At 57.4% G+C, this 114,338-nt stretch carries 108 protein-coding genes, 2 tRNA genes, 1 pseudogene and 1 riboswitch (1 of these 112 running past the window's edge); of the genes and pseudogenes, 64 read left to right on the forward strand and 47 right to left on the reverse strand.

Annotated elements, in window-relative coordinates; all coding sequences use genetic code 11:
• Positions 1–183: 183 nt before the first annotated feature.
• The 4 genes from ACR0EN_RS09870 to ACR0EN_RS09885 are packed head-to-tail and all read right to left on the reverse strand — an operon-like array spanning position 184 to position 3,958.
• On the reverse strand, positions 184–1,218 hold the full coding sequence (locus ACR0EN_RS09870) for a TRAP transporter substrate-binding protein (protein ID WP_170391784.1): 1,035 nt from the start codon (positions 1,216–1,218) through the stop codon (positions 184–186).
• Positions 1,219–1,269: 51 nt separating this feature from the next.
• Positions 1,270–2,589 (reverse strand): TRAP transporter large permease, encoded by a 1,320-nt coding sequence (locus ACR0EN_RS09875; RefSeq protein WP_170391787.1) that lies wholly within the window; start codon positions 2,587–2,589, stop codon positions 1,270–1,272.
• Positions 2,586–3,170, reverse strand: coding sequence for a TRAP transporter small permease subunit (locus ACR0EN_RS09880; protein ID WP_170625351.1), 585 nt, complete (start codon positions 3,168–3,170; stop codon positions 2,586–2,588). The genes ACR0EN_RS09875 and ACR0EN_RS09880 overlap by 4 nt, the downstream gene beginning before the upstream one ends.
• Positions 3,167–3,958 carry an N-formylglutamate amidohydrolase gene (locus tag ACR0EN_RS09885; RefSeq protein ID WP_170420971.1) on the reverse strand — a complete coding sequence of 264 codons (792 nt, stop codon included), beginning with the start codon at positions 3,956–3,958 and terminating at the stop codon, positions 3,167–3,169. The genes ACR0EN_RS09880 and ACR0EN_RS09885 overlap by 4 nt, the downstream gene beginning before the upstream one ends.
• 128 nt (positions 3,959–4,086) lie before the next feature.
• Here ACR0EN_RS09885 and ACR0EN_RS09890 point away from each other — a divergent pair, with 128 nt between their 5' ends.
• Entirely contained in the window at positions 4,087–4,950 is an 864-nt protein-coding gene (locus tag ACR0EN_RS09890; protein WP_255611699.1) for a MurR/RpiR family transcriptional regulator, read from the forward strand.
• Between the two features lie 844 nt (positions 4,951–5,794).
• Here the strand turns inward: ACR0EN_RS09890 and ACR0EN_RS09895 are convergent.
• Positions 5,795–6,469, reverse strand: coding sequence for a TIGR04283 family arsenosugar biosynthesis glycosyltransferase (locus ACR0EN_RS09895; protein WP_170609324.1), 675 nt, complete (start codon positions 6,467–6,469; stop codon positions 5,795–5,797).
• 73 nt (positions 6,470–6,542) lie between these two features.
• On the opposite strand from ACR0EN_RS09895, the gene ygfZ reads away from it, so the two are divergent.
• Both ygfZ and ACR0EN_RS09905 read left to right on the forward strand, forming a co-directional pair.
• Positions 6,543–7,280: a CAF17-like 4Fe-4S cluster assembly/insertion protein YgfZ gene (gene ygfZ, locus ACR0EN_RS09900; RefSeq protein WP_480586495.1), complete on the forward strand. Its 738-nt coding sequence runs from the start codon at positions 6,543–6,545 to the stop codon at positions 7,278–7,280.
• Positions 7,281–7,386: 106 nt separating this feature from the next.
• Complete coding sequence (locus ACR0EN_RS09905; protein WP_170391799.1) at positions 7,387–8,322, forward strand: ABC transporter transmembrane domain-containing protein; 936 nt, start codon at positions 7,387–7,389, stop codon at positions 8,320–8,322.
• Positions 8,323–8,368: 46 nt separating this feature from the next.
• On the opposite strand, the gene efp is transcribed toward ACR0EN_RS09905, so the two are convergent.
• Positions 8,369–8,932 (reverse strand): elongation factor P, encoded by a 564-nt coding sequence (efp, locus tag ACR0EN_RS09910; RefSeq protein ID WP_170391801.1) that lies wholly within the window; start codon positions 8,930–8,932, stop codon positions 8,369–8,371.
• A gap of 219 nt (positions 8,933–9,151) precedes the next feature.
• Between efp and ACR0EN_RS09915 the strand changes: the two genes are divergently transcribed.
• On the forward strand, positions 9,152–9,472 hold the full coding sequence (locus ACR0EN_RS09915) for a DUF6280 family protein (RefSeq protein WP_008757056.1): 321 nt from the start codon (positions 9,152–9,154) through the stop codon (positions 9,470–9,472).
• Between the two features lie 73 nt (positions 9,473–9,545).
• Here ACR0EN_RS09915 and ACR0EN_RS09920 read toward each other — a convergent pair whose 3' ends face one another.
• The gene (locus ACR0EN_RS09920; RefSeq protein WP_480586498.1) at positions 9,546–10,115 is read right to left on the reverse strand and encodes a cobalamin biosynthesis protein CobQ; all 570 of its coding nucleotides are present in this window, start codon (positions 10,113–10,115) and stop codon (positions 9,546–9,548) included.
• A 60-nt stretch (positions 10,116–10,175) separates the two neighbouring features.
• Between ACR0EN_RS09920 and ACR0EN_RS09925 the strand changes: the two genes are divergently transcribed.
• On the forward strand, positions 10,176–11,633 hold the full coding sequence (locus tag ACR0EN_RS09925) for a cobyric acid synthase (protein WP_170391804.1): 1,458 nt from the start codon (positions 10,176–10,178) through the stop codon (positions 11,631–11,633).
• A 3-nt stretch (positions 11,634–11,636) separates the two neighbouring features.
• Here ACR0EN_RS09925 and ACR0EN_RS09930 read toward each other — a convergent pair whose 3' ends face one another.
• From ACR0EN_RS09930 to ACR0EN_RS09940, 3 genes are all read right to left on the reverse strand, one after another.
• The gene (locus ACR0EN_RS09930; RefSeq protein ID WP_170818681.1) at positions 11,637–12,374 is read right to left on the reverse strand and encodes a hypothetical protein; all 738 of its coding nucleotides are present in this window, start codon (positions 12,372–12,374) and stop codon (positions 11,637–11,639) included.
• A gap of 73 nt (positions 12,375–12,447) precedes the next feature.
• Positions 12,448–13,866: a TolC family outer membrane protein gene (locus ACR0EN_RS09935; protein ID WP_170391809.1), complete on the reverse strand. Its 1,419-nt coding sequence runs from the start codon at positions 13,864–13,866 to the stop codon at positions 12,448–12,450.
• Between the two features lie 95 nt (positions 13,867–13,961).
• Entirely contained in the window at positions 13,962–14,615 is a 654-nt protein-coding gene (locus tag ACR0EN_RS09940) for a protein-L-isoaspartate O-methyltransferase family protein (RefSeq protein WP_170401191.1), read from the reverse strand.
• A gap of 225 nt (positions 14,616–14,840) precedes the next feature.
• Here ACR0EN_RS09940 and ACR0EN_RS09945 point away from each other — a divergent pair.
• Positions 14,841–14,914 (forward strand) — tRNA-Cys (locus ACR0EN_RS09945).
• Between the two features lie 257 nt (positions 14,915–15,171).
• On the opposite strand, the gene ACR0EN_RS09950 is transcribed toward ACR0EN_RS09945, so the two are convergent.
• From ACR0EN_RS09950 to ACR0EN_RS09970, 5 genes are all read right to left on the reverse strand, one after another.
• On the reverse strand, positions 15,172–15,945 hold the full coding sequence (locus ACR0EN_RS09950; RefSeq protein WP_170401213.1) for a citryl-CoA lyase: 774 nt from the start codon (positions 15,943–15,945) through the stop codon (positions 15,172–15,174).
• On the reverse strand, positions 15,942–17,129 hold the full coding sequence (locus ACR0EN_RS09955) for a CoA transferase (RefSeq protein ID WP_170818703.1): 1,188 nt from the start codon (positions 17,127–17,129) through the stop codon (positions 15,942–15,944). The genes ACR0EN_RS09950 and ACR0EN_RS09955 overlap by 4 nt, the downstream gene beginning before the upstream one ends.
• Positions 17,119–18,630 carry a tripartite tricarboxylate transporter permease gene (locus tag ACR0EN_RS09960; RefSeq protein WP_170391820.1) on the reverse strand — a complete coding sequence of 504 codons (1,512 nt, stop codon included), beginning with the start codon at positions 18,628–18,630 and terminating at the stop codon, positions 17,119–17,121. The genes ACR0EN_RS09955 and ACR0EN_RS09960 overlap by 11 nt, the downstream gene beginning before the upstream one ends.
• 1 nt (position 18,631) lies before the next feature.
• On the reverse strand, positions 18,632–19,114 hold the full coding sequence (locus tag ACR0EN_RS09965) for a tripartite tricarboxylate transporter TctB family protein (protein WP_170401217.1): 483 nt from the start codon (positions 19,112–19,114) through the stop codon (positions 18,632–18,634).
• Positions 19,115–19,180: 66 nt separating this feature from the next.
• Positions 19,181–20,158 (reverse strand): tripartite tricarboxylate transporter substrate-binding protein, encoded by a 978-nt coding sequence (locus tag ACR0EN_RS09970; protein WP_170391824.1) that lies wholly within the window; start codon positions 20,156–20,158, stop codon positions 19,181–19,183.
• Positions 20,159–20,266: 108 nt separating this feature from the next.
• On the opposite strand from ACR0EN_RS09970, the gene ACR0EN_RS09975 reads away from it, so the two are divergent.
• From ACR0EN_RS09975 to ACR0EN_RS09985, 3 genes are read left to right on the forward strand one after another with little or no spacing between them, the layout of a single operon-like run.
• Positions 20,267–20,935 carry a response regulator transcription factor gene (locus tag ACR0EN_RS09975; RefSeq protein WP_170391826.1) on the forward strand — a complete coding sequence of 223 codons (669 nt, stop codon included), beginning with the start codon at positions 20,267–20,269 and terminating at the stop codon, positions 20,933–20,935.
• The gene (locus ACR0EN_RS09980) at positions 20,925–22,292 is read left to right on the forward strand and encodes a sensor histidine kinase (protein ID WP_170420953.1); all 1,368 of its coding nucleotides are present in this window, start codon (positions 20,925–20,927) and stop codon (positions 22,290–22,292) included. Before ACR0EN_RS09975 ends, ACR0EN_RS09980 begins: the two co-directional genes overlap by 11 nt.
• Positions 22,271–23,269: an ABC transporter substrate-binding protein gene (locus tag ACR0EN_RS09985; protein WP_170512179.1), complete on the forward strand. Its 999-nt coding sequence runs from the start codon at positions 22,271–22,273 to the stop codon at positions 23,267–23,269. Before ACR0EN_RS09980 ends, ACR0EN_RS09985 begins: the two co-directional genes overlap by 22 nt.
• Before the next feature lie 124 nt (positions 23,270–23,393).
• On the opposite strand, the gene ACR0EN_RS09990 is transcribed toward ACR0EN_RS09985, so the two are convergent.
• The 3 genes from ACR0EN_RS09990 to ACR0EN_RS10000 all read right to left on the reverse strand — a co-directional run bounded on the left by ACR0EN_RS09990 (position 23,394) and on the right by ACR0EN_RS10000 (position 26,106).
• Positions 23,394–24,005: a class I SAM-dependent methyltransferase gene (locus tag ACR0EN_RS09990; protein WP_170818704.1), complete on the reverse strand. Its 612-nt coding sequence runs from the start codon at positions 24,003–24,005 to the stop codon at positions 23,394–23,396.
• Entirely contained in the window at positions 23,998–25,005 is a 1,008-nt protein-coding gene (locus tag ACR0EN_RS09995; RefSeq protein ID WP_480586504.1) for a glycosyltransferase family 2 protein, read from the reverse strand. The genes ACR0EN_RS09990 and ACR0EN_RS09995 overlap by 8 nt, the downstream gene beginning before the upstream one ends.
• A gap of 114 nt (positions 25,006–25,119) precedes the next feature.
• Positions 25,120–26,106, reverse strand: a complete 987-nt coding sequence (locus ACR0EN_RS10000; protein ID WP_480439222.1) for an NAD(P)-dependent oxidoreductase — start codon at positions 26,104–26,106, stop codon at positions 25,120–25,122.
• A gap of 105 nt (positions 26,107–26,211) precedes the next feature.
• Positions 26,212–26,418, forward strand: a riboswitch (cobalamin riboswitch).
• Between the two features lie 85 nt (positions 26,419–26,503).
• Here ACR0EN_RS10000 and ACR0EN_RS10005 point away from each other — a divergent pair.
• Genes ACR0EN_RS10005 through cobJ form a run of 7 tightly spaced genes read left to right on the forward strand, consistent with a single transcriptional unit; the run spans position 26,504 to position 34,468 of the window.
• Positions 26,504–26,884, forward strand: coding sequence for a DUF1636 family protein (locus ACR0EN_RS10005; RefSeq protein ID WP_170391837.1), 381 nt, complete (start codon positions 26,504–26,506; stop codon positions 26,882–26,884).
• Positions 26,881–27,936 carry a cobalamin biosynthesis protein CobW gene (cobW, locus tag ACR0EN_RS10010; protein WP_480586507.1) on the forward strand — a complete coding sequence of 352 codons (1,056 nt, stop codon included), beginning with the start codon at positions 26,881–26,883 and terminating at the stop codon, positions 27,934–27,936. The genes ACR0EN_RS10005 and cobW overlap by 4 nt, the downstream gene beginning before the upstream one ends.
• A 5-nt stretch (positions 27,937–27,941) precedes the next feature.
• Complete coding sequence (gene cobN, locus ACR0EN_RS10015) at positions 27,942–31,235, forward strand: cobaltochelatase subunit CobN (protein ID WP_480586510.1); 3,294 nt, start codon at positions 27,942–27,944, stop codon at positions 31,233–31,235.
• Entirely contained in the window at positions 31,232–32,359 is a 1,128-nt protein-coding gene (gene cobG, locus ACR0EN_RS10020) for a precorrin-3B synthase (protein ID WP_480586513.1), read from the forward strand. The genes cobN and cobG overlap by 4 nt, the downstream gene beginning before the upstream one ends.
• Positions 32,359–32,988 carry a precorrin-8X methylmutase gene (locus ACR0EN_RS10025; protein WP_170420943.1) on the forward strand — a complete coding sequence of 210 codons (630 nt, stop codon included), beginning with the start codon at positions 32,359–32,361 and terminating at the stop codon, positions 32,986–32,988. The genes cobG and ACR0EN_RS10025 overlap by 1 nt, the downstream gene beginning before the upstream one ends.
• Entirely contained in the window at positions 32,985–33,713 is a 729-nt protein-coding gene (locus ACR0EN_RS10030) for a precorrin-2 C(20)-methyltransferase (protein ID WP_170818708.1), read from the forward strand. Before ACR0EN_RS10025 ends, ACR0EN_RS10030 begins: the two co-directional genes overlap by 4 nt.
• A complete protein-coding gene (gene cobJ / locus ACR0EN_RS10035; RefSeq protein WP_170818709.1) occupies positions 33,710–34,468 on the forward strand; it encodes a precorrin-3B C(17)-methyltransferase in 759 nt (252 codons plus the stop codon). The genes ACR0EN_RS10030 and cobJ overlap by 4 nt, the downstream gene beginning before the upstream one ends.
• On the opposite strand, the gene ACR0EN_RS10040 is transcribed toward cobJ, so the two are convergent.
• Positions 34,465–35,196, reverse strand: a complete 732-nt coding sequence (locus tag ACR0EN_RS10040; protein WP_170609344.1) for a cobalt-precorrin-6A reductase — start codon at positions 35,194–35,196, stop codon at positions 34,465–34,467. The genes cobJ and ACR0EN_RS10040 overlap by 4 nt on opposite strands.
• Between ACR0EN_RS10040 and cbiE the strand changes: the two genes are divergently transcribed.
• The 13 genes from cbiE to mdoH all read left to right on the forward strand — a co-directional run bounded on the left by cbiE (position 35,195) and on the right by mdoH (position 49,897).
• The gene (gene cbiE / locus ACR0EN_RS10045; protein WP_480586518.1) at positions 35,195–36,394 is read left to right on the forward strand and encodes a precorrin-6y C5,15-methyltransferase (decarboxylating) subunit CbiE; all 1,200 of its coding nucleotides are present in this window, start codon (positions 35,195–35,197) and stop codon (positions 36,392–36,394) included. The genes ACR0EN_RS10040 and cbiE overlap by 2 nt on opposite strands.
• A complete protein-coding gene (locus ACR0EN_RS10050; protein ID WP_170401248.1) occupies positions 36,391–36,759 on the forward strand; it encodes a cobalamin biosynthesis protein in 369 nt (122 codons plus the stop codon). The genes cbiE and ACR0EN_RS10050 overlap by 4 nt, the downstream gene beginning before the upstream one ends.
• Positions 36,756–37,550, forward strand: a complete 795-nt coding sequence (gene cobM / locus ACR0EN_RS10055) for a precorrin-4 C(11)-methyltransferase (protein ID WP_480586520.1) — start codon at positions 36,756–36,758, stop codon at positions 37,548–37,550. Before ACR0EN_RS10050 ends, cobM begins: the two co-directional genes overlap by 4 nt.
• Positions 37,537–38,859, forward strand: a complete 1,323-nt coding sequence (locus ACR0EN_RS10060; RefSeq protein ID WP_480586523.1) for a cobyrinic acid a,c-diamide synthase CobB — start codon at positions 37,537–37,539, stop codon at positions 38,857–38,859. The genes cobM and ACR0EN_RS10060 overlap by 14 nt, the downstream gene beginning before the upstream one ends.
• Positions 38,856–39,584 carry a uroporphyrinogen-III C-methyltransferase gene (gene cobA / locus ACR0EN_RS10065; RefSeq protein WP_480586525.1) on the forward strand — a complete coding sequence of 243 codons (729 nt, stop codon included), beginning with the start codon at positions 38,856–38,858 and terminating at the stop codon, positions 39,582–39,584. Before ACR0EN_RS10060 ends, cobA begins: the two co-directional genes overlap by 4 nt.
• On the forward strand, positions 39,577–40,320 hold the full coding sequence (cobF, locus tag ACR0EN_RS10070) for a precorrin-6A synthase (deacetylating) (protein ID WP_480586528.1): 744 nt from the start codon (positions 39,577–39,579) through the stop codon (positions 40,318–40,320). The genes cobA and cobF overlap by 8 nt, the downstream gene beginning before the upstream one ends.
• Before the next feature lie 76 nt (positions 40,321–40,396).
• Positions 40,397–40,861, forward strand: a complete 465-nt coding sequence (locus ACR0EN_RS10075) for a DUF302 domain-containing protein (protein WP_480586532.1) — start codon at positions 40,397–40,399, stop codon at positions 40,859–40,861.
• A 79-nt stretch (positions 40,862–40,940) separates the two neighbouring features.
• Complete coding sequence (locus ACR0EN_RS10080; RefSeq protein ID WP_170818716.1) at positions 40,941–42,560, forward strand: thiamine pyrophosphate-binding protein; 1,620 nt, start codon at positions 40,941–40,943, stop codon at positions 42,558–42,560.
• Positions 42,547–43,731, forward strand: coding sequence for a CaiB/BaiF CoA transferase family protein (locus tag ACR0EN_RS10085; protein WP_480586536.1), 1,185 nt, complete (start codon positions 42,547–42,549; stop codon positions 43,729–43,731). Before ACR0EN_RS10080 ends, ACR0EN_RS10085 begins: the two co-directional genes overlap by 14 nt.
• Before the next feature lie 180 nt (positions 43,732–43,911).
• Complete coding sequence (locus tag ACR0EN_RS10090) at positions 43,912–45,282, forward strand: tetratricopeptide repeat protein (protein ID WP_170512182.1); 1,371 nt, start codon at positions 43,912–43,914, stop codon at positions 45,280–45,282.
• A 33-nt stretch (positions 45,283–45,315) separates the two neighbouring features.
• A complete protein-coding gene (locus ACR0EN_RS10095; protein ID WP_170512184.1) occupies positions 45,316–46,533 on the forward strand; it encodes an OpgC domain-containing protein in 1,218 nt (405 codons plus the stop codon).
• Entirely contained in the window at positions 46,530–48,029 is a 1,500-nt protein-coding gene (locus ACR0EN_RS10100) for a glucan biosynthesis protein G (protein ID WP_170401267.1), read from the forward strand. The genes ACR0EN_RS10095 and ACR0EN_RS10100 overlap by 4 nt, the downstream gene beginning before the upstream one ends.
• Entirely contained in the window at positions 48,026–49,897 is a 1,872-nt protein-coding gene (gene mdoH / locus ACR0EN_RS10105; RefSeq protein ID WP_480586539.1) for a glucans biosynthesis glucosyltransferase MdoH, read from the forward strand. Before ACR0EN_RS10100 ends, mdoH begins: the two co-directional genes overlap by 4 nt.
• Here mdoH and ACR0EN_RS10110 read toward each other — a convergent pair whose 3' ends face one another.
• Both ACR0EN_RS10110 and ACR0EN_RS10115 read right to left on the reverse strand, forming a co-directional pair.
• Positions 49,898–50,713, reverse strand: a complete 816-nt coding sequence (locus tag ACR0EN_RS10110) for a PHB depolymerase family esterase (RefSeq protein WP_170391879.1) — start codon at positions 50,711–50,713, stop codon at positions 49,898–49,900.
• Entirely contained in the window at positions 50,710–51,183 is a 474-nt protein-coding gene (locus tag ACR0EN_RS10115) for a rhodanese-like domain-containing protein (protein WP_480586542.1), read from the reverse strand. Before ACR0EN_RS10115 ends, ACR0EN_RS10110 begins: the two co-directional genes overlap by 4 nt.
• 220 nt (positions 51,184–51,403) lie before the next feature.
• Between ACR0EN_RS10115 and ACR0EN_RS10120 the strand changes: the two genes are divergently transcribed.
• From ACR0EN_RS10120 to selD, 7 genes are read left to right on the forward strand one after another with little or no spacing between them, the layout of a single operon-like run.
• A complete protein-coding gene (locus ACR0EN_RS10120) occupies positions 51,404–54,274 on the forward strand; it encodes a monovalent cation/H+ antiporter subunit A (RefSeq protein ID WP_170401275.1) in 2,871 nt (956 codons plus the stop codon).
• Positions 54,274–54,633, forward strand: a complete 360-nt coding sequence (locus tag ACR0EN_RS10125) for a Na+/H+ antiporter subunit C (RefSeq protein ID WP_170391885.1) — start codon at positions 54,274–54,276, stop codon at positions 54,631–54,633. Before ACR0EN_RS10120 ends, ACR0EN_RS10125 begins: the two co-directional genes overlap by 1 nt.
• Entirely contained in the window at positions 54,630–56,168 is a 1,539-nt protein-coding gene (locus ACR0EN_RS10130) for a monovalent cation/H+ antiporter subunit D (protein ID WP_170609354.1), read from the forward strand. Before ACR0EN_RS10125 ends, ACR0EN_RS10130 begins: the two co-directional genes overlap by 4 nt.
• Complete coding sequence (locus tag ACR0EN_RS10135) at positions 56,168–56,665, forward strand: Na+/H+ antiporter subunit E (RefSeq protein WP_170392908.1); 498 nt, start codon at positions 56,168–56,170, stop codon at positions 56,663–56,665. Before ACR0EN_RS10130 ends, ACR0EN_RS10135 begins: the two co-directional genes overlap by 1 nt.
• Positions 56,662–56,931, forward strand: a complete 270-nt coding sequence (locus ACR0EN_RS10140; RefSeq protein ID WP_170391889.1) for a K+/H+ antiporter subunit F — start codon at positions 56,662–56,664, stop codon at positions 56,929–56,931. The genes ACR0EN_RS10135 and ACR0EN_RS10140 overlap by 4 nt, the downstream gene beginning before the upstream one ends.
• 7 nt (positions 56,932–56,938) lie before the next feature.
• Positions 56,939–57,325, forward strand: coding sequence for a Na+/H+ antiporter subunit G (locus tag ACR0EN_RS10145; protein WP_170609355.1), 387 nt, complete (start codon positions 56,939–56,941; stop codon positions 57,323–57,325).
• A gap of 5 nt (positions 57,326–57,330) precedes the next feature.
• Entirely contained in the window at positions 57,331–59,490 is a 2,160-nt protein-coding gene (gene selD / locus ACR0EN_RS10150) for a selenide, water dikinase SelD (RefSeq protein ID WP_480586545.1), read from the forward strand.
• On the opposite strand, the gene mnmH is transcribed toward selD, so the two are convergent.
• Positions 59,481–60,533 carry a tRNA 2-selenouridine(34) synthase MnmH gene (gene mnmH, locus ACR0EN_RS10155; RefSeq protein WP_480586548.1) on the reverse strand — a complete coding sequence of 351 codons (1,053 nt, stop codon included), beginning with the start codon at positions 60,531–60,533 and terminating at the stop codon, positions 59,481–59,483. The genes selD and mnmH overlap by 10 nt on opposite strands.
• A 151-nt stretch (positions 60,534–60,684) precedes the next feature.
• Here mnmH and ACR0EN_RS10160 point away from each other — a divergent pair, with 151 nt between their 5' ends.
• Positions 60,685–62,337: a tetratricopeptide repeat-containing sulfotransferase family protein gene (locus ACR0EN_RS10160; protein ID WP_480586551.1), complete on the forward strand. Its 1,653-nt coding sequence runs from the start codon at positions 60,685–60,687 to the stop codon at positions 62,335–62,337.
• 51 nt (positions 62,338–62,388) lie between these two features.
• Here the strand turns inward: ACR0EN_RS10160 and ACR0EN_RS10165 are convergent, their stop codons facing one another.
• Positions 62,389–63,966, reverse strand: coding sequence for a bifunctional metallophosphatase/5'-nucleotidase (locus ACR0EN_RS10165; protein ID WP_480586554.1), 1,578 nt, complete (start codon positions 63,964–63,966; stop codon positions 62,389–62,391).
• A gap of 108 nt (positions 63,967–64,074) precedes the next feature.
• Here ACR0EN_RS10165 and ACR0EN_RS10170 point away from each other — a divergent pair, with 108 nt between their 5' ends.
• From ACR0EN_RS10170 to arsC, 4 genes are read left to right on the forward strand one after another with little or no spacing between them, the layout of a single operon-like run.
• A complete protein-coding gene (locus ACR0EN_RS10170) occupies positions 64,075–64,413 on the forward strand; it encodes a DUF952 domain-containing protein (protein WP_480586557.1) in 339 nt (112 codons plus the stop codon).
• Complete coding sequence (locus tag ACR0EN_RS10175; RefSeq protein WP_170420906.1) at positions 64,410–64,841, forward strand: DUF1330 domain-containing protein; 432 nt, start codon at positions 64,410–64,412, stop codon at positions 64,839–64,841. The genes ACR0EN_RS10170 and ACR0EN_RS10175 overlap by 4 nt, the downstream gene beginning before the upstream one ends.
• Entirely contained in the window at positions 64,838–65,896 is a 1,059-nt protein-coding gene (locus ACR0EN_RS10180) for a quinone-dependent dihydroorotate dehydrogenase (protein WP_170563665.1), read from the forward strand. Before ACR0EN_RS10175 ends, ACR0EN_RS10180 begins: the two co-directional genes overlap by 4 nt.
• The gene (gene arsC / locus ACR0EN_RS10185; protein WP_170420902.1) at positions 65,893–66,234 is read left to right on the forward strand and encodes an arsenate reductase (glutaredoxin); all 342 of its coding nucleotides are present in this window, start codon (positions 65,893–65,895) and stop codon (positions 66,232–66,234) included. The genes ACR0EN_RS10180 and arsC overlap by 4 nt, the downstream gene beginning before the upstream one ends.
• Here arsC and ACR0EN_RS10190 read toward each other — a convergent pair.
• Genes ACR0EN_RS10190 through ACR0EN_RS10200 form a run of 3 tightly spaced genes read right to left on the reverse strand, consistent with a single transcriptional unit; the run spans position 66,231 to position 68,489 of the window.
• Complete coding sequence (locus ACR0EN_RS10190; protein ID WP_170818726.1) at positions 66,231–67,547, reverse strand: MATE family efflux transporter; 1,317 nt, start codon at positions 67,545–67,547, stop codon at positions 66,231–66,233. The two genes, arsC and ACR0EN_RS10190, sit on opposite strands and share 4 nt — an antisense overlap.
• A 2-nt stretch (positions 67,548–67,549) precedes the next feature.
• A complete protein-coding gene (locus ACR0EN_RS10195) occupies positions 67,550–68,068 on the reverse strand; it encodes a PaaI family thioesterase (protein WP_170401296.1) in 519 nt (172 codons plus the stop codon).
• 1 nt (position 68,069) lies between these two features.
• Positions 68,070–68,489, reverse strand: coding sequence for a PaaI family thioesterase (locus ACR0EN_RS10200; protein WP_170818727.1), 420 nt, complete (start codon positions 68,487–68,489; stop codon positions 68,070–68,072).
• A gap of 117 nt (positions 68,490–68,606) precedes the next feature.
• On the opposite strand from ACR0EN_RS10200, the gene ACR0EN_RS10205 reads away from it, so the two are divergent.
• The 8 genes from ACR0EN_RS10205 (at position 68,607) to ACR0EN_RS10240 (ending at position 76,211) form a co-directional block, all read left to right on the forward strand.
• On the forward strand, positions 68,607–68,975 hold the full coding sequence (locus ACR0EN_RS10205; RefSeq protein ID WP_170391912.1) for a MerR family transcriptional regulator: 369 nt from the start codon (positions 68,607–68,609) through the stop codon (positions 68,973–68,975).
• Between the two features lie 172 nt (positions 68,976–69,147).
• Positions 69,148–69,549 (forward strand): MerR family transcriptional regulator, encoded by a 402-nt coding sequence (locus ACR0EN_RS10210; protein WP_039536426.1) that lies wholly within the window; start codon positions 69,148–69,150, stop codon positions 69,547–69,549.
• Positions 69,550–69,587: 38 nt separating this feature from the next.
• Positions 69,588–71,369: an acyl-CoA dehydrogenase C-terminal domain-containing protein gene (locus tag ACR0EN_RS10215; protein ID WP_170391914.1), complete on the forward strand. Its 1,782-nt coding sequence runs from the start codon at positions 69,588–69,590 to the stop codon at positions 71,367–71,369.
• Positions 71,370–71,422: 53 nt separating this feature from the next.
• Positions 71,423–71,635, forward strand: coding sequence for a hypothetical protein (locus ACR0EN_RS10220; RefSeq protein WP_170391916.1), 213 nt, complete (start codon positions 71,423–71,425; stop codon positions 71,633–71,635).
• A gap of 31 nt (positions 71,636–71,666) precedes the next feature.
• Positions 71,667–72,305 carry a glutathione S-transferase gene (locus ACR0EN_RS10225; RefSeq protein ID WP_170420898.1) on the forward strand — a complete coding sequence of 213 codons (639 nt, stop codon included), beginning with the start codon at positions 71,667–71,669 and terminating at the stop codon, positions 72,303–72,305.
• Positions 72,306–72,317: 12 nt separating this feature from the next.
• Positions 72,318–73,529, forward strand: a complete 1,212-nt coding sequence (locus tag ACR0EN_RS10230) for an acetyl-CoA C-acetyltransferase (protein WP_480586564.1) — start codon at positions 72,318–72,320, stop codon at positions 73,527–73,529.
• Positions 73,529–74,017, forward strand: a complete 489-nt coding sequence (locus ACR0EN_RS10235; protein WP_170420894.1) for a cupin domain-containing protein — start codon at positions 73,529–73,531, stop codon at positions 74,015–74,017. Before ACR0EN_RS10230 ends, ACR0EN_RS10235 begins: the two co-directional genes overlap by 1 nt.
• Positions 74,010–76,211: a 3-hydroxyacyl-CoA dehydrogenase NAD-binding domain-containing protein gene (locus ACR0EN_RS10240; RefSeq protein WP_480586568.1), complete on the forward strand. Its 2,202-nt coding sequence runs from the start codon at positions 74,010–74,012 to the stop codon at positions 76,209–76,211. The genes ACR0EN_RS10235 and ACR0EN_RS10240 overlap by 8 nt, the downstream gene beginning before the upstream one ends.
• A gap of 53 nt (positions 76,212–76,264) precedes the next feature.
• Here ACR0EN_RS10240 and ACR0EN_RS10245 read toward each other — a convergent pair whose 3' ends face one another.
• Entirely contained in the window at positions 76,265–77,041 is a 777-nt protein-coding gene (locus tag ACR0EN_RS10245) for a Hint domain-containing protein (RefSeq protein ID WP_480586571.1), read from the reverse strand.
• Between the two features lie 209 nt (positions 77,042–77,250).
• Positions 77,251–78,189 (reverse strand): DMT family transporter, encoded by a 939-nt coding sequence (locus ACR0EN_RS10250; protein WP_480586574.1) that lies wholly within the window; start codon positions 78,187–78,189, stop codon positions 77,251–77,253.
• A 147-nt stretch (positions 78,190–78,336) separates the two neighbouring features.
• Here ACR0EN_RS10250 and ACR0EN_RS10255 point away from each other — a divergent pair, with 147 nt between their 5' ends.
• Positions 78,337–79,350 (forward strand): hypothetical protein, encoded by a 1,014-nt coding sequence (locus ACR0EN_RS10255; RefSeq protein ID WP_170420887.1) that lies wholly within the window; start codon positions 78,337–78,339, stop codon positions 79,348–79,350.
• Positions 79,351–79,353: 3 nt separating this feature from the next.
• Here the strand turns inward: ACR0EN_RS10255 and upp are convergent, their stop codons facing one another.
• The 7 genes from upp to ACR0EN_RS10290 form a co-directional block, all read right to left on the reverse strand.
• The gene (upp, locus tag ACR0EN_RS10260) at positions 79,354–79,986 is read right to left on the reverse strand and encodes a uracil phosphoribosyltransferase (RefSeq protein ID WP_170391930.1); all 633 of its coding nucleotides are present in this window, start codon (positions 79,984–79,986) and stop codon (positions 79,354–79,356) included.
• On the reverse strand, positions 79,983–80,969 hold the full coding sequence (locus ACR0EN_RS10265) for an adenosine deaminase (protein ID WP_170420885.1): 987 nt from the start codon (positions 80,967–80,969) through the stop codon (positions 79,983–79,985). Before ACR0EN_RS10265 ends, upp begins: the two co-directional genes overlap by 4 nt.
• Positions 80,966–82,177: a phosphopentomutase gene (locus ACR0EN_RS10270; RefSeq protein ID WP_170594808.1), complete on the reverse strand. Its 1,212-nt coding sequence runs from the start codon at positions 82,175–82,177 to the stop codon at positions 80,966–80,968. The genes ACR0EN_RS10265 and ACR0EN_RS10270 overlap by 4 nt, the downstream gene beginning before the upstream one ends.
• On the reverse strand, positions 82,174–83,481 hold the full coding sequence (locus tag ACR0EN_RS10275) for a thymidine phosphorylase (protein ID WP_170802088.1): 1,308 nt from the start codon (positions 83,479–83,481) through the stop codon (positions 82,174–82,176). The genes ACR0EN_RS10270 and ACR0EN_RS10275 overlap by 4 nt, the downstream gene beginning before the upstream one ends.
• Positions 83,482–83,485: 4 nt before the next feature.
• Positions 83,486–83,878 (reverse strand): cytidine deaminase, encoded by a 393-nt coding sequence (locus ACR0EN_RS10280; RefSeq protein ID WP_480586580.1) that lies wholly within the window; start codon positions 83,876–83,878, stop codon positions 83,486–83,488.
• Positions 83,879–83,982: 104 nt separating this feature from the next.
• Entirely contained in the window at positions 83,983–85,086 is a 1,104-nt protein-coding gene (locus ACR0EN_RS10285; RefSeq protein ID WP_480586584.1) for a cupin domain-containing protein, read from the reverse strand.
• Positions 85,049–85,834: a hypothetical protein gene (locus tag ACR0EN_RS10290; protein ID WP_480586587.1), complete on the reverse strand. Its 786-nt coding sequence runs from the start codon at positions 85,832–85,834 to the stop codon at positions 85,049–85,051. The genes ACR0EN_RS10285 and ACR0EN_RS10290 overlap by 38 nt, the downstream gene beginning before the upstream one ends.
• A gap of 115 nt (positions 85,835–85,949) precedes the next feature.
• Here ACR0EN_RS10290 and ACR0EN_RS10295 point away from each other — a divergent pair, with 115 nt between their 5' ends.
• From ACR0EN_RS10295 to ACR0EN_RS10305, 3 genes are all read left to right on the forward strand, one after another.
• Positions 85,950–88,223, forward strand: coding sequence for an NADP-dependent malic enzyme (locus ACR0EN_RS10295; RefSeq protein ID WP_170401318.1), 2,274 nt, complete (start codon positions 85,950–85,952; stop codon positions 88,221–88,223).
• Positions 88,224–88,510: 287 nt separating this feature from the next.
• Positions 88,511–90,400, forward strand: a complete 1,890-nt coding sequence (gene prpE / locus ACR0EN_RS10300) for a propionate-CoA ligase PrpE (protein ID WP_170594802.1) — start codon at positions 88,511–88,513, stop codon at positions 90,398–90,400.
• Positions 90,401–90,580: 180 nt separating this feature from the next.
• On the forward strand, positions 90,581–92,020 hold the full coding sequence (locus ACR0EN_RS10305) for an amidase family protein (RefSeq protein WP_480586592.1): 1,440 nt from the start codon (positions 90,581–90,583) through the stop codon (positions 92,018–92,020).
• 271 nt (positions 92,021–92,291) lie between these two features.
• On the opposite strand, the gene ACR0EN_RS10310 is transcribed toward ACR0EN_RS10305, so the two are convergent.
• Positions 92,292–93,053, reverse strand: coding sequence for an NAD kinase (locus tag ACR0EN_RS10310; RefSeq protein WP_170391948.1), 762 nt, complete (start codon positions 93,051–93,053; stop codon positions 92,292–92,294).
• Positions 93,054–93,221: 168 nt separating this feature from the next.
• Here ACR0EN_RS10310 and glyA point away from each other — a divergent pair, with 168 nt between their 5' ends.
• On the forward strand, positions 93,222–94,517 hold the full coding sequence (gene glyA, locus ACR0EN_RS10315; protein ID WP_170648058.1) for a serine hydroxymethyltransferase: 1,296 nt from the start codon (positions 93,222–93,224) through the stop codon (positions 94,515–94,517).
• 69 nt (positions 94,518–94,586) lie between these two features.
• On the opposite strand, the gene ACR0EN_RS10320 is transcribed toward glyA, so the two are convergent.
• The gene (locus ACR0EN_RS10320; protein ID WP_170391953.1) at positions 94,587–94,961 is read right to left on the reverse strand and encodes a hypothetical protein; all 375 of its coding nucleotides are present in this window, start codon (positions 94,959–94,961) and stop codon (positions 94,587–94,589) included.
• Between the two features lie 89 nt (positions 94,962–95,050).
• On the opposite strand from ACR0EN_RS10320, the gene ACR0EN_RS10325 reads away from it, so the two are divergent.
• Positions 95,051–95,809 carry an alpha/beta fold hydrolase gene (locus tag ACR0EN_RS10325; RefSeq protein WP_170609375.1) on the forward strand — a complete coding sequence of 253 codons (759 nt, stop codon included), beginning with the start codon at positions 95,051–95,053 and terminating at the stop codon, positions 95,807–95,809.
• Here the strand turns inward: ACR0EN_RS10325 and ACR0EN_RS10330 are convergent, their stop codons facing one another.
• The 6 genes from ACR0EN_RS10330 to ACR0EN_RS10355 form a co-directional block, all read right to left on the reverse strand.
• Positions 95,810–95,995, reverse strand: a complete 186-nt coding sequence (locus ACR0EN_RS10330; RefSeq protein ID WP_170391965.1) for a hypothetical protein — start codon at positions 95,993–95,995, stop codon at positions 95,810–95,812.
• An 83-nt stretch (positions 95,996–96,078) separates the two neighbouring features.
• Positions 96,079–96,471, reverse strand: coding sequence for a rhodanese-like domain-containing protein (locus ACR0EN_RS10335; RefSeq protein ID WP_170391967.1), 393 nt, complete (start codon positions 96,469–96,471; stop codon positions 96,079–96,081).
• Between the two features lie 72 nt (positions 96,472–96,543).
• Complete coding sequence (locus ACR0EN_RS10340; protein WP_170391969.1) at positions 96,544–97,884, reverse strand: HlyD family type I secretion periplasmic adaptor subunit; 1,341 nt, start codon at positions 97,882–97,884, stop codon at positions 96,544–96,546.
• Positions 97,885–97,887: 3 nt separating this feature from the next.
• Positions 97,888–100,194, reverse strand: a complete 2,307-nt coding sequence (locus ACR0EN_RS10345) for a type I secretion system permease/ATPase (RefSeq protein ID WP_480586595.1) — start codon at positions 100,192–100,194, stop codon at positions 97,888–97,890.
• A 36-nt stretch (positions 100,195–100,230) separates the two neighbouring features.
• Positions 100,231–102,177, reverse strand: coding sequence for a type I secretion protein (locus ACR0EN_RS10350; protein WP_170818736.1), 1,947 nt, complete (start codon positions 102,175–102,177; stop codon positions 100,231–100,233).
• 128 nt (positions 102,178–102,305) lie between these two features.
• Entirely contained in the window at positions 102,306–104,753 is a 2,448-nt protein-coding gene (locus ACR0EN_RS10355; protein ID WP_170818737.1) for a beta strand repeat-containing protein, read from the reverse strand.
• 613 nt (positions 104,754–105,366) lie between these two features.
• Between ACR0EN_RS10355 and ACR0EN_RS10360 the strand changes: the two genes are divergently transcribed.
• The 6 genes and pseudogenes from ACR0EN_RS10360 (at position 105,367) to wecB (ending at position 110,672) form a co-directional block, all read left to right on the forward strand.
• Entirely contained in the window at positions 105,367–106,128 is a 762-nt protein-coding gene (locus tag ACR0EN_RS10360) for a response regulator transcription factor (RefSeq protein ID WP_170818738.1), read from the forward strand.
• Positions 106,121–106,618: a hypothetical protein gene (locus tag ACR0EN_RS10365; protein WP_170391988.1), complete on the forward strand. Its 498-nt coding sequence runs from the start codon at positions 106,121–106,123 to the stop codon at positions 106,616–106,618. Before ACR0EN_RS10360 ends, ACR0EN_RS10365 begins: the two co-directional genes overlap by 8 nt.
• Positions 106,619–106,927: 309 nt before the next feature.
• Positions 106,928–106,981 (forward strand): annotated as a pseudogene (locus tag ACR0EN_RS10370) (hypothetical protein); the annotation flags it as partial.
• A gap of 18 nt (positions 106,982–106,999) precedes the next feature.
• Complete coding sequence (locus ACR0EN_RS10375) at positions 107,000–107,980, forward strand: tyrosine-type recombinase/integrase (protein ID WP_480586880.1); 981 nt, start codon at positions 107,000–107,002, stop codon at positions 107,978–107,980.
• Between the two features lie 526 nt (positions 107,981–108,506).
• Complete coding sequence (locus ACR0EN_RS10380; protein WP_170818739.1) at positions 108,507–109,538, forward strand: glycosyltransferase family protein; 1,032 nt, start codon at positions 108,507–108,509, stop codon at positions 109,536–109,538.
• A gap of 63 nt (positions 109,539–109,601) precedes the next feature.
• The gene (gene wecB, locus ACR0EN_RS10385; protein ID WP_170818740.1) at positions 109,602–110,672 is read left to right on the forward strand and encodes a non-hydrolyzing UDP-N-acetylglucosamine 2-epimerase; all 1,071 of its coding nucleotides are present in this window, start codon (positions 109,602–109,604) and stop codon (positions 110,670–110,672) included.
• Positions 110,673–110,837: 165 nt separating this feature from the next.
• Here wecB and ACR0EN_RS10390 read toward each other — a convergent pair whose 3' ends face one another.
• The 3 genes from ACR0EN_RS10390 to ACR0EN_RS10400 are packed head-to-tail and all read right to left on the reverse strand — an operon-like array spanning position 110,838 to position 112,958.
• The gene (locus ACR0EN_RS10390; protein ID WP_170625302.1) at positions 110,838–111,113 is read right to left on the reverse strand and encodes a phage fiber-tail adaptor protein; all 276 of its coding nucleotides are present in this window, start codon (positions 111,111–111,113) and stop codon (positions 110,838–110,840) included.
• Positions 111,114–111,127: 14 nt separating this feature from the next.
• Positions 111,128–112,447 (reverse strand): DUF4082 domain-containing protein, encoded by a 1,320-nt coding sequence (locus tag ACR0EN_RS10395; RefSeq protein WP_480586601.1) that lies wholly within the window; start codon positions 112,445–112,447, stop codon positions 111,128–111,130.
• A 1-nt stretch (position 112,448) separates the two neighbouring features.
• A complete protein-coding gene (locus ACR0EN_RS10400; RefSeq protein ID WP_170818742.1) occupies positions 112,449–112,958 on the reverse strand; it encodes a hypothetical protein in 510 nt (169 codons plus the stop codon).
• Between ACR0EN_RS10400 and ACR0EN_RS10405 the strand changes: the two genes are divergently transcribed.
• Positions 112,957–113,199, forward strand: a complete 243-nt coding sequence (locus ACR0EN_RS10405; protein ID WP_170625299.1) for a hypothetical protein — start codon at positions 112,957–112,959, stop codon at positions 113,197–113,199. The two genes, ACR0EN_RS10400 and ACR0EN_RS10405, sit on opposite strands and share 2 nt — an antisense overlap.
• On the forward strand, positions 113,189–113,755 hold the full coding sequence (locus ACR0EN_RS10410) for a hypothetical protein (RefSeq protein WP_480586606.1): 567 nt from the start codon (positions 113,189–113,191) through the stop codon (positions 113,753–113,755). The genes ACR0EN_RS10405 and ACR0EN_RS10410 overlap by 11 nt, the downstream gene beginning before the upstream one ends.
• A gap of 22 nt (positions 113,756–113,777) precedes the next feature.
• Here ACR0EN_RS10410 and ACR0EN_RS10415 read toward each other — a convergent pair.
• Positions 113,778–113,863 (reverse strand) — tRNA-Leu (locus ACR0EN_RS10415).
• A 455-nt stretch (positions 113,864–114,318) separates the two neighbouring features.
• Here ACR0EN_RS10415 and ACR0EN_RS10420 point away from each other — a divergent pair.
• On the forward strand, positions 114,319–114,338 hold the beginning of the coding sequence (locus ACR0EN_RS10420) for a pyridoxal-phosphate dependent enzyme (RefSeq protein WP_170818744.1). 1,024 nt of this gene lie beyond the right edge of the window; the window shows 20 of its 1,044 coding nt (coding positions 1–20); the start codon lies at positions 114,319–114,321; its stop codon lies off the right edge, out of view.

Raw genomic sequence — 114,338 nt, forward strand, 5'->3', positions numbered from 1 at the left:
CATCAAACGGCCCTGCATGTCAACCAGACAAACCAATACCGTATCAATCTCGCCAGACGAAACCTCAGCCTTCAAATGCTCAAATGTCAGCATACAATACCTCTGTGATATGCGAGAATTTTCGACGAAAATTCTTTGTCCCTGTAACGACCGGCCCGCGAAAGAGCGGGCCGGTCAAGTATTTTATCCGTAACGATAGGGCCGCCCGGCCTTGAGCATTTCAGCGTTGTAGCGCTTGAAGATATCCACGACCTTTGCCTTGGTCTCGGATTCCGCAGCAATTTCGTCCCAGAACTTAACAGCAGCTTCTTCAACCGTCGCCCACTCTTCATCCGGGATGGTCGTCAATTGCATCTTGGTACCGTTAACCCGCAGGTTGGCCTCGCCGCCCCAATACCACCACTGGCGGTAGTAGTGCGACTGGTCACAGCAGACCTTGAACAGAGTTTGCAGATCTTCCGGCAGCTCATTCCAGCGATCCATATTGGCAAAGAAGTGGCCGGCCCAGGCCCCCGAAATATTGTTGGTTAGGAAGTAGTTAGTCACATCCGCCCAACCCACGGTGTAGTCTTCGGTGATGCCCGACCAGGCAATACCGTCCAACTCGCCGGTTTGAACTGCAACTTCGATGTCTTCCCACGGCAGTGTGACGGGTACCACGCCAAACTGGCTGAGGAACCGGCCTGCTGTCGGGAAGGTGAAGATGCGTTTGCCCTTCATATCCTCCAGCGAATTGATCGGATCCTTGGTCGCAAAGTGACACGGGTCCCACGCGCCGGCGCTGATGTGTTTAACGCCAACCTTCGAATACTCTTCGTCCCAGATTTCGTTCAAGCCCCACTGGTTGAACAGTACCGGTACGTCCAGCGAATAGCGCGAAGCGAACGGGAAGTAGCCGCCGAACACAGTGACTTCGGTGGGCGAGGCCATCGAGTCATCATCCGATTGAACCGCGTCGATGGTTCCCTTCTGCATAGCGCGGAACAGCTCTCCGGTCGGGACCAGTTGATCGGCGTAGAACAGCTCGATCTGCATACGGTCACCGGCGATCTGGTTGAACATCTTGATAGCCGGGTCGATCACATGCTCGGCCAGTGCAGGACCGGCATATGTCTGCATCCGCCATGTGATCGTGCTTTGCGCCAGTGCAGGCGTTGCCAAAGGTGCCGCCGCAACCCCTACCCCCGCAGTTTTCAGAAACTTACGTCTTGTCGTCATGTCAATTTCCTCTCCGTTTAAGTTTGGGTGCCCGTGTGTCGGGCCTTCTGGTTAATTTCCGTAAACATACCCGGGCAGCCACAAGGCGATCTCGGGGAATATCATGATTATTGCGAGCGCCAGGATCATCACCCCGACAAAGGGCACGATTGAGCGGTAAATGTCCCGCAGGCTGATTTCTGGCGGAGCCATTGCGCGCATCAGGAACAGGTTGTAGCCGAAAGGCGGCGTCATATACGCGATCTGGGTGGTGATGGTGTAAAGTACACCGTACCAGATCAGATCGAAGCCAAGCGCCCCCACGAGCGGCACATAGAGTGGCGCCACGATGACGAGCATTGCGGTATCGTCCAGGAACGTGCCCATGATGATAAAGCTGAGCTGCATCAGGATCAGGATCAGCCACGGTGACAGCCCCAACTGCTCGGTGAACAGGTTCTCGATGGCCTTGACCGCGCCCAGCCCGTCAAACACCGCGCCGAAGCCCAGCGCCGCAAGGATGATCCACATGAACATGCACGAGATGGCCAAGGTTTGCTTGGTACAGTCCTCGAAAATCTTCCACGTCATCCGACGTTTGAGGACTGACGCCACAAGCGCCGCCAACGCTCCGATGGCCGAACTTTCTACCAATGAGGTCCAACCGTTCACGAACGGCAGCATCATCGCAGCGAAAATCATCAATGGCAGTGCCCCGGCCCAGAGCAGACGGAGTTTCTCGGACCTCGGGACCTCGTGCGCGTCTTCCATCGCTGGTCCCAGATGCGGTTGAAGGCGGCAACGAATCCAGATGTAGAGGATGAACAAAGACGCCATCAGCAGCCCCGGCACAATGCCTGCCAGCCAAAGTTGACCGACGGGTTGCCGCGCGATCATGGCATAAAGCACCAGAACTACCGAGGGCGGCACAAGGATGCCCAAGCTCGACCCGGCCTGAATGACTCCCGTCACCATGGTCTTGTCGTATCCGCGCCGCAGCAGTTCAGGCAGTGCAATCGTCGCCCCGATGGCCATACCTGCCACGCTGAGCCCGTTCATTGCCGAGACCAGCACCATCAGGCCGATGGTGCCGATGGCAAGCCCACCGTTCACCGGCCCCATCCAGACGTGGAACATGCGATAGAGGTCATCGGCCAGACGACTTTCGCTCAGGACATAGCCCATGAAGATGAACATCGGCAGGGTCAGCAGCGGGTACCATTTCATCAGCTTCATCGCCGCCGAAAACGGAATGTCCTGTCCGCCTGTCCCCCAGAGCGCCAGTGCCGCAATGGCTGCGACGGCACCAATTGCACCAAAGACGCGCTGCCCGGTGAACAGCATCAGCATCATCGAAGCGAACATGAAGATTGCAATAAATTCCTGGCTCATGCCCGCGCTGCCCCGATCTCTTGCCCGTTGATCCGCGCAATGTCTTTGAAAAATTCTGATATCGCCTGCAGCAGCATCAGGAAGAAGCCGAAGACCATGATCGCCTTGACCGGCCAGATGTATGGCCGCCACGCGGTGGAGGATCGTTCTAGCCGTCCGACCTCTTCGCTGCCGGTCAGAAGGCCTGTGAAATAGGTGACAGGCTCATCACCCCAATAGCCCAGGCTGTACGCCGTGGATCCAAGCCCACCGTAGAACAGTACACCCAGATAAAGGATCAGCAGCAGCACCGTGAAGGCATCGAACCAGGCTTTCCGGCGATGGCTCCAATTATGGTAAAACAGATCCATCCGAACGTTCGAACCCAGTTGGATCGAATACGGCCCCCCCATGATGTAATAAGTCACCATCGCAAACTGCGCCATTTCTAGCGTCCAGAGCGAAGGCAGAAAGAAGGTCTTCGAGATCGAGGACCACAGCAGGATGCCCATCATCACGAACAGGCCCCACATCATGACCCGCCCGATCCGGTAGTTCACCGCATCGACTACACGCACATATGCTGACATTGCCTTGATCATTCGCCCACCCCGCTACAGAACGGAGCAATGGTACGATTGATCCACGGGGCCAGACAATCGGCCATGACCCGCTGCTGCTCGGCTGTCTGAATCAGATCATTCCGGATCTCGATCATGACGTTCAACAATCCGTTGGGCGCTGCGTGAAGATCCAAAGTGTGCGCCACCCCGTCTGCCGCCGAATAGGGTTCGTTCAATCGAGTAACCAGGGGCAGCTCGTGCGCGGCGCTGGCCAACATCGCCTTGGCAAAGCGGGCGTCCTGGCCATGCAGCAAACCAAGCTCAACATCGCGCGGTGTTCCGCGGTATATCGGCGTGAAACTATGAACCGTCACCATGAGTTTTAGCGTGCGGTGATGACGGATCAGAACATCCTCTAGCCCTTGGCAAAACGGCACATATACGCCTTCGATCCGCTGCTGACGCGCATTGGCGCTCAGTTCAAGGTTCGCCGGGATCGGTGTGTCTTCACTGCATTCCGGCATAGCATCGGGGGCTTCGGGAGGGCGGTTGCAGTCATAAACCAGCCGCGACACCCCACCATGCACCAGCACGCCGTTCAACTGCTGGGCCAGTGCCTGTGCAACCGGCAGCGCGCCCGGGTCCCACGCGATATGGCTGCGCAGTGCCTCGGCACTTAGCCCCATGTCCCCCAGTCCGTCCGGGATACGATGCGAGGCGTGTTCGCACACCACCACAACCGAAGGCTCTTCCGGCGCGTCGTCGATGTGAACGACGGGACCGAAATCAGGCTGAGCAGAGGTGAGAGTGGCGCTACGTGATTCCATTTGGAAAAAATTCCACAGAGGTTCTTAACCTGTCAATAAATTTCCTGTATAAAATTCCCCAAGTCAGATTGCATTGTCAAATTTTCCACATAAACATGGGTAGAAAGGGAAAGGAGTATTCCGTGCGAGTGACAGAAAGGCTCCTTGCGCATCGCGAAATGATGACACCGACCGAGCGGCAGTTGGTCAACGTGCTGCTGGATGATTACCCCATGGCAGGGCTTGGCAGCATTACCGAGCTGGCCAGTATCGCCTCGGTTTCCACCGCCACGGTTGCGCGGATGCTTCAGAAAACCGGCTTTGATGGCTATCCGCAGTTTCAGTCCGCGATACGTAGCGAAGTGAAAGAGATGATCTCGGGGCCCGTCGCCAAACGGGATGTCTGGCAGAATGACTTACCTGAAGAACACATTCTCAACCGCTACTCCCGCCAAGCGCTTGAGAACCAGCGGCGTTCGATTGATGAGGTCGACCCGGATGAGTTTGACAGTTTCTGCCGTATGCTTTGCGATCCCAAACGGCGTGTTTTCATCACCGGCGGACGCATAACCGGGACCCTGGCGCAATATCTCTACCTCCACCTGCAGATGATCCGTCCTGATGTGAAGCTGCTGTCAGATGCAGCGTCGTGGACTCACGATCTGCTCGAAGTGCGCGAAGGAGACGTGCTGGTGGCCTTGGATGTGCGGCGTTATGAGAACACTACTTTGTTGATCGGGCAGCTTTGCCATGAACGCGGGGCCGAGGTTGTCCTGCTGACGGATCAATGGCGATCCCCCATCCACCGGCTGGCGAAACACACCTTTGCGGTAAGGATCGCAGTGCCTTCGGCCTGGGATTCCATGACTTCGCTAATGGTGCTATTGGAATGCGCCATTGCCGAAATGCAGGAACGTCTCTGGGACAGTGTCAAGCAGCGCACGGACGAGTTAGAGCAGGCCTTTGACCGGACGAAGCTGTTTCGCAAGTTCGGCCAAAGCTCGGGGTCCTGACGTCAGGTAGCGACGTTTCATAAGGTACAACTGCGCGTGAGCCCTGTTGTCAGACGCTGCGCAGACCGTACACTCCGGCGTATGACATTCATCGCTGAAAACCAATTACCTCTGCTGATACTGGCCTTTATGATCGGCCTGTTTGGCACAGGATTTCTGTTCCGCAAACCTGCAGGGCATCGGGCGTGGAAACTGGCGGATCTGGTCTGGGTCGTATTGGGTGGGATCGGTGCGCTGGTCGCCGTGTTGGCCGGGCTTTACACCTCGGACAGTTCGCGGCTGGACCGGCAGATCGACGTTGCTTATGCCGCCACGCTTGCATTCGACCGTGATGCCGCGCGGTTTCGGCTGAGGTTCTGTGACCCCGCTTACGACCCGGATACAGCTGTTTTGTGCGAAAAGGTAGAGTTTCTGTCCGCCTCAACCGCAAGCAATGCCGATTTACCGTTGTTCATCGCGGTCACGAACGAAGTAGCCCCGCTTCAAGGCCTGCATTTTCTATTCGGCCGCACGTCGAGTGATGACATGGATGAGGCCCGCGAGATGGCCGCGAAAGCGGATGCCTTCAGCATCGATCAATTTCTCGTCTTCACATCTCTGGACGATGATACACAAACCGCAATTGACAACATGCGGCGCAAGGTGCCTGCGATTGCCGGTGATTATCTGATCCTGGCCCAAAGCTATGACGATCTGATCGAACAGGTCGGCAAGCTCAAGGATGAATGGGAATATCTGCAGGCGAATGCGCATATTTTGGTACTGCAGATCATCGCCCTATGTCTGGTAAGTTTTGCTGCACCGTTCCGTCTGGGCAAATCCATCGTTGAACTGCGCACCGCCTTCAACGCCGATACGACTGCGCCAGCAGATGCGGGTCAGCCCCCAGAAAGTACCGCGCCAGAGTCCAAAGGTTCCGCGCGCCCCGCCGAAACCAACCCTGACGGATATAGCGTTCCGCACTCGTAACCGCGTCTGCTTTCAACAGCACCGGGCGCGGCAAAGCGCGGATCAAGGCGACATCCTCCATCAGTGGCTGATCTGGGAATCCTCCGACAGAGTCATAAGCCCTGCGACGCACCAACAGCCCCTGATCGCCGTAGGGCAACCCAAACACTCTGCTACGCAGGTTGGCCCAACCAGCAACCCAGCGGGCACCAATCCCACTGACGCGAAACCGCAATCGGAAGGCTGCTGGCCTGTGCGAACGCAGATGCTCTGCCACGATGGCGCTCCAGCCTGACTGCAACTCGGTGTCGGCATGCAGGATTAGCAGCCAATCGCCAGATGCTTTGGCACACCCCCTTTGCAACTGCCCTCCCCTTGACGCCGGGCCTGTTACGATCATGGCTCCGGCTTCATCCGCCATCTCAAGTGTTGGATCCTCTGAGCCGCCATCGGTCACGATTAATTCTCGGATCAGGCCTGAATGAAGCCCTTCCATCAAAGCCTGCAGCGTTCCCGGCAGGGAATGCCCCGCGTTAAGGGTTGGAATCACAATGCTGATCGGGGCGGACACGTCTGAAACCCTCTGGTCATGGCGGCGCGATTTCCTATATCACGAAGCCAGACGAATTGACGAGGATCAACCCATGTCCAATCGCCGCATTCTGCGCCTGACCGGCAACGATACTGATAGCTTTCTGCAGGGGCTGATCACAAATGACGTGCAGCGGCTGGACGACGGGCTGGTCTACGCCGCCCTTCTGACTCCGCAGGGCAAGTACCTGGCTGACTTCTTTCTCAAACGAGACGGTGAGTCGGTGCTGCTGGATGTGGCCGAAGTGCTGGCCGACGGGCTTGCCAAACGACTGACGATGTACAAGCTGCGTGCAGATGTGACCATCGACCAGACCGACCTGAACGTACAACGCGGCACCGACCCCGCGCCCGAAGGCGCCCTACCCGACCCGCGGCATCCTGATCTGGGATGGCGCGCTTATTCTACCGCTCCGGAAGGTGATGATGGTACGGACTGGGATGCTATCCGCGTCCGTCACTGTATCCCCGAAACCAGCATCGAACTGACGCCAGACAGCTATATTCTTGAGTCCGGGTTCGAGGCGCTGAATGGCTTGGACTTCAAGAAGGGCTGCTATGTCGGACAAGAGGTCACCGCGCGCATGAAGCACAAGACCGAGTTGCGCAAAGGTCTGCGCGTTGTCGAGATCGCGGGCACCGCTCCGGTCGGGACCGAGATTCACTCCAGTGGTAAACCCGCCGGGGTGTTGTTTACACAGTCTGGCGGAAAGGCGATCGCATACCTTCGGCTGGATCGCGCGGGGGACGACATGCAGGCGGGTGGCGCGACGCTAAAACTGCCAGGTTGATTTTGTTGCTGAACCGGCACGCCCATTCTTTTGAAACTGTTTGCGTATTTGACGCTGCCGGGCCGCGCGCTATCACTGACTGCAATTGGCCTAACGGGATACGTGCATGTTTCGCCTCTATACCGCGATATGGCGTGTCAGCGCCGGACGGCAAATCATCCTTATTCTGCTGTCATTGGCGGTGGCTGCGCTGGCGGCTGCTCCGCTTGAGTTCCAGCGCGACATCGTCAATCACCTGACATCTGATAGCATCGAAGTGGATCGCCTGCTGTTGCTGGGCGCCGGGATGATGGGCGTCATCCTGTTGAGCCTTACGTTGAAATGGGTGCTCGGGTATCGCTCTGGAACGCTGGGCGAGGACATCATCCGACTGATCCGGGGACGGTTGCTTGCCCGATCAATCGATCTCAGCGAAGAGGGGCAAGACCTTCGTTCGGGCACGATGACAACGGCCGTATCCGCTGAGGCGGAAGAGCTGGGTAAGTTCGCAGGCGGTGCATTTTCTGACCCCGTGGTGCAAATCGGCACATTGATCAGCGTAATCGGCTACATCTCTTCCACCCAACCGGGGCTGGGCTTGATCGCACTTTCCATGATCGTTCCGCAGATCATTATCGTTCTGGCCTCTCAGCGAAAAGTGAACATCTTCGTGGCCGAGCGTGTTCGAATTCTGCGCAGCGCGACCGACCGCTTGACGCACGAGGATATCGAGGCGGCATCGCGAGCGATTGAGAAACAGTTCGACGAGATATTCGAGACCCGCCGCAAGATGTTCATCTGGAAACTCTCGGCCAAGTTCCTGCTGAGTGTCATCAATGGCGCAGGGACTGTTGGGATTCTGATGCTGGGCGGCTGGCTGGTGTTGCAGGGTAAAACCGATGTCGGCACCGTCGTGGCCGCGATAAGCGGTCTCGGACGCATTCAAGGCCCGACCGCTTTCTTGATCGCGTTCTACCGACAGGTCAGCGCCAATCGCATCAAGTACGAACTGATGCTGGAGCTGTTTGGAGATCATCCCGAGCGCTATCGCATTCGGACCTAAAAAAAAGGGCCGCAGAGCGACCCTTTTGCACCGAACCATCGTCCGCTTACGCGCGTTCGGAGTATTCCATCGTCTCGGTATTCACTACGATCATCTCATCCTGCCCGATAAAAGGTGGCACCATGACCTTGACGCCATTGTCCAGAACCGCTGGCTTAAACGAGTTCGCCGCAGTCTGACCCTTCACAACCGGCTCGGTCTCGACGATCTTGCAGGTCACTTTTTGGGGCAGCGTGGCGTTCAGCGCCTCGCTTTCGTAAAACTCCACTACGATGGTCATGCCGTCCTGCAGAAACGGGCGGCGCTCACCCAGCAGTTCCGAAGGCAGTTCGATCTGCTCGTAGGTCTCGGAGTCCATGAACACCAGCATGCCATCGGATTCGTACAGGAACTGCTGATCCTTCTGCTCAAGGCGCACGCGTTCGACTTTGTCGGCCGAACGGAAGCGTTCGTTCAGCTTTGAGCCATTGCGCAGGTTGCGCAGCTCGACCTGGGCAAAAGCTCCGCCTTTGCCGGGCTTTACGTGATCCACTTTGACCGCCGCCCACAGTCCGTCATTATGCTCAAGCACATTGCCGGGGCGAATTTCGTTCCCATTTATCTTGGGCATGACTTAAATCCTTCACAAACGGTTGATGCGTCAGTTCTCGTCCCTATATCTGGCGTGACCACACCTGACAAGACAACGAAACCTAGTGCTGCACCTGCAGCGAGCCATGCAAATGACGCAACGCAACTATGCATTTTAGGTGTATCCGAATCGCATGTAATAGGTCATAAGGACCGTCACGCCGAAAATTGCAAGAGCAAGAAAAACAGGAAAGACGAGATGAGAGATTTCGTTGACGGCACTGCCTTTAACAACGAACAAGGCAATCGTGCACGCAAACTTTTCGCAGCCGTTGTACTGGCTGCTCTGGATGATGCCATCGCCGACGACAAGAAGTATGGCAACGGACCGGAACAAATTGCCCGTTGGGCACGTTCGCGCGATGGGCGCGAAGTACTATCGTGCGCCGGCATCGACCCCAATGAGCGGGTTGTAGGCGGGCTGATGGAATTTGTTGGTCGCGGCGTACGGACGTCTGTCGCCCTGTCCCGCGAAGAAAGCGAACGCCGGAATGCGGCTCAGCAGGCCGAAGCTGCCTGATTGTTCCCCGCATCCGATCGAAAAAACGCGCCCTGACATCGGGGCGCGTTTTTCTTTGGGCTGATTGGTCAGATCAAAAATACATGATCCATTGCCACGCCACCCAAAGCTCGGCCGCCAGTAACAGCGCAAAGAACAGTTTTGCCGAAACCGACAGGCCGCGCTGCCAAAGCACCACATAGGCGGCAATGCAAATCGTCACTGAGATCGGCGCCATCCAAGCCGCATGATGTGTGCTGTCCCAATAGCTGATCGGACTGTGAAAGACCCATGAACTGATCGGCCAGAACTGTGGTCGGCCATCGCCTGCGTGCAATAAGAAATCCATCACCAAATGAAGTATCCCTGCGGATGCGCCAATAGTCAGCAGGTGCCAGCCGCGCCACAGCCAGAGTGCAAGTGCCACTCCCCACAAAATGAACGAGTTATCGATGGCGAATACGGTTTGCCACGCGGGTGAAAAGTAAAGCTGATCAAACACCACCTGTGCCGGGATGTTCAGGATGTGCAGCGAAACGCCGGCCATCAGGTATAGCGACAAATCCGGCAACAAGGACCCAAACAGAGCTGCCCATAGCGTCGCGCCCCGGGCCGGGCGCGCAAAAACAGCAGCACCGATCAAAAGATGCGCAGGCGTATTCATATGGGGCTTTTCCTTTGGCCTTAAATCAGGTCATCTGCGCCCGAGCATAGGAGACAGGCCATGGCGCGGTCCATCATGATTCAAGGCACCGGCAGCAATGTCGGCAAATCGGTTTTGGTGGCCGGGTTGGCCCGCGCCTATACGCGACGCGGGTTGCGCGTGGCTCCGTTCAAGCCGCAGAACATGTCGAACAACGCCGCTGTTACGGAAAACGGCGGCGAAATCGGGCGCGCGCAAGCCCTGCAGGCGCGGGCGGCCAAACGACCGACGCATACGGATATGAACCCAATCCTGCTCAAACCCGAAACTGATACCGGCGCGCAGATCATTCTTCAGGGCCAGCGCGCAGGTACAATGAAGGCGGGCGATTATCGCAAGGACAAGTCTAAGCTGCTGGGGGCGGCTCTGGAAAGCTTTGAAAGGCTTTGCAGCGACGCTGATCTGGTGTTGATCGAAGGCGCGGGTAGTCCGGCAGAAACTAACCTGCGCAAGGGTGACATCGCCAATATGGGATTTGCTTGTGCCGCACAGGTTCCGGTGGTTCTGGTGGGCGACATTCATCGGGGTGGCGTGATCGCTCAGATCGTGGGGACGCAAGCCGTCTTGGAGGCCGGGGACCTTGCGATGATCCGGGGCTTTGCGATTAACCGCTTCAAGGGCGATGTCTCCCTGTTCGATGAAGGGCGCGACGATATCGCATCCCGGACCGGCTGGCCCTGTATGGGCGTGGTGCCCTGGTTCCATGACGCATGGAAGCTGCCGGCAGAAGATATGATGGACATCCGCTCTCATGCCGGAGGGGCATGCAAGATCGCTGTGCCTCAGCTTGAGCGGATGGCCAATTTCGACGATCTCGACCCGCTTTCCGCCGAACCGGGCGTTACGGTCGAGATCATCCCAGCAGGCCGCCCCCTGCCCGGAGATGCCGATCTGGTGCTGTTGCCGGGCAGCAAGTCTACAATCGGCGATCTGGCCTATTTCCGGGCGCAGGGTTGGGATATCGACCTTTATGCCCATGTCCGCCGCGGGGGTCATGTTCTGGGCCTGTGCGGGGGTTATCAGATGCTGGGCAAAACCATCTCGGACCCCGATGGCGTCGATGGACGCCCCGGTCAGGTCGAAGGGTTGGGATTGCTGGATGTCAGCACCACAATGGCCGGAGAAAAGCAGGTTATCCTGCGCTCAGCAACCGCCCTGCCCGGTCATGAACCCGTCAGCGGATATGAGATCCACATGGGCCGTACTGATGGCCCGGATTGCGCTCGGGCCTGGCTGCAGATCGAAGGTCGCCCGGAAGGTGCCGCCAGCGCCAATGGGCGCATACGCGGCAGCTATCTGCATGGGATTTTCACCTCGGACACGTTTCGCGCCAGCTATCTGGCAGAGCTGGGCGTGACATCGGAAACAGCTTACGAAGACGGCGTCGAACAAGTGCTGGACGACCTTGCTGACCATCTGGAACAGCATATGGATCTGGATCTGCTTCTCGCGATGGCGCAGACGCCACGCACCATTTAGACCTCAGTCAACATCCGCTGCGGCGATCGCCCGCGTGATCTCACGCCGAACCATCTTGCGCAGGTTTTTCGTGATCCGTTCGCCCAGCGCGCCCTGCAGCTCTTCCCGGACGATCTGGGCGACGAGTTCGCGCAATTCCTCTTCTCCGATTGTCGCATCGGTCGGCTTCTGTGCCATATCTTCCACCACCTCCGGGTCGCGAATAAATGTGGCTTCGGATTTTGGTTCAGCCGCCTGAGACTGCGCAAAAGCTCTGTCTGCCGGCCATTCAACAGCCTGCGTCTTGGTGCCAGAGTAGTCGTCATCGCTCTCGCCATCGGGCTCCCACTGATCCTCGGTGCGCGCGATAGCAGCTTCCAAAGCTTCAATCTTGGCGCTGAGGCTTCCCGCTAGGTCGCGCTTTGGTGCGTCTGCCTTGGCGTCGACATCACCAGCGCGCACAATATCGCTGGGTTGCAGCCGCATCGGTTCGGCAGGGTTGCTTGGCGCATTTGCGGCCTGCTTTGGGGTACTGTCACCCGCGCTATGCTGGGGCATCAGTTTCAAGGGCCCGGCCTTCTTGGCGATCAGCGGTTCATTGCTGACGCGCAGCGCATCCGTTAAAACCAACCGGCCCGGCTTGGCAGCCGGGGCCGTCGGAACAAATATGAATTCTGATTCGTCATGCGCGTCCTCGTCGACCATTCGCTTAACCGACGAAAGAACGTCCTGAATATTGGCGCTTACAACACGATCTGACATTATTTTCTACCGCTCTAACCTAGGCCCGATTGTAGCCAATCTGAGCCAGCGCCACAACAGGTAGCGATGCCCTTTAGTCGCGGCGCAATGCCTTGAGCACTCGATCCAGATCGCGGCTTTGCTTACTGACCTGCGACGGCGCCTTTTTCACGAGGTTGTAATACAGGGTCGGATCATAGATTTGCACTGCAAGACCCAAACGCTCTGCCGTCAACAGCCCCTGGGCCTGCAGCAGTTCATATGCCGCCCGCGACCGCTCGGTCCGGGATGCTACCTCGGCCAATTGCGCGTCCAGCAAATCCTGCTGGGCATTCAGGACGTCCAAGGTCGTCCGTGCACCCAACGTTGCTTCTTCACGAATACCGTCAAACGCCACCTGCGAAGCACGAACCCGTTCCGTTGACGCCCGCAGGCTTGCAGTTGCCGCCTGAAACGCAGCATAGCGATCGGCAACACCTTGTGTGATGTCTTTCTGAACGTTCAGAAGGTTGGCACGCGACGCATCACGAGTTGCCATCGCACGACGCACCGCTGCCGCCAGACCGCCACCAGAATAGATCGGCTGATTGAAGTTCAGTGAGATCGTCGCATCGTTGATGTAATCGTCATTGTCGTAGCTCTCGGTAATGCCCGCATCCGCATTCAGGCTAACATTCGGACCCAGATTTGCACGCTGCTGCTGCACGATCAGGTCCAGCGCACGCACCTGATGCTGTGCGGAAAGAATCGCAGGGTGGTTACGCTGAGCCAAATTCACCGCATCCGCCTCTGAACGCGGCAGGTTGGGCAGCCTTGGCTGGCCAGCCGTCCGCCCAGGTGTCTTGCCAACGGCGTTTACGTATTCAGCCTGCGCAATGCTCAGGTTACCACGTGCGACCGCCAAATCGGCCTGAGAGCTGGCCAATTGTGCCTCGGACAGGGCAACGTCGGTACGTGTAACCTCACCTACTTCAAAGCGATCCTGTGATGCGCGCAGTTCTTCCGCCGACACTTCCACGTTGTTCTGGCGGATCGCAACCGTTTCTTCCTGCAGCAGAACACCCAGATAGGCGTTCGCGGCTCTGATCAGGATTTGTTGTTCAATATCAATAAGAGACTGACGGGTGGATAGCACAGTTTCCTGCGCCGATTGCTTGCCAAGGATGGAAGCGCCACCGTCATAGATCAACTGGCTCAGCGTGAGACCGGAAAAAAAGCTCGAAGGCTCGCGCGTCGTGATCAAGCTGCTCGTATTGGTGCGCGTGTAATCCCGGCTCACCCGCACGGTCCAGTTGATGATCGGACGCAGCGCCGAGAGCGCAATGGCGACATCTTCATCCGCTGCGCGTAACAAGGCACGGTTCTGCTCAAGCAGGCCGCTGGTGTTATACGCGCCGATGAATGCATCGGTCAGATTATCTGCCCAAACCGACCTTCCGGGCATCACACTTAATGCAACACCAGCAGCCAAAGTCAGGCCTTTGACCAGCTTTCCTGTCGTCGTCCCGCGCATAACTAAGTCCTCTCAAATCGAAATTACGCAACCACCAGCGCAGTTTGCGCCGGTGTTTTCAAGTAATCAAGGCATCAAAATACTTCTATTACCAACTATAGCGAAAATGCACACTCAGCGCAAAATGCGGGCAAAATCGGTGCGCTAGCATTGAATGCAAATCGCCACGAGACACGGCCTGAGGACTTGAGACCCATACGAACCGTGCCAAGATCACCCTCCATGAACAGGCAAATGATCCGGCCCCCATCCTTGAGTTGATCCAGCAAAGTGTCTGAAAGCTGCTCGACCCCACCCTGAATCATGATCACATCGTAGGGTCCATGCTCAACCGCGCCTTGTTCAAGCGGTCCTTCATGAACAATGGCGTTGTCTACATCAGCTTCCATCAGAAGCGTCTGAGCTTCAGCCGCCAATGCCGGGTCGGATTCCACGGCCACAACCAACTCTGCCATTCGCGCGGCAATTGCGGTTGAGTAACCCAGCCCCGGCGCGATATCCAGCACCACTTCATCATTGGAAATGTTGACTGCGTCCAACATCTTAGCCAGCGTCCTGGGTTCAAGCAGACAACGTCCATCACCCAACTCGACCAGATCACCAACATAGGCTGCCTCACGTTGCGCATCCGGCACGAAATTTTCGCGCGCAACGCTCAGCATCGCATCAATGATAGGGAACTTGGTCACATCCGAGGGCCTGACCTGAGTATCAACCATCGTAAGGCGCCGGGCTGCGAAATCTGTCATGTGATCGCTCATTCCTTATCAGACTGTTATCTGGCTTTTGCCACATCCGCCTGCCTGCAGCAACGGGCCAGATTGCATTTCCGGGCGCGGCAAAAACGTACCATTGGGGTATTGTCAAATTTCCAAACAAGACAGAAATAATCGCCCTCAAGGCTATGGACGTTCATCCTGAAAGCTGATAGAACGCCCCTCACACCACGGCAAGTTATTGATATTGCTTAAAAAGGCGAGTTGGCGGAGTGGTGACGCAGCGGATTGCAAATCCGTGTACACCGGTTCGATTCCGGTACTCGCCTCCAATTCACTCCAGATCCTTGACTTAGGGCGATTACGTTTTCCGCCTTGTGCGCATTTTCCTGGAAAACGACAACACGCTACGCCAGTCCCACCTGCGCCAGCTGTTTCGTCATTTCTCCCAAATTATCCAGCTCCTGTACTACGCAGTTCTAGACGGTGTTGGCTGAAAAGCGAAGGCGCTGGCGACAAACTATGTCGCTGTGTTTCAGAATCTGGATAAAAGGCATCCGAAGCCATGAGGAACGACAGGCGGCATAACTCAACTTCCATTGCGTAGATATGTCCAGCGATAGTGGGGCGGCGTAGGACCTTTGTTACGTCCGCCTTGCTGGGTCTGCTCCCAGGCATGGGCCAGAATACCGACCGACCGCGAAAGGCAAAACAAACCCCGTGCCAATGGAGGGGCAAAGCCTAGCTCTGCATAGATCACTGCCGTGACACCATCGATATTCATCGGCACCGGCTTGCCTTTCCGGCGCATCAGGTCGGTTTCCACGGCTTGCCCGACTTTCATGAACCGACCCTCGCAGGCGTCCTGTTCGACTGCATCAGCAACCAGGGCCATCAGCCGGGGTGCGCGCGGGTCCGTCGGTGTATGGAACCGATGCCCGAAACCCGGCAGTATCTTCCCGCGCTCGGCGATCCAGTCGTCCAATGCCTGTTCTGGGCCTTCGGCATGGGCGTCTACAAAGTGATAAAGCTCCATCGCCTGCTCGCCGGCACCACCATGGATGTCACCCAGCATATTAACAGCACTCGCCATCGCGTTGTTAAGAGACAGCCCGCAGGTCACCGCCATTCGCGCAGCCGCGATCGAAGGGGCTTGCGGGCCGTGATCCACGGCGGCGACCAAAGCGGCCTCGAACAATCGAGCCTGCGCAGGTGTCGGTCTGTCACCCCGCACCATAAACCAGATCATTTCAGCGAAACCCAGATTGCCGATCAGGTCTTGAATCGGCTGGCCACGCAGTTCAATGCGCCCGGGCTCCATATCGATGATGGCGGTGCGCCACCAATCGGCAACATCGCTCATATCACCCTCTCATGTCGCAACGTTTCGATCTCTGCGTCCGACAGTCCAAGCTCGGCCCAAATCGAGAGGTTGTCGGCCCCAAGATCCGGTGGCGCGGATCGTGGCATGCGGCGTGCGCCATCAATGACCACTGGGCTGCCCGCAAGGCGTAACCTCTCTCCGTGCGCCGACAGAGTTCCAATCAGCCCGCGACCTGAGAGTTGATCGTCGGACAAAGCCTGCGGCACCGTCATAACCGGCCCGGCCGGTACACCCAACGCATTCAACTCTTGGACCCAATCACTGGATGGACGGGTAGAAAGCGTGCGTTCCAGTTCTTGGCGCAATTCATTCCGGTTGGTCTTGCGATCCTCGCGGGTTAGGTAGTCCGGATGCGTCAAAAGGTCGGCGCGGCCCAGATGTTGGGCGAGCGCATGCCATTGTTCGTCGCGATTGGCGGCGATATTTATAGGGTTGTCGGATGTGGCGAAAGTTCCGGACGGGGCCGACGTTGTGTTTTCGTTCCCATGCGGCGCAGGTATCACACCACCGACCAGATAGTTGGACACCACCCACCCCATGGTCGAAACCACCGCCTCGTTCATTGCGACATCAAGGAATGCCCCGCGTGGGTTGGCATTCAAGGCCGCGCTTACGGCAAAGGCCGCCGTCATCCCGCCGACGGTATCTGCCAGAGGATAGCCGACCCGGTAAGGCGCGGTATCCGACGCACCTGTGATTGACATGACACCGCTGATCCCCTGCACGATCTGGTCATAGGCCGGGTCGTCCCGGCGTGGTCCATCCTGACCAAACCCGCTGATGGCACAATAAATCAGACTGGGGTTCGCGGCGCGCAGAACCTGATACCCCAGCCCAAGCCGGTCCATCACGCCGGGCCGGAAGTTCTCGACCAGCACATCGGCAATCTTGACCAGACGCTTGAGCAGAGCCTTTCCCCGATCAGCCTTCATATCCAGAGTCACGGATTTCTTGTCTGCATTCTGCGCCAGAAAGCTGATGCCCATGCCAGCCTTGTTCCGATCAGGATCCGCCCCCAGCACACGGGCCAGATCTCCGCTGCCGGGGCGTTCGACCTTGATCACTTCGGCCCCCATCAGGGCCAGTTGGTAGCAACAATACGGCCCGGCCAGGACATTAGTCAGGTCAAGAACCCGGATGCCTGAAAGTGGCTCAGTCGCCATCGGCCACGCCTGCCGCTCGCGCCTTGGCGCGACGTGCGCGGTAACTGGGCAACAGCACCAGAAGGAGGGCAATCACCAACAGGCCCAGCGTCATCGGACGTTCCCAGATAAAGGCGATGCCGTCATACAGCTGCATGGAACGGGCGAAGTTATCCTCCATCATGCCGCCAAGGATGAAACCGATCAGCAGCGGTGCCAGAGGGTAATCGGCAAATTTCAGTGCTGTGGCGCAGACGCCGAAGCCGACCAATATCAGCAGTTCCGTGGCATTGTTCTGCCCGATATAGGCCCCCATGAGGGTGAAGAACAAAATGAACGGGATCAGATAGTTGCGCGGTACTGCAAGCACCTTGGCGATATAGGGGATCAACGGCAGGTTCAGGATCAGCAGCACCAGATTGCCAATGAACATCGACATGATGACAGCCCAGAATACCTGTGGCTCGTCGATCATCAGGCGCGGACCCGGTGTCACATTCAGCGCGATCAGGGCGCCCAACAAAATGGCCGTAGTTCCGGAACCTGGAATGCCGAGCGTCAGCAACGGAACAAAGGAACCGGTACAGGCAGCATTGTTAGCTGTCTCGGGTGCTGCCAGACCTTTGATCGAGCCTTTGCCGAACTCCTCCTGCTCTTCTTTCGGGGCAATATTGCGTTCAACCGCATAGCCAAGGAAACTGGCAATCGTTGCCCCTGCCCCCGGAAGCACACCGATAAAGAAACCCTGCACAGATTGGCGACCAACCACCGGAGCGATGGCCTTTGCCTCGGATCCTGTGATGCGCAGGTCCTTGATTTCGCCTTCGTCGCCTTGCAGGTCCTTGGGTTTGAGAACCAAAAACAGCGCTTCGGGCAGGGCAAACATCGCCATTGCAAGCGTGATGAAACCAAAGCCGGACTGCAGATCCATGATCCCCATCGTGAAACGCGGCAAGTTGAACAGCGCGCCCTCGCCGACAGTGGCCATGATCAGCCCGAGAATGGTCATGACAATTGCCTTGGCCACCTGCCCGGTTCCCGCAAAGGCGGCGATGGCGGATAGACCCACTACCATCAAGGCAAAGTACTCAGCCGAGTGGAACAGCAGTGCGACCGAGGATAATGCAGGCGCAAAGACCATCAGCAGTAGCGCGCCTATCGTACCCCCGGCGAAACTGGCGATAGCGGCAACTGTGAGCGCCTTCCCGGCTTTGCCCTGGCGAGCCATCGGATAGCCGTCGAAGCTTGAGGCCACGGTTCCCGCGACCCCCGGCGCGTTCAGAAGAATGGAAGATGTCGAGCCACCAAAGATTGCGCCGTAATAGACACCGGCAAGCAGGATCAATGCGGCGGACGGATCGCCCATCGAAATGGCGACCGGAATCATGATGGCGATAATCGACATCGGCCCAAGACCGGGCAGCATGCCGATGAATGTACCAATCAGACAGCCCGCTATGACCATCAACAGGTTTTGGATGGAGAATGCCGTTTGTAGGCCGATCAACAATCCTTCAAGCATGTCAGCCTCCGAAAACGCCCGGCAAGGGTCGCATGTAGATGCCAAGAACCTCTTGCACGAGGTACCAGACTGAACCTGTAGCGATTACGGCAACCGGCAGCATGACGTGCCATTTGCGTTCGCCCAGAATGAAAGAACCGAGGATCAGGAACCCGGATGTCGAGATCAGAAATCCAACCGGACGCAGGCACAGCGCATAGGCAACCATCAAAGCCAGCAACAGCAGCGCCTGGCCCAGGTGATATTCGCCCAGCCTCCGATAATCGATATCAGCCTCTTTGGGCTCAGCCTTTTCAAATCCCAGCAGAATAATCGTTGTGGCAATTATCCCCAAAATCGACAGCACCTTGGGAAAGGTGCTCGGCCAAATGGGGTTGCGCTGCATGAAGGGGGGCAGACTGCCATCCATCGTGAACCAGGCGGTGTAGCCATATGTCAGGCATATGCCCAGCAAAACGAGCGCGATCCAGCGATCCAGCGCCATGTTTCCCCCTCCTTTGGTTTATTGTTGGTTGAGGCAGAGCGGTTGCCCGCTCTGCCCGAGGTATCCTTACAGGAAACCCAACTTTTTCATCAGATCGCCGATCTGCTTTTCCTGCTGTTCCAGGAACGATTGGAAATCAGCACCCGAGTTGTGGATGTTCACCCAACCGTTACGGGCGCGGACCTCTTCCCATTCAGGTGTGTCATACATCTTGGCGATGGCTTCTTGATAAGCGACCAGCTTGTCCTCGGGCAGACCAGGAGCAGCAAAGAACCCACGCCAGTTCACGAAAGTTGTGTCGATGCCCTGCTCTTTCATGGTCTGCGCATCAGGGGCTGCATCCACGCGCTCTTCCGCGGTGACGCCAATGATCTTCACCTCACCCGCATTCGCCAGATCGACAGCCTCCGAGAAACCGGTCGACAGCGCGGCAATCTCACCGGACAGAAGCGCGGCCATCGCTTTGCCACCTGCATCATAGGGGATGTACTTCACGCCCAAAGCGTCCTTGCCTGCCGCTTCCATAACCATCGCCGCGACCAGATGGTCCATCCCACCCGGCACAGAACCACCGCCGATGGCCGTTGTACTTGGATCGGCGTCATACGCGGCTAGCAGGTCCGCCATTGAATTGATGGGGCTGTCTTTGCCCACAACAATCGCCGCGTAATCACCGATCGTGCCCGAGACCAGTGTCAGGTCGCGGAAATTGTGCGGGAACACTCCGGTCAGAGAGCGGATCACGATCGGGGTCGAGTTGACCATGAGCGTGCCGTGGTTGCTGTCGGCGTTTTCGATCAGATATCCGATGGCTTTACCACCGCCGCCGCCCGACATGTTTTCGTAGGATGCAGTTCCGACGAGACCCGCATTCGTCAGCGCCTCACCTGTGCCACGGGCAGTGCCGTCCCAGCCGCCCCCTGCGCCACCGGGGATCAGAAAGTGGATGCTATCTACGACCTCTTCAGCGAAAGTCGGTCCAGCCAGACCAATAGCGGTCACAGCCGCGATCAGGGCGCGACGGCCCAGTTTGATTGTCGTCATGAATTCCTCCCGTTTGACAACCGGCCGCAGTGCGGCTCAGATTATTCGAAACCTAAACACATCAACCTGACATCAACCTGTCATGGGTGAAATTACTATTGGATCCCGATGAAATTCCTCTTGGTCGAAGACAATCTGGACCTCGCCAATGCCATAAGTTCGCGCATGCGACTGGACGGGCATGTGGTTGATCACGCAGAGAAAATAGAAGATGCTGTGGCCTTTGTTGAAATCGATGAGTATGACCTGATCCTGCTGGACATCATGCTTCCCGACGGGGACGGGCGCGATTTCCTCAAACGGCATCGCGCCAGCCATCTGGACACACCTGTCATCGTTCTGACCGCCCGCAGTCAAGTGTCGGATCGAATCGGCTCACTCGATCTTGGGGCGGACGATTATGTCACCAAGCCCTTCGACCATGCCGAACTTGAGGCGCGCTGCCGCGCAGTGCTGAGACGCAAATCCGGCAAGACCAAAACGACGATTGAAATTGGCGGCGTCGTCTTTGATCCGGTTGCGGGTCATTTGACGGTGGGCGACGACATCGTCTCGCTTCGCAACCGCGAACTGCGCTTGTTGGAACTGCTGATCAACGCCCCCGGTCAGGTGTTTTCTAAGCAGAAGCTGGCGGACCGGTTGTTCTCCTACGACGACAATGTTTCGGACAATGCCATCGAGGTCTATGTCGGCCGACTGCGCAAGCATCTGGAAAAATCGGAGCTCAGGATCACAACGTTGCGCGGTTTGGGCTACAGGCTGGATCATGGCAACTAATCCAAACGTTTCCGGATCACTGCGAAACCGTCTTGCGCTAACGCTAATCGGCGGTGCCGCGATTCTGGCCCTTGTGCTGTTCTTTGCTGTCCGCGACTATGCAGTTCAGGTTGCCCAGCAAGGTCAGGACAACATTCTGGGCGCCTCAGTCACCTCGATCCTCGACGCCGCGGCGCTGCGCGGAGGCGAGCTTGAAGTCGATATCCCCTATGCCGCCTTTTCAATGCTGAGCACGCCGTCGGACGACCGAGTGTTTTATGCGATCTTTCAGGATGGCGAGTTCCTGTCCGGCTACGAAGACCTGACCCCAACTCAAGGACCCGCTGATGGAAAATGGACCTTTCGCTTCGGTGAGGTGCGTGGTGAAAACGTTCGTCAGGTCAGTGCCAGCCGCACACTGGTCGGGCTGGGAAATCAGACAGAAATCGAAGTGGCCTTGGGACAGACCCAAGATGCGCTGTCGGAGACGCTGGATCAAATCTCACGCAATGCCGGCCTTTTGGGATTGGGGTTCTTTGTACTTGCGGCTGTATTGTCCTTCTGGGTGAGTTCGGCCACCATTGGTCAGCTCGACAGATTAACGACATCCGTCACCCGTCGGGGACCGCAAGATCTCAGCCCATTCAAAAAACCAGTACCGCGTGAAATGGCGCCTTTGGTGTCATCGCTGAATTCGCTGATGGGACGCCTGGACCAGTCTCTCAGCCAATCCGAGGACTTTATCGCCGAGGCCGCCCATAGGGTCCGCACCCCGCTGGCAACGGTCAGGTCTTATGCCGAGGCGACGCTGCAACGGGTCGAGAGAGAAGACAACCGCGAGGCGTTACGATCAATGATGCGCGCCATCGACGAAAGCTCTCGGGCTGCGGGGCAGCTACTGGATCACGCCATGATCACATTCCGCGCCGACCATCTGGAGCGCGAGGATATCGATCTGGTGACTCTGATCCGAGAGCTTGTCCAGCGCTTGACGCCCATCGCTGAAATGAAAGACCTTTCGCTTGCTTTGAGCGGCGATCCGCAGGTCATGTATTCGGGCGACCCCATCCTCATCCAAAATGCGGTGCGGAACATGGTAGACAATGCGCTTAAATATGCGCCAGCGGACAGTACCGTAGTCATCGATGTCGCAGGGTCACCCACAGCCCGGATCACGGTCAGTGACCAGGGGCCAGGCTTTCCGCCAGATGAAATCGAAACGCTCACAAGACGTTTCGAACGTGGTCAGAACGCGGCGGGAACCATCGGATCGGGCCTCGGGCTAACCATTGCCCAGGACGTCGCGGTCGCCCATGGCGGCACGCTGGTACTGTCAAACAAAGCGGAGGGCGGCGCATGCGTTATCTTGTCACTCTGATCCTGTGCCTGTTCGCCAGCGGCGCAGGGGCTCAGGATTGGGAAGACCGACAAATATTCAACGAAAGTGCCGACGGCCCCCGACTGCGGGTCATTTCCAGCACCGATACCGCCCTGTTTGCGCCGCTGATCGAGGATTTCGTCGCCCAGAATCCGGCGATATCGGTCGAATATCTGGTGACAGGCACGGCAGATATCGATCGACGCGTCCGAGCCACGCCAGAAGCGTTCGACGTGGTCGTTTCCAGCGCGATGGACCTGCAACTGAAGCTCGCGAATGACGGATATGCGCTGGCGCTTAACGATCTTCCGCACCCCCCTTGGGCGCAATGGCATCAAAGTCTGTTCGCCTTCACTTCGGAACCCGCAACCATCGTTGTTAATCGCACCGCGTTCGAAGGACAACCAATGCCGCAAACGCGGCAGGAACTGATCGAAGCGCTGCGCGCCCGCCCGGATGATTTTCGGGGCAAAGTCGGCACTTATGACGTGCGCCAGTCGGGATTGGGCTATTTGTTCGCCACGCAGGACGCCCGCGCCTCGGAAACCTATTGGCGCTTGATGGAGGTTTTGGGCGGCCTGGATGTGCGGCTGTATTGTTGTTCGGGCGACATGATTAACGACCTGGCGGATGGTACAATCGCGGTGGCCTACAACGTGCTTGGCAGTTATGCGGCGGTACGAACAGAAGGAAAGGATGCCCTTCAGATCATTCTGCCTTCGGATTTTCAGACGACGATGATGCGAACCGCCATGGTAACTGGCAAAAGCCGCTTGCCGGAGGAAGCGGAAACCTTTGTCCGGCACTTGACCACGCTGAATCCGGAATCAATGGCAGCACTGCCACTTCTGGACACGCAGGATTCCACGACCGAAAGCGCAGCGATAGCGCTGGACCCTGCGCTGTTGACGTTCCTCGATACGCTGAAGCGCAGAAAGTTCCTGTCTGCCTGGGAAAGTGCCGCTATTCAAAGATGATCGGACTTAGACATCAACCCTATCCGTCATCGCTGAACTTGTTGCTTAACTCTGTTGACGCTGGAAGACATCAGCCAGCCCAGGTTACTTCGCACGAATCTATAATCAGAAAAATGATCTCGGCTCAAAGTTTCTCGACGGCCACTTGCGCCCCGATGATGGCCTTGAGCCGCAGCCCCGCAGAATGTGCCCCGAGGAATTCGTGGAACGCACGCATCACGTCATCTTTCCACCACCCTCGCCTGTGATAATCGTCAAGCATGATTACGCCGCCTTCGATCATCTTGGGCAGCAAAGCATCCAGATCCGTTTTTACGCCCTCGTAGGAATGGTCGCCGTCCAAATAGGCAAACCCGATGCTTTGATCTTCAAACAGACTCAGCGCCGGTTGCGAATAGTCGCGAATGATCGAAATTTGCCCCTTGGCAATCTCGGTGCTGTATTTGCCCGTCACTGCCTCGTAAATTCGATCCATATCCTTTTGCGAGCGCGCTCCGGCAAGCGAAGCACCGCCATCCGGGTCTTGCTGTACTTGCCAGGGATCGATGAGGCACAATTTCGAGGGCTGTAGCTCTTCCATCAGAATCCGCGAAAATTCGCCCTTCCAAACGCCAATTTCAACGCTCAGCCGTCCATGCGGCATGGTCTTGAGCATTTCGCGCCGCAGGGAATCCTTCCGCTCGCGCTGCTCAGCTTGCTTCTTGCGGCGATCCTCAGCAGATACAGCTTCACCCATAGACGTCTTCTCCGGTTGAGGAATTTTGCAACGCTTCAACCAGATCAACCCAATCCGGTCTGGCTCTCAATTCTTCGGCTTTCGACCTGTGCCACTCACATGCTTTATGATGAAGGTCTGCCAATTGCGGATCTGCCATCATCTCAGCTTTGATGTCGTGCATAGCCGGCATGTGTTCCAGAATTGAGCGATCCTCAACATCATTGTGGTTCATCATGAGCCAGTATTTGAGCCCTTGATCCTGCCCCACATGATTGGTGCGCCCACGGTCGCGCTTGACTAAAAAGCTATCAGTGCTGCGCACAGCATAATGATGAATGCGCGCGAATTCATGGCTGAAACCACGCCATGCTTTCCATTTCACTTGGTCTGCTGGGTAGAGGTTCCCGCCCGAATCCCGCCACAACACGCCTTCGTATGGCGCGTCAGGGTTCGGTGCATCTTCTGGATTGATCCTGGGACGATGGGCGCGAAAACGGCTGAATTTTCCGTTGTTGCGGAACAGCGTTTTGAACCCTTTGGTCCGGTGATGCGGATAGCCGTCTTCCGTGGCGGCCAGAAAGAAAGTCTCAGGTACAGGTCGATCAACGAAATCGTTCTGACCCGCGTTTCCGAACATGCGCCAGCAGATCGAGATCGCGTCCGCCACGCCGCTGGCCTCAACGAGGCTTCTTATATCACTATTGGGCAAACGGATATTGATATACTCGTCCACATCCAAACTGAGAATCCAATCCGAAGACAGATAGCTTGGGTGGTTCCGCGCAAGCGAAAATGCACGAACCTGCGGCGCGGCGCGCGGACCCAGTCTGTTTCGTTGGTGGTGAGCCCAGCCAAGCACTTGCAACCGTTCGCCCATGGCATCAGTACCATCAGAGCAATCATTGGTATAAATCAGAATGTCATCAAAACCGATTGCGTGGTTGTAGGCCACCCAATCGATCATGAAAGGCCCTTCGTTTTTCATCGTTGTTACGATGAGAAAGGTCTCATTCGTCATAAGTTATTCTCTTGCCTGTGCCGGTGTCGGACTCCTGTTGATCTGTTTAGAATAGCCCCAGAATTTTGTCCAACCAGGTCGCCAGACAGCCGCAACGCTTGCCGATTATTTGATCTACCGATTCTGCGGGATCACCTCATAACCCGGTTCTTCTGGCTCGTCGTCCAGCATCTCGGTTGGGAACCCTGGCGCCTGGATCTCCAGTCCGGTCGCGTCCTCTAGCCGCCTGATGATGTTCGGGGACAGTTCACGCTCACCATATCGCGCGATGCCATCTTCGAAAATCTTGATCATCAATGGGTTTATCTCCAGAGGAACTCCGGCACGGTCGGCGACCTCCTGAAACAGACCGATATCTTTTTTCACCAGATCCATGGTGAAGGAAATATCGCGCGAGCCGTTCAGGATGACCTGACTTTCGGTCTCGTGCACGAAGGATGTGCCTGACGATATCTTGATCGCTTCATAGGTGGTTCCAAGGTCCATACCGGCGGCCTTGGCTGTCACCAAAGCCTCGGCGCAGGTGATCAGGTTGGCGGTAGCCAGATAATTGGTCAACACCTTCAGAACAGAGGCCGAGCCCAGATCGCCCGTGTGCAAAATGCGCCGCCCCATGGTGGTCAGGAATGGCAGGATACGTTCAAAAGTCTCACGATCACAGCCTGCGAAGATCGAGATATTACCCGTCGCTGCCCGGTGACATCCGCCGGAAACCGGGCAATCCACTGCAGCCCCGCCTCGTTCAATGACCATTGCGCCAAGGCGTTTGACTTCGGCTTCGTCGGTGGTCGACATTTCCATCCAGATTTTGCCAGGGCCGACCTCTGGCAACATTTCCTGCATCACCGCATCCGAGGCCGCAGGAGAAGGCAAACAGGTTATAACAGCATCGCAATCGCGCATCAGTTGCGCCGGGCTTTTGGCGGCTTTGGCACCCTTGGCGACGAATTCGGTCACCAGATCCGGGTTCAGGTCATGAACCGTCAGATCGATACCGTTTCGTAGCAGCGATCCAGATAGCTTGCCCCCTACATTCCCCAGCCCGATAAACCCTACTTTCATGCGCGGTATCCTCCTGTTCGCATCTTGCTGCCATGCCAGCACGTCGTAGCAGAAGTATCATGCCGCCCAGCGACCCCGACAGGTCGCTTTTTATCCGCTTTTTCACGGATCGGCGCGACTCGCTTGACAAGCAACCCTGCCCTGCCGCATGTCCCTTTCGTTGGTGTCTGCGAGAGCAGATGAAAAGGGAATGCGTCAGCGGTTTTTGCCGTCAAACGCAGCCGCCCCCGCGACCGTGACCGGAGAGGGTGCCCAAAGCCACTGGCAGTATGGCCGGGAAGGCGGGACATCCGACAGAGGCCTCCTCTGACATCCGCAAGCCGGGAGACCTGCCAACGCCCGAAGATGAAACCGGACGGGGTGTTCCGGTGTGGGGCTGTGATCGGCCCGCATGAAACCCCGTCCCCCACGAAGAGGATTTGGGGGGATGAGAGACATGACCGAGACCGCACCGGTCGAACTGCTGGTTTGCACTACCTGCCGTCGCGGGCTGCCTGTCGAGGATGACGCCCAGCGCCCCGGCACGTTGCTGCACAAGGCGCTTGAACAGGCGGGCCTGCCCGAAGGCATTACCTTGAAAGCTGTGGAATGCCTGTCGAATTGCGATGAAGGCTGCTCGATCGTGCTACGCGGAGGACCGGATCGCTGGACTTTCGTGTATGAGCATCTGAACGAGATCGACCATGTCGAAACCATCGTCGAAGGCGCAGCCAAATACCTCGCCACCGAGGACGGTTTGGTCAAATGGCGCGAACGTCCCGAACATTTCCGCAAAAACTGTGCGGCCCGCATTCCCCCGATTGGAGCCCTGAAATGAGCAATCTCGAAAAACTCCCCGTCACTGTGATCACCGGCTTTTTGGGCTCGGGCAAAACCACACTGGTGCGCCATCTGATGCAGAACCCGCAGGGCAAGCGTCTGGCGGTGGTCGTCAACGAATTCGGCGATGTCGGCGTCGATGGCGATATCCTGAAGTCCTGCGCCATTCCTGATTGCCCCGCGGAAAACATCATGGAACTGGCCAATGGTTGCATCTGCTGCACCGTGGCCGATGATTTCATCCCGACCATTGAAGCCCTGATGGCACTAGAGCCGCGCCCCGATCACATCCTGATCGAAACCTCCGGTCTTGCCCTGCCTAAACCGTTGTTGAAGGCGTTCGACTGGCCCGATATCCGCTCGAAAATAACCGTCGATGGCGTGATTGCTCTGGCCGACGCCGAGGCCGTGGCCGCTGGTCGGTTCGCTCCGAATGTCGAGGCGGTGGATGCGCAACGCATGGCAGATGACTCGATTGATCATGAAACTCCCTTGTCCGAGGTGTTCGAGGATCAGATTTCCTGCGCCGACATCATTCTGCTGACCAAGCCTGATCTGGCTGGCCCGGAAGGCGTTGCGAAAACGAAAGAGATCATCGCCGCCGAAGCGCCCCGCCCCCTGCCCGTAGTCGAAGTGGCTGAGGGTGCCGTGGACGTCCGCGTCGTGCTGGGTCTAGAAGCCGCGGCCGAGGATGACATGGACGCGCGTCCCAGCCATCACGACGGCCATCACGATCACGAGCATGACGATTTCGAAAGCATCATCGTTGAACTGCCAGAGCAAACCGATCCGATTGATCTGGTCGCCAAGATTGAACGATTGGCCAACGAGTTGAATATCCTGCGCGTCAAAGGCTATGCCGCCGTTCAGGGCAAGCCCATGCGCCTACTGGTTCAGGCCGTCGGTGCGCGCGTGCGTCACCAATATGACCGCCCGTGGGAGCCCGGCGAAGACCGTCGCTCGCGCCTTGTGGTCATTGCCGAGCATGACGATATCAAAGAGGCCGAGATCCGGGATATCCTCGTGGGTGTAACCGAGGCTGCCGAGTAAGACCTATGCACGTCGTCTTCCGCGAAAGCCATGGGCTCGAAGAAACCGAGACCCCGACCGATCTGGGCCAGAGCCCGGCGGATTTGGTGGTGCTGTCCTTTTCCGACAGTGACCTTGGCGCTTTCGCGGCGGGATGGCATCGTGGAGGTGGGCCTGAAGGACGCATGCCAACGATGCGGCTGGCCAATCTGACGGCGCTGAAGCATCCCCTCTCAGTCGACACCTATGTCGAGCAGACACTGGAGGGCGCAAAGGGCATCCTGATCCGTCTGATCGGTGGAGTGCCCTATTGGGCGTACGGCTTGCAGCAGGTTCTGGCGCTGGCGCAGGCCAAAGGGATTGCACTGGCCGTGCTGCCCGCAGACGGTCGCGAGGATACGCGGCTGGATGATTACTCTACCCTGCCTGTCTCGACCCTGCGGCGGCTGGCGCATCTGTGCGACACCGGCGGAGAGGTCGCAGCGCAGGCCGCTCTGGCGCAGATGGCACTGGCTGCGGGGTTGTATGCAGGTCCGGTCATGGGCGCGAAGACCATCCCCGAATGCGGCGCCTGGTGCCCGGATCGCGGTGTGATCCCGGCAGAAAACGCTCTGTCAGGTGATACGAAACGTATCATCGTGACCTTTTATCGCGCATACCTGACCTCGGCAGATACCGCCCCAATCGCGGCGTTGATCCGCAGCTTGCGGGCGCGGGGTTTTGAGGCCGTCGGCCTGTTTGCCCCGTCGCTCAAAGCACCAAATGCCGCCGATTGGCTGCGCGAGACTATTGTGGCGCTGAAGCCTTCGGCGATCGTCAACGCCACCTCATTCTCTGGCAAGGGCGCATCAGGCACCTCACCTCTCGATGTGGCAGAGGTGCCGGTCTTTCAGGTGGCGCTGGCCACCTCACGCCGCAAAGCGTGGGCCGAAGCGGAACGTGGCCTTTCACCAGCTGATCTTGCCATGCATGTGGTCCTTCCGGAAGTGGACGGGCGGATCAACGCGGGCATCGTATCCTTCAAAGAGCCGGGCAAACGCGACCCGCATCTCGAATATTCTCGCTTCGCTCATCGGGCTGAACCCGAACGGATCGAAGCCATCATCAACCGCATCTCCGGCTGGCTGAACCTTCACGACAAACCCAGAGCGGAGCAGGTTCCGGTGCTGGTACTATCGACCTATCCCGGCAAAGACTGGCAGATGGCACATGCAGTGGGTCTGGATACGCTGGCCTCGGCTGAGGCAATGTTGCTCGATCTGCAAGGCGAAGGGTATGACACCGCGCCTGCCGAGCCAATTGCTGAAACTCTTCTTGATGCCCGGATTTCATGGCCGCTAGAGGATTATCAGGCGGCGCTGGCGGCGCTGCCGGAAACACTCCGCGCCGATCTCAATAAGGTTTGGGGCACTCCCGAAGACGACCCTGCTTTCACAAACGGCGCATTCCACTTCACTGCGCTGCGTCGCGGAAAGGCTCTGATCGCGCTGCAGCCCGAACGCGGCACACCCGAACTGCGCGATGACGACTATCACGATCTGTCGCGCACACCGCGCCACGCCTACGTCGCCTTTTACTTGTGGCTGCGCAAAGGATTGGGCGCGGATACGCTGATCCATATCGGCGCACATGGCACGCTGGAATGGTTGCCGGGAAAATCAGTCGCCTTGTGCAACGAATGTTGGCCCGAGGCGTTAATCGGCGATCTGCCGGTGATCTACCCCTTCATTGTCAACGACCCCGGCGAGGCCGCGCAGGCCAAGCGTCGGATCGGGGCGGTCACGTTGGGCCATATCCCCCCCCCGATGAAGGAAAGCGGCACACCAGATCGCATGGTGCGACTGGAATCGCTGTTGGACGAGTTCTCGAATGCGGATGGCCTCGACCCCAAACGCCGTGACCGCCTGCAGGAAGATATCCGGGACGAGGCGCAGGCGATCGGGCTGGAAAGCGATCTTGGCCTCGATCAGGCCACCTGTACCGCCGAGGCGATCACGCGCATTGACCGATTTGTCTGCGACATCAAGGAAAGCCAGTTCGGTGATGGGCTGCATATCTTTGGGCGCGTCCCCGATGAGACGGGTAATTTCGACGCTGCCCCCTCAGCCCAAGCTGAACGCTCTGCCCTGATTGACGCTTTAGCGGGCAAACGGATCGAGGCCGGGCCGTCCGGATCCCCCTATCGCGGACGTACGGATGTATTGCCGACCGGGCGGAATCTTTTCACGACCGACCCGCGCTCGGTTCCCACGCGCGCGGCCTATACACAAGGCGTCAAGCTCGCTGAGGAACTGGTTCGGCGGCACCTGCAAGAAGAAGGCGACTACCCCAAGGGCTTGATCGTCGATCTATGGGGTTCGGCCACTATGCGCACAGCGGGCGAGGAATTCGCCCTGGCGCTGCACCTGCTGGGGGTGAAGCCGGTTTGGGATAAAGGGTCTGAGCGGGTCTCGGGCATCGAAGTGTTGCCGATCACCGATCTCAGCCGCCCGCGACTGGACGTAACATTGCGCGTCTCAGGTCTTTTCCGGGACGTGTTCCCGACGCTTTCCGCGCTGTACGGTCAGGCTGTTCGCGCATTGACCAAACGAGATGAAGCACCCGACTGGAATCCTTACGCCGGTCAGGAGCCTGCGGCGCGGGTCTATGGGCCAGCCCCCGGCAGCTATGGTCTGAACATGACTCATCTGTCCGAAACCTATACGGATGAGGCACGCGTGCAGGCGGGTGAGGCTTGGCTGGACGCCAGTTCCTTCGCTTTGGAAGGTGAACACATCGCGCAGGATAAGGACGGTATCTCGCAACGCGTCGCCAACGCCGACAGCTTTGTGCACCTACAGGACCTGACCGAGACGGACTTGCTGCTGGCCAATGATTATGCAACGCACGAGGCCGGATTTGCCGCCGCCAAGAAAATCACCGGCGGTACCGCACAGCTCTATCATCTGGACAATACCAACCCGGACAACCCGCGCGCCCGCACCCTGCCCGAGGAAATCAGCCGCGTCGTCTATGCCCGCGCCGCCAACCCGGGCTGGATTGCCGGAATGCAGCGGCACGGGTTCCGGGGCGCCGCTGAAATCGCGGCGACGCTGGATCATATGGCATCTTTCGCGCATCTGTCCGGCACAGTCGCACCGCATCTGTTCGATCTGTACCACGACGCCACGCTGGGCAATGAAGAGGTCGACGCCTTCCTGCAACAGGCAAACCCGCAAGCACATCAGGCCATGCAGGATCGGTTCCGGGCACTGCTGGAGGCAGGGCTATGGCATACCCGCCGGAACTCGATCCGCGCCGACCTGGAGGGGTTGGGATGAGTGCGCCCATCGTGCAGGGCTGGTGCCCCGGTGCCCATCGCCCGATGATGTCCGGTGATGGGCTGGTCGTGCGTGTGCGCCCTCGGCTGGCGCGCCTGGATGCCCAACAGGCGATAGGGCTGTGCGAATTGGCGGAACGGTTCGGCAATGGCACGATCGACCTTACCAACCGCGCCAACCTTCAGCTGCGTGGAGTAAAGGAAACCGACCATCAATCCTTGTTGGCCGCGCTTTCCTCGCTGAACCTGCTGGACGCCGAACCCGGAATCGAAATTCGCCGCAACATTCTGGTCTCGCCACTCTATGAAGCCGGTGATCTGACCGCTCGGCTGACACAGGAATTGATCCAGCGTCTGGCCGAGCTTCCGGATCTACCTGCCAAGTTCGGCTTTGCCATCGACACAGGTCCCGCGCGTTTATTGGCCGATGACTCGGCTGATATCCGGCTTGAACTCGGTTCAGGCAGCCTGATCCTGCGCGCGGACGGGGCCGAAACCGGGCGAGCGGTGTCGGAAGCTCAAGCCATCGACCAAGTGATTGCGTTGGCGAAGTGGTTTGCGCAAACCCACACAACCGAGACCCGCCGCATGGCGCGGACCGTTGCCACATATGGTTTACCCAGCGAGTGGCAAGGCAGCGCGCCCGGCCCCATTGGTGTGCCTCTTCAGCCGGGAGCCCGCGTGCAGGGGACACTCTATGGCGCTGCCTTTGGGCAGCTACCGGCGCGGCAACTCCATTTGCTGATCGAAAACAGCAACGCCACTGCCCTGCGGGTCACACCATGGCGGCTGTTCCTGTTGGAAGGCGGGGCGGCGATACCCGCCCTTGACTTTGTCACAGATGGCACCGACCCGCTGAGAACAACCGACGCCTGCCCCGGCGCGCCATACTGCCCGCAGGCGCAGGTCGAAACCCGCGGTGTGGCGCGCGCCCTGGCCGCGCGCGTTGCAGGCAGCCTGCATGTATCGGGCTGCGCCAAGGGATGCGCCCGAATGGGTCCGGCCGATGTCACTTTGGTTGGCAATTCCGGACGATTTGACCTTGTCAAACAAGGCCGCGCGGGGGATGAGCCCTGCCAACGCGGCCTGACCGAAGAAACACTCATGACCATGGACTTCACCTGATGCCCTATGAATACGAAACCGACGGCGCGGCGATCTACAAGCAGAGCTTTGCCACCATCCGATCCGAGGCTGATCTGGCCCGGTTCGATGCCGATGAAGAACAGGTCGCCGTTCGGATGATCCACGCCGCAGGGATGGTCGGGCTGGAAGAGTTCGTCCATTTCTCGGACGGTTTTGTCTCGGCAGCGCGTTCCGCGCTGGAAAATGGCGCGCCGATCCTGTGTGATGCCCGCATGGTCAGCGAAGGCGTCACCCGCTTTCGCCTGCCCGCTGACAACGAAGTGATCTGCACCCTGCATGACGAGCGTGTTCGCCCTCTGGCTGCTGAAATGAGCAACACGCGCTCTGCCGCCGCGCTAGAGCTGTGGCGTCCGCATCTGGAAGGAGCACTGGTCGCGATCGGTAACGCCCCTACCGCGCTTTTCCACCTGCTGAACATGTTGGAGGATCCCGACTGCCCACGCCCCGCTGCCATTATCGGCTGCCCGGTGGGCTTCGTCGGAGCGGTCGAGTCCAAGGATGCCTTGTGGGAGGCGCAGCCCGTACCCTCCTGCATCGTCAAAGGCCGTTTGGGAGGCAGTGCGATCACCGTAGCCGCAATCAACGCCATCGCGAGCCGCGCGGAATGAGCGGGGGAAAGATATACGGCGTAGGCCTTGGCCCCGGCGATCCGGACCTGATGAGTGTCCGTGCGGACCGCCTGCTGCGCAATGCCCGCCATGTGGCGTTTTTTCGCAAACCTGGCCGCACAGGTCAGGCCCGCAAGATCGTCAATGGAATGATCCCCGGCGACGCCATCGAGTTTCCAATGGAGTACCCGGTAACAACCGAAATCCCGGTGACGGATCCAAGGTATAATGAACTCCTTTCGGTGTTTTACGAAGACTGTGCCGCACATCTGAAATCGCTTACCGAAAATGGTGAGGATGTAGTGGTCCTGTGCGAAGGCGATCCGTTCTTCTATGGATCATTTATGCACCTTTACAATCGATTACGAGACATATCTGAAGTCGAAGTCGTACCTGCCATAACTGGCATGTCCGGCGCTTGGACCGCAACCGGTGACCCGATAACTTGGGGCGACGATGTCCTCACGGTTCTTGTTGGAACCTTGCCCGAGGATACGCTGACTGAACGCATGTCCCGGACCGACGCGCTGGTTGTCATGAAGATCGGGCGGAACTTCGACAAGGTAAAGCGCGCGCTGAGACAGGCCGGGCTTTATGATCGCGCGTGGATCGTCGAATACGCTCAGATGCCGAACCAACGGGTCTGCAGACTGTCTGATAATTGCGAAGGAATCACGCCCTATTTCTCAATCATTCTGGTTCATGGACAGGGACGCCGACCATGAGCGGTTGGGTCAAGATCGCTGGCCTTGGGCCTGGAAACGAAGCACTGGTCACCCCCGAAGTCACTGCCGCGCTGGCAGAAGCGACGGACGTGGTTGGCTACATCCCTTATGTTGCTCGGGTGGCGGAGCGTGAGGGGTTGACCCTGCACGCCAGCGATAATCGGGTCGAGATCGACCGCTCTCAGCACGCTTTGCAATTGGCGGCCGACGGTAAACGCGTCGTTGTAGTCTCGTCAGGGGATCCCGGCGTATTTGCGATGGCCGCAGCGGTGTTTGAAGCGCTTGAAAACGGGCCGAATGACTGGCGCGACATACAGATCGAAGTGTTGCCAGGGATCACTGCGATGCTGGCGGCTTCGGCCCGTGCCGGGGCACCGTTAGGGCATGATTTCTGCGCCATCAACCTGAGCGACAACCTGAAGCCATGGCCACTGATCGAAAAGCGCCTGCGACTTGCCGCGCAGGGCGATTTCGCCATGGCGTTCTATAACCCTCGCTCGAAGTCTCGACCGGAAGGGTTTGAAAAAACGCTGGAAATCCTGCGGGAGGAATGTGAGCCGGAACGCCTAATCCTGTTCGCACGCGCTGTATCCCGCGAGGATGAGGCTTTGCGGATTTCAACTCTGGAAGAAGCCACGGCAGATATGGCGGACATGCAGACTGTCGTCATCGTCGGCTCGTCCCTGACCCGCATAGTTGAGCGCAACAGCGCCCCGATCGTCTACACCCCGAGATTCACGCTGGCCAAGGATTAAGTATGCGCCAGCCAGTCCAAGACCTGCGTGACATTTGCCAACTCGGTCCGCTTCGGCAGGGTCGGACGGTCTATCATCAGAACCGGCAAGCCCAGCGCCCTTGCGGCATCCAGTTTGGCCCGCGCGCCGGTGCCACCCGCATTCTTGGACACAATCAATTGCGTTTGGTGGCCCTCCATCAGCTTCCGATCATCTTCAACAGAGAACGGCCCCCGCGAAACAATCACCTTGCTGTTGGGCAGCGGCACAGTTTCTGGTTCGTCCACCAGCCGCAAAAGGTAGTGATGCTGAGGCTGAGCGGCGAAATCATGAAGATGCATGCGGCCAACTGCCAGGAAGACGCGGCGGGCTGGACCGGCCAGAGCTTCAACCGCAGCTTCAATATCCGGTACGTGCTGCCAGTTATCTCCGTCTTGCGCGACCCAGGCAGGCCGGGTCAGAGCGGCCAAGGGCGTTGCAGCCCTCGCACAGGCATCCACAGCATTCCGGCTCATCTGCGCTGCAAAGGGATGAGTCGCATCGACAACATGGCTGACGCCGTGCTCGTGAATGTACCGCGCCAGTCCCGCTGCACCGCCAAACCCACCCACGCGCATCGGCACGGGTTGCGAGCGCGGGTTATCGACACGTCCGGCGTAGGAATAGGTAGCGGGAATGCCTTGATCGGCAACCGATTTTGCCAGAGCATTCGCCTCGGTCGTGCCACCAAGAATCAGGAGGTTGGGCATGTCTGAAACTCCGTGGTTGACCGTTCTGGGTTTGGGCGAAGATGGACTGGATGGCCTGTCCCCTGCAAGCCGTCAAGTGCTGGACCGCGCTGAGATTGTCATGGGTCCGACACGCCACCTGTCGTTGATCCCAGACAGCGCGGCGGAACGGATTGAATGGCCGGTCCCATTTGCCGATGGCCTGCCAATTCTGACCGCATTGCGCGATCGGCAAACCGTTGTGCTGGCCTCGGGTGATCCGTTCTGGTTCGGGGCCGGGTCCGTTATCGCGCGTAATTTCGATGCGAACGAATGGATTGCCCTACCCGGCCAGTCGACCTTTTCGCTTGCTGCTGCGCGGCTTGGTTGGCCGCTTGAAAACACGTTGACCTTCGGGCTACATGCCGCGCCTCTGACGCGCCTTCGCCCTCACTTGGCACCCGGCCTGCGCGCGATTCTCTTGCTGCGCGACGGCAAAGCCGTAGCCGAGCTTGCGACCTATCTGGGCAAAACCGATTTTGCGGATTGTACTCTGCACGTCATGGAAGCGCTCGGTGGCCCCCGTGAACGCGCGCGCAGCGTGTCGCTGACCGAGGCGTTGCTTGGTACATTCGAACATCCGGTTTGTGTCGGTCTTGATGTCGCGGGTACTGGGCGTGCCTTTCCCAAAGCCTCGGGAAAGCCCGATGACATCTTTGAAACCGACGGCCAGATCACCAAGCGCCCCATTCGCGCGCTAACCCTGTCGGCGCTTGCTCCTCAGCGGGGTGAGCATCTGTGGGATATCGGTGGTGGCACCGGTTCGATCAGCATCGAATGGCTGATGTGCGATCCGACGCTAACTGCAACGACTATCGAGCCGCGTGCTGATCGGGCCGAACGCATTCGCCGCAATGCCAATACGTTAGGGCAGGATCGGTTGTGCGTTGTGCACGGTTCTGCACCAGAGTCGTTGGCTGATCTTGACCGACCCGATGTGGTGTTCATCGGTGGAGGTCTGAGAGCGGATCTGCTGAACTGGCTACACGCTAATCTTCAGGCCGGCACGCGGCTGATCGCCAACGCGGTGACATTGGAAAGCGAAGCGTTACTAGCTGAATGGCACGACAAGCTCGGCGGAGAACTGCTGCGCATCGAACTGGCGCAAGCAGCTGCGCTTGGTCCACGGCGAGCCTGGAAATCTGCCTACCCAGTGGTGCAGTGGAGCCTCACGTTATGATCGTCGCGGGGTTAGGTTTCTCATCCTCTGCTACGCTGGCCAGTCTTCGTGCCGCTTTCGAGCTTGCCTCGACAGGAAAAACTGTCGATGCCCTTGCGACCGTTGCGGACAAGGACGGACACGCCGCACTTGCCGCGCTTGCAGAAGCAACTGAGCTGCCGATACATTTCATTCCGGCAAATGATCTTGCCGAACAACGCACACTTACTTGCTCAACCCGCAGTCGCGCCACATATGGCACCGGCAGCGTGGCCGAAGCATCCGCTCTTGCTGCCGCCGGACATGGCGCGCGGCTGATTTCACCCAGACAAATCTCGGACGACCGGCTTGCAACCTGCGCCGTCGCCATCGGAGGACAGACATGACCGTTCATTTCATCGGCGCCGGACCGGGCGCCGCCGACCTGCTGACCTTGCGCGGGCGCGATATCATCGCATCTTGCCCAGTGTGCCTCTACGCAGGTTCATTGGTTCCTGAGGAGATTTTGGGCCATTGCCCCGAAGGCGCGAAGATCGTGAACACCGCTCCGCTGGATTTGGATCAGATCATGGCCGAAATCGAAGCTGCCCATAGTGCTGGGCAAGACGTAGCGCGGCTGCATTCCGGCGACCTGTCTGTCTGGTCGGCTATGGGTGAACAAATCAGGCGGTTGAAAGAAATGGGTATCCCGGTGAGCGTCACGCCCGGTGTCCCCTCATTTGCGGCTGCGGCTGCGGCGCTCGGGACCGAGCTTACCTTGCCCGGACTGGCGCAATCGGTGGTTCTGACTCGGACGCCCGGGCGCGCATCTTCGATGCCTGCCGGTGAAACGCTGGAAAACTTCGCACGCACAGGGGCCACGCTGGCGATCCATCTGTCGATCGGCAATCTAGATACCGTTATCGCAGACCTGACGCCCGCCTATGGCGCCGACTGCCCGGTTGCTGTGGTTTATCGTGCCAGTTGGCCGGATGAACAGATCATCCGCGCAACGCTTGCCACATTGAAGGAGGCGCTGGACAACAGCATCTCGCGCACCGCACTGATCATGGTTGGTCCGGCGCTTGCAGGTGAAGGGTTTGACGAAAGCTGCCTGTATTCCAAGACATATGACCGCCGCTATCGCCCTCAAAGCGCCGACAGTCCGTGGTCGAGCTGGAGCCATGGTGATGACTAACCCACCGGGAATACTGATTTCCGCTCCGTCTTCGGGTACAGGCAAGACCACAGTCATGCTAGGATTGCTCCGGGCGCTGGCCGAGGACGGCTTGACCGTACAACCGTTCAAAAGCGGACCGGACTACATCGACCCGGCTTTTCACCGGGCTGCGGCAGGCCGTGCCTCGTTCAATCTGGATAGCTGGGCGATGGGGGAGACGCTGCTAAGCGCGATCTCTGAGCAGGCGACGGGCGCGGATATTGTAGTGGCCGAGGGCTCGATGGGTCTGTTTGATGGTGTCGCCAAACCCGGAGAGCTGGGGCATGGGTCGAGCGCTGAAACGGCGCTGCGCATGGGATGGCCGGTCGTTCTGGTCCTGGATGTCGGAGGACAGGCGCAATCGGCGGCGGCGACCGCGCTTGGCTTTCGGATGTATAACCCCGATCTACCTTTTGCCGGCGTGATCCTGAACCGCTGTGCCAGCCCAAGACATGAGCGGCTGACGCGGCTGGGCATGGAACGGGCTGGATTGCCGGTTCTGGGCGTTCTTCCGCGCCGAGGTGATCTGACCCTGCCCGAAAGACATCTAGGCCTGATCCAGGCGGTTGAGCATCCGGATCTGGAAACGGCAATCGCCGGATATGCCGCATTCCTGCGTGAACATGTCGATCTGGATGCGATCAAACGGGCGGCCTCCTCAGGCCCTGCTGGGCCATCGTCAGCCGCGCTGCCGCGACCCCCGGCGCAGCGGATCGCACTGGCCCGTGATGCAGCGTTTTCATTTACCTACCCGCATCTGCTGGAAGGGTGGCGCAGCGCCGGTGCAGAAATACTGCCCTTTTCCCCACTGGCAAACGAAGCGCCAACTGCAGACGCCGAACTGGTCTGGCTACCGGGGGGCTATCCCGAGCTGCACGCAGGAACATTGGCGGCAGCAGATACCTTCTTGACGGGGCTGCGCAAACACGCGGAAACGCGGCCCGTGCATGGTGAATGCGGGGGCTATATGGCATTGGGGGAAGTTCTGGTCGACAAGGAAGGCGCGCCACATCAGATGGCGGGGTTGTTGGGTCTGCAAACCTCATACCAAAAGCGCAAATTCAACCTTGGCTATCGTAGGGCTGAACTTTTGGCGTCGATGCCTGGCTTTGCCAAGGGTACCGCCTTGCGCGGACATGAGTTCCACTATTCCTCGATCATCGAACAACCTGACGCTCCTCTTGCGCGAGTCTTCGATGCCGAGGGGGCCGAAGGCCCTCAGACAGGATCGCGACGTGGCAATGTCACCGGCACATTTTTCCATCTTATTGCAGAGGCCTCGGCATGACCGGTTTTGTCTCTTTCATTGGCTCCGGTCCGGGTGATCCGGAGCTACTAACGCTCAAGGCCGTAGACCGGATGCAGAAGGCCGATGCGGTGCTGTTTGATGATCTCAGCAGCGGCCCGATCCTGACCCATGCGCGTGACGATGCTGATCTGGTTGGTGTTGGCAAACGCGCCGGTCGCCCTTCGCCAAAGCAGGATCACGTCAGCCGATTGTTGGTGGAGTATGCGCAGATCGGTCAGCAGGTGGTACGCCTGAAATCCGGTGATGGAGGATTGTTCGGTCGACTGGAGGAAGAACTCGTCGCGTTGCAGGCAGCCGGCATCAAATATGAGATCATTCCCGGCATCCCCTCTGCCGTCGCGGCGGCAGCTGCCGCTGGTATTCCTCTGACCCGACGCCTGACTGCACGTCGTGTTCAATTCGTCACCGGGCATGACGTAAGTGGCAAATTGCCGACCGATCTGAACCTTCCCGCCCTGGCTGATGCTAGCGCGACGACGGTCGTATTTATGGGCAAGCGCACTTTTCCCTCGCTGGTCGAAGCCCTGAGCGCGCATGGCTTGCCGTTGGACACGCCTGCATTGATGGCCGAATCTGTTTCAACTCCTGAGCAATCCTTGCATCGCTCCACAATCGGAGACCTGTCCGACAAGCTGCGATCCGAGCTTGGAACCGCCCCGGCCCTGATCCTGTATGGCCCGCTGGCAGAGTTCGAAGATGTTTGAACTGATCCTGATCGGAATCGGCACGGGTAATCCCGACCACCTGACCTTTCAGGGGGCGAAGGCGATCAGATCAGCGGACCTGATCCTGATTCCGCGAAAAGGAGAGAACAAAGCCGATCTGGCCGGTTTGCGCGAAGACATCATCACGCAGGTAACCGACAAACCTGCACGGATCGCCTATTTCGACGTTCCCAAACGCCGGGCCGATGACGGTTATCTCCGAGGCGTCGACGAATGGCACGACGCAATTGCCCTGCGCTGGCACGAGGCGATTTCAGCCTACCCGGACGCGCAGAAGGTGGCGTTGCTGATCTGGGGTGATCCGTCGCTGTATGACAGTTCGCTAAGAATTGCAGCGCGGCTGGACCCGCAACCGCGAGTCCAGGTTATGCCGGGAATCACAGCGTTACAGGCGTTGACTGCAGCCCATGCGATCCCGATCAATGATCTGGGTGCGCCCTATGTCGTGACCACAGGCCGTCGCATCCGCGATGATGGATGGCCTGAAACGGCGTCGAAAGTGGCCGTAATGCTGGATGGCGAATGCTCGTTCCAGAGCCTGAAGATGACCGATTATGACATCTGGTGGGGGGCATATGTGGGCATGAAAGAAGAGATTCTGATCAAAGGCCCATTGGCGGATGTGGCGCAAGACATTCTGGATACCCGCACGCAGGCCCGCTCTGATCACGGCTGGATCATGGATATCTATCTGCTGAAGAAACGTGCGGCCTGACGCGCGCACAGGATTGTGAGCCCCGTTTCAGCGCTTTTCTGTCATCAATTCCCCAGTCAACAGGAAGGGAAAGAACATGAGGGCGCTTTGGGCTGCAATCTGCCTGCTGGCGATGCCTGCTTGGGCCGACGGCATCGAACCTCTTACTGGATGGGCGGTTTACTCCAGCGGAAAAAGCTATGAGACCCTCGTGGAAGACACAAAGGCCGCGGTAAAGGAAAACGGCCTGATCGTTGTGACACAAGCTGGGCCGACCAAAGCGGCGGCCTCGCGCGGTATCACCATTCCGGGCAATCGGGTGATTGGCGCATTCAACAACGATTACGCAGTTCGGGTTCTTGAAACCTCGACCAATGCGATGATCGAAGCGCCCATCCGTTTCTACGTGACCGAGAACGAGGACGGCACTGCAACCCTTTCTTACAAGACACCAAGCTTCGTCTTTGCCCTTTACGCAGACGAGGGCGGAGACGCTCTGCGCGAGATTGCCATAGAATTGGACGCAAAGTTTCAGGCCGTAGCGGAAAACGCCGTCAAATAGTCACACTGACGTGAACCTGCTTGCGTCCGGACGCGTCCTCCGCAATCTGCTGGCAGATAACTTTGTCGGAGCTTGATTAATGAAGGACCTGTCTCCCCGCGCTGCGGATTTGTTGGCACAACGCCTTTTCGAGGCCGGATGCCGCCATGCGTTCGGAATGCCCGGCGGCGAGGTTCTGACATTGGTGGATGCGCTGGAAAGCGCGGGCATTGCTTTCCACCTTGCAAAACACGAAAACTCTGCAGGTTTCATGGCCGAAGCGGTCCACCATCGCGATGGTGCACCTGCAATCCTCGTGGCCACACTCGGGCCCGGAGCGATGAACGGGATCAATGTGGTCGCCAACGCCCTGCAGGATCGGGTGCCGATGATCGTGCTGACCGGATGTGTCGACGCGGATGAGGCGTTGACCTACACCCATCAGGTGATGGATCACGCGCAAGTCTATCGCTCGATCACCAAAGGCAGCTTCATGCTGACGGCCGACGGGGCCGATATCATCGCCGACAAGGCGGTATCGCTTGCCAACCAAGCGCGCCCCGGCCCGGTACACATCGATGTGCCTATCTCAGTGGCCGATACGCGCGTATCAGGGGTTAAACGTCGTCGACTGGCAAAAGTTGCTCCTGTCGCGCCTGGCGCGGAATGTCTGGAAAAGGCCCGCCGCTGGGTGGCCGAGGCTGAGCGACCTTTGGCGATCATCGGTCTTGATGTTCTTTACGACGACTCGCGCTGTGTGGTGCGAGCATTTCTAGAGCATTTCAACATTCCCTTTCTCACCACCTACAAGGCCAAGGGGGTGGTGCCCGAGGATCATCCACTCTGCCTGGGCGGGGCGGGTTTGTCTCCGCTGGCCGATAAGCACCTAGTCCCGCTGGTGGAACAGGCTGATCTGGTACTGTGTTTGGGATATGACCCTATCGAGATGCGCCCCGGCTGGCGCGAGATATGGGAACCAGAAACCAAGCGCGTGATCGACATATCAGCCGTGGTGAACGATCATTACATGCATCAGGCTGGGCTAAATCTGGTCGCCGACACCGGCGCAACGCTTGAGGCCATTGCCAAGGGCAACCCTGCCGGCAAGACCTGGCCGAATGGTGAGCCTGAACAGGTCAAGGCGGCGCTGGCGAATGCTTTTCCGTCAGATGAAGACTGGGGACCGGCGGCAATCATCGCAGAAACTCGTGCCGTTCTACCACCCGAGACCCTCGCCACGGCCGACAGCGGCGCGCATCGCATTCTGCTCAGTCAGATGTGGGAGTGTTCGGAGGCACGAGGGTTGATCCAGTCCTCGGCGCTCTGCACCATGGGGTGTGCCGTTCCGATGGCGATCGGTCTGAAATTGGCCGAACCGGATCGCCCCGTGATCAGCTTTTCAGGCGATGCCGGGTTTCTGATGGTTGCCGGAGAGCTGTCGACTGCCGCCGAATTGGGTGGCAACCCAATCTTTTTGGTCTTTGTCGATGCCAGCCTTGCGCTGATCGAGCTGAAACAACGCCAGCGCCAGATGGGCAATCGCGGAGTGGATTTTGACCGCCATGACTTTGCGGCTTTAGGCCGCGCATTCGGCGGTTATGGTCACACAGTTCGTAGCCGCGACGATTTGCGGGCTGCATTGGATCAAGCGTTGAAAGCAGACAAGTTCACTGTCATTGCTGCGGAAATTGACCGTGGAGGATATGATGGCCGCATCTAAAGGACCGCTGAAAGGCGTCAAGGTACTGGACCTGTCTCGCATTCTGGCGGGACCCACTTGTACGCAGTTGTTGGGCGACCTTGGCGCTACCGTCATCAAAATCGAAAACCCGGCGACCGGTGGTGATGATACGCGACAATGGGGCCCTCCTTACGCCGAGGATGCGGATGGTAACCGCTCGGACCTGAGCGCATATTTCATGTCCTCCAACCGCAACAAGAAATCGGTCGCATTGGATATCGCAACACCCGAAGGACAGGCAGAAGTCCGACGCCTAGCCTCGCACGCTGATATACTGATCGAGAATTTCAAGCCCGGTGGACTGGCGAAATACGGGCTCGACTACGCAACCTTGTCCAATGAGTTTCCCGACCTCGTCTATTGTTCAATCTCAGGCTACGGGCAGACAGGCCCAAACTCATCGAAGCCCGGATATGATCTAATGGCGCAAGGATATGGCGGGATCATGTCTCTGACCGGAGACGCCGACGGCGCGCCGATGAAAGTAGGCGTCGGAATTGCTGACGTGATGTGTGGTATGTATGCCTGCGTTGGTATTCTGGCTGCGCTGCGTCATCGCGACATGACTGGCGAGGGTCAGCAGATCGATCTGGCGCTGGTGGATGCACAGATCGCTTGGCTGATCAATGAAGGCGTGAATTATCTGACCTCGGGCGAAGTGCCTCAGCGGCGCGGCAACGGGCATCCCAATATTGTGCCTTACGAGGTCTATCAGACGGCGGATGGGCACGTGATTCTGGCCGTTGGAAATGACAGTCAGTTCAAAAGATTTTGCAGCTTCATCGAAAAGCCAGAGCTTGCCGACGATCCTAGATTCGCCACCAACCCGGCCCGTCTTGAAAACCGGGACGCGTTGAATACAATCCTGCGCCCGGCAGTTCAGGCGCTGGATACAGGCAGCGTTATCGCGGGGCTTGAAGACCTGAAAGTCCCTGTTGGCCCGGTGCGGACGCTCGATCAGGTTTTTGCCTCGGATCAGGTCGCTGCCCGCCAGATGCAGATCTCGATGCAAGCTGAGCCTGGCGAGGTGCAACTGATCGGGAATCCCCTGAACCTGTCACGCACGCCTGTAACATATCGCAGCGCACCACCAGTCTGTGGGGCTGACACACAGGCTGTTCTGAACGCGGAAAACCCCTTCGAAGATTGAAACACTCTGCCCGTTTAGGCGGCAAGTTGCTGAAACATGCCCTTGAATCGGCGGTTTTTTTCGCGTTTCTCACACACGGGATTTCACCAATTCGAGAGCAGGGTCGATACTGTTACGACCCGGCTGCACACTCTGTTACATCGAACAGTGTAGAACGTCGCAATCAGATTGGACCCGAGTATGAAACAAGACGTCTTTGGACAGATGAACACCCTGAACCAGCCCGCAAGCGTCGAGGCATGGGATGGTGTTCTCCTTGGGTTCATGGCGCATGCCGCTGTCACACCGCAACATCTGGGCAAGGTTCTGGAGCTTGAGCCGGACTTTGCGCTGGGCCATGCGGTCAAGGGGCTGTTCATGGTTCTGCTGGGCCGGCGTGAGATGATCGCGGTCGCTGCCGAAGCGCTGAGTGCCGCGAATGCAGCGATGGAGCGTCAGCCCGTTTCAGCCCGGGAAAGGCTATATGTCGAGGCGCTGGGTTTGTATATGGCCGACCTTCCATCACAGGCCGTTCAGAAATTTGAAGAGATTCTGCGGGCGCACCCAACGGATACTCTGGCCATGAAGCTCAGCCATGCGACGCGCTTCGTTCTGGGCGATGCGGCGGGGATGCGTCGGTCGATCGAACGGGTGATGCCTGCGTATGAACCCGACCACGCCGGACGTGGATACTTGCTGGGATGCCACTCGTTCGCGCTGGAGGAAACCGGCGCCTACGAGAAAGCCGAGATCGCCGGTCGTCAGGCCTTGTGGATGGTTTCGGACGACGCCTGGGGATTGCACGCTGTAGCGCACGTGCACGAGATGACGGGCAACGCGCAGCTGGGACTGGACTGGCTCGCGGGACGCGAGGACGCTTGGGCGCATTGCAACAATTTCCGCTATCATGTCTGGTGGCACAAGGCGCTGATGCATCTGGATTTGGGGCAAGTCGATCAAGTGATGGCGCTTTACGATCATCACATCCGCCAGGACAAAACCGACGACTATCGCGATATCTCGAATGCAACCTCGCTGCTGTCCCGGCTAGAGCTTGAGGGCGTTGATGTTGGCAACCGTTGGGAAGAACTGGCCGATCTCAGCGCAGCCCGAACCGAAGACGGATGCTTGATCTTCGCCGATCTTCACTACTTGCTGGCATTGACCGGGGACAATCGTTCGGAGGCTACAGCAAATATGCTGCAGCGTATTCAAAATGACGCCCAGCGCAATCAGGGTGACACGCCGATCCGCATGTCCGACCCGGGCATTGCCGCCGCCAAGGGGCTTGAGGCCTTTGGAGAGGGCCTTTACGGCCAAGCCTTTGATTTTCTTTCAAATGCCCGGGGTGGGATGCAACTGGCGGGTGGCAGCCACGCCCAACGTGATGTATTCGAGCGCATCACCATTGATTCCGGCCTGCGCGCTGGCCGTCTGGATGCTGTCGAGCGCATCCTGGACGACCGCCGCGCCAAACGTGCCGGGGGAGAGGACAATTACGCCCTCGCCCGCCGAGAATTGATCGAGGCCGCACGCGACAGCGGCGACGCACAAAGCGTCCCCGCCGAATAACAACAATAAAAGACCAAGAAGGACAGAAACCGTATGGCGACCGCATCGCCCGCTTCTGATTTTGCTCCGGTGGCGTCTCAGGTCGCCGCCCCCGCCGCTACGCGCGATCCGCGGTTGGATTTCTATCGCGGCATCGCGATGTTCATCATCCTGATTGCCCATATTCCGAACGATCCGTGGGCCAAATGGATACCTGCCCGCTTTGGCTTTTCGGACGCAACCGAGATCTTCGTATTCTGTTCAGGCATGGCTTCGGCAATTGCTTTTGGGGGGGCGTTCATGCGCAAAGGCTGGTGGATGGGCACCGCACGCGTGAGCTTTCGCATCTGGCAGGTCTACTGGGCGCATATCTGCCTGTTCTTCTTTGTCGCGATGACAATGGCGGCCCTGAACCAGAGTGGGCTGTTCGAGAAAAACTATATCTCCTCTCTCAATCTACAGCATTTCTTCAACGATCCGGCGTCACAGATCGTCGGACTTTTTACCCTGACCTATGTGCCGAACTACTTCGATATTCTACCGATGTATCTGGTGGTACTGGCGATGATGCCCCTGTTTATGGGGCTATATCGTATCGGATTCTGGGCGGTCGCCATGGCCTCGGTCACGATCTGGCTCGTTGCACAATTCGACTACCTTGACCTGCCGGCCGAGCCCTGGTCAGAGCGCCAGTGGTTCTTCAACCCATTCGGGTGGCAATTGCTGTTCTTCACCGGCTTTGCGTTCATGCGAGGTTGGATTCCAGCGCCGCCGGTGTCGAAAACTCTGATCTGGGCGGCAGCATTGTTTTTGATCTTCTCGATGCCGTTCGGCTCGTGGAAGGTATTCACTTGGATCAATGCAGCAGCCCCTGATCTGGCTGAAGAGATTCGCAAGGTCTGGCCAGTGACCAAAGAATTTCGCGATAAGACCGACTTTGGTCTATTCCGGTATCTGCATTTCCTGTCACTTGCCTATTTGGGTTGGGTTATCGCTGGTGAGCACGGCCACCGCCTGATCGCGACCGGTCAGGGGGCAGCTGCAAAAGTCTGGCAGTTCCTGCTGACCATCATCACCAAAGTGGGTCAGCAATCGCTCGCGGTGTTCGTATTTTCTATGGCAGCAGCACGACTTATCGGCGTTGGACTGGACCTGAGTGGGCGGGATGTTGCCAGTGTGTTCATCGCCAACATGATTGGCTTTGCCATGATCATCGGCGTGGCTTATCTGGCCGCCTGGTTCAAGTCACAACCTTGGAAATCAAAGAAATGAACTTTACACGTCGCGCTTTTCTCGCCTCATCAACCGCTCTGGCCTTCGCCCCAGCGGCATATGCCACAGGTGGAGAGACCCCGTTCAGCCGAGACGACGTCATCGCAATGGCCCGCGACCTGGCCAGCCGTGATTATGCCGAACGTGAGATGGTTCCGCAGGAGTGGCAGGACCTGACGTATCAGCAATACCGTTCAATACGGTTCCGGCTGGATCGCGCGCTCTGGTACGAGACCGAGACGCCCTTCAACGTCGATTTTTTCACGCCGGGCCTGTATTTTCCACGCACAGTGAAAGTATCGACCGTCGAGGACGGTATGACCAAGCCGGTCGCCTTTGATCTGGCCATGTTCGATAAGTCTGAAGACGTACCAGAGCTGCCCATTGACGACACGCTGGGCTTTTCAGGTCTACGCCTGCGTACTGAGATGCACCGCCCTGGCGAGACAGACGAGTTCTGCGTTTGGCAAGGGGCCAGCTATTTCCGCGCCATCGGTTTGCACGAAGTCTATGGCCTTTCGGCCAGAGGGCTCGCCTTGAAGACCGGCGATCCAGATGGCGAGGAGTTTCCCGAATTCATTCGTTTCTGGTTGGAGCGTCCAGAACCGGATCAACGTAACATGGTCGTTCATGCGCTCATGGACAGCCCCAGCGTTACAGGGGCCTACCGCTTCCACGTTACCGCCGGTTCAGATTGCGTGATGGATATTGAAGCCACCCTGTTCCCACGTACCGAACTGCCCCATGTCGGCATCGCGCCCGGCACATCTATGTTCCTGTTCGATCAGACCAATCACAGCCGTTTCGATGATTTTCGCCCCGCAGTGCACGACAGTGACGGGTTGATGATCCGCAACGGCGCAGGAGAGGTTCTGTGGCGCCCGCTTGCGAACCCGACTCGCCTGCAGATCTCGTCTTTTGTCGACACAAACCCCCGCGGCTTTGGTCTGATGCAACGCAAGCGCAAGTTCTCGGACTATGCGGATCTTGAAGCCAATTATCACAAACGCCCAAGCTTGTGGGTCGAACCCAGCGAAGACTGGGGTAAAGGCACCGTCACGCTTGTCGAAATCCCGGCGGATCAGGAGATTTATGACAACATCGTCGCCTATTGGCGCCCGATGGAACCCTACGCCGCAGGCAGCCAAATTGATCTGTCCTATCGCCTGATCTGGGGCGAGGAACCGCAGCACACCCCTATGGCCCGCGTGATCAACACCGCGATGGGCGACAACACGTTCGGCGAGGGCCGTTTGGCTGTGATTGATTTCGAAGCCAGTGAGCTGCTTGACGATCCCGAGGCCATCACGGTGTTTGTCGACTCGCCCCATGCCGAAACTTCAGAAGGCGTTCTGCAGCGTAACCCAGACACGGGCGGGTTGCGGCTGGCGTTCTCATTCGAACCAGGCGAACGCAACCACGTGGAACTGCGCGCGCAGTTGCTGAAAGACAAACAACCAGCCTCTGAAGTCTGGCTTTACCGTTGGACCATATGAACCGCGATCTTCATATCATGCCGCCCGAGGCCCCTCTGGCGATGCCAGCGCAGAACTTTGCGCAGGGATTCCGCGATGCGCAGGTACCTGCCGGGGGTCGAAATCCCTCTGTCGGGTTCTGGCGCGCGTTGGTCTTCTCACCTGCCATGGCGGCGGCTTTGGGTCTGCTCTGGGTCATGTCCGACTGGTTCAGCGCCGAAGGGATCAATCTGGTCGAAGGTATCCTGCTGACGCTAATCTCGTTCAATTTCTTCTGGATTTCCTTCACGGTCTGCACCGTACTGCTGGGCATGGTCTCGCTGTCCCGGCAAGAGCAGCCAAAGCGTGAAGGACGCTCGCAACCATTGCGCGTGGCGCTGTTGACGCCTGTCTATAACGAGGTGCCGTGGAACGTGCTGGGGAACGCCCGTACGATGCTGGAAGACCTGCAGAAACGCGGTGGTCAGCACCACTATGCCATGTTCATTTTATCCGACACGCGCGACCCCGAGATCGCCGCGCAGGAACAGGCCAGCGTTGAGGCGTTGCGGACCACGCTGGCACCGGGGCTTGAACTCTATTACCGCCGCCGCCCCCAGAATACGGATCGCAAGGTCGGTAATATTGCCGATTGGGTCAGCCGCTGGGGCGCGGACTGGGATGCGATGTTGGTGCTGGATGCCGACAGCCTGATGACGGGTCGCGCGATCTCGCGCCTGACAGATGCGCTGGCGCGCGATCCCGGCGCAGGCCTGATCCAAAGCTATCCGCAGCTGATTGGCGCGCAATCGGTCTTTGCCCGGATGCAGCAGTTTGCCAACGGCGTCTATGGTATCGCCTTTGCCGAAGGCCTCGCGCGCTGGTGCGGGCAAGAAGGCAATTATTGGGGCCACAACGCCATCATTCGCACCTGTGCATTTGCTTCTAGCGCAGGTCTGCCCAAGTTGCGGTCGCTTAACGGACAAGACAAGCTGATCATGAGCCACGATTTCGTCGAGGCCGGATTGCTGCGCCGCGCAGGATGGGCCGTGCGCTTTCTGCCGCGCATACGCGGATCATATGAAGAAACGCCCCCCACCCTCATTGACCACGCAATGCGCGATCGCCGCTGGTGTCAGGGCAACCTGCAGCACCTGAAACTGCTGGGTTCGACCGGCTTCCGCGCAGTCTCGCGGTTCCATATGTTCCACGGAGCGGTCGGATATCTGATGTCGCCGCTATGGTTCGCACTTTTGGTGATGTGGGCCTTGATCGGTCAGGGCAAGGACGCCTCGGTCCTGCATTACTTCAGCCCGGACAATCCGCTGTTCCCGCAATGGCCAGAAATGTCCGAAACACGGCATGTGCTGATCATTCTGGTGATGTATGCGATGCTATTGGCGCCCAAGGTTTTGGGCGTCGCTGCCCTGCCCCTCAGCGGTGTGCGCTATTCCGATTTCGGCGGAGCGCGAAAATTCTTCACTTCATTTCTGTCCGAAGTCATCCTGTCGATCCTCTATGCCCCTATACTTATGGTGCAGCAGATGATTGCAGTGTTCCGCACCGCGTTGGGCATTCAAAAGGGCTGGTCCCCGCAAGCGCGCGATGGTGGCAGCTACGGGCTGCGCACGCTGATCCTGTGCCACAGCCTTGAGACTATCATCGGCGTAGCGCTTAGCGTTGGCATCCTCGCCGGTCTGGTCTCGGTCTGGCTGGCCCCGATTGCGATCAGCCTGGCACTGGCGATCCCATTGTCTGCGCTCAGCGGCGTATCGGCAGGCACCGCGCGCCGTATGGTTGGTATGCGCGAAGATGTCAGTGAGCCTGCAATTACACGCTCGGCCCGGCGCTATCGCGATGAGTTGAAGCGATTGATCGAAGGCAAAGGCGTGATCACACCGGCGGAATGATCACCCGCCGGGCAAGCCCTCGTACCAGTCCACCATCATATCAGCCCAGCCGTTTGGCACCGTATGGCCACCCGGGAACAGAGCAAATTCCAAGGCGCTACCTTCGGCACATCCCATCCAGTTGCGACGCATAAACTGGCCCGTGGTAGAAAACCCGCTGGGCTTGGTATCGGCACACTCATTGGCGACCCGCCAGATTTCCAATCCGGCAAAGATATCGCCCTGGTGGAAACGGCCTCCGCCCAAAAGGCGGCCCTCCAGCGGTACCACATTGTCCGTCCAACCATGGGTGTGGAACATGCGTACCGGACCATCACAGCTTTCGGGATGTGGCCGCCAGAACCCGCCTGAAACCGGGACATAAGCAGAAAATGAATCCGGCGCAGCGCAGGCGAGGTAATAAACCATGAACGCCCCAGCCGAGAAGCCACCCAGCACCACGCGATCCGGGTCGATATCAAACCGATCGGCGGCGTCCTGCACTACTTCTCGAAGAAAAGCGGGTTCATCCCGACCTTCCCAACCGGGAAAGAAGTTCCAGCTTTTTCGACCGTTTCTCTCGGACCCTTCCGGTGCCATCACCGCGTAGCCGCGCGCCAGCAACGGCTCGACCATGGATCGATTCTTGAGCGTACCGGTGGCGCTGCCGCCATAGCCGTGCAGGAACACAACCAGCGGAGGGTTCTCCGCTTTCGGCAGTTCGATGTGATATCCGCCTGATGCGGTTTCGCACATCCCCTCGGTATCGCCACAAGCCGCAAGGCCGGGTTGCCCGGCAAAAACAAAGCACGCGGCCAACCAGTGCCTGACACTCATCCCGTTTCCTCTTCATAAGCGTTGACAGGCAACCCAGCCCGCACCCAACCGGGCCCGGCCGCCGAACCCAGCATGCCCTCGGGCACGTCGATGATATTGGTAAATCCAGCCTCGGTCAGTCGATTGCTTAATCGGGCCGAGCGCACCCCGCGTGCACAGATCAGTGCGACAGGTGCAGATCGGTCCCCGCCGAGCAGGTGGTCCAGCGCCTGCACAAAATCCTCGCGGCGCATGTCGAGCGGATACGCCCCATCGGCAACCCCGGTCGCCCGCCATTCGCGTGGGGTTCGGATATCGATAAGATGGATCGTGCCGTCGAGAACCTGTTGATGGGCCGTGGCCACCGCAATCTGACCACCAGCATAGGCCTGCGGGATCAACCGGTATTCGCGGATTGCGAAACCCGCTGCAATAGCGGCCCCTCCGCCCAATAGGACCCATCTGCGGGTTCGGCGTTTCCCTTCTGCCATGCGGCACTCTCCTGCATTGTCAGATCGGTATTATCATACGGCAATTCGCGACGCTTTCAGGAAATCCAACCCTAAGATCAAGTTCGCGTCATAGTTACACAGGTAGATCACGTCCAATATGTGCGCTTTAGGACCTTTCGGAACCTTGCAATTTCCGGACAGTCAATAAATTATCCCTAGCAATTCAGTCATATTGACCGCACAGACCGGAGTATCGCACTTGTCCCTATTCCTTATCGCGGCCCTTCCCTTCCTCGGAGCTGTCTTTCCGGCCCTCCTGATCCGGGCAGGACGAAACGCAGCAGCATCAGCGGCTGGGTTGACCACCTTCCTCGCGTTGATGGGATTGCTGATCCACATTCCCAGCGTCATGCGCGGTGATGTTGTGACCGCGCGGTTCGACTGGATACCCGGGCTTGGACTAAACGCGAACTTCATGCTGGACGGCCTGGGTTTTTTGTTTGCCCTGCTGATCCTGGGCATCGGTCTTCTGATCATCCTCTACGCACGATTCTACTTGTCGCGCGAGGATCCGATGGGGCAGTTCTATACCTACCTGCTGCTGTTTCAGGGCGCGATGGTGGGAATTGTTCTGTCTGACAATATCCTGCTTCTGCTAATATTCTGGGAACTTACGTCGCTCAGTTCATTCTTGCTGATTGGTTATTGGAAGCACCTGCCCGAGGGTCGTCAAGGCGCGCGTATGGCTTTGGCCGTGACCGGTTCGGGTGGGCTGGCGATGATCGCAGGGATGCTTATCCTCGGCAATATCGTGGGATCTTATGACCTGAGTGTCATTCTGCAGAACAAAGAGCTGATCCAGTCCTCGCCGTACTACCTTCCTGCGCTGATCCTGATCTTGCTTGGCTGTTTCACCAAATCGGCGCAATTCCCGTTCCATTTCTGGCTGCCGCACGCGATGGCGGCACCGACGCCGGTGTCGGCCTATCTGCACTCGGCCACAATGGTGAAGGCAGGCCTGTTCCTGATGGCCCGGATGTGGCCGGTTCTGGCGGGTACGGATGCGTGGTTCTACATCGTCGCCACTACCGGTTTGATCACCATGCTGCTGGGTGCCGTGATTGCGCTGTTCAAGGATGACCTAAAGGCGCTGTTGGCGTTTTCGACGGTGTCCCATCTGGGTCTCGTGACGATGCTACTGGGCTTTGGCACGACGATCGCCGCTGTTGCAGCCGTCTTCCACATCATCAACCACGCGACGTTCAAGGCGGCCTTGTTCATGACCGCCGGGATCGTGGACCACGAGACCGGCACACGCGATGTCAAACGGCTGGGTGGTTTGCGGCATCTGATGCCGATCACGTTTACTATCGGCACCATCGCTGCCCTGTCGATGGCCGGTCTGCCACCGCTGAATGGCTTCCTCTCGAAAGAGATGATGCTGGAAGAGACAGTCCACACGACTTGGCTTAACTCGCCTTACTTGGTACCCGGCTTGGCGCTTTTGGCTGCGCTATTTTCAGCGGCCTACTCCTTTCGCTTTGTCAGCCATGTCTTCCTTGGGCCCGAGCGGGACGATTACCCCGCGCATCCGCATGACCCGCCTGTCGGTCTTTGGTTGGCGCCGGCGTTCCTTGTGGTGCTGGTTGTCCTGATCGGTCTTTATTCCGCAGCCATCGTTGGCCCGCTTGTCGCGGTTGTCTCCAGCGCGGTGATCGGGGGCGAGAAGCTGCCTTATTACTCGCTGAAACTGTGGCACGGCTTTACACCTGCGCTTTACATGTCGGTGGTCGCGACGCTGGGAGGCCTGTTCCTGCTGTCGTTGCACAAACGCGGCGACCAGATATGGAACGCCCTGCCCCGGCCCGAGGCAAAGGTGATCTTCGAGGCAATCATCGACGCGCTGACCCGTCTCAGCCGCTGGATTACGGACGAGCTGCATAATGGTGTGCTCAGCCGGTATGCGATCATCTTCGTGGCTTTTGTCGTTGGGCTTGGCTACTACGCCTACACCACCGGCACCATTGGCGTTGAAACACGCGTACCGCTTGAGGCTCAGGTCATCCCGATCATCGGCTGGATCTGTCTGGTGGGTGCGACGCTGGCGATCATGTGGTTCCACCGCAACCGTCTGCTTTCACTGGTGTTGATCGGGGTGGTTGGCCTGATCGTTTCGATGGCATTCAACTACCTTTCTGCCCCCGATCTGGCGCTGACACAGATTTCGGTCGAAGTGGTGACGATGATCCTGCTGTTGTTGTCGCTGAACTTTCTGCCGACCGACACACCCTGGGACAGCAGCGCGGCACGGCGTTGGCGTGATGCGGCAATTTCGGTGGTTGCCGGGATCGGCTCAGGCGCTTTGATCTATGCGCTGATGATGCGGGATTTTGCTTTCCCAACGATCTCGGAATTCCATCTGGCCAATTCGTACAAAGGTGGCGGTGGCACCAACGTCGTGAACGTGATCCTCGTCGACTTCCGGGGTTTTGATACCTTTGGCGAGATCATCGTGCTGGGCATCGCAGCCCTGATCATCTACGCCCTGACCGAAGCAGTGCTGAGCACCAATGTGCGCAGTTACCTGCTGAACCGTAAACCACATTGGCCGCAGTCGGGTGACTCTCACCCATTGATGATGGTGGTCGTCACCCGCGTGATGATGCCCATCGCTTTGATGGTCGGGGCCTATATCTTCTTCCGAGGCCACAACCAGCCCGGCGGCGGCTTCATCGCAGGCCTCATCGTCGCGATCGCCTTCCTGATGCAATATATGGCCAGTGGCTATACCTGGGCGATTGAACGGCAGCGGTTCTACTATCACGGCACCATCGGTTGGGGCGTTCTGATCGCCGCTGCCACTGGTCTGGGTGCATGGTTCAATGAACGCCCGTTCCTGACCAGCGATTTCGGTTATATCCACTGGCCCCCGCTGGAAGAATTCGAATGGGCCACCGCGATTCTGTTCGATACCGGCGTCTTCCTTGCGGTACTGGGCGCTGTGATGCTGGCGCTCGACAGCCTGTCGCGCTTCGCGTGGCAGCCGGGAATGGCACAAGAATTCCCGATGGATATCAACCCGCTGCGGGATAGCCCTCAGGATGAAGATAACGAGAAGGAACAGGCCTGATGGAAGCGCTCGTAGCCTCTGCAGTCGGCGTGATGACCGCCGCCGGGATATTTCTGATCCTGCGCCGTCGTACATTCCCAGTCATTCTGGGCCTGTCCCTGATCACCTATGCGGTGAACGTGTTCCTATTCGCCACCGGGCGGCTGGCGCTTAACGCACCTGCCGTTCTGAACAAATATGAAGATGTCCCCTATACCGACCCGCTACCGCAGGCGCTGGTGTTGACGGCCATCGTGATCTCATTCGGGATGACGGCGGTGATCGTGATGATTTCGCTGTCCGCCTATCTGTCCTCGAAGGATGACCATATCGATATGAGCGCAAGCGATAGCGTGGACGCACCGGGAGAAGACGCATGAACCATTGGATCGTCGCGCCGATCGTCCTGCCCGCGATCCTGGCCCCGTTTATCATTATGGTGTTGCGATATCATTTGGACCTTCAACGCATCTTCTCGGTCGCCGGCGTCGTGGGATTGCTGGGTATCGCCTTGACCATTACCGCACAGGCATCGGGTGGCGAGGTTCAGGTCTATGAGCTCGGCAACTGGCCCGCACCGTTCGGCATCGTAATGGTGTTGGACAAACTTTCGGCCATGATGGTGTTGTTGACGGCCCTGCTGGCCCTGCCGGTTGTCCTTTATGCCATCGGCTCTGGCTGGGATGAGAGAGGCAAACACTTCCATGCTCTACTCCATTTTCAGCTAATGGGTGTCTGCGGTGCTTTTCTGACCGGCGACGCCTTCAACCTCTTTGTGTTTTTCGAGGTCCTGCTGATTGCCTCTTACGGCCTCATGACGCATGCAGGTGGCGCAGTGCGGTTGAAGGCCGGTGTTCAGTACGTCGCCTATAACCTGCTCGGCTCGACCTTGTTCCTGTTTGCATTGGGCACGATTTATGCTGTGACCGGCACGCTCAACATGGCTGATCTGGCCGTTCGCGTGGCCGATATCCCACCCGAAGACACCGCCTTGCTGCGGGTTGGAGCAGTCTTGCTATTACTGGTTTTCTGTATCAAAGCTGCAGTCTTGCCACTGCATTTCTGGCTTCCTGCAAGCTACGCAAATGCGCCGCTGCCCGTTGCTGCGCTGTTCGCGATCATGACCAAAGTCGGTGCTTATTCGATCCTGCGGGTCTATACGCTGGTCTTTGGGCCCGATGTAGCCGCAACCGAAGGGCTAGTCGGTAGTTGGCTACAACCTGCAGCACTGCTTACATTGGCCGTTGGCGCTATTGGCATTCTGGGCTCGCAACATATCGCGCGAATGGTGGCCTTTTGCGCCATCGCGTCGATGGGCACATTGCTGATTGCGATCTCGTTGTTTAGCGAGGCCGCGACGGCGGCAGCGCTCTACTATATCTTCCATTCGACGCTGGCGACGGCCCTGCTGTTCCTTGTCGCGGACATGGTAATGGAGCGCCGTGGCGGAGCCATAGCCCCTTCGAGGCCGATGCCGCAATCCGGTCTGATCTCAGCCCTGTTCTTTGTCGGCGCCATCGCGATGGCTGGCATGCCGCCACTATCGGGCTTTGTGGGCAAGCTGCTGGTACTGGACGCCTCACGTGGCGCGCCCGATGCAAATGCGGTCTGGGCCGTGATCTTGATCGGGTCGTTCGTCACAATCGTGGGTCTGGCCCGCGCGGGAACGCTGATCTTCTGGAAAAGTCACGACGCCCAACATAATGTGACGCCTGAGCCAACCGAAGAAGCCGGCCTACCAACCGCGCCCGAGCCCTATCCGGGCCTCGCCTTTACTTCGGTGTTCGGGGCGGTTCTGGGACTTGTGCTGCTGACGCTATTTGCAGGTCCGGCGCTGCAATATGCCAGCAACACGGCGGTGCAACTGTTCGCGCCGGAAGATTACATTTCGGCCGTGCTGGGAGGGGAAGAATGATGAAGCTTCTGCACCGTATATTTCCGCATCCCCATCTGACCGCCCTACTTACACTGGTGTGGGTGTTTCTGGCAAACACCGGGTCTTTGAATTCGGTGGTCTTTGGCCTGTTATTGGGAATCATCATTCCGTTTATCACTCAGCCCTATTGGCCGGATCGCCCGAAACTGCGCAATTGGCCGATGGTGGCGGAATACATGTTGGTAGTCTTATGGGATATCGTGATGGCCAATATCGCGGTGGCCCGGATCATCCTGTTCAAGCGCGATGCAGACCGCCAGCCAAGCTTTGTCAGCGTCCCGCTGGAACTGCGCACGCCCGAGGCCATCACAGTTCTGGCCGGAACCATCACCATGACCCCTGGCACCGTCAGTTGCGATTTGTCCGCACAAGGGCACTACCTGCTGGTTCATTGTCTGGATGCACCGAACCCCGAAGAGGTGCGCGACCAGATCAAACAACGCTATGAGCGCCGCCTGAAGGAGATTTTCGAATGATCACCTATGCGATCTACTTTGCTTTTGCCTGCTTCGGCGCTGCGATCATGATGTGTTTGTGGCGTATCATTACTGCCGACGGTGTCGGTACCCGTGTTCTGGCCCTAGATACAATGGTGATCAACACCATCGCTCTGCTTATCCTTTACGGCTTGAGTATCGAGACCGAAATCTTCTTTGAATCCGCCATGATCATCGCCATGCTCGGCTTTGTCTCAACCGTGGCTTATGCGCGCTTTATGCTTCGTGGCAATATCATCGAATGAGCGTGGCATGACCTTTATCTTCGAACTGCTCATCGCATTCTTCCTGATCGTATCGGGCATTTTCGGCTTTGTCGGATCATTCGGCATGATCAAGCTGAGAGACCCCATGTCCCGCCTGCACGCACCCACCAAGGCAACTACGCTGGGCGTGGGCGGCGTCCTGCTGGCCTCGATCGCGCATTCGGTTTTGCTTGAGGGCAAACTGTCCATGCACGAGTTGTTGATCACGCTCTTTCTGTTCCTGACAGCCCCGATCACGGCCCTTTTCATTGCCAAATGGCACATTCATCGCCATGAAAAGCCCAGCGATCTGCCAGACGCAGGCGAGGATGAGCTTTGGGCCACCCACGCGGTCGAACAGGTCGAGGACGTCCCGGACCACAGTACGAACTGAGACCCATGCACACACCTCCGCTGCCCCTAACCCGCGATCTGGTTCTGATAGGCGGAGGACACACGCACGCGCTGCTGCTGCGCAAATGGGGCATGAAACCGCTGTCCGGCGCGCGGGTTACGGTGATAAACCCCGGTCCCACCGCACCCTATTCGGGCATGTTGCCAGGATTTGTCGCTGGTCACTATCAGCGGTGGGAGCTTGATATTGATTTGGTGCGTCTGGCCCGCTTTGCCGGTGCGCGGGTGATACTGGGCGCAGTTGAAGGTATCGACCCGGACACACGTCAAATCCATGTGCCCGGACGCCCGCCGGTGGCGTTTGATGTGGCCTCGGTCAATGTCGGGATCACCTCGGATATGCCAGCATTGCCGGGATTCGCCGAGCATGCCGTTCCGGCCAAGCCGCTCGGCCTCTTCGCCGCGCAGTGGCAATGCTATCTTTCAGGGACAGGCCGCGCCTCGGTCGCCGTGATCGGTGGTGGCGTTGCGGGAGTAGAGCTAGTCATGGCGATGGCCCATGCACTGCGTTCCAAAGGACGTGAAGCGCAGGTTACGTTGATCGACAGTGCAACAGCCCTGACAGCGACTGTCCCGAAGGCATCCGCCACCATCCGGCAGGCGATGGCGCACCTGGGGATCGAAGTTCTGGAAAACACATCAATCCAGAAGATTTCTGCGGGCGAAATCGAGCTAACGGACGGTCGCCAGATACCAGCCGATTTCATCACCGGTGCTGCAGGCGCGCGGCCCTATGAGTGGATATCCAATACCGGCCTCGCGCTGCATGACGGTTTCATCAAAGTGAACGCGTCCCTGCAATCCAGCGATCCGGCGATTTTCGCCGCGGGAGATTGCGCCCATCTGTCAGAGAACCCGCGCCCCAAGGCAGGGGTCTACGCAGTGCGCGAGGCACCGATACTGTATAACAATTTGCGCGCCGCGCTAGGGTCTGGGAATATGCGGCGTTACGTGCCGCAGAAGGATTACCTGAAACTCATCTCTCTGGGTGGAAAATCCGCACTGGCTGAGCGATTGGGAACATCATTCAGCGGGCCGCTCATGTGGCAATGGAAAAACCATATCGATCAGAAGTTCATGAACCGGTTCCGTGAACTGCCCCAAATGCCCACCACCGCATTGCCCCGTCATCACGCAGCAGGGCTGCAAGAGGCGTTGGGAGAAAAACCAATGTGCGGCGGGTGTGGTGCAAAGGTGGGTCGAGGCGCTTTGCAGGCCGCATTGCAGGAGTTGCCGCCGCTCGACAGGCCCGACATTACACCCCTGCCCGGTGACGATGCGGCGGTGCTGCTAACCGGTGGCACGCGACAGGCTATGACATCGGATCACTTACGCAGCTTCACCAACGATCCCGCCTTGATGACGCGTATCGCCGCTGTCCACGCGCTTGGTGATATCTGGGCAATGGGCGCTCGTCCGCAGGCTGCGACAGCAACGATCATCCTGCCACGCATGTCAGCTGAGTTGCAGCAGCGCACAATGGCTGAGATCATGCATATTGCCAGCGACGTCATGCACCAAGCCGGGGCTGAGATCGTCGGCGGCCATAGCTCAATGGGTGACGAAATGACCATCGGGTTCACTCTGACCGGGCTCTGTGATGCTAAACCGATCACGCTGGGTGGCGCAAAACCTAATGACGCTTTGATCCTGACAAAGCCGTTGGGCAGCGGTGTTTTGATGGCGGCCGAAATGGCGGGCAAGGCGGAAGGCGCCTGGGTCGCGGCAGCTTTCGCGCAAATGATACAGCCGCAGGGTGAGGCGTCCCGCATCCTGAAAAATGCCCATGCGATGACGGATGTCACCGGTTTTGGTCTGGCGGGTCACCTGCAAGGGGTATGCGAAGCGTCTGGCTGCGGGGCAACCCTGTCTTTGGACGCGATTCCAACTCTGGAAGGTGCGGCAGAGCTCAGTGATCAGGGCATTCGATCTACAATCTACACCGACAACCGTGCCATCGCCCCAGGCCTTCCGACCGGCGGCAAGGCGGATTTGTTATTCGATCCTCAGACTGCGGGAGGTCTCTTGGCGGCCGTCGATGCCAACGAAGCCGAGCAAGTGTGCTCGGAACTACGCGCCGCCGGTTACCCTGCCGCCCGGATTGGTCACATCGACGCGACATCGGGCCTACGTGTTCAAAGCTGATCCAGAACATTCTTAATCCGAGCCACCGTCGCCGACAGCCCGGTATCATCAAGTGACGGTGGCTCAATCTGCGCGATCACTTCGGCACGCTGCGCCTTACGCGATTTGGCATAGGCCGGGTCGTAATGCTGTTCCATCAATGCCTGTGTCAGTCCACGCTTGTCGCCGGCATTGATCAATTCCAGCCAACCATCCACAACCTCATGACCGCGATGAATGCGCAGTGGAGACAATCGATCACGTAGCCGTTCGCTATCCGACAGAATGTCATCGTAGGCAGACACCAGATACGCGGCGCGCGCAGCAATCGGTGCTGTGATCTGGATGCGAGGTGCAGCACACAAGGCCGACCACAGGCTGGGCGGGAGGATCAGGTTTCCGATCTTGGATGATTCTGCTTCAACAACCACCGGACGCGCTGCATCCAGCTCGCCCAAGGAAGCGGCGAGCGCGGATTCAAAGGCTTTCTGACTGGGTTGCCCGCCCGGCATTTCGCCCAACAATGAGCCTCGGTGATTGGCCAACCCTTCAAGGTCCAGCACTTGCGCGCCTTGCGCCTTTAGATGGCCCAACAGGTCTGTCTTGGCCGTCCCGGTATAACCATCCAGCGCGACCAATCGATATGGCAACACTTCATCATAGAGGAACTGCTTTACCAGTCGGCGATAGCTGCGATAGCCGCCTTCAACCACCTCGGCGCGCCAGCCGATTTGTTGCAACATCCAGGTAAATGATCCTGATCGCTGCCCGCCACGCCAGCAATAGACCAGCGGTTTCCAGTCGCCCTCATGATGGCTCAGGTGATCCTCGATATGGCCTGCCGCGTTGCGAAACACCAGCGCAGCACCCAGCTTGCGGGCCAGAAACGGGCTTTGCTGGACGTAGATAGTACCGACCCGTGCCCGTTCTTCATTGTTCAGAACCGGCAGATTGATAGCGCCCTGCATATGGTCTTCGGCGAACTCAGCCGGGCTACGCACGTCGATAACCGTATCAAACGTGTGGTTGTAGAATTGCTGCAGGCTGGAGACTTTCAAAACCATATCAACGGTCTATCCCGCATGGTGCCGGAAGAAAACCCAAGCCGCTGTTGAAGGTACCAGACCATAATACGAAACAGCCATTGCAAACCATCTTCGCTTGGGTAATGAACCATCGATACTGGTTTCTTATTGGCATGGGACGTGCGCACATATGGCACAGCAGACCGCAAATTCCCTCAAGAGCAAAGCATTGGCCGATCTGGAGACAGGGAAGTTGCCGCAGGCCTTGAAAAAAGCGCAGCTTGGCATCAAGAAACACCCCAAGGATGCCGATTACCAAGCAATCGCAGGCTTTGTCCTGACCGAGATGAAGCGGTACAAGCAGTCCATTCCACACTTCGCTGAAGCATCGCGAATGAAACCGGACGATGCTCAATTTGTCGAAAACCTCGCCAACGCGTTAATGCAGACAGGTCAAATTCCGCGTGCGCTGTCTTATGCCGAGCAGAAACTTGAACGCTTCCCGAATAACAAAGAACTGGTCCGCGTCATTGATGAAATTCAGCTCAAGGGACAGAATTGGCGCCTGATCATCGACCATACGACGAACAAACTGGAAAAAGACCCTAACAATGCAGATTTGCTTTGGTTGCGGGCCCGCGCCTACGGAGAGGTCGGATTCTCCGATCACAGCTCTCAGGACATTGCCCGCGCTTATGGGATCGCACCTGAAAATGAAAAAATCGCGTTGTCGAAAGCCGTAGACTTGTATCAAACGGGCGACAAAGAGGGCTCAAAAACCATTTTGCGCGCTGCACTCGAGAGAAACAAGTTTTGCGCGGCGGCGCTCTACCAAATGTCTCTAATGGTGGACAATGACCATGCCGAGAGCCTTGCGCGTGCTGTCGACACCGCAATTTCAGAAAGTGATCACGCCAACTCGGTGCTTGAATTCGCAAAGGCGCACTTGATCTCCAAACGTGATGGGCTGTTCTCGGCGCTCCCCCACTTTGCACGGGCCAATGCCATTCAACACAACGTGAATCCGTATGACAGCACGCAAGAAGAGAAACGGTTCAAAGAAATCAGCACGTTTTTTCCCCTGAATGTACCTCCTGCGACTGCAGGCGTAAGCGATGGGCCCAAGCCGATATTCGTAGTCGGACAGCCACGATCAGGCACTACACTGATGGAAATGATGCTTAGTTCGGCACCGGATATCGCCGGCTGCGGAGAGCTGACGATTGCAGGTGAATTATCCCAGAAGGTCAGAGAGAGCGGCAAACCATTTGACGCAGACGCAGCTACTGAATGTGCAGCAGAGTTTCGCAGGCTGATGCCACCCTTACCCGAAAGTTCGACTGCATTCGTTGACAAGATGCCACATAACTATCAGCGGCTCGGCTTCATAATGTCAGCGTTCCCGAATGCCCGCGTGATCAACATGTTGCGCGATCCAAGGGATGTGGGGCTATCAAAATGGATCAGGCGTTTTCACTCACCGGGTATGCGCTATGCATCCAATCTTGAATCGATTGCCCACTCAGCCAACCTGTACCGGTGCTATCTTTCTCATTGGGAAAAGCTGTTCGGTGATCGTATTCTAACGGTTCGATATGAGGACCTGGTAGTCGACCCCAAAACCTGTATCCAGCAAGTCGCCGCCTTCTGCGGTATCGACTGGGATGAGCGGATGATGACCCCTGAGAAAAATACCAGGAAAGTCCGCACCGCCAGCACCGATCAGGTGCGCAAGAAAATCTCAACCGGGTCAATTGGTGGCTGGCAAGAGGTTGCGGATCAAATTCAGCCGATGTTGGATGGGCTGGATCAGGCGTTGTGGCCCGAATACAGGTTCGATTGACCAAAAAAAGGCCGCCCCGAGAGACGGCCTTTATTTGCTTCTCCGGTCACATCACTTCTGTTGGATGCGCCCGTCCAGATAAGGCTGATACGGGGCGTTCTCGGCCAGATACTCCGCCGTAACATCCGCCAGATCAGGCCCGAAATCATAGGCGTTTTTGTCATCACCAGAGAACACAGAATAACCATCGCCGCCATTGCGGACATAGTTGTTTGTCACCACCAGATATGTCGCAGCTGGATCAATAGCTTCGAAACCGCCATCCTTGGCGACCATGACCTCAACAATCCGGCCTTCATTCGGGGCAACCGATGGATCCCAAGTAAATGTCATTCCTGCCACCTGAGGGAAGCGGCCTTTGACCTCTTCAACTTGGCTCACCCCATTTTCAAGCGCATCGATCACACCCTGACCGCTGATCTCGAAGGTCGAGAGCGTGTTCTGGAACGGCAGAACTGTCAGCACCTCACCCATGGTCACCTCACCCGGATCGATCGAGGCGCGCAGCCCACCCGAGTTCGCAATCGCAATCTGGGCGCCCTGATCGGCAACCCGCGCCAGCATGGCATCCGCAACAAGATTGCCCATCTCACATTCCTGCACGCGACAAACGGACCGGTCGCCTTCAATCGAAGCTGACGCTTCCGCGACAACCTTGTTGCGAATTTCATCCAGCGGAACGGCCAGCTCGGCGATGCGGTCCAGCGCGGCCTGATCCTCTGTCACCGCATTGTCCATAATCAGCGGTTCACCCTCAGCGGATACAACATTTCCGTCATCATCGAATGTCACATTCAATTCACCCAGAAACTTGCCATAGGCATAGGCCTGAACGATCTGCACCCCGTTTACGACGGTCGGGTACGGCCCGGCGGCCTTGTCGGATGTGTTCGAAAGATATGTGTTCGAATGCCCACCCACGATCACGTCAACGCCCGTGGTCTCCTGCGCCACGCGCTGATCGACGCCATAGCCTGAGTGGCTGAGAACGATGATCTTGTTCACACCTTCGCCGGTCAGCTTGTCGACCTCAGCCTGAACGGCAGGAACTGGATCAGAGAAGGTGATGTTTGGACCGGGTGACGCGATATCGTGCGTGTCTTCCGGCGTCAGTCCGATCAGACCGATCTTTTCGCCACCCACTTCGATCACAGCCGATTTCTTGATCTTGTCGGTCAGCAGTTCCTCATCCGCATAATCGGCGTTGGACATCAGCACCGGGAAATCGACCGAGTCGATGAAGCCGCGCAGCACCTCAGGGCCATCGTCGAATTCATGGTTGCCCACAGTCATGGCGTCATAGCCCAGCTTGTTCATGAACTCAGCCGCAACCTTACCCTTGTAGTAGGTATAGAACAGCGAGCCCTGGAACTGGTCGCCCCCATCAACGAGGATCGAGTTATCGGCCCGTCCGCGGGCCTCTTCGACGGCCGTCACAAGGCGCGCCGATCCACCAAAGCACTTGCCTTCGGCATTGTCTTCGTCGCCACAGGCGCTGTCGTACTTGTTGATCGGTTCAAAGCGCGAGTGGAAATCGTTTGTATGCAGAATCGTAAGCTTGTATTCGGCAGCCGCCATACCGGCGCTGAGTGCCAATACCGCAGCCGAAGCCAGAAAACGGGTGAACATCGTGAAACTCCCTATGATTGTTTTGCGCGATGGTGCGCGTTGCGTGGCGAAGAGTCAAAGGGGGAAATCCGGCTTGATTCTACCCGTCGTGCGGGGCATCAGGACTTCATGCTGATTTACAAGATCTTCCGCGCCGATGAATGGGCAAACCTGCAAGCACAAGGGGCTTCGGATGGTGCACCGATTGATGTTTCGGATGGATATGTTCATTTCTCAACCGCAGAACAGGCCGCTGAAACCGCTGCCAAGCATTTTGCCGGGGTCGAGGGCCTAACCCTCTTGGCCTGTGATAGCCAAGCAATGGGCGATGATCTGAAATGGGAGGTTTCCCGTGGTGGCGCATTGTTCCCCCATCTCTACCGCCAGATTAAAATGTCGGATGTGGTCTGGTCACGCGATCTGCCCTTTGACGGTCGGGCGCACCAGTTCCCGCAGGAGATGGAATGACACGCTTCATCGATCCCGAACGCGAACAGTTCGAGGCGTTTAAGGCCCTCGATCGAGACCATCCTATCGAGATGCTCAATCTGGTGAAGTTTCGCGAAACAGCTCAGTATCCGTCCGATCACGCACTGGCCGGCGCACATCTGACCGGCGCACAGGCCTATGGCAAATACGGGTCTGAAACCGCGCCTATCGTCGCCCGCATAGGAGCGTCGATCCTTTGGCGCGGCGCATTTCAGACTATGCTGATCGGTCCACAAAATGAGGCTTGGGATGCTGTGTTCATCGCCCGCTACCCCACCGCCCACGCATTTCTTGAGATGGTGACCGACCCTGCCTATCGCGCCGCGGTGATACACCGGCAGGCCGCCGTTGAAACCTCGCGCCTGATACGTTGCGCGCCGACAGAGGGTGGAGATTCCTTCGGATGAAACTGACCGAAAAACTTGGGCTCGCTGCGCTGCACCGTCTTGACCCGGAAACCGCGCATGGGCTTTCGATCAAGGCCCTGACCTCGGGGCTTGCACCGACGCCTGGGCCGGTCACATCGGACCGGCTGAAGACCCGAGTCGCGGGTCTGGATTTGCCCAACCCCGTCGGACTGGCCGCAGGGTTTGACAAAAATGGCGAAGCACTGTTGCCGCTTTCACGCGCCGGGTTCGGGTTTATCGAAGTCGGGGCGGTGACACCCCGTCCGCAGCCCGGCAATCCTAAACCGCGCTTGTTCCGCCTGACCGAAGATCGCGCCGCCATCAACCGCTTTGGCTTCAACAACGAGGGAATGGAGGTCATGGCCGCGCGTCTGGCGCAGCGTCCAAAGGACGCGGTGATCGGTTTGAACCTTGGGGCCAACAAAGACAGTGATGATCGGCCCGGAGACTTCGCAAAAGTGCTTGCCCATTGCGCTGCGCACTTGGACTTTGCCACCGTCAACGTATCCTCGCCCAATACCGAAAAGCTGCGGGATCTGCAGGGCAAAGCGGCGCTAACTTCGTTGCTGAGCGCTGTGATCGAAACCCGAAACGCCCTGCCCCGCCCAATCCCGATCTTCCTGAAAATTGCCCCGGACCTGACCGAGGCCGAATTGCAGGACATCGCCGATGTCGCCCGTGAAACCGGTGTGGACGCGGTGATCGCCACCAACACCACACTGTCTCGCGATGGCCTGCGCAGTGCGCACAAGGATCAGGCCGGAGGCCTGTCCGGCGCGCCGTTATTCGAGAAATCGACGCGGGTGCTGGCGCAGCTTAGTCAGTTGACCGGCGCAGATATCCCGCTGATCGGGGTTGGCGGCATCAGCACGGCAGAACAGGCCTATGCCAAGATCTGTGCCGGAGCGTCCGCAGTGCAGTTCTACACGGCGATGGTCTATGGCGGGATTTCCCTGGCCGCTGACATCGCGCAGGGGCTGGATGCATTGCTGGCACGCGACGGCTTCGCCTCGGTCGCACAGGCGGTGGGCAGCAAACGAGAGGACTGGCTATGATCGAATACTGGCACAATCCGCGCTGTTCCAAATCCCGCGCGGGGTTGGCGTTGCTGCAGGAAAACGGCGCAGATCCTGAGGTGCGCAAATACCTCGAAGACGCGCCCTCGGCCGATGAAATCCGGACGGTTCTGGCCAAGCTGAATATCCCGGCGATCAGCATGATGCGCACCGGAGAGAAAACGTTCAAAGAGCTTGGTCTGGCCAAGACCTCGCCCGATGAGGAGCTTGTTCAGGCCATGGCCGAACACCCGATCCTGATCGAACGTCCGCTGGCCATCGCGGGCGACAAAGCCGCTATCGGACGCCCGCCCGAGAACCTGCTGGACTTGCTTTAGGCGATCTGTGCCTCAAGTCGTGGATAGCGCCAACCAAGCGTAAGGCCCCGTGCGATGTTCAACACCATCAGCGCGGCCCAAAGCCCATGATTGCCCATCGTTGGCACCAGCACGAACAACGCAACCACGTACAGCGCGACTGACTGGATCATCGCGTTGCGCATATCGCGGGTCCAGGTGGCGCCGATATAGATACCGTCGAACATCCAGCTTGCCACTCCGATGATCGGTGCCAGAGCAGCCCAGAGCAGATACTCGCGTGCCGTCATACGAACTTCAGGCGATGTCGACATCAGATCGATCAGCGCGGGCCCTGCCAGGTAAAACACCAGCCCAAGCCCGATGGCCCCGCCAACGCCCCATTGCGAAGCCATGACCGACGCGCGCCGGACCTTCCGGCGGTCGCAAGCACCGACGGCTCCTCCAACAAGAGCTTCTGCCGAGAAAGCAAAGCCGTCCAAAGCGAACGCGGTGATTTCGAGAAACTGCAATAACACCTGATTGGCCGCCAAATTCACGTCGCCCAGATCGGAACCGACAAACAAAAACGTGGTGAATGCTCCGGTCAACAGAACCGAGCGCACCATGATATCGCCATTCACCTGCATCATCCGGCGCAGCCGTGCGGCATCAAAAATACGCGGCCAATCCCGCCATTGCTTGCCGCCAAACGCATCACCACAAAGCCACAAACCCAGGGCAAGACCCGTCCACTCGGCAATCAGTGTCGCGATGGCAACGCCCTCGACACCCCAGCCCAGGCCAAGCACAAACCATAGATCCAGCGCTATATTCAGCCCATTCATCCATATCTGCAGGATGAATACACCTCGCGTGCGTTCGACTGCGATCAGCCAGCCTGTCACCGCATAAAGGGCAATCGTGGCCGGAGCGCCCCAGATGCGAATCTCCAGATAGGCGCGCGTCAGAGACTCGACTTCGGCGCTGGCGGGCGACAGTGCAAAAGCTCCAAGGAATACCCAAACCTGCGCGGCAATGAAGACCAATCCTGCTGTTCCGCCCAGCAGCAAGCCTCGCATGAGCAACGCTCCGGTTTCTGCAGTGTCACCTGCACCGCGCGCCTGTGCCGCCAGCCCGGTGGTGCCCATCCGCAGAAAGCCGAAAATCCAGTAGATCGCAGACAGGATCACCGCACCCATGCCCACAGCCCCGATGGGGGCGGCCTGCCCCATCTGACCGACAACGCCGGTATCCACTGCCCCGAGGATCGGTACGGTCGCGTTCGACAGCACGATCGGCAACGCGATTTTCAGGACGCGCCTATGGGTAATGGGCGCTGAGGCGTCCTCCATCTTTAGTCTTTCGATGTCGGAGATTGCGGCATCAGGAAGTGCCCCGTACCTTGCGCAAAGAGTTTGGCGTGATTGTCTTGCCAGGCTTCGACCCGGACAGAGGCATAACGTCGACCCGAGCGGTTGATGAAAGCGCGCGCATAGGCGTCTCGCGGCAGGCCCGACCGCAGGTAGTCGACCGTGAAGTCGATGGTTTTGGGAAAGCGGATATTCACGTCAGTCAAGATGTCTTCCGCACCGATCTCACCGCTTTCAATCCTGGGAAACATATGTTCCCAACTCAGCGTGATTACGGCAGTGACTTCCAGAAACGCCGCTGTCACCCCACCGTGGATAGCGGGCAGAAAAGGATTACCGATCAACTTCTCATCGAAATTCAGAACGCCTGTCAGTTCGTCCCCCCGCCGGTCGAATGTTATATTGAGGAACTGTACATACGGCACACCTTCGACCAGCGCGGTCAGAGCGGCATCACGGCGTTGCTTGACCACCTGCATGGGTTCGGGGCGAGGTCTTGCCATTTCAGCGACCCTCCACGGTGAAGGCACCTGAAGCGGTGGCAACGGGACGGTCGCTGTCATCATCCGTCGCCGTCGCCCGCACAAAAGCCACGTTGCGCGTGATGTGATAGCAGGTCGCGCGGGTCCGGATACTTTGACCCGGCGTTGCGGCCCGCATGTAATCAATACGCAGATCGATGGTGGCGGTTCCTCCCGGGGCCGAGCGGTGGCTCATCACTGCGGCACCGCAACAGGTATCCAGCATGGCCGACACAGCCCCGCCATGGATCACGCCAGTCCGAGGGTCGCCGATCAGTTGCTCGTTATAGGGCATCGAGATTTCAGCCTCGCCCTCTCCGATGTGGGTCAGATCAAGCCCCAAGGCCTTGGCGTGCGGAATCGCCTCGATGAATTGCCGCGCTAAAACTGTCTTATCGACCATAGGGTTGGGTCCTGTCCTTGTACCTGCCCCTTTATGGGCCTGCGTTTACACCAAGGGCAAGCCCACCTGTTGCGCTTGCCGCAACGACGCCCTAGGTTGCTGCCAAGGAGACCCGGAATGTCCGACACCCGTTTGTCATTCAAAGAAATGTGCGCCGAGTTCGACGTGACCCCACGCACCCTGCGCTATTACGAATACATCGAATTGCTGCAGCCTGACCGTGAAGGCAGGTCGCGGTTTTACGGGCCTCGTGAATGCGCCCGGATGAAACTGATCATGCGTGGTCGAAAGTTTGGATTTCCTTTGGAAGAGATTCGTCAGTGGCTGCTGATCTACGAAGATCAGGGCAATCAGGCGCAGATGGCGACCTTTATCGAGATGGCCGATCGTCAAATGGAAGAGCTGCGCCAGCAGCGCGCGCAGTTGGATGAAGCAATGGATGCGCTTCAGCAATTGCGCGATCAGACCGTCGGCCTGCTGAAATAGCCCCTTCCCCTACGGCAAGAAAATTGCCGAAACCCCTGCTTACGCGACTGGATGTTACGTCAACTATTTTGTGACGCAGCGTCCGCATTACGTAAACGTCACTTGTGTGTTGTAAAACGCTCATCGACTGCGCAACTCAGATTGCATGACGCCAGTGATGAGAGTTTGAACCATGACCGAAGATCTGCTGACCATCCGCGAAATGTGCGAGACCTATGATGTCACGCCCCGCACATTGCGGTTCTACGAGGCCAAAGAGCTTTTGTTTCCGATCCGCGAGGGCCAAAAGCGCTTGTTCACCAAACGGGATCGTGCACGCCTGAAACTGATCCTGCGCGGCAAGCGCTTTGGCTTCAGCCTCGAAGAGATCCGCCAGCTTCTGGACCTGTACCACGTGGGTGATCAGCAGCTGACCCAGATGTCCCGCACTTATGAAATCGCGTGCGAGCGCCTTGCTGACATGGAATCGCGCCGCGAAGAGCTGACGCAGGCCATTGACGAACTAAAAGAGCAGTTGCGCTGGGGCGAAAAGGTTATCGCCTCGATGAAACAGGAAAAGAAGGCCGCCGAATAAGCCCGGCCTTTCGGACATATGAATTAAGGGAGCTTCACATGCCCGTCTATAACGCGCCAACCAAAGATACGCAGTTCATCCTGCACGATGTTCTGAAAGTCTCGCAGTCGGATATCCCCGGCTATGATGAACTGGAGGCCGAGTTTACCGGCGCGGTTCTGGAAGAAGCGGGCAAAGTTGCCACCAATGTGTTGCACCCGCTGAACGTGGTTGGCGACATCGAAGGGTGCCGGTTGGAAAACGGGATTGTGTACACCCCAACAGGTTTCAAAGATGCCTTCGAGCAGATGAAAGAAGGCGGCTGGACTGGCCTCGACATGCCGGAAGAGTATGGCGGCCAGAACATGCCTTATGTGATGGGTACTGCGGTGGGCGAAATGTTCTCGGGCGCGAACCAGGCGTTTGTGATGTATCAGGGCCTGACCCACGGCGCAGCCTCGGCAATCCTCGCGCATGGTTCGGATGAGCAAAAGAACACGTACCTGCCCAACATGGTCAGCTGCGAATGGACCGGCACCATGAACCTGACCGAACCGCATTGCGGTACCGATCTGGGCCTGATGCGCACCAAGGCGGAACCTCAGGGCGACGGTAGCTACAAGATTTCCGGTCAGAAAATCTTTATTTCGGCGGGCGATCACGACATGGCCGACAACATCATTCACCTGGTGCTGGCCAAAATTCCAGGCGGACCCGAGGGCATCAAAGGTGTGTCGCTGTTTATTGTCCCGAAGTTTATCGTGAACGAAGACGGTACTCCTGGCGAGCGTAATGGTGTTTCGGTCGGCAAGATCGAGGAAAAGATGGGCATCCACGGCAATTCGACCTGCGTCATGAACTATGACGAGGCCACCGGCTGGCTGCTGGGCGACGAACACAAAGGCATGCGCGCCATGTTCACGATGATGAACGAAGCGCGTCTGGGTGTGGGCATGCAAGGACTGTCTCAGGCCGAGGCAGCGTATCAAAACGCCGTCGAATACGCCAAAGACCGCCTGCAGGGCCGCGACGTAACAGGTGTGAAGAACCCGGACGGCCCCGCCGATCCGCTGATCGTACACCCCGACATTCGCCGCAACCTGATGGATCAGAAAAGCTTCACCGAGGGCGCACGCGCATTCATCCTGTGGGGCGCAACCATGATCGACAAGGCGCACCGCTCGGGTGACAAGGATGCGGACGGGCTGATCTCGCTGCTGACACCGGTCATCAAGGGCTTCCTGACGGATGAAGGCTACGACATGACCGTTCAGGCGCAGCAGGTCTATGGCGGCCATGGCTACATCGAAGAATGGGGCATGTCGCAATACACCCGCGACGCCCGCATCGCGATGATCTACGAAGGGGCAAACGGCGTTCAGGCGTTGGATCTTGTTGGCCGGAAGCTGGCGCAGGATGGCGGCAAGCATGTCATGGCGTTCTTTGAGATGGTTAAAACCTTCTGCAAGGAAAATGCCGGCAAGGATGAAGCTTATGACAAAGCGTTCATCGAACCGCTGAAGGCCGCGTCCAAGGACCTGCAAGCCGCTGGCATGTATTTCATGCAGGAAGGCATGAAGAACCCTAACAACGCGCTGTCCGGTTCGTATGACTTCATGCACATGTTTGGTCATGTTTGCCTGGGCCTGATGTGGGCTCAGATGGCGAAAGCCGCTCGCGAAGCGCTGGATGGTGGCGCCTCGGACAAAGAGTTCTACGAGACCAAGATCAATACCGGTCGCTTCTACATGGCCCGTCGCCTGCCCGCGACAGCCATGCATTTGGCGCGCATCCAAACCGGAGCGGACACGGTAATGGCGCTGGACGCAGCGAACTTCTGATCTCAGTGTGGGCTTGGGCGTCGTAGCCCGAACCCACCCTTGGAGGAGACAAGATGCCAAAACGCTTTCGCCTGACCCGCCGCTTTCCCGTCGCCATGACCGAGGATGGCTATCGCAAACTCCGCGGTTTCGCGCGAGAGGCGGGATTGGATGAAGGTGAGGCTTTGTCGTTCCTGTTCGAGAATTTCAATAGCGTGATTGATCACGAGAACCTGACGCACAGATTGCGCATCTTCAACTCCGAGCTGGACGCAAGAAAGCGCTGAACGCGCAATACGCCTTGGGAGGGGCGCCCAAATGACCATCAAACTGCATTGCTTCGGTGAAAGCGGAAACAGCTACAAAGCCGCTCTGGCGCTTGAGATGTCGGGTCTGGAGTGGGAAGCGGTCTTTGTCGACTTTTTCAACGGCGCAACGCGCACCCCTGAATTCCGGGCCGAAGTGAACGAAATGGGCGAAGCACCCGTACTGGTAGATGGCGATTTTCGCACCAGCCAGTCTGGGGCAATTCAGGCCTATGTCACCGAGAAGTCCGGCAAATTCGGCGGCAAGGATCGTGATGAGAACTACGAGATTTTCAGATGGGTTCTGTGGGACAATCACAAGCTTAGCTCAATGGCCGGGCTGACCCGTTTCCTGATTAACTTCCTGCCCGAAAAGCACCGCAACCCGGATGTGATCGCGTTCAATCAGGGTCGCCTCAAGGCTGCTTATCAGACTCTGAACGCCCATCTTGAAGGCCGCGACTGGATCGTTGGTGACGGCGTGACCAATGCTGATATCAGCTGCTGCGGCTACCTCTATTATCCCGAACCATTTGGCTTTGATCGCGCCGACTGGCCCAACATCGATGCCTGGCTGACGCGCCTTAGCGAACAGCCCGGTTGGAAACACCCCTACGACCTGATGCCCGGCAACCCGTCGGATCGAGCTTAAGGAGAAGACCCCATGACCGAAGCCTATATCTATGACGCCCTGCGCACTCCGCGCGGCAAGGGCCGCAAGGATGGCAGCCTGCACGAGGTAACCTCGGTGCGCCTGTCCGCCCTGACCCTGAACGCAATGAAAGAGCGCAATAATCTGGAAGGTCACGCCGTTGAAGACGTGATCTGGGGCAACGTCACGCAGGTGATGGAGCAAGGCGGCTGTCTGGCGCGCTCGGCAGTTCTGGCTTCGGATCTAGATGAATCGATCCCCGGTCTGGCGATCAACCGTTTCTGCGCCTCGGGCATGGAAGCTGTGAACTTGGCGGCAAACCAGGTCAAAGGCGGCGCTGGAGAAGCCTATATCGCAGGCGGTGTCGAGATGATGGGCCGGGTGGCCATGGGCAGCGATGGTGCGGCGATTGCCGTTGACCCGTCGTTGGCGATGGAAACCTATTTTGTGCCGCAAGGTATCTCGGCTGACATAATCGCAACTGAATATGGGTTCAGCCGCGATGATGCCGATGCTCTGGCCGTTGAATCCCAAAAACGCGCAGCAGCGGCTTGGGAAGACAACCGGTTTGAAAAGTCGGTGATCACCATCAAAGATCAGAACGGTTTGACCATTCTGGACAGCGACGAGTACATGCGTCCCGGCACAGACATGCAGTCGCTTGGCGCGCTGAACCCGTCTTTCGCAATGATGGGTGAGCAGATGCCGGGCTTCGACAAGGTAGCGATGATCAAATACCCGCATCTTGAGCGGATCAACCACATACACCACGCGGGCAACAGCTCGGGCATCGTGGACGGTGCGGCCGCTGTGCTGATCGGTAATAAGGAGTTCGGCGAGAAATACGGCCTGAAGCCGCGCGCGCGCATCAAGGCAACTGCCAAGATCGGCACCGACCCGACCATAATGCTGACCGGTCCGGTTCCGGTGACTGAGAAAATTCTGGCCGACAACGGAATGAAAATTGGCGATCTGGACCTGTTTGAAGTCAACGAAGCCTTCGCCTCGGTCGTGCTTCGGTTCCAGCAGGCGTTTGATGTTGATCCGGCGCTGGTTAACGTCAACGGCGGCTCGATCGCGATGGGTCACCCGCTGGGTGCAACCGGCGCGATGATTATCGGCACGCTGCTGGACGAGCTGGAGCGTCAGGACAAGGAAACCGGTCTGGCCACACTCTGCATCGCATCCGGTATGGGTGCGGCAACAATTATCGAGCGCGTCTGATGCCCAAACTGGATCTTTCTCAGATACCGTTCAAAGGCGGTTCATCTTATCCCGGCAAGTTAGCCGAGGCCACCGCGGGTCGTTTTGTCCAGCGCGTCGGAGATGCAGGCGGGCTGACCCAATACGGGGTCAACATCGTACGTTTGGAGCCCTCGGGGCTATCCTCGCTGCGCCATTACCACATGGAGCAGGACGAGTTTGCCATCATGCTCAGCGGCAAATGCATGCTGATCGATGATGATGGCGAGCATGAGATGCTGCCCGGTGACTGCGCCGCTTGGCCTGCAGGTGAGGCCAATGGCCATCACCTTGTGAACAAAACCGACACGCCCGCAACCTTTCTGGTGGTGGGCACCCGGACCCCGACCGAGACCGGCTATTACAGCGATATAGACATGATGGTGAAAGATGATGAGAACGGATTCTCTTTCACTCGCAAGGATGGCAGCCCGCTGACGGCTGACCAGATTGGAGATGACAATGACTGATTTCACCCTCAGCAAAGACGCCGATGGCGTCGCCTTCATCACCTGGGACGTTCCCGGCAAATCCATGAACGTCCTGTCGCGCGAGGCCTTCACTCTGGTCGGTGATCTGATCGATCAGGCGCTGTCGGATGATGAGATCAAGGGCATCGTTATCACCAGTGGCAAAGAAGGGTCGTTTGCAGGCGGCATGGACTTGAGCACGCTCGCCACGATCCGACAGGAGGCCGGCGACGAACCCGCGCAGGCACTGTTCGATTTCGTCATGAGTGGCCACAACATCCTGCGTCGGCTGGAACTGGCAGGCATGGACCCCAAGTCCAAAAAAGGCGGCAAGCCGGTCGCCTGTGCCATCAACGGTACCTGTGCCGGGATTGGTACCGAGATCGCACTGGCCTGTCATCACCGCGTGATGACCTCGAACGCCAAGGCCAAGATCGGCCTGCCCGAGATTCTTCTAGGGATCTTCCCCGGCGGCGGCGGCACCATGCGTTACAGCCGTATGGTCGGCGCGATGGCTGCAGCTCCGGTGCTGCTGGAAGGCAAGATGATGGACTCGAAGAAGGCCAAAGGCGCGCAGTTGATTGACGCCGTGGCGGATGATCCGGTTGCGGCGGCCAAGGAATGGGTACTGAACGCCAAGGAAGCCGATCTGGTAAAGCCGTGGGATGCCAAGGGCTACAAGATGCCCGGCGGCGCTCCCTACCACCCCGCCGGTTTCATGACCTTCGTGGGCGCAAGCGCCATGGTGAACGGCAAGACCCAAGGTGCCTTCCCGGCAGCCAAGGCTCTACTGAGTTCGATCTATGAAGGCGCGCTGGTTGACTTCGACACCGCCTTGAAGATTGAGGCGCGCTGGTTCACCAACGTGCTCATGAACCCGTCTTCGTCAGCGATGATCCGGTCGCTGTTTCTGAACAAGGAGGCGCTGGAGAAAGGCGCAGTGCGACCCAAGGACGTGCCCGATCAGCGGGTCAAGAAGATCGGCGTTCTGGGTGCCGGCATGATGGGGGCTGGTATCGCGCTAGTCTCGGCACAGGCCGGGATGGAGGTCGTTCTGATCGACCGCGATCAGGCGGCTGCCGACAAGGGCAAAGCCTATAGCGAAAGCTACATGGATAAAGGGATCAAGCGCGGCAAAGCGACGGCTGAGAAGAAAGAAGCCCTATTGGACCGCATTACCGCCACGCCCGATCTGGAGCACCTGAAAGGCTGCGACCTGATCATCGAAGCCGTGTTCGAAGACCCCGGCGTCAAGGCTGAAATGACCAAGAAGGTCGAGGCGATCATCCCCAAGGATTGCATCTTTGCGTCGAACACCTCGACCCTACCGATCACAGATCTGGCCAGGGCCAGCGTACGGCCCGAGCAATTCATTGGCATCCACTTCTTCTCACCGGTCGAGAAGATGTTCTTGGTCGAGATCATCAAAGGCAAGGAGACCGGCGATCGTGCTGTCGCCAAGGCGCTGGACTATGTGCGCCAAATCCGCAAGACACCGATCGTGGTCAATGACGCGCGCTTCTTCTACGCCAACCGCTGCATTATTCCGTACATCAACGAAGGTCTGCGGATGATCACCGAAGGCGTCAGCCCTGTTCTGATCGACAATGCGGCGCGTCAGTTGGGCTTCCCCGTAGGACCCATTCAGCTGAACGACGAAACCTCGATTGACCTGGGGGCCAAGATCGCCCGCGCTACTAAGGCAGCTATGGGCAACGCTTACCCGGAAAATCCGGGCGATGATCTGATCTTTTGGATGGAAGAACAAGGTCGTCTGGGTCGCAAGGCCAATGCAGGATTCTTCGACTATGACGACAAGGGCAAACGCGTCGAGTATTGGAAGGGCCTGCAGGACAAATACCCACATGCCGCAAACCAGCCCGACCTGATCGAAGTGCAGGAACGTCTGATGTTCGCGCAGGTTCTGGAAGCCGTCCGTGCGCTGGAAGAAGGTGTTCTGGAAGATATCCGCGAGGGCGACGTGGGTGCGATCCTTGGCTGGGGCTTTGCCCCGTGGTCCGGTGGCCCGCTCAGTTGGTTGGACATCATTGGTACGCCCTACGCCGCCGAACGCTGCGATCAACTTACCGAAGCCTATGGTGAGCGCTTTACCTGCCCGCCGCTGCTGCGCGAGATGGCGGAAAAAGGTCAGAGCTTCTATGGCCGCTTCAACCCCGAAGCACAGGCCGCCTGAACAAAGACAGCAGGCGCATGAGCCCATGCGCCTGCTTCATACTCAAACACCTACTATTGCAGCTGCCATTCAGGCCGCAGGAACAGCGCAGGCATATTGGGCCGCCCCGGTCGCCCGGGTCGACGTACGCCCAATGCCGGTCGGATCGGGAAAATTGGCTCTTGCGGAATGGGTGCAGGTAACGCAGCCAACGGGTTGGTTAAAGCCGAAAGGTTCCCTTTGCCGGTCACGGCCTCGATCAGAAGATCGGCGTGTTCAGCATCCGCGACTTCATAGGCCTCAGGGTTTCGACTTGACCCGGTATTCATGCGACCGGACGGGCAATAAGCCTGAAATCCGCCCTCGATAAAAACCAGCTCATCCTCGTCAAAGAATAATGACGTGACATCGAATGACTGCGCAGGCGTGCTGGATTCAAGACGCCCCATCCCGCTGAGCATTCGAGCTGGAATGATCGAGACCCCCTCGATTCCAACACCAAGCTTGCCTTGATCCAATGCCATACCCTGTTCCGGCATCAGCCAGACTGGGCGCCCATTATAAGCTGCTCGGGATGGCACAAGGATCGGCAGATGCTCGGGCCGACGCTCGTCTCCAGCCACAACAATGCGGTCGACGCAAACGCGCCTCAGTTCTTTGAACCCATGGTCCCGTGTCCGCACCAGATCACCTGCAACCAGTCTTTCGACCCGTTTCCAGCCCCCTGTTGTGGACACTTTGGTTCCGTGCAGCAATCCCCCACGACGCGCTGATGCGGCCTGTCCCACAAAGGCCTGTCGGCCTTTAACTTCACGTTTCGAATACCCCGAAACACTCACTAACTCTAACACGTGCCGTCCCCCTGTTGGCACCTTCAAACAACTCAGAAGGTCTTAGAGTTGTGCCTCAATTGGACTTAGTTTTGCCACATTTGAGGCCAAATTAGGTCAGTTTCGCCGCAATTTACTGGTTTTGAATAAACAAATCAGTATTCCGAACGAGCTTTGATATGCATTTCGAAACGATACTAAGAGGGAAACAAGCCGAATCTATTCCGTTCTTACTGCGCCGCCTGCTGTAGCGAGGATATCCGCCGCTCCCGCCACCCAAGCAGCACTCCGGCGGAGGCGATCATGCCAATGCCGATGATTTGCATCTGCCCGACGGACTGCCCAAACGCCACCCAGGCAAAGAGCGGGCCAAATATCATGACCGAGTATTCAAAGACTGCGACATATGATGGCTCACCCAGTTGATAGGCTTTGATCAGCATGAAAACGGCAATTGTTGAGCCCACGGCCTGAACCACAACCCAAGGCAACGCGTCTTGCATCGGCCAAACCCAACCGCGCATCGCGAAGCCATCCGGCCCGACTGGCACGCCAACCGGAAACAGGGCAAGCCAGATCAGTCCGATCGCCCCTGCAAGCCCCAGTGTGACAACCATCGCCGCCAGCAGCGCAACAGTGCTTTCGTCGGAACAGTGGGTGCGCGTTACAACAGCGCTGAGTGCGTAAAAGAAGCCACCAGCGACTGGCAGTAGCGTCTTTAAGTCAAATGATGTCGGGTCCGGCTGCAATACGCACAGAATTCCCGAAAACCCCAATAAAACAGCCACGATCCGCCAGGGACCTATTCGCTGCTTCAACAAAAGGGCCGAAATCAACAGCACGAATATCGGCGATGTGAATAACCCGGCAAGCGCCTGAGCGATGGGCATCAATGCCAGCGCGCTGAAATAGAAGAGCATCGCCAGCGTGATCAACACGCTGCGCACCGCGACGACACCAATCCGCCGGGGCCTCAAGGTGCCCAAACCCAATATCGACAACACCGCGATCAGCGGCAGCATCAGTAAGGCGCGACTTAGGTGAAACTGCCAAAGCCCCACGCTCTCGGCCACGCGGATCACGAAATTGTCGATCACGCCGATAATGGACATGGCCGCAACCATCAGCAACGACGCCATGATTGAATGGGTTTGTTGTTGTGACTGCATCCGCGCCTCTGCCCTTAATCAGCCCGTTCTGGCCGAAACTTACCCGGCACACTCAGCACATTTCACAAACACTACGCAACAGGTTTGCGCCGCTGGTTTTCGCCATGCTAAGCTTGGCGCAAAATAATATTCGAGCAGCATTACCCGATGACCGCACTCAAACAGTACCAGCGGATCGAAGCCACCGGTCTGTGGCGTCCCTCGCCCGATGAGCAACGGCGCGAAGTAGTCGTATCGATTGGTGAAGCCACTCTGACGATTTCTGACTTCAATGACAGCGCGCTGACCCATTGGTCGCTGGCGGCGCTAGAGCGACAAAACCCCGGAACCTACCCTGCAATATTCAATCCCGACGGCGATCCCGGCGAAACACTGGAACTTGCAGAATCTGAAACTACAATGATCGAAGCAATTGACCGGCTGCAGCGCGCCATCGACCGTGCCAGACCACATCCCGGACGGCTGCGTTGGCTCAGCGTTGCAGGGGTTGTGCTGGCGGTTTTGGCGGTGCTTTTGTTCTGGCTACCCAGTGCATTGCAGCGCCATGTTGTTTCGGTAGTGCCAGAGGTCAAGCAACAAGAAATCGGCGATGCAATCCTGCAGCGGATCGAAAGGGTATCAGGCAAGGCTTGCTCTTCGCCTGATGCGCAAGCGTCGCTGGATCAGCTGGCGCGCCGCACCGGTGTCCGCCAAATCGTGATCCTACCAGCAGGTCTGCCTGACAGCCTGAGCCTGCCGGGTGGAACCGTGCTGCTGAACCGGGCACTGGTCGAAGATCACGAAGACCCAGCCGTTGCCGCCGGATACATCATAGCCGCACGCGCGCGGGCAACTCAGCAGGAACCGCTGGACGATCTGTTGGACCGTACAGGCCCGAGTGCCGCATTTCGGTTGCTGACCACCGGCGAATTGACGCCCGAGATCGTGGACACCTACACCGAGCAGGTTCTATCCGGTCCACAGCCGCAGCTAAGCGATGACGTGCTGCTCGCGGTTTTTGCACAGACCGCACTGCCCTCGACCCCATACGCCTATGCGCTTGATATCACAGGCGAGTCCGTGCTTGGATTGATAGAAGCCGATCCGATGGCGGGTCGTACTTTGGAACAGGTACTGCCCGACCGCGATTGGGTCCGGCTACAGAATATCTGTGGGCAATAGCACCTATTTGGTCCCGAACATCCGATCCCCGGCGTCACCTAGTCCAGGCATAATGTAACCCTTTGAGTTCAGTTCACGATCCAGCGCGGCCGTGACGATTTTGACATCCGGGTGCGCCTCTTTCATGCGCGCGACGCCCTCGGGGGCAGCCAGCAGGCACAGAAAGCGGATATCTTTCGCCCCCTGCTCTTTCAGCAAATCAATGGCCGCAGCCGAGCTGTTGCCGGTTGCCAGCATCGGATCAACAGCAATGACCAAACGGTCCGTCAAACCCTCGGGAGCTTTGAAATAGTATTGGACCGGCTTCAGCGTCTCTTCATCCCGATAAAGCCCCACGAACCCCACTCGGGCAGAGGGGATCAGCTCCAGCACGCCGTCCAACATCCCGTTTCCAGCCCGCAGGATCGATACCAGCGCCAATTTTTTGCCCGCCAGAATGGGTGCGTCCATTTCTTCCATCGGGGTTTCGATATGGCGGGTGGTCAGCGGCATCTCGCGGGTGACCTCATAAGCCAGCAAAAGCGTGATCTCGCGCAGCAACTGCCGGAACACAGCGGTTGAGGTGCCTTTGTCCCGCATGAGCGTCAATTTGTGCTGCACCAATGGGTGGTCGACGACGGTCAGGTGATCGCTCATGATGTCTCCAGTCTTTTCTTGACCCGCGCGCGGGTCTCTTCATCGCAAAAGGCCGCGTTCAGGGCTGTTTCATTCAGGGCAGCAAAATCTTCGGCTTGCCAGCCGAACGCTGCATTCAGCATCTCATATTCGCGCCGCATCGTGGTATGAAAAAACGGCGGATCGTCAGTGGATACCGTGACGTTGACGCCTGCATCACGCAATTTCGCGATGGGATGGGCGGCAAAATCAGGAAACAGGCCCAGTACCACGTTTGAACCCGGGCAGACCTCAAGCGTTATGCCCCGGTCAACTAACTCGTACACAAGATCCGGGTCTTCGATGGCGCGGACGCCATGGCCTACGCGCTCGACCCCCAGATCACGGACGGCATCCCGAACACTCTCTGGACCGCCAAATTCACCGGCATGGGTCGTCAATCGCAACCCAGCCTCGCGCGCGCAGTCAAAGGCCCATTTGAAATCGCCCTGCGTTCCGACGGATTCGTCGCCGCCCATACCAAATCCGGTAATCCAGTCACCTGCAGTTTCAGCCGCACAATGGGCGCTGGCCTTGGCTTGCTCGGGTCCAAAATGGCGCACGCAAGTGATGACACCACGCAGGGTGATCCCGAATTTGCGCTCGGCCTCGTCTGCGGCGTCCTGAATCGCAGTCAGGTAATCCTTCCATGCATGCAAATCGCCACCGCCGCAGAAATCCGGGCTAAGGAATGTTTCGGAATACACCACACCATTCGCGGCGCTATCTTCCAGAATGGCCAGCGTCAGGCGGCGGAAATCTTCAGGCGTTTTCAGCACCTCGCACGCAGCCTCATAAACGCTAAGGAAATGGGCAAAGTCGCGGAAATCATAAGAGCCGTCGGGTTTGAATATCCCGCTCAGGTCCACTCGTTTCTCATGGGCCAGTTGGCGTATGAAGCTAGGCGGAGCGGCGCCTTCATGGTGCAAATGTAATTCGATCTTAGGCAGGTCAGCGACTGTCATAGAAAAGTCCTTCCCGGCCCTTGCGCCGGTATGTTCAGGTGGTGCGCGATACTGGCGGCGATATCGGCAAAGTTCACTGCACCAATCTCACCCGCCCCCTGTCCGGCGATCAGCACGGGCACTTGTTCGCGGGTGTGGTCAGTGCCGCTCCAACTGGGGTCGTTGCCGTGGTCTGCGGTCAATAGCAACAGATCACCGGGGCGCAGTTTTTGTAGGATCGCGCCAATTTCACGATCGAACCATTCCAGCGCACGGGCATAGCCGCTGATATCGCGCCGATGGCCATACAGACTGTCGAACTCGACAAAGTTTGCAAAGGTCAGGCTGCCCTCTTCCGCCTCATCAACGAGGTCCGAAAGGTGACGCATCAACTCTTCGTCCGAACCCTTTCGCAGCGTGTCGATCCCCTGCATTGAAAATATATCGCCAATCTTGCCCACCGCATGCACACGGCGACCGGCATCCTGTGCCCAATTCGTCAGAACGGGTTCTGGCGGAACGATGGCAAAATCCTTGCGGTTGGTTGTCCGGGTGAACCCCTTTTCGGGCGTTCCGACAAACGGTCGGGCGATAACGCGGCCCACTTTCAACTCGTGCAATCGAGGCGCCAGTGAGCGGCACATATCCAGCAGTCGGTCGAGCCCAAAGCTGTCTTCATGCGCGGCAATCTGGAATACGCTATCGGCAGACGTGTAGCAGATCGGCCAGCCGGTACGTATATGCTCGGCCCCCAGTTCCGAGATAATCGTCGTCCCCGAGGCATGGCAGTCGCCTAATATTCCGTCGGTCCCCGCTGCCTCGGCGGCAGCCTTGCTTAGCGTTTCGGGAAACGCTGGCTGGCGATCCGGGAAATAACGCCAGTCCCATGGCACAGGTAAACCCGCCAGTTCCCAATGCCCTGATGGCGTATCCTTTCCCGGAGAATATTCACGTGCGCAACCCCACAAGCCCGTCGGCGCGGCCTCAAGGCCCGGCGTCGGTGCGCCCGAGGCCAGACGGGTCGCCGCCCCCAGCCCCATGGCATCCAGGTTGGGCAGTTGCAACGGTCCGCTCCGCCCTTCTTCCGCGCGCCCCTCGGCACAAGCTTGTGCTATGTGGGCCACTGTATTCGCGCCTGTATCGGGTTTGGTGCCGTTGTAAAACTGAGCGGCATCCGGCGCGCCGCCGATACCAACCGAGTCCATTACCACAAGGAAAGCGCGGCTCATGCGCAGATCCTTTCGTGGATTTGCGGCGGTTGCGCGACCGGTTCGTCACTCAGCGAAATAGCATCCAGTACCACCGCCGCAGCCCTTTGCGCCGCATCTTCCCGCCCCGCATGAACAACCGCCAAAGGAGCGCCTTTGGTCACCTTATCTCCGACCCTCAGAATGCCCGACAAGCCAACCGCCGGATCAATCTCATCGCTCTCGATCTGGCGCCCACCGCCTAGGGCCACGACTGCGAGGCCCAGCGCCTCGCCATCAATAGACGAGACATATCCGCCATGCGGAGCATGAACTTCCCGGATCACATTGGCCTCCGGCAAAAACCGATCCCATGTGTCAACGAAATGCACCGGTCCACCCACGGCAGCCATCATGCGTCCGAACCGTTCGGCTGCACGACCATCGCGGATCACTTGGGCTATACTGGCGTTTCCTTCCTCTGCCGTAGCGCACATACCGGCATCCGCCATGAGAACGCCCCCCAACTCGGCCGAGATTTCCGCCAAAGGCGATCCCTGCCCGCTGGTTAGCGCCTTCATCACCTCAGCCACCTCCAGCGCGTTGCCCAGCGCGGACGCAAGGGGCTGACTCATGTCGGTGATCACGGCGGAAGTCCGGCAACCAGCGGCATTAGCCGTTTCGGTCAAGGCCTGCGCCAAATTGCGTGCCTCATCGAGTGTCTTCATGAACGCGCCGCTGCCCACCTTAACGTCCAGAACCAACGCATCCGGGCTAGCCGCCAGCTTCTTGGACAGGATTGATGCCGTAATCAGGTCAAGGCTCTCCACCGTCGCCGTCACATCGCGCACCGCATACAGCCGCTTGTCCGCAGGGGCGATCTGGCCCGTTGCCCCCACGATGGCTGCCCCGGTGTCTTTCAGCACTTGCGTCAGTCGCGCCTGCCCGATCTGAGTGGTCACTCCCGGTATGGCCTCGAGCTTGTCCAGAGTGCCCCCGGTATGGCCCAGACCACGCCCCGAGATCATCGGCACATACGCCCCGCATTCCGCCAAAGCCGGGGCAAGCAGCAGGCTGACGCAATCGCCGACCCCACCGGTCGAATGCTTATCGACCACCGGCCCGTCCAAATCCCACGTCAGCACCTCGCCGCTGTCGCGCATGGCAACAGTCAGATCAGCCCGCCCATTGGCCCCCAGACCGCCCATACAGACAGCCATCGCAAAGGCCCCGGCCTGCGCGTCACTGACGCCACCATCGGCCAGGCCTTGCGCGAACCACATTAGTTCGTCACCAGTTGGCACCTCCTGACGGCGAAGTTTGGCGATGATCGAGCGCGCATCCATGAAGTCAGACATCCTCCATATGCGACGCGTCGAACGCACCGGGAAATAGATCGGCAATCGTGGTTTTGGTTTCCAGACCATCAACCGTTGCCATTGTAACGACCACATCCCCGTTGCCGAATTCGGCCAGTTTCTGACGGCATCCACCACATGGGGGCACCGGCTGCGGGCTGCTGGCGACCACGTAGACCTCGGTCAGTTCTTTTTCACCAGCGGCGACCATTGCCGCGATTGCCCCGGCCTCGGCGCACGTACCTTCGGGGTAAGCAACATTTTCAACATTACAGCCATAATAGATCACACCTGAACTGGACCGGATCGCCGCCCCGACCTTGAAATTCGAATAAGGCGCGTGGGCATTTTCCCGAACGGCCAAAGCTGCATCTTTCAAAGACATGGCGAATCCCAATTTTTGATCATCTGGTCAGAATATCATACCCTACTGGAAAGCGACGGGGGAATTGAAGCCCCCTTGACGCCATTATCCACTTCTTCTTGGCCCTAACCCAACGTCGTGTTGAAGGTCCCCGGCAAAGTCACTTCAAGCAGTTCCACATCCTGCGAGGGGTCTGACAGCCGTGTTCGCATTCCCGGCGGGATGACGAAGGCATCGCCTTGTTCCAACCGATAGGGCTCGCGCCCTTCACCCTCAAGAGTCACCTCGCCGGTCATCACGAAGGTAAAGTGTATGTCGGTGTCGTGGCTGGCCCATTGAGGGTTACCCTCGCCCCGGCGCACGACCTGAACGCCCGCCACGCCTTTGGTATTCTCGGCAATCGTCGTGTCACGGCAGATGTAACCGGGCAAGCGGAATGGCACCCAGTCGGCATCATTGGCTTGATTGTAAACGAACCGCTGCCCATCCCATTCCCGATCCGGACGGAAATGCGGGGTGGGCAGTTCCATCTCATGATCAATCTCCGTGACATGCTCGGCTGGGACACCAATCTCGATCACCTGAACGTTGTCTGACGCTTCCAGCACGCGGTGGCGGATTTCAGGCGGCTGAATAAAGCAATCGCCTGCCGTCAGGCGCATCTTGTCGCCCTGATCTTCGTAGACCACATCGACCCAGCCGTGGATGCAGAAGATCAGCTGAAATCCGACTTTGTGGAAATGCACCATGTCGGGCACAGGACCACCATCTGGGATACGTATATGGCTGGCGATAATCGATCCGCCAAGCCGGTCCGGCACGAGATCGCGATAGTGCATCCCTGCCCGTCCAATGATCCACGGCGCCTGATCCTTGAGCCTACGGACAACAAAAGAGTGGACCGTATCCGGCATGACCAGCGGCGGGTTCAACTCGTCAATCTCGATCCGGGTGCCGTTTGGGGCTACAAGACTTCGTTGACCTTCTGCAAAACCATCTGGATCGGATGTCAGAATGCGCAACGTTCCCGCCGCTTCAGCTGCATCTTTCTCGATCCGCAAGCGCAGACCGTGACCAGAGAACACGGCAACCCGAGGGTCATCTGCCGGATAGATCATATCCATCCGCATCCCCAGTACCTTGGTATAAAACGGGATATCGTTGCGCAGTTCCTGCGTCGGCAGTCGGATTTCAGCGCGCGTGAGGGAGTCGCCGGTATTGCTGGTCATTCTGTTTCTCTTCGGATTTTGGTTTTGGCCATCCGATCAGAACAGCAGCCAAAATGCCAATCGAAAAGTACATCTCCAGCGTTTCTTCCATCACGAACAAACGTGTAGCCATCGCAACCGAAAGGTATTCGTCGAACAATCCGCTGATTTCCTCAAGAAGCTGAGCCAGCACCGCAACACTTCCGGCCAGGAAAAAAATCATCAAAAAAGGCGCGCGGATCTTAAGTGCCTTAATTCCGTTCGGTATCCCATGCCAGAGCAAACCACCAATGACGATCGCAGCCAAAGCGATCCTTACTGCAGTCACATCAAGCAATAAATCAATCCAGTTTAGCACCACGAAAGGCGCGCTGCCTTCTGTGTACACCTCCGCCTCCAATTCGCGCTCGGCCAACAGCAGGCAGACCAATCCGATATACAGCCGCGAGATGCCTCGGAAACGCGTCAACGCGACCAGCCCGGAAACCAGTAACGCAGTGGCCGATATCGTCTCAATCAACCCACCTTCTTGGTTGAAAGCCGCAGCCGCTTCGGGCCAAATCATAACCACAAAAAGAAATGAAACCGCCGAAACAAGCACAACAAAGAAGACATTCCGATTGGCACCAATCCTGATTGAAGGGTTGGCAAATTGCGCACTAGCACAAGCTTTGTCTTCATGACGCATGATAAGGTCCGCCGCTTCTGGTGTCCGTAAGGTTCCCCGGAATTGGCTGTACATAAAAACGATGCGGCAACTCTCAACCAACGTTTCGTTAACGTATCCGTGAGGCCTGTCTCTGACTGCGGTCCGAGGCGACATAGCCAAGCGCTGAGAAATAGTTTAACCATCAAACGAATATTGGAACGGAGTTGTATTACCGATGTCTGACACACCGAACCTGAGACAGGCCGCGCTTGACTATCATGCGCATCCAAAGCCCGGAAAGCTTGAGATCAAGGCAACCAAACCAATGGCAAATGGTCGGGACCTTGCACGGGCATATTCGCCAGGCGTCGCCGAAGCCAGTCTTGAGATAAAGGACAACGCCGCCAATGCTGAGAAATACACGGCCCGCGGCAATCTTGTTGCGGTTGTGTCAAACGGCACCGCAGTTCTAGGCCTTGGGAATATAGGCGCATTGGCCTCGAAACCGGTGATGGAAGGCAAGGCCGTCCTGTTCAAAAAGTTCGCAGGCATCGATTGCTTTGATATCGAGGTGGATCAGCCTGACCCAGAAAAGCTGGCAGATATCGTCTGTGCTCTGGAGCCCACATTTGGCGCGATCAACCTTGAAGATATCAAGGCACCGGATTGTTTTATTGTCGAAAAATTGTGCCGGGAACGGATGAACATCCCGGTGTTTCATGACGATCAGCACGGCACGGCAATCGTTGTTGGTGCCGCAGCTAAAAACGCCCTGTATGTGGCAGGAAAGAGCTTCGAGGATATCAAAGTAGTTTCGACCGGCGGCGGTGCTGCCGGGATCGCCTGCCTCAGCATGTTGGTTAAGCTCGGCGTTAAACGTGAGAATATCTGGCTGTGCGACATTCACGGGCTGGTCTATGAAGGCCGCGCCGAGGATATGAACCCGCACAAAGACCAGTTTGCACAGAAAACCGATCTGCGCACTCTGGATGATGTGATCGGAGGTGCCGATCTGTTTCTGGGTTTGAGCGGACCAAATGTGCTCAAGCCTGAGATGGTCGAGAAGATGGCCAAGACCCCGATCATCTTTGCGCTGGCCAACCCAACTCCGGAAATCCTGCCACAGGCGGCGCGCGAAGTTGCTCCTGACGCGATCATTGCGACCGGTCGCAGCGACTTTCCGAACCAAGTGAACAACGTGTTGTGCTTCCCGTTTATCTTCCGAGGTGCCCTGGACGTAGGCGCGACTGAAATCAACGACGAGATGCAGATCGCCTGCGTCGACGGCATCGCCGACATGGCCCGCGCGACGACCAGCGCCGAAGCCGCGGCGGCCTATAAGGGTGAGCAGCTGACTTTTGGTCCAGATTACCTGATCCCAAAACCCTTCGACCCGCGCCTCGTTGGGGTCGTTTCCTCATCGGTTGCACAGGCTGCTATGAAGAGCGGGGTCGCAAAACGACCCATTGATGACCTCGAAGCCTATAAAGAACGCCTGAACCAGACCGTGTTCAAATCTGCACTGTTGATGCGGCCAGTGTTCGAAGCCGCAGCCGTCGCATCGCGTAGAATTGTCTTCGCAGAAGGCGAGGACGAGCGTGTTTTAAGGGCTGCGCAAGCGATATTGGAAGAAACCACGGAAACCCCGATCCTGATCGGGCGACCGGACGTGATCAGCGCACGGTGCGAAAGGCTAGGCCTGACAGTACGACCGGGGCAGGATTTTCAAATCGTGAACCCTCAGGACGATCCCCGTTACTACGATTATTGGAATTCGTACCATCAAATAATGCAGCGTCGGGGGGTCACTCCGGATCTGGCCAAGGCCATCATGCGCACCAACAACACCGCCATTGCAGCAATCATGGTGCATCGCGGTGAGGCGGACAGCATGATCTGTGGCACTTTTGGTGAGTATCGCTGGCATCTTAACTATGTCGAACAGGTTCTGGATGATGGCGATTTGCGCCCGCATGGCGCGCTTTCGCTGATGATTCTGGAAGATGGCCCTCTGTTCATTGCAGACACGCATGTAAGGCAATTGCCGACACCAGAAGAACTTGCCGAATCCACCATTGGAGCTGCTCGTCACGTGCGGCGGTTCGGGTTGGAACCCAAGATCGCATTTTGTTCGCAATCGCAATTCGGCAATCAGGCCGAGGGATCAGGCAAGCGGCTGCGGGCTGCGCTTGAGATTCTCGATTCCGAGCCACGCGACTTCAGCTATGAAGGCGAGATGAACCTTGATCTGGCTTTGGATCCTGAATTGCGTGCACGTATCTTCCCGAACTCGCGTTTGGAAGGCTCTGCAAATGTCCTGATCTTCGCCCATGCGGATGCGGCAAGCGGTGTGCGCAATATCTTGAAGATGAAAGCGGACGGGCTTGAGGTAGGTCCAATCCTCATGGGAATGGGAAACAAGGCGCATATCGTAACGCCCTCGATTACGGCCAGGGGACTGCTGAACATGGCAGCCATCGCAGGTACGCCAGTCGCGCACTACGGATAAGCCCAGCGCCTATATCATTACGTATACATGACCGGGCACCAGATTAGGTGCCCGGTTTGATTCTGTTAGCGCCAGAACATTTGCAGCAATAAATTTGCAGATTTGCAAATCTTTGCGTGTGACACTCAGAAATCTGCTCAGATCAGAGGATTTGCAAAAATTTGCAAGCCAAACTGCAAGGTTCTGCAAAGATTTTGCGATAAACTGACGCGCCGTTATGCGCATCGCTTGCTCGAAACACCCACGATGCCTAACACATAGCTCAAGGAATTTGGGAGGAGGCCATCATGGCATATCAGGACGTCTACGAGAGCTGGAAGAACGACCCCGAAGCATTCTGGATGGATGCAGCCAAGGGGATCGATTGGGTTCAAGCGCCCAGCAAAGCTCTGTTTGACGACAATGCGCCTCTTTACGAATGGTTCAGCGATGCCAAGGTAAATACCTGCTGGAACGCCGTTGATCGCCACGTGGAAAATGGTCGTGGTGAGCAAACCGCGATCATCTATGACAGCCCCATTACTCATACCAAACGCGAAATCTCATACGTCGAGTTACGCAATCGGGTTGCTAATCTGGCTGGCGCGCTCCGTGCAAAAGGTATTGAGAAAGGTGACCGCGTCATCATCTACATGCCTATGATCCCCGAAGCGCTGGAGGCAATGCTGGCTTGCGCCCGGCTAGGAGCAGTGCATTCAGTGGTATTCGGCGGCTTTGCCAGCAACGAACTGGCCGTACGTATCGACGATGCGAAACCCAAGGCGATCATCGCCGCCTCGTGCGGGATGGAGCCGGGACGCGTTGTGCACTACAAACCTCTGCTGGATGGCGCGATCGATCTGGCCACCCACAAACCCGAGTTTTGCGTAATATTCCAGCGCGAGCAGGAAGTCGCACAACTAATCGAGGGGCGCGACGTCAACTGGCACGGTTTCCAATACGGTACGGAGCCCGCAGAATGTGTACCAGTCAGCGGCAATGATCCAGCCTATATCCTCTATACATCCGGCACCACTGGTGCGCCCAAAGGCGTCGTGCGCCCGACTGCCGGCCATCTGGTCGCGCTGAACTGGACGATGAAAAACATCTACAATGTCGATCCGGGAGATGTGTTCTGGGCGGCTTCGGATGTCGGCTGGGTCGTTGGCCATTCCTATATCTGTTATGCCCCGCTGATCCACGGCAACACGACGATTGTTTTTGAGGGCAAGCCCGTCGGAACACCTGACGCCGGAACTTTCTGGCGCGTGATATCCGAACACAAGGTCAAAAGCTTCTTCACCGCCCCAACCGCCATTCGTGCCGTAAAACGCGAAGACCCAAGCGCAGAATTGATGGCGAATTACGATCTATCCTGCCTTAAGGCTCTGTATCTTGCAGGAGAGAGGGCTGATCCAGATACGATCATCTGGGCGCAGGATGCGCTGAAAGTTCCGGTCATCGATCATTGGTGGCAAACCGAAACTGGCTGGACCATCGCTGGCAACCCGCTCGGAATCGAAGAGCTTCCGGTCAAGCTGGGATCACCTGCCAAGCCTATGCCGGGCTATGACGTTCAGATTCTGGACGAGGGCGGCCATCCTATGAAACCGGGCGAGTTGGGCGCGATCGCAGTCAAGCTCCCGCTTCCGCCAGGCACATTGCCAAACCTGTGGAATGCCGAGGCGCGCTTCAGAAAATCCTACCTTGAGCATTTTCCCGGCTATTACGAAACCGGTGATGCGGGCATGATCGACGAAGATGGGTATCTCTATATCATGGCCCGTACCGATGACGTGATCAACGTCGCCGGGCACCGACTTTCGACGGGAGGGATGGAAGAGGTGTTGGCCGCTCACCCCGATGTGGCAGAATGCGCTGTGATTGGGGTATCTGATCAACTGAAAGGCCAGATGCCTGTCGGTTTCCTGTGTCTGAATGCCGGTTCCGATCGGAATCACGCGGAGGTGGTAACCGATGTGGTCCAGATGGTTCGTGACAAAATCGGCCCAGTCGCTGCGTTCAAGAAAGCAGTGGTGGTGGATCGTCTGCCCAAGACACGCTCGGGCAAGATCCTGCGTGGTACGATGGTGTCGATCGCGGATGGCAAGGCGTATAAAATGCCTGCCACAATCGATGACCCAGCAATTCTGGACGAGATCACGGTGGCCCTGCAAACTATCGGCTACGCGCAGTAATTTCACGGTACGATCAAGCGGAGCGCCTTACGGCGCAACCGATTTGCGCTGTCGCGCGTGTGCGAGGCTCTGCCTCGCGCTCCGGGATATTTTTGGCTAGATGAAGGTTGGATCCGTTTTGCGATTGCGGGGCTTGTCATTGGGTCCTCCTCACCTCAGTTTGAGCTGAGGAGGACGAGCATGACACAGGGCGATATCTGGCGTTTTGATGCAACAGAATTGGCTGCGCTGACCCAAGCTGGCGAGTTGAGCGCAGAAGAGGTGATCAGTGATGCATTGCAGCGGATGCATCAGGTAAATCCCTCGCTGAATGCTGTCGTGGACGATCTGGGCACAGAAGCGTTAGAGCGTGCATCTGCGCTTGATCAGGCGCGCCGCAAAGGTGCCTCGGTTGGGCCGCTGCACGGCGTACCGGTGACCATCAAAGTGAATGTCGACCAGAAGAACCATGCCACAACAAATGGTGTGGTTGCCTTGAAGGATGTCATTGCCCCTGATGACGCCCCGGTGGTTTCAAACTTGCACAATGCGGGGGCCATTGTCATCGGGCGGACCAACACGCCCGAATTCTCGTTCCGCGCTGACACGGATAATCCACTTCATGGGCGCACGCACAATCCTTGGGGCCGCCATATCTCGCCCGGTGGGTCGTCCGGGGGCGCGGGGGCTGCGGTCATGGCGGGCATCGGCGCACTGGCTCATGGCAACGATATCGGAGGTAGCTTGCGGTTCCCTGCTGCAGCCAATGGTGCGGTTACAGTGAAACCGGGGCTGGGCCGCGTACCGGCCTGGAACCCCAGCCAGAATGCAGAACGCGGGATGCTGGCACAATCGATGTCGGTACAGGGCTTGATCACAAGAAGCGCAAAGGACCTGCACCTTTCGATGCCCAGCCTGATCGCCCCGGACGCCCGCGACCCCTTCCATGTGCCAATGCCTTGGCGCGGCGCGGGGCCGGATGTCCCAATCAAAGTTGCGTTCACCAAAAATACGTTCGAATACGCTTTGCACCCCGAAGTGGACAAAGCGCTAAGTACCGCTCGGGAGGCGCTGGTAGATGCCGGATATATAGTTGAAGACATTGATCCGCCGGATGTGTTCGAATGCGGGCGCATCGGCTATCGCGCGCTGATGGGTGAAGTGCTGACGTTGATGAAAAACGATATCGAGGCAGCCGGGTCTCAAACCATCCGTGATATTTTCGAGGTTTATTTTCAGGAGTTTCCTCCGATCGTAGGCGACGAACTGATTCAGGCGTTGGCGCAACGCAGCCATTATGCGCGCCAATGGTCGCTATTCATGCAGAAATATCCTTTGGTCCTGTCTCCATTCCTGCCGCAGCCGTTCTTTAAACCTGATCGCGATACCGAAGGTGCCGAAGGCGTTCATGAGGTGTTAGGATGCGCGGTCTATTCTTATGCGATGAATTTCCTCGGGCTGCCCGCCGCCAGCGTTCCCGCACGCTTGGCCGAATTGCCGAATGGGCCGCAACCGATCAATGTTCAGATTGCTGCTCGACGCTGGCGTGAGGATATGGCGGTGGATGCAGCGGTCGCGATCGAAGCGCGTGTGGGGCAGATGGCTCCGATTCTGTGGGATCGAATGAGCGCGCAAACCTGAGACATCGTCACTCAGGCCTCACAAATGAAATAGACCCCGGGATTTTGTCCCGGGGTCCGCATACTAAAATATGCCCGGATCAAGATGACGAGCGTAGCACCACCCACCCTCGCCAGCGCGAAAACTGCGCAACCATTCGAAAACACCTTTAGATGGCCACTCACTTCCACCTCGGCGTGTTCTCCGGGCAACTTGAAGTTAACAAACCCTTATCGCGTTGCATGTGAACTGGTTCACACAAGCGGTGGAAAAATGATCAACACGCTGAGATTTAAGTAAATTGTTCAGAGATCAACCGTTCTTCCAGGCCGTGGCCAGGGTCAAATAAAATACGATGCTGGATCGCAATCTCAGACCTGATCTCGACCCAATCGATATCCGGAAACGATATGGAGTCGGCCGCAACGATAACCGGGCGTTTGTCAGCCTCGATCACATCGAATCTGACTTTCGCAACTTTCGGCAGCAAGGCGCCACGCCACCGCCGGGGGCGAAACGCGGCGATTGGCGTCAATGCCAGAACGTCCGCGCCAATGGGTACAATGGGTCCGTGAGCGGAATAGTTATATGCGGTTGAACCCGCCGGCGTGGCAAGCAATGCACCATCACACACGAGTTCGGCCATACGTACCCGCCCATCCACGCTGATCCGCAGCCGCGCTGCCTGCGGCCCCGCGCGAAGCAGCGAAATCTCGTTGATTGCAAGTGCTTGGTGCTTTTGGCCCGCCTGGTCCATTGCAGTCATCGCCAGTGGATTGATGACTTCTTCCTCTGCCTCTGCTAGCCGGGCCATCAGATCAACTTCGGCATATTCGTTCATCAGAAACCCGATGGTACCGCGATTCATTCCGTAAACCGGCTTGTCCAAGTGCTGGACGCCCTGCAACGTCTGAAGCATGAAGCCATCACCACCCAGCGCCACCACAACATCTGCGTCTCTCGGCGCTGCATTTCCGTAGCGCGCGACAAGCGCATCCCGGGCGGTCTGCGCAACCTTGGCATCGCTGGCCAGAAAGGCGATTCTCTTTGTCATGTTTTATAGTTTCCAGTGCTGCACATTTGGTTCCGAAACAAACATACCTTTCCGCAATAGGCCAGAGTTGACGCCATAGAGGGCCATTTCGTCGCTTTACAACCTTTCTGACACACGTCGTTTCCGATAGGAAATCCGCCAGATACACCCCAGCCATGCGGAGCGCACATGAACGCCAATCTTCGTGACAACGGATTTTTCACCCAGTCCCTCGCGGATCGTGACCCCGAGCTGTTCGGCTCGATCACATCTGAATTGGGCCGCCAGCGCGACGAGATCGAACTGATCGCCTCGGAGAACATCGTCTCTGCCGCCGTGATGGAGGCGCAGGGCTCGGTCATGACCAACAAATATGCCGAAGGTTATCCGGGCCGCCGGTACTATGGCGGTTGTCAGTTCGTCGACATTGCCGAGAACCTAGCTATCGACCGTGCCAAGCAGTTGTTTGGGTGTGAGTTTGCCAACGTCCAACCGAATTCGGGATCGCAGGCGAACCAAGGTGTATTTCAGGCGCTGATCAAGCCCGGTGACACCATTCTAGGAATGTCGCTGGATGCAGGTGGTCACCTGACCCATGGTGCGGCGCCGAACCAGTCGGGCAAGTGGTTCAACGCGGTACATTATGGCGTGCGCAAGCAGGACAACCTGATCGACTATGATCAGATCGAAGTGCTGGCAAAGGAACATAACCCCAAGCTGATCATCGCCGGAGGCTCGGCCATCCCGCGCGTCATCGATTTTGCCCGCATGCGTGAAATCGCCGATATGGTCGGCGCCTATCTGCATGTGGACATGGCCCATATCGCCGGTCTGGTTGCCGCAGGCGCGCACCCTTCGCCCTTCCCGCATGCGCATGTGGCCACCACCACCACGCATAAAACCCTGCGCGGCCCGCGCGGCGGCATGATCCTGACCAATGATGAAGCGATTGCCAAAAAGGTAAACTCGGCCATCTTCCCGGGCATTCAGGGTGGCCCACTGATGCATGTGATTGCTGGCAAGGCCGTTGCCTTTGGCGAGGCACTGCGTCCTGAGTTCAAGGACTATATCAAGCAGGTCGTTGTGAATGCGCAGGCCCTTTCAGATCAGCTGATCAAGGGTGGCCTGGACACTGTGACCCACGGCACCGATACCCATGTGGTTCTTGTCGACCTGCGCCCCAAAGGCGTTAAAGGCAACGCAACCGAGAAAGCTTTGGGCCGGGCACATATCACCTGCAACAAGAACGGTGTGCCGTTCGACCCCGAAAAGCCGACGATCACCAGCGGTATCCGTCTGGGCTCGCCCGCCGGAACCACCCGCGGTTTTGGTGAGGCCGAGTTCCGCCAGATCGCAGACTGGATCATCGAAGTGGTCGACGGTCTGGCCGCAAATGGCGAAGACGGAAACGGTGCGGTCGAAGCCAAAGTCAAAGCCGAAGTCGCCGAACTTTGCGCGCGCTACCCGCTTTATCCGAATCTCTGATCCAATACGGATCTTAGAACAGAAAACGGCGCCCTGATCGGCGCCGTTTTTCTTTGAGGCGTGCAGCGGTCAGATATACCCGCGCCATCGTAGTACGAACACAGCCAACGCCGCCAACACGATCAGGCCCAACGCAAGCGAACCAAGAAAGCTCAGGAACCATCCCCAACGTCGATCTGCCAGATTGATCGCGTTCAGGTGGCCTTGCACCTCGTCCGACGCTTTTTCGAGCCGGGGCATGTCCAAAACCATCCGCAGTTTGGGATGCTCGGCCATCTGCTCGGCCTCTGCCAGAACCAAGGCCTGTTTATAGACCTTGCGCGGCAAACGCCGCTTTGCGCGCCGGACCGAGGCAATCAGGGTCTTGTCTTTCACGCCAAGCTTTTTACGCAGCAACCGAATGGTCTCTGCGATCCGGGTCTGGATATCGATTTCCTGCGTCATTGGCGCCTCCTGACGGGACAATTTAGCCGCGCGTCACACCGGCGACAATGGGGCTGGTCGTTCCGCGCGGTGACGCGTATCACAGAAGCATGCTGAATACGATCATCCATGGCGACCCGACCGATCATCCGCCCCTGCTGATAGCGCATGGCCTCTATGGTTCGGCGCGCAACTGGGGAGTCATTGCGCGGCGACTGTCGGACGAAAGACAGGTGATCGCCGTCGATATGCGCAATCACGCCTACAGCTTTTGGGATGCTCAGCATGGCTACCCGGATTTGGCGCATGATCTGGCAAAGGTCATCGACAGCGTTGGCGGCATCGCCGATATCGTCGGGCATTCCATGGGTGGAAAAGCTTCGATGGTGCTGGCGCTGGAATATGGCGATCTGGTGCGCAAGCTGGTCGTCGCAGACATCGCACCAGTGGCATACAGCCACAGCCAGATTCAATTCATCGAGGCAATGCGGGCGGTCGATATGTCCCGCGTTCAGCGTCGTTCAGATGCCGAAGCACAGCTGGCCGATCTGGGCGTCGAAAAGGCGCTGCAGAGCTTTTTTACGCAGTCTTTGGATGTTGAGGGAGGCCGCTGGCGGCTGAACCTGGATGTACTGGCCACCGAAATGCCAAAGATCATGGGCTTCCCCGAGATTTCGACCCATTGGGACGGCCCTGCTCTGTTCCTGTCCGGCGCAGCATCAGATTATGTGCTGCCCGAACACCGAGAGCAGATTCGCACCCTGTTTCCTGCAGCTCGCTTCGCCAAAATTCCCGGTGCGGGGCACTGGCTGCACGCCGAGAAACCCCGCGAATTCGAAGCTGCAGTCAGGACCTTCTTGAACGCTTAATCAAGCGCCTTGATACAGGCGTTTTGCCACCAGCCACGACACCGGCGCGGCAACAACCGCCCCTGCTGCTGCGGCGGAAACGATGGCCATCCAGGTCACCATTCCAACCGCTAGGACCGCAATCACGGCAGAACCCGCGATGGCTGTGGCGATCAAAGAATAAAGCGTGGCTGCTAGGCGTATCATGGCCAGTATCCTGTGTTTAAGCTTCTGGCCTTTACATTACAGCAACGGAATATGTGTGACTTTGATTTGGGTCAGATATGTAGCTACATCCCGCGATCCATGGGCCCGGTCGCCTCACCACCGCCATTCACCCAATCCGCAAAGCCACCCAGATTGTAGACGTGTAAATATCCCATTTCCTTAAGCAGTTTTCCAGCCAGCGCTGCCCTTCCGCCAGACGCACAATGCAGGATGATCACCCGATCCCTGCGCAGTTCTGCATCATGGGAAGGCAACTCGGGGTCGGCCCGAAACTCCAGCATACCGCGCGGGATATGATGCGCACCGACCGCGCGCCCTGTCCTTTCCAGTTCAGGCGCATCGCGAATATCCAATAACAAGGCACCCTGCCCGATCAGTTCTTTGGCCCGGCTGGCGTCGATACGCTCAACCACCGCGTTTGCAGCTTGCATCATGTCTTTGACCGTCAATGGCATTTGCGCCCCTCCAGGAAATGAATCCGTGAAAGGCTAACATGCAGAAAATTGAAGGTGTAGACATTCAAGCGCTTAATGTTCGCGGAAAGCACGCGACATACTGTCAACCACCGGCTTGGCGATATAGGCCGCAAAGGTGCGTTCCTCGGTCTGGATCATGATCTCGGCGGGCATTCCGGGTGTCGGCACGAAGCCCCGCACGCGACCCATCTCTTCCGTGGTCAGAGAAATGCGCGCCAGATAGACCTCTTGCGGCATACCGGCAGAATCCTCGACAAGCGAGTCAGCCGAGACGTAATAGACCTCGCCTTCAAGCACTGGGGTTGTCCGTTGATTGAGCGCGACTAGGCGCACCGTCGCGATCTGCCCGGTGACCACGCTGTCGATCTCGGTACGCGGGATCTGCGCCTCGATTATTAGCGGTGCATCGGCGGGCAGAATCTCAGCAATCTGTTCGCCAGTTTCGATCACCCCGCCCGGCGTGTGGTGATGAAGTCGCACCACTGTGCCGGTCACCGGGGCACGCACAACCGCACGGGCTAGAACACTACGGGCCTGGCGGGCTTTTTCACGCACACTTTCAAGGTCGGCTTCAATCACGCCTAACTCGTCCAGCGCAGCCTCGCGGTAGGCTGAGCGGGTGCGCAGAATCTGCTCTTCATACTTCAGCAGCATCTGGTTTACCTCAGCCGTTTCTGCGCGCAAACGCGCCAGTTGACCTTCGGCTTCGGCCTGCACCCGGCGGATCGTATTCAGATCACCTTTGCGCACTAATCCTTTTTCAAACAACGAATATTTGGTCTCGTATTCTTCCTCGAGAATCTCTGATCGCCTTTCCATGCTGACCAATTGTGCTTCAAATCCTGACGCACGAATTTTCAACGCCTCCATGTTGCGCTGCAGCAAAGCAATATCGTTCAGCAGTGTCTTGCGCGATACATCAAAGCTGAGTTTCTGATTGTCGAGGATCGTCATGACCTCGACGTCGTCCGATGCTTCGATCAATCCGGGCGAAAACACGAGGGTTTCCTGTTCGCTATGCTCAGCCAGCAACCGTTCGGTCATGGCCTGAAGGCGAAGTTTGCGAATGAACAATTCGCGTTCACTCGCCTCGGCCGAGGTCTGATCCAAAGTCATCATGATCTGTCCGGCTTGAACAGATTCACCTTCCGAGACCAGAATGTTCTCGATGATACCGCCTTCCAAATGCTGCACGATCTTGTTGCGGCCGGTCGCGACAAAGCTGCCTTGCGCGATGACTGCAGCGGCCAGAGGTGCACGGAAGGACCAGACGCCAAAGCCGCCAAAACAGACAATAAGCATGATAAAGCCAATCACGATGAATTTGGTGATCGAGCGCGGAACCTCAGAGTACCAAAGACCGCCTTCATCGGTGCGTGCCACGTCGTTCATCGCTTAATCCCCCTTGCCCTGTATTTCGGGCGGTTGCTGGCGCGGCCCGTTGAGCTGTTCCAGCACCTGTTCGCGCTGCCCGAACAGCGCCACGCGCCCATCGGTCAGCAGCATGATCTTGTCGACAACATTCAACAGAGTCGGCTTTTGCGTAATCACCACAACGGTGATCTTGCTTTCCTTTGCTTGCTGAATTGCGCGCGCAAGCGCCTTGTCACCCGCCACGTCGAGGTTCGAGTTCGGCTCATCCAGAACAACCAAACGTGGGTTGCCGAAGAAGGCACGCGCCAAAGCAATACGCTGCTTCTGACCACCTGAGAGAGGTGAGCCGTCGGCGGCCACAACCGTCTCATACCCCTGCGGCAGCGTTGCGATCATGTTGTGCACGTCGGCCAAAACGGCGGCATCGTGGATCTGCTCATCCGTGGCATCGGCACGCATCCGGCCAATATTGTCTTTGATGCTGCCGGGGAACAGCTGTACGTCTTGCGGCAGATAGCCAATATTTTCGCCAAACTGGCGGGGATCCCAGTTGCGGATATCCATCAGGTCCAGCCGCACACTGCCCGAGGTCGGCAGGATCGAACCCACCAGCGTTTTACCAAGTGTCGTTTTGCCTGCGCCTGAATTCCCGATGATCGCCAGAGTTTCACCTGGGTTCAGCGCAAAGGTAATCCCGTTCAGAACCACCCGCTTGGTGCCGCCTGGGACATATAGCAGGCGTTCGACATCCAACCGCCCCTCAGGCCGTGGTAGGCGCAGTTTTTCATATTGCAAGGCCGAGTTCGACAGCAGAGCCTTGATCCGCCCAAAAGCGCCGCGCGTCAGCAGGAAGGTATTCCAACCCTCGATCGAGCCTTCGATCGGCGCAAAAGCCCGCCCTGCGATGATCGAGGCGGCGATGACCATACCGCCGGTAATTTCACCTTGAAGGGCCAGAAAGGCGCCCCAGCCCAGAATGCCGATCTGCGTCAAAAGACGGACGGCACGCGAAATGGCCGCGAAGATCACGTTACGATCCTGCGCCTTGACCTGCCATGTCAGCGATTGTGCGGTGTCACGCCCCCAGATGCGCACTGCCTCGGGGATCATCGCCAAAGCGTTGATGATCTGACTGTTGCGCGACATTGAATCCAGATGCTGGTTCGCCATTGATTGCGCCTGATTGGCCTTGGCAAAGGGCTTGGCGGTCATTTTCTGGTTGATCAGCGCGATGATCATCAGAATCACGGCCGTCGTCACCACAATCATCCCAAGTTGCGGATGCACCAGAAAGATCATCAGGATGAACAGCGGTGCAAATGGTACATCCAGAAATGAGATCAGAGTGCCCGAGACCAGAAAGCCTCGCACCTGTTGCAGATCCCCAAGTGTCTGATATTCGCGTCCGTTGCCGTGCAGCGAGGCATGGGCCGCAGCGCTAAGAACCGGGGCCCCAAGACGGGCGGCGACCTCGACCGCTGTACGCATCAGCATGAACCGACGAACGGCATCAAATGCGGCTTGAAAAATGACTGCTCCGGCAACGATTGCCGTCAGCATGATCAACGTATCCAGCGAGCGACTAGTCAGAACCCGGTCACTGATCTGAAACAGGTAGATCGGGATCGCTAGGATCAGGACGTTGGTCGCGCAGGTCAGTACCAGCACGAAGGCCAGATTGCGCCAAATCGCGCGCAGTGAGGTACGCAGCGTCTTCTGGAAATCTTCAGGCGGCGTGCGTTTGTGGAATGTTTGGGGTGGCCCCTTGCCATCGCCACCACCCGTCCCCGGGCGCAGCAAGGGTTGGTTGGCCTTGGCCTCGATCGTGGTGCCCATGCGGTCTTTACCATCCGACGGCGCAGAGGGGGTCATGCGTGCAGTCGATTGGTCGGCGGTTTCACAATCGGGGGCTTCGGTATCGGCCACCCCAGTGTCGCCACCCGCAGGATCCTTATCTTGCGCGGGCCGCGACGACGCGCGCCGAAGGGGAGAACCAGCGCGCGGTTGTGATGTTTGATCCAACTGCTCTGCCTGGGTCTGCCCCGGATCATCCGGTTGTGTCGTCGCCTGAGGCGCTTCTAATTGCCGCGATCGTTTCGCGGGCCCGGCAACCGGGGTGTCACTTGCTTCCGGGGTCTCTGGTTTGGTTTCGGGTTCCGCCAGTTGCATATCACTTGTCAAACGCAGGCGGGACGCTGTTTTTGCAAGTTTATTTTCATTTGGTTTTGCTACCCGATTTCGGGGTTCCAGGGTCAATGGGCCTCCGCCTCCGTGCCGGTCCAATGGACTTGCAAAACGGGTGCGGCGCGACGAAAAAACGATCGACATAAACTAACCTTCCGGTCACTCGTAAATCAGGAAATATTAGGCCAGCATGGTCTGCAGGCCATCAGAGGAATTCGCCATTTCGCTTGGCGTGAGATCGTTACCGTTAGGTCCAATGCCATTGTCGTGACCTGGCATACCCGCCTCTTCCATGATGGCGGCGATTGCCTCGTTGGTCATCTCGGCGATGTCCTCATTCGTGGGCATGTCAAGCAGGCTTGCCTGATGCAATAGCAGGTCAGAAAATGCCCCATCCTGGGCCATAACAACCGAATCCACGCCGGCCTTGGTTACATTGGCGGCGTTCAGCATCGCATTGCTGCCTGCCAGAACCTCGGTCTCGTCCGCGTGGGGACCATTCAGATATACGTCATCCTGATCGGCAAGCATCGTCGATTGCTCGGCTACGTTGACCTGAACCAGCGATCCATCGATCTTGAGGACCCGCATCTGCTCCATGCCAGCAAACATCGGATCGTTCATTAGCGCCTCTTCCAGCGCTGCCATGTCGTCCTCGCCCATGGTCATGGCGTCGGCCATGGAGTCGTGCATCGCCTGATACGTATCTTCGCCTTCTTTCTTGAGAGAAACCTCGTTCATAACCAGGTTTTCGTCCGATCCATCGATGGGTCCGGGCAATCCGCCCATCACCACATCGTCATCCAATAATACGTGCGTCTGGACAAACGCATCGACCGATATCATGTCGCCTTCGATCATGATCAGGTCATAATAACTGCCAAGTTGAAGAATATTGGTGACATCAATCAACTCGTTGTCACCCAACGCATACAGCGTGGTCGTCGCGCTAATCTCGGCATCAATATGATCGATATCCGTTGCATCGATGTCCTGTTTGACAAAATTTGCAACGATCAGATCGGTCGTAATCCAATCAACATGCACATATGCCGGGGCATCGTCTCCACTTGAGCCTTTCTTAAGCCAAGGGGCTGAGTTGCCTTCGACCTCGATCGTCGACGAGTGCACCACATTGGTGCCCGAGCCGCCATTCGTGCCTTTGTCTGTGTCAGATACAACGGCGACCTGGCTCACCATGGCCAGTTCGATTGCTTTTCCACCGACCGCAATATAAGGCGCATCGACCCAGGCCACAGTTGCGTTCATCTCGTTGATCGCAAGGTTGCCGCCTGCGATCACCGTGTGACCTTCGGCAAATTCGTCTTCCTCGTCCTGAGCCCATTCGGCGGGCATCATATCGGGCGTTTCGTCTTCTTCTTCCTCGTCCAGTCTATGATGCGCAGGCAGAAGATCTTCCCATTCCGGGGCTTCGTCCACATACTCACCATTGACGATCACGCCCATCGCGTCTTCGCCGTGGAACTGATAAACAACCGCGCCTTCAACTTCGACATTGATCGGGGCCAACATCGCTTCGGCCAAAGACTCAACGTATTCAACCGACAAGTAGTCCGAGATCGAGAACGAGGGCACGGCAAACGCGTGCATCGATGCTGCTACCTGCGCAGCCGCCTCGGCCAATGCGATCAGCTGATCGACATCGCGGAAATCTCCCTCGCCGACAACGTCATTGTCGCGCAGGAAAATCGTCTGGAACGTGTAGGTCACAGCAGACCCGATAAGCTCTGTCACAATCTCCAGCTGCTGCTCGATCACAAACGTTGCACCTAGGCCGGTTGTCGCTTCGGGTAACGGCGGACCGTCTGAGAGTGGTGGTTCAAGTACAACGACCGTTTCAAATTCAGGGCCGTCGGTTGGGGGTGGAAGTTCAGGAGTGGCGGAGGGGGTGTCAAACCGATAGGAAAGCGGACCATATTTGCCTGGGTCCAATTCAAGATCTGCCTTGATCCGGATCTTTGCGGGTTCTTCCAGTTCGTCCAGTTCCGCCTTGCGCCGCATGGCGGTGAACTCTTCGTACTGATCCCTCAACCGGGCTTTTTCAATCGTAAGATCAAAAGATCCAATAAAGTGTGCAATCTTTTCGGTAACACTATCGAATGACATTTCGATGATCCCTTACCCCCTTGCCGACTAAAATTTCCGGTTCGGGATTTGCTGGGCCGAGGCCACATTACGCGGCCCCGGCGATTTCATTGAACGGGGGCCGAAAATGCGGCCCCCGCGAATTGGTCTTAGACCTCGGTGTCGTCGCTCGAATAAGTCGAGGTCATCGAACCGCCAACCATGGTCGTATCGACCGAGTTACCAAGCACGTTGGCACCCTGTACGATCGATTGGTTGAACGCGTTCGTATCGACGACTGCCGCTGCGGATGCATAAGACTCGCCGTTGACGATACCATCGCCACCATTATCCGAGCCCCAGGTACCGCCATTACCGCCAGCACCACCGGCACCCGAATATGCACCGGATGCTTCACCACCGGTGTTCATTGCACCTGTGGTTGCACCACCAGTAGACGAGCCCATGACGTCGCCGCTGGTACCGCCAGTCGATGCCGCTGCACCACCGGCACCGCCGTCACCTGACATCGCAGTACCTGTTGCATCACCTGAAGCCATCGAGTCCGCATCATTATCGGACGAAGCATCTCCACCGTATCCGGCAATCGCTTCGGCAAGGCTTTCGGCATAACCATCGTTGGCTGAATCGGCCCATGCTTCTGAGTCACCGCCGTTTCCGGCTTCGTTGGTTGCGTCAGCTGAACCAGCACCGCTTCCGGCCGAGCTTGCCTCGGGGTTGGCCGTACCGCCAGCGCCACCAGTACCTTCGGCCGATGCCATTCCATCGCCGCTGGCGTCTGCTGATCCATTACTTGTGTTGGTACCACCATTACCACCAGAACCGTCAACGTCCTGATCATTGTCGGCAGAGCCATCGATATCACCAGGTGACTGCGTGATTACAGGGCCGGCAGCATCTTGGTCACCAACACCTTGCGCATCAGCATCCGTGTCAACGTAGCCGCCGCCTGCACCACCGGTTCCTGTACCGCCAGCACCCGGTCCGCCAGTACCTGTGCCACCAGTACCAGTACCTCCAGTACCCGTACCACCAGTACCTGTACCGCCAGTACCCGTACCGCCGGTACCTGCACCACCAGTACCACCGTCTCCGCCGGTACCGTTCGAGTTACCAGCTGCTGCAGCTTCTTCGTCTCCGTCAGGATCTTCCTCTTCCACAAGGAGTACCGGGAATGGGAAGGCTTCTTCTACCGAGCCGGAATCTCCGCCGGTGCCGTCGCCACCGTTGGCATTGCCACCGGAGCCTTCGCCACCAGTGCCTTCACCGCCTGAGCCTTCACCGCCTGAGCCTTCGCCCCCGGAGCCTTCGCCACCGGAGCCTTCGCCGCCGGAGCCTTCGCCGCCGGAACCGCTACCGCCATCGGCATCATTCCAGCCCATCGCGCCAGCGCCAGCCAGACCCAAACCAATATTGCCTCCAGAGGAAGACTCGTTGGCTTCGTTGGTTCCGTCGCTAGAGTTGTCTGCCGAACCATCGTTATCGGCATCACCAGCGCCACCATCGGCACCGTCGTTGGAAGCATCGGTGCCTGCCAGACCAAGGCCAGCAGCTAATGCCCCAGATGTATTGTCACCACCGTCTGCATCGCCATCGGCGTTCGCTCCGGACAAACCAAGACCAAGACCAAGGCCAATCGATCCGGCATTACCACCGTTACCACCAGTCGAGTCACTATCGGAACTCGCTTCGCCGTGGTTGTCGGCATTAGACTCGCTGTCTGCTGCGCCGCCTTCGCCGCCGGTGCTGTCACCGTCTGCGCTGGCACTCGAATGACCAAGACCCAGGCTTGCGTTATAGGTATCACCCGAAGATGCGCCATCTCCACCTGTCGCAGCGCTATCAGCATTTCCTGAATGACCACCAAAGGCCAGCGAATGGCTGCCGTTGGTGTCGCCATAGGCTTCACCACCATAGCTCATGCCGCCATCGCCAGAGGAGCCACCGTCGTTGTTTACGTCGATACCGTCTTCGGCATAGGCTTCACCGCCGTTGGCGTCACCGCTTTGTGTGAAATCACCTGAATTCACGACACTTGCGGTACCCAGACTGTCATTGTCTTCCAGGCTGGCAAACTGCTGGTTGATTGACGCGAAATCATTTCCGGGACCATCTTGCGAGATATCAATGTTGACGTCGTCGCCGGGATCGTAATTTACATCGTCACCGGCAGTAATAACGTCGCCGACATCACCTTCGACGTCCTCAATATCAACGTCGACTTTGTCATCGTCGCGCGGAATCCACTCTCCGCCGCCGAAGTCGATATCTACGGTCGCGGTATTGGTGTTGCTGTCGTCACCGCCATTGGTCTGTGAGTTGCTGTCGTTACCACCATTGGTGTTGCTGTCGTTACCACCATTGGTGTTGCTGTCGTTACCACCATTGGTGTTGCTGTCGTTACCACCATTGGTGTTGCTATCGTTACCACCGTTGGTGTTGCTGTCGTCGCCCTGCTGTTGTTGCTGCTGCTGTTGCTGTTGGTTCAAATCTTCAACAGCCATCTCTTCTTCTTCCAGCTGCGGTTCGTCTACAACAGGATCCTGATCGTCGATAACTTCTTGGACATCGGTGATTGGAGCTAATCTGCGTTCCATAATAAGTTCCACTTTTACTGAAGCACCAGACCGCCATTCATCTACAAAGCGGTAACAGGCGCGGTTTGAAACAGACTTTGCGCGCAACGTGTCAATCTGGACACTCGCGCGGCCGTGAAGGTCTTCTGTTTGGTTTGCCCCCCTTTCTCGGCTAAGCCGATTCCATGACCACGGAGAATTCGCAGAAATACGCGGACCGCAGGCACGTCAGGTCTAAGATCACTTCACAAATTGAAGCTTGGGCATGGTTGCAGCGATAAGGGGATGTGCATAGCTGGCCGAAAGGGCTATTTTCCGTAATTAGCTGTTTAATATATATATTTTTCGAAATCTGGCGTATTTCGCACCAAATTTGCCTCAGAAACAATCATGCGCAAACATATAGGATTATTAACCCTGAAATTTCATAAAGTTACGCTAAAACTATATACGAAAAACCTGATCAAAGGTTCTAGTACGCGGTATTGCGGAACCCGCCTTTGGTTGCTGAAACACGTACTTTCAGCTATGATAAGGTACTATTTGAGTTCAAAGTTACTGTTTCGCGCCATCCAGTTCTGTACCCGATTTAAAGTTTCAGAGGGTGGCGTTTGTATTAGTGGGGGGAAGATCAATGAATATTTCATTGCAAGAAGACGCCCGTGATCAGATTGAATATCCCGAAGAGCTGTCGATCATTTTTATCGGCAAAGAACTGTTCTACTCGAACCAAACCCTGAGAAGTGTTCAAAGCGAATTCGGCGTTCGTGCGTCAAGATATGAAAGCCTTGACGACCTGCTGGCCGAGAGTGGGAAATCTGTTCCCTCCGAGCGCATCATTGTTGTGGATCAGATGATGCTCGAAGATCTGTTGGCGCGGCCCGCTGATTACTCCCAGCTCGCCGAGACAGGATGTCTGGCCTTCGCCTATCGCAAGAAAAGTCCGGCCCGGGTTCTGTTCGAACGCTGGGATCGTACCCGTTTCGGCAGTGTCGGGTATTTGCCAATGAACGTGGCGCCGGATGTTTGGCGCGCAATACTGCGCCTTCTGATGCACGAAGAGCTGCACCTGCCCTGCTTTCTGGCCGACAGCATGACCGCAACACAAAGTGCGCCAGGCACACCTATCGAAAAACAGCCTGCAACCAGAACCCGGTCGCCTGACAAACTGTTGCGATACTCAAAGCTGACGCGCCGCGAAAAGCAAGTCCTGAGGCTGGTATCGCAAGGCAAGAGCAACAAGACCATTGCGTCGAATCTGGGCATCACCGAACACACCGTCAAACTGCATATGCACAATGTCTCGGGCAAGATCGATGTGAGCAACCGGACTGAAGCTGCGCATTTCTACTTTGAGGTCGCGCCGAACGAAGCGCGCAACGCGCCCGTTGGATGAGGCATTCGAAACCCGGTTCGACCGGCTCATTCTGTTGGTGGGTCGGCTCAACTATATGTGGACGAACACGGAAAGCCTGCTGATCCACCTGATCGCAGGTCTGACCGGGGCCAATAAAGATGTTGCGGTCATCATATTCCTGACGCTTAACACCACACGTGCCCGTATCGATCTGGTCGAACGTCTCGCCAAGATGGAGGGTCGCCCCCCTGAAATCCGCGATCCGATTCTCGAACACACCCAGCGGTTGTCGCGCCTGTCCTCTATTCGAAACAAGTACAATCACTGCATCTATTCTTTCGATCAGGAAAGCGGAAATCCAAAGACCATCCTGATGCGCATTGCTGATCGCAAGACCGACATCAAACTTGGTCGCGAAGACACAGTTGACGACAAAGCAATGAAAGAAATCGAGGATGTTGTCACTCAGCTCTCGAATGCCAACAGGGATATCTGGAAATTGATCACCCAGCTGGGTTTCCCTGTCTGAGATGGTACTGGTGCGGGCGGTGGGAACAAAACCACCATGCAGCGGCGTTGACCTGCAGCCATAGAATCACCCATCTTCCCAATAACCTATGTGCCGACTGTCTAAGCGCGTCTAAATGAGAACACGCGCAGCAAACGGCAAAGTGGGGGACCAATTGGGGGACCAGAATTAAAAATGCGCTGACGCAGGTTCAGATCAAAAATGCAGGCGACGGGAATTTGCAGGACGGCGGTGGCCTGATCTTCAGGAAAAAAAAACGAAACCGGTAAATGGATATACCGCTATTCTCATCTCGGTAAACGCCGCGAAATGGGACTCGGAAATTGGCCAACGGTATCGCTTTCAGAAGCGCGAAAGACCCGAGACCAATGGGCATCCATATTGGCCAGCGGACAAGATCCGATTGAGACCCGACGCCAACAGCAAGCCGAGGAAGTCGCACAGCGCGATCAGGATGACTCAACATTCTCGGAACTGGTGGATCTGGTGTTCGAAGCCCGCGAAGACAGCTTACGAGGCCAAGGCACTCGGGGACGCTGGCGGAGCCCTCTGGACCTTTACGCAATACCCGGCTTTGGGAAAAAGGCAGGCTCAAAGGTCAGTAAGTGGGATGTGGTGGAATGCCTTCGCCCGATTTGGCGAGACAAGTACCCAACAGCCAAGAAGACCATCGAGCGAATTAGGATCGTCTTGCGCTCTGCCAAGCTTATGGGGTTCCCTACGGATCCCGATCTGGTTAATGCGGCACAGGAGATGCTGGGTGTGGTCAAGCATGTCGCTCAGCCTATGCGCTCGGTTCCATGGCAAAAGATACCAGAACTATATGGCAAGCTCGGTGATACGACAGCTGGGCGCTGCAATCAGTGGATTATCTTAACCCTCATTCGAATGGATGCCGCTAAACGTGCGTCCGTTGAAGAGATAGAGGGTAATATCTGGACGATTCCGAGCGAACACATCAAAGGGCAAGAGGGAAAGGTCTCAGATTTTCGCGTCCCTCTGCCCGCCCAAGCAATCCAGTTTGTCCAGGATGCTAAGGAACTCAAGCATAGCTATCTGTTCCCCGGCCTCAACCCAAAGAAACCAATCACTGACGCGGCGGTTGAAAAGTGCCTGCGCGAGATGAAGGCTGGCGGAACGCCTCACGGATTCAGGGCAAGCTTTCGAACATGGGTGCAAGAAACGCAGGCTTGCTCGTGGGAGGTCTCTGAAACCATCCTTGGGCATACTATCGGCGGCAAAACAGAGCGCGCCTATGCTCGATCAGACCTATTGGACCTGCGCCTCGCCGCCATGCAGAAGTGGGCTGATTTCGTGACCGGCACCGAGAGTATTGTCGTTCCCCTGCGTGGGGCCCAATAGCCCCCTACTCCTGCTCCGGCCACTCCGGCAGTTTCTCGGACGCCGGCACATCGTGCTTCTCCAGCCATTCCCTGATCGCCGCCCAGTAATCCTGCGGCTTGGCCGCGTACCTGCGTGACCTCAGATCAGCGACGGATACCTCATGCCCACGGAACCACTGGGTCCTGAGCTTCAGGCCGTGGTTCTTCGCCCAGGCACACAGGGTCGTCTGCCAGTCATCTACATGACGGGGTTCAAATTCTATGTGGAAGTCATGCGGGATTCGGTGAGGTCAGGTCATAGGGAACAACTAGCGAACTCGGAAAACTTGTCCAAGTCGGTTTTGCCTCGTACCGTCTCCCCATTTGCAGTCTGTACTCCAACACGCTTCCTGCTGATGCCAAGCGCTAAGCAAAGACCTTGTTCCCTACCTCCTCAGTTGTACAATCAGGTGGACTAACAAACTACGGCGAGTTAACAGTCGACGCGTTCATCTTGGTTTCGCCCACCCGGTTAGAAATGATGATTGCAAGATAGGGAATGAATTGTGAAAAAGCCAACTCTGTATGCGTTGCTGACGAACAAAGAGAGTTTACTTGTAGAGCATGGAGATAGCATTAATGAGATAAGATCGCTCAGAATACTATCTGAAAAGTTTGACGTTTATTACAACAATTTTCCTCTAGAATCTCAAACTGATGCTGGCAAGCAAGCTAGTGTTGGCCCAAATAGAGAATATGATTTTTATTACATTCGAAATAATCCATCGGTTTTTGAAAGCATAAAAGATCAAAAAGTTCTATCGTTTGCCTACCCATACTCTCAATCTGTTTTTAAGGACTCACATGCGCTGGTCGTTCTAAATGAAAACTGGAAGAGGCATTTACTGGGTATCGGCGTTGATAGCGAAAGAAAAATTCAAAATGTCTATGAGGGAGAAAGACCAAAAATTCGCGCTCCGATCATTGTTGTAGGGCAATCAAAGGACGATCATATGGCGAATGCGGTTGCATCCTCGAAAGCGTCGTTCAATCTAAAGGTCAAGACAACAAATGCACGCTTCATTTTTGGTTACTACGGGAACCTAAGTAAGAGTCTCTACCCATATAAAGCCTTTGCGGCGATTGAGAGACTTGCGTCTGAGCGTCCCAAAATTGATACAATAATTGCTCTCGCGGGTAGGTTCAGGAGAGATTCACAAATATCGTTTAATCGTGGCCTACTTATTGGACAGTTACCATATGATCTAATGCCCGCACTACATGATTTGACTTTAGCAAATCTAACAAACGAGTCTGAGTTAAATCACTGTTTAGGCAACCAAAAAGTTATTGATTCTATCTGCCGAGGTGTTCCGATCATGTGCCAGAAACTGGACACGTTCGTCGAAATGCTCGGTGAGGATTATCCGTGCCTATACGAGAGTGAAAACGATGCTTATGAAATTGCTCGCAAGCTTGTGTTGGACGAGGATTTTCGAGAACATACTCGTGAAGTTAGCATAACACGCTCTAAGTGGTATGACAAAAAAGCAGTTATCGAGCGCTTCCTTGCACAGCCAGAACTCGGTTTGTTGTGATTGGTTTCGCGTACCAGTATTTGCTGCGCGAAATTGATTTTGTCGAAAGGATCATGGAGACAAATGGCCAAAATACTTACTGTCGTGGGTGCACGCCCACAATTTGTTAAATCCGCTGCGCTATCTCGTGCGCTTTCTAAAAGGCCCTCTTCGACAGAGATATTGGTTCACACAGGACAGCACTTCGATTTCCAAATGTCGGATGTTTTCTTCAGGGAACTAGGAATTCCCAAACCGAACCACTTTCTGGGTATTGGTGGAGGCACCCATGGCGCGATGACGGGAAGACAATTGGAGGCAATAGAAACGGTATTGCTGAAAGAGAAACCTGACGTTGTTGTGGTATTCGGCGATACAAACTCTACGTTGGCTGCTTCATTGGCGGCTGTAAAACTCCATATTCCAATTGCGCATGTGGAGGCGGGGCTTCGGAGCTTCAATAGAAAGATGCCCGAAGAAATCAACCGGATTTTGACAGATCACGCGTCCGACATTTTGTTTGCATCAACTGAAATAGCTCAGAAAAATTTGGAGACTGAGGGAATTCAGGAGAACAAGGTGCATAACGTTGGCGACATAATGTTTGACGTTTCAAAGCATTATCGGAAGCAAGCTCGAAAACCTGACTGGTTTGACACCTTAGCTAGCACTGAGACAGGGTTCGTGTTGGCAACTCTTCATAGGGCGGAAAATGTGGACGACCCTAAAAAACTCAGCGATGCCCTCGAGGGTCTTGGGAAATCAACTTGCCCCGTTATTTTGCCACTTCATCCTAGAACCAAGTCAAGGATGTCAGAGTACGGAATCTCTACCAACGATACGATAAAGTTGGTTGATCCAGTTGGATACCTAGAGATGATTTGGTTGCAAATGAACTGCAAACTATTCGCAACGGACTCTGGAGGTATGCAAAAGGAGGCATACTTTTTCAAAAAACCGTGTTTGACGCTTCGAGAAGAGACTGAATGGGAAGAGTTAGTCGATAGCGGCTGGAACAACCTAGTGGGCACCGACCCGGAGAAAATCACGAAATATTTGGAAAGTTCAACTCCACCAAAAACAGATACAAACTTTTATGGCGACGGTACTACTGCAGAGAAGATCGCTGATATTTTGTCTGAACTCGTTAATTGAGCCCTGTAGCCTTTCGATCCCCCAGAACGCAAAAAGCCCGCCAGCGCGAAGCTGATTGGCCATTCTTTGGACAATCCCCTATTGGCAATGGCGGGGAGAATTTAGGCTAGAGCCCTTTCCTATATGTGTGAAACGTGCCTGAGACCCCCGGCACCGGGGATCTGGTTACATGTCCTGGATGACGAAAATGGCTTTGCGGTTGAACTCGCGGCCAGCACTTGTGATCGCTAAACAATCTACTTTCACCTGTTGACCTAAGGTGCCACCGGATAGCCAAACTGTGACGCCAGTGGTTGTTCGACTTTCGCTATCCAGCGTTAGTGCGCCATCGATCTCAATTGTATGATTGGCGATCGTGTCACCATCAGCCGCCATGTCATCGGAGAAATCAAATAGGTAATCCAGCACGTCTTGCGGGTCTTTCGTGAATGATTGGGGCATGTCGTTAACCTCTATTATTCTGCTTTCTGCAGGCATCGAATACACGCGACTTTCAGCCTGCACCGCGTAAGTGCGCTCTGCTGGTAGAGTATAGACAGGGACGCCATCCGTTGTGTTCTGGCCGGATGCACTGGAAGTGCCCGCAGACGAACCCGCACCCTCTGTCGTGCTTTCACCCTCACCGGATGCGGTTCCTGCGCCATCTGATGAGCCGTCTGCAGTTGCAGTTGCTTCACCCTGACCAGCTGCAGTTGATGAGCCAGAGGATTTACCGACGTTCTCGGTTGCATCGCTGCCAACACCCGTCGCAGTGGATGACCCTGCAGAACTGCCGTCGCCCTCTGCTGTGGCTTCACCATCGCCGGAAGCGCGTGATGAGCCATTAGACGTGCCCGCGCCCTCCGCGGTTGCCTCACCCTCACCCGTGGCGGTGGATGTCCCGCTAGACTGCCCATCATTTGATCCGGCGCTCTGGCCTTGGCCTGTGGCTGTAGAAGTGCCGTCGGATGATCCTGCACCCTCGGATGTCGCCTCACCGTCGCCAGATGCACCAGCCCCCCCGCAGCGGACCCGTCAGCCTCGGCTGTCGCACCACCTTCACCGGCACCAGTCGAAGTGCCATCTGACGCACCATCTGCGCTCGAAGTTGCTTCGCCATCTCCCGAGGCCGCGGAAGTGCCATCGGACGATCCGTCAGCGCCTACAACCGCGCCACCGTCACCTGATGCAGTGCCTTGGCCGTCTGAGCTTCCATCCGCCTCGGCAGTGCTTTCCCCTGCCCCGGTTGCAGTGCTTGAGCCGTCAGATGTTCCGTCGCCTTCTTCGGTGCAGCGGCCGCCGCTTTCCTCGAAGACAACATCCGTCCAATAGCTGGCACTGAAAAAAACGTTACTTGGAAAGGTGCCGATAGCGGTCGCGTATATACCGTTTGGTGTTGGCCCGCCATTTGCAGGAGCAACCAGATTGCCATCGGAACTTGTCATTGATGTTGTGAAGTAGTTGGACGTATTCGGATAGTTGCCTTGCGCGCCATAGCTAACGACGAATACATCGCCCGCATTAGCATTGACCGGGCTTGACAGCGTTCCTTCCTGCCAGCCGTTTTCACCAACACCTGATGTAACATCGACGGTGGCTAGTTCCGTTCCGCCATCAGTCCAGAGGCGAAGCGTCCTGATATCCGTGTCATCGTCATCATTAACGTGTCGCCAATACCGAAGCGCCGTGATTTGACCAGCCACAACAGTTTCAAACCGAGTTCCCAGCTCGTACGGGTTTGGATCGATACTGTTCATAGCGGGGGCATCGCCGGGTCCAAAGATACTCGAGGGCATATTACCCTCCTACAGCTTCGAACGCCTCGATCAGTGCGTTGAGTTGCGGCGATGACCGCAGAGGCGCGACAACCGTTTCCGATAGCTCGGACCTCTGAACAGGGCGCGGATAGGCAAGATCACCCTCGCCAACCATTGTATAGGCATAGATGTCAGACGCGTTGATACCGGCAAACCATGACCCAAAGAAAGCATAGAAGTCAGCGGCCTGCGATAAGAAGGTTGCCGCGCCAGAACTCAGAGCTTCCGGCGTTTTAACCGGCATTGAAAACAGCAGCATGACCTGCCCAACCGTGTCGGCATCGCGGGCAATCTCCGCTTGTGCTTCAATCATCGCGCGACGAACGCTGCTGAGAGCGCCATGAATGGTGCTCAGGACCAGGTGTGTGTCCAAATCACGTGTGGAATCCCGTACTTGTTTCAGGTTGTAGGTGACCGCCTTTACAGCCTTGGTCAGGGCGGAAATCGTTTCTACCGGATTGCCCGGTTCAAATGCTTGGACAGGCGGCATGGCAACCTCACATCGTCAAAGGGAAAGAAAGGCCGCGCCAGGACAGCGCGACCGAGGGATCAGTCTTCGGGTGGTCTACCGCGTTGTGTCACCGTTAACGAATGCTTCACTCGCCACATTCAAAAGCCCGTTGGATGTGCTAGAAACTATGCTTGATGAAAGCACGGGCGAAGAGATCGACATAGACCGCTACTGGAACGTCGAACCAGTATACGTTTCTGAGGTCGTCGGTGCACAGTGAGGCCACCCGTAAAGCATGGTTCAAGAAGGCTGAGCGAGTCCACCGTGAGGTGAAAGATCTGACAGGCCTAGAACAGGCTGAGGCATTCAAAGACAAATTTGAGGCGATAGCTGACCAGGACGCCCGAGCCGCGGTGCAGATGCAAGTGTGGTATTGGCTTGGGCATGGGAAGGAACCAGTTGCTTCGCAAGAGTGGCTTACAACGAACCACATACTCGCGGCGACGTTTATTGCGGTCTTCCTGATAGGCTGGGTCGAGCTCGGGGTTTCCGCAATCTGGTCCGGCACTGCAGCGCTTGCGACGACCGTTGCCGTGCGGATCGTCTTCCGAATTTTCGATCGAGGGTTTATGTTCCGGAGGCTCTTTACCGCATGTGTGAGCTCAGGACTATTTCTGATTGTTCCTGCACAGTTTGCATTTGCCTTTGAAACGCCCTTTGGACCGGTCTCATGGGGCGGGGCTCCTGGCGGCGCGCTAGTGTTGATCTGGACGATGTGCACCATCCTGACCATCTGCGGGGCAGCCTGGGAGCGCAACGCTTCCAACAGGACATAGCCCGCTACAGTTTTGACCAATTTGGTACCCGCGGCCGGACTCGAACCGGCACGGCCTTCCGGCCCAGAGATTTTAAGTCTCTTGTGTCTACCATTCCACCACGCGGGCGAGCGTGTCGGGCCTATTTCGGGCCTGGAAATCTCCATACGACCACAAGGCTATGAATACAATGCGCTTTACGGGCGGAAGCGAAGGATTTTGATTCTCTTGTGTCTACCATTCCACCACGCGGGCAAGCGTGTCGGGTCTATTTCGGGTCTGGAAATCTCCATACGGCCACAAGGCTATGAATACAATGCGCTTTGCGGGCGGAAGCGAAGGATTATAAGTCCGATATGTCTACCATTCCATCACGCCCGCACATCATCGTCGAAGTTTTGTCTCACCGCGCCGATGTCGTGTGCAGACACTTACAACCAACCAAAACGATTGAAAAGATACTCATTCATCAGAACCAGGGATGCATGCAGAACACGAACACAATCCTGCTGAATCAAGGCCGAGCTTGACAGCCTTCGGCCAATTCGTTCACGTCGGCGCAACACAAGATCAGGGAGCGAGCGATGAAACTAGTCAGTAACCC

This window comes from Ruegeria sp. AB7 (genome assembly GCF_056542625.1).

Excerpts from the sequence above, each read along its gene's own strand:
- ACR0EN_RS09870 (WP_170391784.1), bottom strand. The coding sequence starts at position 1,218 with ATGACGACAAGACGTAAGTTTCTGAAAACTGCGGGGGTAGGGGTTGCG.
- ACR0EN_RS09875 (WP_170391787.1), bottom strand. The coding sequence starts at position 2,589 with ATGAGCCAGGAATTTATTGCAATCTTCATGTTCGCTTCGATGATGCTG.
- ACR0EN_RS09880 (WP_170625351.1), bottom strand. The coding sequence starts at position 3,170 with ATGATCAAGGCAATGTCAGCATATGTGCGTGTAGTCGATGCGGTGAAC.
- ACR0EN_RS09885 (WP_170420971.1), bottom strand. The coding sequence starts at position 3,958 with ATGGAATCACGTAGCGCCACTCTCACCTCTGCTCAGCCTGATTTCGGT.
- ygfZ (WP_480586495.1), top strand. The coding sequence starts at position 6,543 with ATGTCCAATCGCCGCATTCTGCGCCTGACCGGCAACGATACTGATAGC.
- ACR0EN_RS09905 (WP_170391799.1), top strand. The coding sequence starts at position 7,387 with ATGTTTCGCCTCTATACCGCGATATGGCGTGTCAGCGCCGGACGGCAA.
- efp (WP_170391801.1), bottom strand. The coding sequence starts at position 8,932 with ATGCCCAAGATAAATGGGAACGAAATTCGCCCCGGCAATGTGCTTGAG.
- ACR0EN_RS09915 (WP_008757056.1), top strand. The coding sequence starts at position 9,152 with ATGAGAGATTTCGTTGACGGCACTGCCTTTAACAACGAACAAGGCAAT.
- ACR0EN_RS09920 (WP_480586498.1), bottom strand. The coding sequence starts at position 10,115 with ATGAATACGCCTGCGCATCTTTTGATCGGTGCTGCTGTTTTTGCGCGC.
- ACR0EN_RS09925 (WP_170391804.1), top strand. The coding sequence starts at position 10,176 with ATGGCGCGGTCCATCATGATTCAAGGCACCGGCAGCAATGTCGGCAAA.
- ACR0EN_RS09930 (WP_170818681.1), bottom strand. The coding sequence starts at position 12,374 with ATGTCAGATCGTGTTGTAAGCGCCAATATTCAGGACGTTCTTTCGTCG.
- ACR0EN_RS09935 (WP_170391809.1), bottom strand. The coding sequence starts at position 13,866 with ATGCGCGGGACGACGACAGGAAAGCTGGTCAAAGGCCTGACTTTGGCT.
- ACR0EN_RS09940 (WP_170401191.1), bottom strand. The coding sequence starts at position 14,615 with ATGACAGATTTCGCAGCCCGGCGCCTTACGATGGTTGATACTCAGGTC.
- ACR0EN_RS09950 (WP_170401213.1), bottom strand. The coding sequence starts at position 15,945 with ATGAGCGATGTTGCCGATTGGTGGCGCACCGCCATCATCGATATGGAG.
- ACR0EN_RS09955 (WP_170818703.1), bottom strand. The coding sequence starts at position 17,129 with ATGGCGACTGAGCCACTTTCAGGCATCCGGGTTCTTGACCTGACTAAT.
- ACR0EN_RS09960 (WP_170391820.1), bottom strand. The coding sequence starts at position 18,630 with ATGCTTGAAGGATTGTTGATCGGCCTACAAACGGCATTCTCCATCCAA.
- ACR0EN_RS09965 (WP_170401217.1), bottom strand. The coding sequence starts at position 19,114 with ATGGCGCTGGATCGCTGGATCGCGCTCGTTTTGCTGGGCATATGCCTG.
- ACR0EN_RS09970 (WP_170391824.1), bottom strand. The coding sequence starts at position 20,158 with ATGACGACAATCAAACTGGGCCGTCGCGCCCTGATCGCGGCTGTGACC.
- ACR0EN_RS09975 (WP_170391826.1), top strand. The coding sequence starts at position 20,267 with ATGAAATTCCTCTTGGTCGAAGACAATCTGGACCTCGCCAATGCCATA.
- ACR0EN_RS09980 (WP_170420953.1), top strand. The coding sequence starts at position 20,925 with ATGGCAACTAATCCAAACGTTTCCGGATCACTGCGAAACCGTCTTGCG.
- ACR0EN_RS09985 (WP_170512179.1), top strand. The coding sequence starts at position 22,271 with ATGCGTTATCTTGTCACTCTGATCCTGTGCCTGTTCGCCAGCGGCGCA.
- ACR0EN_RS09990 (WP_170818704.1), bottom strand. The coding sequence starts at position 24,005 with ATGGGTGAAGCTGTATCTGCTGAGGATCGCCGCAAGAAGCAAGCTGAG.
- ACR0EN_RS09995 (WP_480586504.1), bottom strand. The coding sequence starts at position 25,005 with ATGACGAATGAGACCTTTCTCATCGTAACAACGATGAAAAACGAAGGG.
- ACR0EN_RS10005 (WP_170391837.1), top strand. The coding sequence starts at position 26,504 with ATGACCGAGACCGCACCGGTCGAACTGCTGGTTTGCACTACCTGCCGT.
- cobW (WP_480586507.1), top strand. The coding sequence starts at position 26,881 with ATGAGCAATCTCGAAAAACTCCCCGTCACTGTGATCACCGGCTTTTTG.
- cobN (WP_480586510.1), top strand. The coding sequence starts at position 27,942 with ATGCACGTCGTCTTCCGCGAAAGCCATGGGCTCGAAGAAACCGAGACC.
- cobG (WP_480586513.1), top strand. The coding sequence starts at position 31,232 with ATGAGTGCGCCCATCGTGCAGGGCTGGTGCCCCGGTGCCCATCGCCCG.
- ACR0EN_RS10025 (WP_170420943.1), top strand. The coding sequence starts at position 32,359 with ATGCCCTATGAATACGAAACCGACGGCGCGGCGATCTACAAGCAGAGC.
- ACR0EN_RS10030 (WP_170818708.1), top strand. The coding sequence starts at position 32,985 with ATGAGCGGGGGAAAGATATACGGCGTAGGCCTTGGCCCCGGCGATCCG.
- cobJ (WP_170818709.1), top strand. The coding sequence starts at position 33,710 with ATGAGCGGTTGGGTCAAGATCGCTGGCCTTGGGCCTGGAAACGAAGCA.
- cbiE (WP_480586518.1), top strand. The coding sequence starts at position 35,195 with ATGTCTGAAACTCCGTGGTTGACCGTTCTGGGTTTGGGCGAAGATGGA.
- ACR0EN_RS10040 (WP_170609344.1), bottom strand. The coding sequence starts at position 35,196 with ATGCCCAACCTCCTGATTCTTGGTGGCACGACCGAGGCGAATGCTCTG.
- ACR0EN_RS10050 (WP_170401248.1), top strand. The coding sequence starts at position 36,391 with ATGATCGTCGCGGGGTTAGGTTTCTCATCCTCTGCTACGCTGGCCAGT.
- cobM (WP_480586520.1), top strand. The coding sequence starts at position 36,756 with ATGACCGTTCATTTCATCGGCGCCGGACCGGGCGCCGCCGACCTGCTG.
- ACR0EN_RS10060 (WP_480586523.1), top strand. The coding sequence starts at position 37,537 with ATGGTGATGACTAACCCACCGGGAATACTGATTTCCGCTCCGTCTTCG.
- cobA (WP_480586525.1), top strand. The coding sequence starts at position 38,856 with ATGACCGGTTTTGTCTCTTTCATTGGCTCCGGTCCGGGTGATCCGGAG.
- cobF (WP_480586528.1), top strand. The coding sequence starts at position 39,577 with ATGTTTGAACTGATCCTGATCGGAATCGGCACGGGTAATCCCGACCAC.
- ACR0EN_RS10075 (WP_480586532.1), top strand. The coding sequence starts at position 40,397 with ATGAGGGCGCTTTGGGCTGCAATCTGCCTGCTGGCGATGCCTGCTTGG.
- ACR0EN_RS10080 (WP_170818716.1), top strand. The coding sequence starts at position 40,941 with ATGAAGGACCTGTCTCCCCGCGCTGCGGATTTGTTGGCACAACGCCTT.
- ACR0EN_RS10085 (WP_480586536.1), top strand. The coding sequence starts at position 42,547 with ATGGCCGCATCTAAAGGACCGCTGAAAGGCGTCAAGGTACTGGACCTG.
- ACR0EN_RS10090 (WP_170512182.1), top strand. The coding sequence starts at position 43,912 with ATGAAACAAGACGTCTTTGGACAGATGAACACCCTGAACCAGCCCGCA.
- ACR0EN_RS10095 (WP_170512184.1), top strand. The coding sequence starts at position 45,316 with ATGGCGACCGCATCGCCCGCTTCTGATTTTGCTCCGGTGGCGTCTCAG.
- ACR0EN_RS10100 (WP_170401267.1), top strand. The coding sequence starts at position 46,530 with ATGAACTTTACACGTCGCGCTTTTCTCGCCTCATCAACCGCTCTGGCC.
- mdoH (WP_480586539.1), top strand. The coding sequence starts at position 48,026 with ATGAACCGCGATCTTCATATCATGCCGCCCGAGGCCCCTCTGGCGATG.
- ACR0EN_RS10110 (WP_170391879.1), bottom strand. The coding sequence starts at position 50,713 with ATGAGTGTCAGGCACTGGTTGGCCGCGTGCTTTGTTTTTGCCGGGCAA.
- ACR0EN_RS10115 (WP_480586542.1), bottom strand. The coding sequence starts at position 51,183 with ATGGCAGAAGGGAAACGCCGAACCCGCAGATGGGTCCTATTGGGCGGA.
- ACR0EN_RS10125 (WP_170391885.1), top strand. The coding sequence starts at position 54,274 with ATGGAAGCGCTCGTAGCCTCTGCAGTCGGCGTGATGACCGCCGCCGGG.
- ACR0EN_RS10130 (WP_170609354.1), top strand. The coding sequence starts at position 54,630 with ATGAACCATTGGATCGTCGCGCCGATCGTCCTGCCCGCGATCCTGGCC.
- ACR0EN_RS10135 (WP_170392908.1), top strand. The coding sequence starts at position 56,168 with ATGAAGCTTCTGCACCGTATATTTCCGCATCCCCATCTGACCGCCCTA.
- ACR0EN_RS10140 (WP_170391889.1), top strand. The coding sequence starts at position 56,662 with ATGATCACCTATGCGATCTACTTTGCTTTTGCCTGCTTCGGCGCTGCG.
- ACR0EN_RS10145 (WP_170609355.1), top strand. The coding sequence starts at position 56,939 with ATGACCTTTATCTTCGAACTGCTCATCGCATTCTTCCTGATCGTATCG.
- selD (WP_480586545.1), top strand. The coding sequence starts at position 57,331 with ATGCACACACCTCCGCTGCCCCTAACCCGCGATCTGGTTCTGATAGGC.
- mnmH (WP_480586548.1), bottom strand. The coding sequence starts at position 60,533 with ATGGTTTTGAAAGTCTCCAGCCTGCAGCAATTCTACAACCACACGTTT.
- ACR0EN_RS10160 (WP_480586551.1), top strand. The coding sequence starts at position 60,685 with ATGGCACAGCAGACCGCAAATTCCCTCAAGAGCAAAGCATTGGCCGAT.
- ACR0EN_RS10165 (WP_480586554.1), bottom strand. The coding sequence starts at position 63,966 with ATGTTCACCCGTTTTCTGGCTTCGGCTGCGGTATTGGCACTCAGCGCC.
- ACR0EN_RS10170 (WP_480586557.1), top strand. The coding sequence starts at position 64,075 with ATGCTGATTTACAAGATCTTCCGCGCCGATGAATGGGCAAACCTGCAA.
- ACR0EN_RS10175 (WP_170420906.1), top strand. The coding sequence starts at position 64,410 with ATGACACGCTTCATCGATCCCGAACGCGAACAGTTCGAGGCGTTTAAG.
- ACR0EN_RS10180 (WP_170563665.1), top strand. The coding sequence starts at position 64,838 with ATGAAACTGACCGAAAAACTTGGGCTCGCTGCGCTGCACCGTCTTGAC.
- arsC (WP_170420902.1), top strand. The coding sequence starts at position 65,893 with ATGATCGAATACTGGCACAATCCGCGCTGTTCCAAATCCCGCGCGGGG.
- ACR0EN_RS10190 (WP_170818726.1), bottom strand. The coding sequence starts at position 67,547 with ATGGAGGACGCCTCAGCGCCCATTACCCATAGGCGCGTCCTGAAAATC.
- ACR0EN_RS10195 (WP_170401296.1), bottom strand. The coding sequence starts at position 68,068 with ATGGCAAGACCTCGCCCCGAACCCATGCAGGTGGTCAAGCAACGCCGT.
- ACR0EN_RS10200 (WP_170818727.1), bottom strand. The coding sequence starts at position 68,489 with ATGGTCGATAAGACAGTTTTAGCGCGGCAATTCATCGAGGCGATTCCG.
- ACR0EN_RS10205 (WP_170391912.1), top strand. The coding sequence starts at position 68,607 with ATGTCCGACACCCGTTTGTCATTCAAAGAAATGTGCGCCGAGTTCGAC.
- ACR0EN_RS10210 (WP_039536426.1), top strand. The coding sequence starts at position 69,148 with ATGACCGAAGATCTGCTGACCATCCGCGAAATGTGCGAGACCTATGAT.
- ACR0EN_RS10215 (WP_170391914.1), top strand. The coding sequence starts at position 69,588 with ATGCCCGTCTATAACGCGCCAACCAAAGATACGCAGTTCATCCTGCAC.
- ACR0EN_RS10220 (WP_170391916.1), top strand. The coding sequence starts at position 71,423 with ATGCCAAAACGCTTTCGCCTGACCCGCCGCTTTCCCGTCGCCATGACC.
- ACR0EN_RS10225 (WP_170420898.1), top strand. The coding sequence starts at position 71,667 with ATGACCATCAAACTGCATTGCTTCGGTGAAAGCGGAAACAGCTACAAA.
- ACR0EN_RS10230 (WP_480586564.1), top strand. The coding sequence starts at position 72,318 with ATGACCGAAGCCTATATCTATGACGCCCTGCGCACTCCGCGCGGCAAG.
- ACR0EN_RS10235 (WP_170420894.1), top strand. The coding sequence starts at position 73,529 with ATGCCCAAACTGGATCTTTCTCAGATACCGTTCAAAGGCGGTTCATCT.
- ACR0EN_RS10240 (WP_480586568.1), top strand. The coding sequence starts at position 74,010 with ATGACTGATTTCACCCTCAGCAAAGACGCCGATGGCGTCGCCTTCATC.
- ACR0EN_RS10250 (WP_480586574.1), bottom strand. The coding sequence starts at position 78,189 with ATGCAGTCACAACAACAAACCCATTCAATCATGGCGTCGTTGCTGATG.
- ACR0EN_RS10255 (WP_170420887.1), top strand. The coding sequence starts at position 78,337 with ATGACCGCACTCAAACAGTACCAGCGGATCGAAGCCACCGGTCTGTGG.
- upp (WP_170391930.1), bottom strand. The coding sequence starts at position 79,986 with ATGAGCGATCACCTGACCGTCGTCGACCACCCATTGGTGCAGCACAAA.
- ACR0EN_RS10265 (WP_170420885.1), bottom strand. The coding sequence starts at position 80,969 with ATGACAGTCGCTGACCTGCCTAAGATCGAATTACATTTGCACCATGAA.
- ACR0EN_RS10270 (WP_170594808.1), bottom strand. The coding sequence starts at position 82,177 with ATGAGCCGCGCTTTCCTTGTGGTAATGGACTCGGTTGGTATCGGCGGC.
- ACR0EN_RS10275 (WP_170802088.1), bottom strand. The coding sequence starts at position 83,481 with ATGGATGCGCGCTCGATCATCGCCAAACTTCGCCGTCAGGAGGTGCCA.
- ACR0EN_RS10280 (WP_480586580.1), bottom strand. The coding sequence starts at position 83,878 with ATGTCTTTGAAAGATGCAGCTTTGGCCGTTCGGGAAAATGCCCACGCG.
- ACR0EN_RS10285 (WP_480586584.1), bottom strand. The coding sequence starts at position 85,086 with ATGACCAGCAATACCGGCGACTCCCTCACGCGCGCTGAAATCCGACTG.
- ACR0EN_RS10295 (WP_170401318.1), top strand. The coding sequence starts at position 85,950 with ATGTCTGACACACCGAACCTGAGACAGGCCGCGCTTGACTATCATGCG.
- prpE (WP_170594802.1), top strand. The coding sequence starts at position 88,511 with ATGGCATATCAGGACGTCTACGAGAGCTGGAAGAACGACCCCGAAGCA.
- ACR0EN_RS10305 (WP_480586592.1), top strand. The coding sequence starts at position 90,581 with ATGACACAGGGCGATATCTGGCGTTTTGATGCAACAGAATTGGCTGCG.
- ACR0EN_RS10310 (WP_170391948.1), bottom strand. The coding sequence starts at position 93,053 with ATGACAAAGAGAATCGCCTTTCTGGCCAGCGATGCCAAGGTTGCGCAG.
- glyA (WP_170648058.1), top strand. The coding sequence starts at position 93,222 with ATGAACGCCAATCTTCGTGACAACGGATTTTTCACCCAGTCCCTCGCG.
- ACR0EN_RS10320 (WP_170391953.1), bottom strand. The coding sequence starts at position 94,961 with ATGACGCAGGAAATCGATATCCAGACCCGGATCGCAGAGACCATTCGG.
- ACR0EN_RS10325 (WP_170609375.1), top strand. The coding sequence starts at position 95,051 with ATGCTGAATACGATCATCCATGGCGACCCGACCGATCATCCGCCCCTG.
- ACR0EN_RS10330 (WP_170391965.1), bottom strand. The coding sequence starts at position 95,995 with ATGATACGCCTAGCAGCCACGCTTTATTCTTTGATCGCCACAGCCATC.
- ACR0EN_RS10335 (WP_170391967.1), bottom strand. The coding sequence starts at position 96,471 with ATGCCATTGACGGTCAAAGACATGATGCAAGCTGCAAACGCGGTGGTT.
- ACR0EN_RS10340 (WP_170391969.1), bottom strand. The coding sequence starts at position 97,884 with ATGAACGACGTGGCACGCACCGATGAAGGCGGTCTTTGGTACTCTGAG.
- ACR0EN_RS10345 (WP_480586595.1), bottom strand. The coding sequence starts at position 100,194 with ATGTCGATCGTTTTTTCGTCGCGCCGCACCCGTTTTGCAAGTCCATTG.
- ACR0EN_RS10350 (WP_170818736.1), bottom strand. The coding sequence starts at position 102,177 with ATGTCATTCGATAGTGTTACCGAAAAGATTGCACACTTTATTGGATCT.
- ACR0EN_RS10355 (WP_170818737.1), bottom strand. The coding sequence starts at position 104,753 with ATGGAACGCAGATTAGCTCCAATCACCGATGTCCAAGAAGTTATCGAC.
- ACR0EN_RS10360 (WP_170818738.1), top strand. The coding sequence starts at position 105,367 with ATGAATATTTCATTGCAAGAAGACGCCCGTGATCAGATTGAATATCCC.
- wecB (WP_170818740.1), top strand. The coding sequence starts at position 109,602 with ATGGCCAAAATACTTACTGTCGTGGGTGCACGCCCACAATTTGTTAAA.
- ACR0EN_RS10390 (WP_170625302.1), bottom strand. The coding sequence starts at position 111,113 with ATGCCCCAATCATTCACGAAAGACCCGCAAGACGTGCTGGATTACCTA.
- ACR0EN_RS10395 (WP_480586601.1), bottom strand. The coding sequence starts at position 112,447 with ATGCCCTCGAGTATCTTTGGACCCGGCGATGCCCCCGCTATGAACAGT.
- ACR0EN_RS10405 (WP_170625299.1), top strand. The coding sequence starts at position 112,957 with ATGGCAACCTCACATCGTCAAAGGGAAAGAAAGGCCGCGCCAGGACAG.
- ACR0EN_RS10400 (WP_170818742.1), bottom strand. The coding sequence starts at position 112,958 with ATGCCGCCTGTCCAAGCATTTGAACCGGGCAATCCGGTAGAAACGATT.